The sequence below is a fragment of the Reichenbachiella agarivorans genome (assembly GCF_025502585.1).
GTDB lineage: Bacteria > Bacteroidota > Bacteroidia > Cytophagales > Cyclobacteriaceae > Reichenbachiella > Reichenbachiella agarivorans.
Map to the genome: position 1 here is coordinate 2,286,544 of NZ_CP106679.1, position 115,343 is coordinate 2,401,886.

General features: G+C 42.0%; 104 protein-coding genes (2 of these 104 only partly in view). 75 read left to right on the forward strand and 29 right to left on the reverse strand.

Going from position 1 to position 115,343, the window contains the following annotated elements; genetic code table 11:
- The 4 genes from N6H18_RS09495 to N6H18_RS09510 all read left to right on the forward strand — a co-directional run.
- On the forward strand, positions 1–134 hold the 3' portion of the coding sequence (locus N6H18_RS09495; RefSeq protein WP_262308034.1) for a DUF4301 family protein. It extends 1,339 nt beyond the left edge of the window; the window shows 134 of its 1,473 coding nt (coding positions 1,340–1,473); the start codon falls outside the window, past its left edge; its stop codon occupies positions 132–134.
- Between the two features lie 211 nt (positions 135–345).
- Positions 346–1,335: an AAA family ATPase gene (locus tag N6H18_RS09500; protein ID WP_262308035.1), complete on the forward strand. Its 990-nt coding sequence runs from the start codon at positions 346–348 to the stop codon at positions 1,333–1,335.
- Positions 1,336–1,554: 219 nt separating this feature from the next.
- The gene (locus N6H18_RS09505) at positions 1,555–2,796 is read left to right on the forward strand and encodes a hypothetical protein (protein WP_262308036.1); all 1,242 of its coding nucleotides are present in this window, start codon (positions 1,555–1,557) and stop codon (positions 2,794–2,796) included.
- 270 nt (positions 2,797–3,066) lie between these two features.
- The gene (locus tag N6H18_RS09510) at positions 3,067–5,964 is read left to right on the forward strand and encodes a TonB-dependent receptor (RefSeq protein ID WP_262308037.1); all 2,898 of its coding nucleotides are present in this window, start codon (positions 3,067–3,069) and stop codon (positions 5,962–5,964) included.
- Between the two features lie 75 nt (positions 5,965–6,039).
- Here the strand turns inward: N6H18_RS09510 and N6H18_RS09515 are convergent, their stop codons facing one another.
- Positions 6,040–6,627 carry a hypothetical protein gene (locus tag N6H18_RS09515; protein WP_262308038.1) on the reverse strand — a complete coding sequence of 196 codons (588 nt, stop codon included), beginning with the start codon at positions 6,625–6,627 and terminating at the stop codon, positions 6,040–6,042.
- Positions 6,628–6,907: 280 nt separating this feature from the next.
- Here N6H18_RS09515 and N6H18_RS09520 point away from each other — a divergent pair, with 280 nt between their 5' ends.
- Positions 6,908–8,827: a CASTOR/POLLUX-related putative ion channel gene (locus N6H18_RS09520; protein WP_262308039.1), complete on the forward strand. Its 1,920-nt coding sequence runs from the start codon at positions 6,908–6,910 to the stop codon at positions 8,825–8,827.
- An 85-nt stretch (positions 8,828–8,912) separates the two neighbouring features.
- Here the strand turns inward: N6H18_RS09520 and N6H18_RS09525 are convergent, their stop codons facing one another.
- A complete protein-coding gene (locus N6H18_RS09525) occupies positions 8,913–9,089 on the reverse strand; it encodes a DinI family protein (RefSeq protein WP_262308040.1) in 177 nt (58 codons plus the stop codon).
- 478 nt (positions 9,090–9,567) lie between these two features.
- On the opposite strand from N6H18_RS09525, the gene N6H18_RS09530 reads away from it, so the two are divergent.
- A complete protein-coding gene (locus N6H18_RS09530; RefSeq protein WP_262308041.1) occupies positions 9,568–11,193 on the forward strand; it encodes a S41 family peptidase in 1,626 nt (541 codons plus the stop codon).
- 180 nt (positions 11,194–11,373) lie between these two features.
- On the opposite strand, the gene N6H18_RS09535 is transcribed toward N6H18_RS09530, so the two are convergent.
- The 3 genes from N6H18_RS09535 to N6H18_RS09545 are packed head-to-tail and all read right to left on the reverse strand — an operon-like array spanning position 11,374 to position 12,922.
- Positions 11,374–12,357: a radical SAM protein gene (locus tag N6H18_RS09535; RefSeq protein ID WP_262308042.1), complete on the reverse strand. Its 984-nt coding sequence runs from the start codon at positions 12,355–12,357 to the stop codon at positions 11,374–11,376.
- 2 nt (positions 12,358–12,359) lie between these two features.
- Positions 12,360–12,635: a hypothetical protein gene (locus tag N6H18_RS09540; RefSeq protein ID WP_262308043.1), complete on the reverse strand. Its 276-nt coding sequence runs from the start codon at positions 12,633–12,635 to the stop codon at positions 12,360–12,362.
- Positions 12,620–12,922, reverse strand: coding sequence for a hypothetical protein (locus tag N6H18_RS09545; protein WP_262308044.1), 303 nt, complete (start codon positions 12,920–12,922; stop codon positions 12,620–12,622). The genes N6H18_RS09540 and N6H18_RS09545 overlap by 16 nt, the downstream gene beginning before the upstream one ends.
- 74 nt (positions 12,923–12,996) lie before the next feature.
- On the opposite strand from N6H18_RS09545, the gene pyrF reads away from it, so the two are divergent.
- The 3 genes from pyrF to N6H18_RS09560 all read left to right on the forward strand — a co-directional run bounded on the left by pyrF (position 12,997) and on the right by N6H18_RS09560 (position 16,879).
- Entirely contained in the window at positions 12,997–13,818 is an 822-nt protein-coding gene (gene pyrF / locus N6H18_RS09550) for an orotidine-5'-phosphate decarboxylase (protein ID WP_262308045.1), read from the forward strand.
- 220 nt (positions 13,819–14,038) lie between these two features.
- Positions 14,039–15,397, forward strand: coding sequence for a dipeptidase (locus tag N6H18_RS09555; RefSeq protein WP_262308046.1), 1,359 nt, complete (start codon positions 14,039–14,041; stop codon positions 15,395–15,397).
- Between the two features lie 141 nt (positions 15,398–15,538).
- Positions 15,539–16,879: a THUMP domain-containing class I SAM-dependent RNA methyltransferase gene (locus tag N6H18_RS09560; RefSeq protein ID WP_262308047.1), complete on the forward strand. Its 1,341-nt coding sequence runs from the start codon at positions 15,539–15,541 to the stop codon at positions 16,877–16,879.
- 118 nt (positions 16,880–16,997) lie between these two features.
- On the opposite strand, the gene ggt is transcribed toward N6H18_RS09560, so the two are convergent.
- A complete protein-coding gene (gene ggt / locus N6H18_RS09565) occupies positions 16,998–18,680 on the reverse strand; it encodes a gamma-glutamyltransferase (RefSeq protein ID WP_262308048.1) in 1,683 nt (560 codons plus the stop codon).
- Between the two features lie 393 nt (positions 18,681–19,073).
- On the opposite strand from ggt, the gene N6H18_RS09570 reads away from it, so the two are divergent.
- The 10 genes from N6H18_RS09570 to N6H18_RS09615 all read left to right on the forward strand — a co-directional run bounded on the left by N6H18_RS09570 (position 19,074) and on the right by N6H18_RS09615 (position 31,885).
- Positions 19,074–20,255 (forward strand): ImmA/IrrE family metallo-endopeptidase, encoded by a 1,182-nt coding sequence (locus tag N6H18_RS09570; RefSeq protein ID WP_262308049.1) that lies wholly within the window; start codon positions 19,074–19,076, stop codon positions 20,253–20,255.
- Positions 20,256–20,257: 2 nt separating this feature from the next.
- Positions 20,258–20,770: a hypothetical protein gene (locus tag N6H18_RS09575; protein WP_262308050.1), complete on the forward strand. Its 513-nt coding sequence runs from the start codon at positions 20,258–20,260 to the stop codon at positions 20,768–20,770.
- A 539-nt stretch (positions 20,771–21,309) separates the two neighbouring features.
- Positions 21,310–24,042 carry a hypothetical protein gene (locus N6H18_RS09580; RefSeq protein ID WP_262308051.1) on the forward strand — a complete coding sequence of 911 codons (2,733 nt, stop codon included), beginning with the start codon at positions 21,310–21,312 and terminating at the stop codon, positions 24,040–24,042.
- A gap of 4 nt (positions 24,043–24,046) precedes the next feature.
- Positions 24,047–26,269, forward strand: coding sequence for an APC family permease (locus N6H18_RS09585; protein WP_262308052.1), 2,223 nt, complete (start codon positions 24,047–24,049; stop codon positions 26,267–26,269).
- A gap of 24 nt (positions 26,270–26,293) precedes the next feature.
- Positions 26,294–26,800: a metallophosphoesterase family protein gene (locus N6H18_RS09590; protein WP_262308053.1), complete on the forward strand. Its 507-nt coding sequence runs from the start codon at positions 26,294–26,296 to the stop codon at positions 26,798–26,800.
- A 118-nt stretch (positions 26,801–26,918) separates the two neighbouring features.
- Complete coding sequence (locus tag N6H18_RS09595) at positions 26,919–27,305, forward strand: hypothetical protein (protein ID WP_262308054.1); 387 nt, start codon at positions 26,919–26,921, stop codon at positions 27,303–27,305.
- A gap of 180 nt (positions 27,306–27,485) precedes the next feature.
- The gene (locus N6H18_RS09600) at positions 27,486–28,457 is read left to right on the forward strand and encodes a type I phosphomannose isomerase catalytic subunit (RefSeq protein ID WP_262308055.1); all 972 of its coding nucleotides are present in this window, start codon (positions 27,486–27,488) and stop codon (positions 28,455–28,457) included.
- Positions 28,458–28,720: 263 nt separating this feature from the next.
- Positions 28,721–29,329 (forward strand): YkgJ family cysteine cluster protein, encoded by a 609-nt coding sequence (locus tag N6H18_RS09605; RefSeq protein ID WP_262308056.1) that lies wholly within the window; start codon positions 28,721–28,723, stop codon positions 29,327–29,329.
- A 91-nt stretch (positions 29,330–29,420) separates the two neighbouring features.
- Positions 29,421–30,755 (forward strand): DNA recombination protein RmuC, encoded by a 1,335-nt coding sequence (locus tag N6H18_RS09610; protein ID WP_262308057.1) that lies wholly within the window; start codon positions 29,421–29,423, stop codon positions 30,753–30,755.
- Between the two features lie 65 nt (positions 30,756–30,820).
- Complete coding sequence (locus tag N6H18_RS09615; RefSeq protein WP_262308058.1) at positions 30,821–31,885, forward strand: PA0069 family radical SAM protein; 1,065 nt, start codon at positions 30,821–30,823, stop codon at positions 31,883–31,885.
- Positions 31,886–32,038: 153 nt separating this feature from the next.
- Here the strand turns inward: N6H18_RS09615 and N6H18_RS09620 are convergent, their stop codons facing one another.
- From N6H18_RS09620 to N6H18_RS09655, 8 genes are all read right to left on the reverse strand, one after another.
- Positions 32,039–32,320, reverse strand: coding sequence for a VF530 family protein (locus N6H18_RS09620; RefSeq protein ID WP_262308059.1), 282 nt, complete (start codon positions 32,318–32,320; stop codon positions 32,039–32,041).
- A gap of 108 nt (positions 32,321–32,428) precedes the next feature.
- Positions 32,429–33,106, reverse strand: coding sequence for an outer membrane beta-barrel protein (locus tag N6H18_RS09625; protein ID WP_262308060.1), 678 nt, complete (start codon positions 33,104–33,106; stop codon positions 32,429–32,431).
- A gap of 68 nt (positions 33,107–33,174) precedes the next feature.
- Positions 33,175–34,524: an acetyl-CoA carboxylase biotin carboxylase subunit gene (accC, locus tag N6H18_RS09630; protein WP_262308061.1), complete on the reverse strand. Its 1,350-nt coding sequence runs from the start codon at positions 34,522–34,524 to the stop codon at positions 33,175–33,177.
- Positions 34,525–34,552: 28 nt separating this feature from the next.
- Positions 34,553–35,029, reverse strand: coding sequence for an acetyl-CoA carboxylase biotin carboxyl carrier protein (gene accB / locus N6H18_RS09635; protein WP_262308062.1), 477 nt, complete (start codon positions 35,027–35,029; stop codon positions 34,553–34,555).
- A 121-nt stretch (positions 35,030–35,150) separates the two neighbouring features.
- On the reverse strand, positions 35,151–35,717 hold the full coding sequence (gene efp, locus N6H18_RS09640) for an elongation factor P (RefSeq protein ID WP_262308063.1): 567 nt from the start codon (positions 35,715–35,717) through the stop codon (positions 35,151–35,153).
- 26 nt (positions 35,718–35,743) lie between these two features.
- Positions 35,744–36,742, reverse strand: a complete 999-nt coding sequence (locus N6H18_RS09645) for a beta-ketoacyl-ACP synthase III (RefSeq protein ID WP_262308064.1) — start codon at positions 36,740–36,742, stop codon at positions 35,744–35,746.
- A 202-nt stretch (positions 36,743–36,944) separates the two neighbouring features.
- A complete protein-coding gene (gene rpmF / locus N6H18_RS09650; RefSeq protein WP_262308065.1) occupies positions 36,945–37,136 on the reverse strand; it encodes a 50S ribosomal protein L32 in 192 nt (63 codons plus the stop codon).
- Positions 37,137–37,148: 12 nt separating this feature from the next.
- Positions 37,149–37,694, reverse strand: a complete 546-nt coding sequence (locus N6H18_RS09655) for a YceD family protein (protein ID WP_262308066.1) — start codon at positions 37,692–37,694, stop codon at positions 37,149–37,151.
- Positions 37,695–37,810: 116 nt separating this feature from the next.
- Between N6H18_RS09655 and N6H18_RS09660 the strand changes: the two genes are divergently transcribed.
- The 3 genes from N6H18_RS09660 to N6H18_RS09670 all read left to right on the forward strand — a co-directional run bounded on the left by N6H18_RS09660 (position 37,811) and on the right by N6H18_RS09670 (position 40,834).
- Positions 37,811–38,434: a Crp/Fnr family transcriptional regulator gene (locus N6H18_RS09660; RefSeq protein WP_262308067.1), complete on the forward strand. Its 624-nt coding sequence runs from the start codon at positions 37,811–37,813 to the stop codon at positions 38,432–38,434.
- Between the two features lie 68 nt (positions 38,435–38,502).
- Positions 38,503–40,206, forward strand: coding sequence for a SulP family inorganic anion transporter (locus tag N6H18_RS09665; RefSeq protein ID WP_262308068.1), 1,704 nt, complete (start codon positions 38,503–38,505; stop codon positions 40,204–40,206).
- A gap of 100 nt (positions 40,207–40,306) precedes the next feature.
- The gene (locus N6H18_RS09670) at positions 40,307–40,834 is read left to right on the forward strand and encodes a DUF4251 domain-containing protein (RefSeq protein WP_262308069.1); all 528 of its coding nucleotides are present in this window, start codon (positions 40,307–40,309) and stop codon (positions 40,832–40,834) included.
- Between the two features lie 73 nt (positions 40,835–40,907).
- On the opposite strand, the gene N6H18_RS09675 is transcribed toward N6H18_RS09670, so the two are convergent.
- A complete protein-coding gene (locus N6H18_RS09675; RefSeq protein ID WP_262308070.1) occupies positions 40,908–41,144 on the reverse strand; it encodes a hypothetical protein in 237 nt (78 codons plus the stop codon).
- 7 nt (positions 41,145–41,151) lie between these two features.
- Entirely contained in the window at positions 41,152–42,036 is an 885-nt protein-coding gene (locus N6H18_RS09680; RefSeq protein WP_262308071.1) for an aldose 1-epimerase family protein, read from the reverse strand.
- A gap of 387 nt (positions 42,037–42,423) precedes the next feature.
- Here N6H18_RS09680 and N6H18_RS09685 point away from each other — a divergent pair, with 387 nt between their 5' ends.
- The 3 genes from N6H18_RS09685 to N6H18_RS09695 are packed head-to-tail and all read left to right on the forward strand — an operon-like array spanning position 42,424 to position 49,013.
- Positions 42,424–46,719, forward strand: coding sequence for a beta strand repeat-containing protein (locus N6H18_RS09685; RefSeq protein ID WP_262308072.1), 4,296 nt, complete (start codon positions 42,424–42,426; stop codon positions 46,717–46,719).
- 4 nt (positions 46,720–46,723) lie between these two features.
- On the forward strand, positions 46,724–48,100 hold the full coding sequence (locus N6H18_RS09690; protein WP_262308073.1) for a gliding motility-associated C-terminal domain-containing protein: 1,377 nt from the start codon (positions 46,724–46,726) through the stop codon (positions 48,098–48,100).
- A gap of 4 nt (positions 48,101–48,104) precedes the next feature.
- Positions 48,105–49,013 carry a PorP/SprF family type IX secretion system membrane protein gene (locus N6H18_RS09695; RefSeq protein WP_262308074.1) on the forward strand — a complete coding sequence of 303 codons (909 nt, stop codon included), beginning with the start codon at positions 48,105–48,107 and terminating at the stop codon, positions 49,011–49,013.
- A 39-nt stretch (positions 49,014–49,052) separates the two neighbouring features.
- On the opposite strand, the gene N6H18_RS09700 is transcribed toward N6H18_RS09695, so the two are convergent.
- Positions 49,053–51,476 (reverse strand): hybrid sensor histidine kinase/response regulator, encoded by a 2,424-nt coding sequence (locus N6H18_RS09700; RefSeq protein ID WP_262308075.1) that lies wholly within the window; start codon positions 51,474–51,476, stop codon positions 49,053–49,055.
- 210 nt (positions 51,477–51,686) lie between these two features.
- On the opposite strand from N6H18_RS09700, the gene N6H18_RS09705 reads away from it, so the two are divergent.
- Positions 51,687–52,148, forward strand: a complete 462-nt coding sequence (locus tag N6H18_RS09705; RefSeq protein WP_262308076.1) for a hypothetical protein — start codon at positions 51,687–51,689, stop codon at positions 52,146–52,148.
- A 47-nt stretch (positions 52,149–52,195) separates the two neighbouring features.
- The gene (locus N6H18_RS09710) at positions 52,196–53,185 is read left to right on the forward strand and encodes a hypothetical protein (protein WP_262308077.1); all 990 of its coding nucleotides are present in this window, start codon (positions 52,196–52,198) and stop codon (positions 53,183–53,185) included.
- Positions 53,186–53,271: 86 nt separating this feature from the next.
- Here N6H18_RS09710 and N6H18_RS09715 read toward each other — a convergent pair whose 3' ends face one another.
- Complete coding sequence (locus tag N6H18_RS09715) at positions 53,272–54,573, reverse strand: DUF3500 domain-containing protein (protein ID WP_262308078.1); 1,302 nt, start codon at positions 54,571–54,573, stop codon at positions 53,272–53,274.
- Positions 54,574–55,168: 595 nt separating this feature from the next.
- On the opposite strand from N6H18_RS09715, the gene N6H18_RS09720 reads away from it, so the two are divergent.
- Positions 55,169–55,582, forward strand: a complete 414-nt coding sequence (locus tag N6H18_RS09720; protein ID WP_262308079.1) for a lipocalin-like domain-containing protein — start codon at positions 55,169–55,171, stop codon at positions 55,580–55,582.
- Positions 55,583–55,724: 142 nt separating this feature from the next.
- On the opposite strand, the gene mdh is transcribed toward N6H18_RS09720, so the two are convergent.
- From mdh to tilS, 3 genes are all read right to left on the reverse strand, one after another.
- A complete protein-coding gene (gene mdh, locus N6H18_RS09725) occupies positions 55,725–56,651 on the reverse strand; it encodes a malate dehydrogenase (RefSeq protein ID WP_262308080.1) in 927 nt (308 codons plus the stop codon).
- Positions 56,652–56,754: 103 nt separating this feature from the next.
- Positions 56,755–57,279 (reverse strand): Crp/Fnr family transcriptional regulator, encoded by a 525-nt coding sequence (locus N6H18_RS09730; RefSeq protein WP_262308081.1) that lies wholly within the window; start codon positions 57,277–57,279, stop codon positions 56,755–56,757.
- Positions 57,272–58,609 carry a tRNA lysidine(34) synthetase TilS gene (gene tilS, locus N6H18_RS09735; protein ID WP_262308082.1) on the reverse strand — a complete coding sequence of 446 codons (1,338 nt, stop codon included), beginning with the start codon at positions 58,607–58,609 and terminating at the stop codon, positions 57,272–57,274. Before tilS ends, N6H18_RS09730 begins: the two co-directional genes overlap by 8 nt.
- Positions 58,610–58,684: 75 nt before the next feature.
- Between tilS and N6H18_RS09740 the strand changes: the two genes are divergently transcribed.
- The 9 genes from N6H18_RS09740 (at position 58,685) to N6H18_RS09780 (ending at position 68,710) form a co-directional block, all read left to right on the forward strand.
- Positions 58,685–60,340 carry an OstA-like protein gene (locus N6H18_RS09740; protein ID WP_262308083.1) on the forward strand — a complete coding sequence of 552 codons (1,656 nt, stop codon included), beginning with the start codon at positions 58,685–58,687 and terminating at the stop codon, positions 60,338–60,340.
- A gap of 87 nt (positions 60,341–60,427) precedes the next feature.
- Positions 60,428–61,243: an outer membrane protein assembly factor BamD gene (locus tag N6H18_RS09745; RefSeq protein ID WP_262308084.1), complete on the forward strand. Its 816-nt coding sequence runs from the start codon at positions 60,428–60,430 to the stop codon at positions 61,241–61,243.
- 1 nt (position 61,244) lies between these two features.
- The gene (locus tag N6H18_RS09750) at positions 61,245–61,568 is read left to right on the forward strand and encodes a DNA-directed RNA polymerase subunit omega (protein ID WP_262308085.1); all 324 of its coding nucleotides are present in this window, start codon (positions 61,245–61,247) and stop codon (positions 61,566–61,568) included.
- 9 nt (positions 61,569–61,577) lie between these two features.
- Positions 61,578–62,771: a bifunctional phosphopantothenoylcysteine decarboxylase/phosphopantothenate--cysteine ligase CoaBC gene (coaBC, locus tag N6H18_RS09755; protein ID WP_262308086.1), complete on the forward strand. Its 1,194-nt coding sequence runs from the start codon at positions 61,578–61,580 to the stop codon at positions 62,769–62,771.
- The gene (gene porD / locus N6H18_RS09760; protein WP_262308087.1) at positions 62,758–63,663 is read left to right on the forward strand and encodes a type IX secretion system protein PorD; all 906 of its coding nucleotides are present in this window, start codon (positions 62,758–62,760) and stop codon (positions 63,661–63,663) included. The genes coaBC and porD overlap by 14 nt, the downstream gene beginning before the upstream one ends.
- A gap of 60 nt (positions 63,664–63,723) precedes the next feature.
- Positions 63,724–65,379 carry a DNA repair protein RecN gene (gene recN, locus N6H18_RS09765; protein WP_262308088.1) on the forward strand — a complete coding sequence of 552 codons (1,656 nt, stop codon included), beginning with the start codon at positions 63,724–63,726 and terminating at the stop codon, positions 65,377–65,379.
- Positions 65,380–65,459: 80 nt separating this feature from the next.
- Complete coding sequence (locus N6H18_RS09770) at positions 65,460–66,272, forward strand: enoyl-ACP reductase FabI (protein WP_262308089.1); 813 nt, start codon at positions 65,460–65,462, stop codon at positions 66,270–66,272.
- A 132-nt stretch (positions 66,273–66,404) separates the two neighbouring features.
- On the forward strand, positions 66,405–67,214 hold the full coding sequence (gene ispE / locus N6H18_RS09775) for a 4-(cytidine 5'-diphospho)-2-C-methyl-D-erythritol kinase (protein ID WP_262308090.1): 810 nt from the start codon (positions 66,405–66,407) through the stop codon (positions 67,212–67,214).
- Positions 67,215–67,297: 83 nt separating this feature from the next.
- Positions 67,298–68,710: a M48 family metalloprotease gene (locus N6H18_RS09780; protein ID WP_262308091.1), complete on the forward strand. Its 1,413-nt coding sequence runs from the start codon at positions 67,298–67,300 to the stop codon at positions 68,708–68,710.
- A 67-nt stretch (positions 68,711–68,777) separates the two neighbouring features.
- Here the strand turns inward: N6H18_RS09780 and hemF are convergent, their stop codons facing one another.
- Together hemF and tamL are read right to left on the reverse strand one after the other, a co-directional pair.
- Positions 68,778–69,668, reverse strand: a complete 891-nt coding sequence (gene hemF, locus N6H18_RS09785) for an oxygen-dependent coproporphyrinogen oxidase (protein ID WP_262311599.1) — start codon at positions 69,666–69,668, stop codon at positions 68,778–68,780.
- An 11-nt stretch (positions 69,669–69,679) separates the two neighbouring features.
- Entirely contained in the window at positions 69,680–72,067 is a 2,388-nt protein-coding gene (tamL, locus tag N6H18_RS09790; protein WP_456102160.1) for a translocation and assembly module lipoprotein TamL, read from the reverse strand.
- A gap of 215 nt (positions 72,068–72,282) precedes the next feature.
- On the opposite strand from tamL, the gene N6H18_RS09795 reads away from it, so the two are divergent.
- Genes N6H18_RS09795 through N6H18_RS09805 form a run of 3 tightly spaced genes read left to right on the forward strand, consistent with a single transcriptional unit; the run spans position 72,283 to position 74,346 of the window.
- Positions 72,283–73,026: an RNA methyltransferase gene (locus N6H18_RS09795; protein ID WP_262308093.1), complete on the forward strand. Its 744-nt coding sequence runs from the start codon at positions 72,283–72,285 to the stop codon at positions 73,024–73,026.
- 1 nt (position 73,027) lies between these two features.
- Positions 73,028–73,882 (forward strand): SDR family oxidoreductase, encoded by an 855-nt coding sequence (locus N6H18_RS09800; RefSeq protein ID WP_262308094.1) that lies wholly within the window; start codon positions 73,028–73,030, stop codon positions 73,880–73,882.
- Positions 73,879–74,346 carry a nuclear transport factor 2 family protein gene (locus N6H18_RS09805; protein ID WP_262308095.1) on the forward strand — a complete coding sequence of 156 codons (468 nt, stop codon included), beginning with the start codon at positions 73,879–73,881 and terminating at the stop codon, positions 74,344–74,346. The genes N6H18_RS09800 and N6H18_RS09805 overlap by 4 nt, the downstream gene beginning before the upstream one ends.
- Before the next feature lie 3 nt (positions 74,347–74,349).
- On the opposite strand, the gene N6H18_RS09810 is transcribed toward N6H18_RS09805, so the two are convergent.
- Positions 74,350–75,441 carry an AI-2E family transporter gene (locus tag N6H18_RS09810; RefSeq protein WP_262308096.1) on the reverse strand — a complete coding sequence of 364 codons (1,092 nt, stop codon included), beginning with the start codon at positions 75,439–75,441 and terminating at the stop codon, positions 74,350–74,352.
- 9 nt (positions 75,442–75,450) lie between these two features.
- Positions 75,451–76,362 (reverse strand): DUF58 domain-containing protein, encoded by a 912-nt coding sequence (locus N6H18_RS09815; RefSeq protein WP_262308097.1) that lies wholly within the window; start codon positions 76,360–76,362, stop codon positions 75,451–75,453.
- A gap of 236 nt (positions 76,363–76,598) precedes the next feature.
- Here N6H18_RS09815 and N6H18_RS09820 point away from each other — a divergent pair, with 236 nt between their 5' ends.
- The 3 genes from N6H18_RS09820 to ychF all read left to right on the forward strand — a co-directional run bounded on the left by N6H18_RS09820 (position 76,599) and on the right by ychF (position 79,220).
- On the forward strand, positions 76,599–76,958 hold the full coding sequence (locus N6H18_RS09820; RefSeq protein ID WP_262308098.1) for a PUR family DNA/RNA-binding protein: 360 nt from the start codon (positions 76,599–76,601) through the stop codon (positions 76,956–76,958).
- A 61-nt stretch (positions 76,959–77,019) separates the two neighbouring features.
- On the forward strand, positions 77,020–78,114 hold the full coding sequence (locus N6H18_RS09825; protein ID WP_262308099.1) for an AI-2E family transporter: 1,095 nt from the start codon (positions 77,020–77,022) through the stop codon (positions 78,112–78,114).
- An 8-nt stretch (positions 78,115–78,122) separates the two neighbouring features.
- Entirely contained in the window at positions 78,123–79,220 is a 1,098-nt protein-coding gene (gene ychF / locus N6H18_RS09830) for a redox-regulated ATPase YchF (protein WP_262308100.1), read from the forward strand.
- A 56-nt stretch (positions 79,221–79,276) separates the two neighbouring features.
- On the opposite strand, the gene N6H18_RS09835 is transcribed toward ychF, so the two are convergent.
- Both N6H18_RS09835 and N6H18_RS09840 read right to left on the reverse strand, forming a co-directional pair.
- Positions 79,277–79,810 (reverse strand): hypothetical protein, encoded by a 534-nt coding sequence (locus N6H18_RS09835; RefSeq protein WP_262308101.1) that lies wholly within the window; start codon positions 79,808–79,810, stop codon positions 79,277–79,279.
- Between the two features lie 189 nt (positions 79,811–79,999).
- A complete protein-coding gene (locus N6H18_RS09840; protein ID WP_262308102.1) occupies positions 80,000–80,656 on the reverse strand; it encodes a hypothetical protein in 657 nt (218 codons plus the stop codon).
- A 121-nt stretch (positions 80,657–80,777) separates the two neighbouring features.
- Between N6H18_RS09840 and N6H18_RS09845 the strand changes: the two genes are divergently transcribed.
- The 12 genes from N6H18_RS09845 (at position 80,778) to folB (ending at position 93,594) form a co-directional block, all read left to right on the forward strand.
- The gene (locus N6H18_RS09845) at positions 80,778–80,993 is read left to right on the forward strand and encodes a hypothetical protein (protein WP_262308103.1); all 216 of its coding nucleotides are present in this window, start codon (positions 80,778–80,780) and stop codon (positions 80,991–80,993) included.
- The gene (locus N6H18_RS09850; protein ID WP_262308104.1) at positions 80,966–81,313 is read left to right on the forward strand and encodes a hypothetical protein; all 348 of its coding nucleotides are present in this window, start codon (positions 80,966–80,968) and stop codon (positions 81,311–81,313) included. The genes N6H18_RS09845 and N6H18_RS09850 overlap by 28 nt, the downstream gene beginning before the upstream one ends.
- A 459-nt stretch (positions 81,314–81,772) precedes the next feature.
- Positions 81,773–84,550, forward strand: a complete 2,778-nt coding sequence (locus N6H18_RS09855) for a bifunctional aconitate hydratase 2/2-methylisocitrate dehydratase (RefSeq protein ID WP_262308105.1) — start codon at positions 81,773–81,775, stop codon at positions 84,548–84,550.
- 202 nt (positions 84,551–84,752) lie between these two features.
- On the forward strand, positions 84,753–84,875 hold the full coding sequence (locus N6H18_RS09860; RefSeq protein ID WP_262308106.1) for a hypothetical protein: 123 nt from the start codon (positions 84,753–84,755) through the stop codon (positions 84,873–84,875).
- 169 nt (positions 84,876–85,044) lie between these two features.
- Positions 85,045–85,341 (forward strand): hypothetical protein, encoded by a 297-nt coding sequence (locus tag N6H18_RS09865; RefSeq protein WP_262308107.1) that lies wholly within the window; start codon positions 85,045–85,047, stop codon positions 85,339–85,341.
- Between the two features lie 1,298 nt (positions 85,342–86,639).
- Positions 86,640–87,784 (forward strand): IS3 family transposase gene (locus N6H18_RS09870; protein WP_262308022.1). Its coding sequence is split into 2 segments (ribosomal slippage): positions 86,640–86,901 and positions 86,901–87,784, totalling 1,146 coding nucleotides; the frame shifts between segments, so codons are not numbered across the junction.
- A gap of 239 nt (positions 87,785–88,023) precedes the next feature.
- On the forward strand, positions 88,024–90,291 hold the full coding sequence (locus tag N6H18_RS09875) for an aconitate hydratase (RefSeq protein ID WP_262308108.1): 2,268 nt from the start codon (positions 88,024–88,026) through the stop codon (positions 90,289–90,291).
- Between the two features lie 141 nt (positions 90,292–90,432).
- On the forward strand, positions 90,433–90,903 hold the full coding sequence (gene greA / locus N6H18_RS09880; RefSeq protein WP_262308109.1) for a transcription elongation factor GreA: 471 nt from the start codon (positions 90,433–90,435) through the stop codon (positions 90,901–90,903).
- Position 90,904: 1 nt separating this feature from the next.
- On the forward strand, positions 90,905–91,303 hold the full coding sequence (locus N6H18_RS09885) for an HIT family protein (protein ID WP_262308110.1): 399 nt from the start codon (positions 90,905–90,907) through the stop codon (positions 91,301–91,303).
- A gap of 7 nt (positions 91,304–91,310) precedes the next feature.
- On the forward strand, positions 91,311–92,237 hold the full coding sequence (locus tag N6H18_RS09890) for a WD40 repeat domain-containing protein (RefSeq protein ID WP_262308111.1): 927 nt from the start codon (positions 91,311–91,313) through the stop codon (positions 92,235–92,237).
- Between the two features lie 162 nt (positions 92,238–92,399).
- On the forward strand, positions 92,400–93,236 hold the full coding sequence (locus N6H18_RS09895) for a DivIVA domain-containing protein (RefSeq protein ID WP_262308112.1): 837 nt from the start codon (positions 92,400–92,402) through the stop codon (positions 93,234–93,236).
- 4 nt (positions 93,237–93,240) lie between these two features.
- Positions 93,241–93,594 carry a dihydroneopterin aldolase gene (folB, locus tag N6H18_RS09900; protein ID WP_262308113.1) on the forward strand — a complete coding sequence of 118 codons (354 nt, stop codon included), beginning with the start codon at positions 93,241–93,243 and terminating at the stop codon, positions 93,592–93,594.
- A 12-nt stretch (positions 93,595–93,606) separates the two neighbouring features.
- Here the strand turns inward: folB and N6H18_RS09905 are convergent, their stop codons facing one another.
- On the reverse strand, positions 93,607–93,915 hold the full coding sequence (locus N6H18_RS09905) for a HesB/IscA family protein (RefSeq protein WP_262308114.1): 309 nt from the start codon (positions 93,913–93,915) through the stop codon (positions 93,607–93,609).
- A 206-nt stretch (positions 93,916–94,121) separates the two neighbouring features.
- On the opposite strand from N6H18_RS09905, the gene N6H18_RS09910 reads away from it, so the two are divergent.
- The 10 genes from N6H18_RS09910 to N6H18_RS09950 all read left to right on the forward strand — a co-directional run bounded on the left by N6H18_RS09910 (position 94,122) and on the right by N6H18_RS09950 (position 103,404).
- Positions 94,122–94,643, forward strand: coding sequence for a DUF7935 family protein (locus N6H18_RS09910; protein ID WP_262308115.1), 522 nt, complete (start codon positions 94,122–94,124; stop codon positions 94,641–94,643).
- Between the two features lie 10 nt (positions 94,644–94,653).
- Complete coding sequence (locus N6H18_RS09915; protein ID WP_262308116.1) at positions 94,654–95,067, forward strand: YkvA family protein; 414 nt, start codon at positions 94,654–94,656, stop codon at positions 95,065–95,067.
- A gap of 244 nt (positions 95,068–95,311) precedes the next feature.
- Complete coding sequence (locus tag N6H18_RS18645) at positions 95,312–95,698, forward strand: hypothetical protein (protein WP_316044793.1); 387 nt, start codon at positions 95,312–95,314, stop codon at positions 95,696–95,698.
- On the forward strand, positions 95,685–97,727 hold the full coding sequence (gene pheT / locus N6H18_RS09920) for a phenylalanine--tRNA ligase subunit beta (protein WP_316044794.1): 2,043 nt from the start codon (positions 95,685–95,687) through the stop codon (positions 97,725–97,727). The genes N6H18_RS18645 and pheT overlap by 14 nt, the downstream gene beginning before the upstream one ends.
- Position 97,728: 1 nt before the next feature.
- A complete protein-coding gene (locus tag N6H18_RS09925) occupies positions 97,729–98,025 on the forward strand; it encodes a hypothetical protein (RefSeq protein ID WP_262308117.1) in 297 nt (98 codons plus the stop codon).
- 9 nt (positions 98,026–98,034) lie between these two features.
- Positions 98,035–98,319 (forward strand): cell division protein ZapA, encoded by a 285-nt coding sequence (locus tag N6H18_RS09930; protein WP_262308118.1) that lies wholly within the window; start codon positions 98,035–98,037, stop codon positions 98,317–98,319.
- A gap of 58 nt (positions 98,320–98,377) precedes the next feature.
- A complete protein-coding gene (gene rny / locus N6H18_RS09935) occupies positions 98,378–99,940 on the forward strand; it encodes a ribonuclease Y (protein WP_262308119.1) in 1,563 nt (520 codons plus the stop codon).
- Between the two features lie 108 nt (positions 99,941–100,048).
- Positions 100,049–100,855, forward strand: a complete 807-nt coding sequence (locus N6H18_RS09940) for a PhzF family phenazine biosynthesis protein (RefSeq protein WP_262308120.1) — start codon at positions 100,049–100,051, stop codon at positions 100,853–100,855.
- 60 nt (positions 100,856–100,915) lie between these two features.
- Positions 100,916–102,817 carry a S9 family peptidase gene (locus tag N6H18_RS09945; RefSeq protein ID WP_262308121.1) on the forward strand — a complete coding sequence of 634 codons (1,902 nt, stop codon included), beginning with the start codon at positions 100,916–100,918 and terminating at the stop codon, positions 102,815–102,817.
- Positions 102,818–102,951: 134 nt separating this feature from the next.
- The gene (locus N6H18_RS09950) at positions 102,952–103,404 is read left to right on the forward strand and encodes a hypothetical protein (RefSeq protein ID WP_262308122.1); all 453 of its coding nucleotides are present in this window, start codon (positions 102,952–102,954) and stop codon (positions 103,402–103,404) included.
- Between the two features lie 17 nt (positions 103,405–103,421).
- Here the strand turns inward: N6H18_RS09950 and N6H18_RS09955 are convergent, their stop codons facing one another.
- Positions 103,422–103,949, reverse strand: a complete 528-nt coding sequence (locus N6H18_RS09955; protein WP_262308123.1) for a DUF4442 domain-containing protein — start codon at positions 103,947–103,949, stop codon at positions 103,422–103,424.
- 257 nt (positions 103,950–104,206) lie between these two features.
- Here N6H18_RS09955 and murI point away from each other — a divergent pair, with 257 nt between their 5' ends.
- The 10 genes from murI to N6H18_RS10005 form a co-directional block, all read left to right on the forward strand.
- Positions 104,207–105,013, forward strand: a complete 807-nt coding sequence (gene murI / locus N6H18_RS09960) for a glutamate racemase (RefSeq protein WP_262308124.1) — start codon at positions 104,207–104,209, stop codon at positions 105,011–105,013.
- A 102-nt stretch (positions 105,014–105,115) separates the two neighbouring features.
- On the forward strand, positions 105,116–106,135 hold the full coding sequence (gene nuoH, locus N6H18_RS09965) for an NADH-quinone oxidoreductase subunit NuoH (RefSeq protein WP_262308125.1): 1,020 nt from the start codon (positions 105,116–105,118) through the stop codon (positions 106,133–106,135).
- A 3-nt stretch (positions 106,136–106,138) separates the two neighbouring features.
- On the forward strand, positions 106,139–107,062 hold the full coding sequence (locus tag N6H18_RS09970; protein ID WP_262308126.1) for a 4Fe-4S binding protein: 924 nt from the start codon (positions 106,139–106,141) through the stop codon (positions 107,060–107,062).
- 8 nt (positions 107,063–107,070) lie between these two features.
- Positions 107,071–107,586: an NADH-quinone oxidoreductase subunit J family protein gene (locus N6H18_RS09975; RefSeq protein WP_262308127.1), complete on the forward strand. Its 516-nt coding sequence runs from the start codon at positions 107,071–107,073 to the stop codon at positions 107,584–107,586.
- The gene (nuoK, locus tag N6H18_RS09980; protein WP_262308128.1) at positions 107,583–107,885 is read left to right on the forward strand and encodes an NADH-quinone oxidoreductase subunit NuoK; all 303 of its coding nucleotides are present in this window, start codon (positions 107,583–107,585) and stop codon (positions 107,883–107,885) included. The genes N6H18_RS09975 and nuoK overlap by 4 nt, the downstream gene beginning before the upstream one ends.
- On the forward strand, positions 107,878–109,809 hold the full coding sequence (locus tag N6H18_RS09985; protein ID WP_262308129.1) for an NADH-quinone oxidoreductase subunit 5 family protein: 1,932 nt from the start codon (positions 107,878–107,880) through the stop codon (positions 109,807–109,809). Before nuoK ends, N6H18_RS09985 begins: the two co-directional genes overlap by 8 nt.
- 12 nt (positions 109,810–109,821) lie before the next feature.
- Complete coding sequence (locus N6H18_RS09990; RefSeq protein ID WP_262308130.1) at positions 109,822–111,450, forward strand: complex I subunit 4 family protein; 1,629 nt, start codon at positions 109,822–109,824, stop codon at positions 111,448–111,450.
- Positions 111,447–112,901, forward strand: a complete 1,455-nt coding sequence (locus N6H18_RS09995) for an NADH-quinone oxidoreductase subunit N (RefSeq protein WP_262308131.1) — start codon at positions 111,447–111,449, stop codon at positions 112,899–112,901. Before N6H18_RS09990 ends, N6H18_RS09995 begins: the two co-directional genes overlap by 4 nt.
- Before the next feature lie 120 nt (positions 112,902–113,021).
- The gene (locus N6H18_RS10000; RefSeq protein WP_262308132.1) at positions 113,022–114,914 is read left to right on the forward strand and encodes an amidophosphoribosyltransferase; all 1,893 of its coding nucleotides are present in this window, start codon (positions 113,022–113,024) and stop codon (positions 114,912–114,914) included.
- Positions 114,915–115,060: 146 nt separating this feature from the next.
- Positions 115,061–115,343: the 5' end (the start) of an AI-2E family transporter gene (locus tag N6H18_RS10005; RefSeq protein ID WP_262308133.1), read on the forward strand. The gene runs 833 nt beyond the window's last position; the window shows 283 of its 1,116 coding nt (coding positions 1–283); it begins with the start codon at positions 115,061–115,063; its stop codon lies beyond the right edge, outside the window.

Below are 115,343 nucleotides of genomic sequence, written 5' to 3' on the forward strand. Positions count from 1 at the left end.
TGAAAGCCATGGAGCTGCCTGGACTATGGAATGGAGCGATGGCGAAGTGGAATACCCTGTTTGTAGAGGTTCCTATTTCCACTTTTAATCCCGTCAAAACAGTGAATGACCTACTAAAAGATAGTCATCAATAAGATTTAACAATTTTTAACCAAAGAAATGATCAGGTGAGATTTCATCAATTATAGGGCTTGGATGGATAATCTGAGCCTTTTGAATAGACGCTGATTCATTTCATGGATGGTGAAGATCACTTTTGGCTCTAGCCAGAGGAGATGAGAATTTTAAAAATTATGCAAGTCTTTTACATTTGTTGAGTTACAAATCATTGCGAAAATCTGAAAAATGGAAACAAGCGCGAATATAGAAGAGAAGAAAGCTCTTCAGAGTAAAGTAAAGCAAGTTTACGAAGAGGTAGGTAAGGTAGTCGTAGGACAGCAGTACATGGTCAATCGTCTGATGATTGGGTTGTTTACCCAAGGTCACATCCTGCTAGAAGGAGTTCCTGGTTTGGCAAAGACACTGACGGTCAATACCCTTGCCAATGTCCTTCATTTGGATTTTAAAAGGATCCAGTTCACACCAGATTTGTTGCCAGCGGATTTGATTGGTACGATGATTTACAATCAGAAAGCTTCCAATTTTGAAGTCAAAAAAGGCCCTATTTTTGCCAATTTGATTTTGGCAGATGAGGTCAACAGAGCCCCTGCCAAGGTACAGTCTGCACTCTTAGAGGCTATGCAAGAGAAACAAGTAACGATTGGAGAGACCACTTTTCCATTGGACAGACCTTTCTTGGTGTTGGCGACTCAGAACCCAGTAGATCAGGAGGGTACCTACCCATTGCCAGAGGCGCAGGTGGATAGATTCATGATGAAAGTGCATGTAGACTATCCAACCAAGGAAGACGAACTGGAAATCATGCGTCGCATGTCCAATATGTCTTTTAAGGAAGAGGTTAACACAGTCTTGAAAAAAGAAGATGTGTTTGCGATCCGGAAAGCGATCAACGAGGTGAATTTGTCTGAATCTTTGGAGAAGTACATTATAGAGTTGATTTTCGCTACCAGAGATCCAAAAGCATATGGCATGACAGAAGAAGCCAATTATATTCAGTTTGGTGCATCACCACGTGCTTCTATCAACCTAAACTTGGCAGCCAAGGCGGTAGCATTTTTAGACGGTCGTGATTTTGTGTTGCCAGAGGACATCAAAGAGGTAGCTGCTGATGTGCTCAACCACAGGATTATCCTCAACTATGAGGCTGAGGCAGATGGGATTACGACTCAGCACATCATCGCCACTTTGCTCAACAAGATCAATGTGAATAGATAAGGTAGATTCACGAAGCAAAAATCAAGATTTTGAGGCATCTCAGTGAGGTGCTTTTTTTGTGCTTCACAGTTTCTTAACATTGATAAAGAAGAGGTAACGAAGTGTTGATCTTCTTTAACATAAACATAACCACGTGTTTCCTTCTTTGTAATATTCCTGAATCAGTTTTGCGAAACAAAATTGAAACTACACAAATAGAATATTTTAAAATTGAAAACAATGAAAAAGTTATTATCTCTTTTAATGATGGCAGGTATTATGATCTCGATGATCTCATGCTCTGAAGACGACGGTGGATCTACTGATGGCGATGGCGATGGTGAAGGTACTGCTGGTACAGTAATCGTAGAAGCAAATATTTCAGGTGAAGAGACTTGGACTAGTGACAATGTTTACGAACTAGCTGGAAGAATCACAGTATTGGATGGCGCAGTATTGACTATCGAGCCAGGTACTATCATCAAAGGACAAGCAGGAACAGGAGCAAACGCAACCGTTCTTTTGGTAGCTCGTGGTGGTAAATTAATGGCAACTGGTACTGCTACTGCTCCAATTATCTTTACTTCTGTGGCAGACGAAATTACTCCAGAAGATATAGCTGCAGGTAACTTCTACAGCAATCTTGATCCAGACATCAACGGTCTTTGGGGTGGTGTGATTGTATTGGGTAAGGCTCCAATATCTGCAGCCAACGCAAATAAGGAAGATATCAGCGAAACTGTAATTGAAGGTATTCCTTCTACAGATACTAACGGTATCTACGGTGGATCTGATGCAGCTGATGACTCAGGTGAGTTGCACTATATCTCTATCCGTCATGGTGGTAGCTTGATCGGTGCTGGAAACGAGATCAATGGCTTGACTTTGGGTGGTGTTGGTTCTGGAACTTCAATTTCTAACATAGAAGTAGTAGCTAACCAAGATGATGGTGTTGAAGTATTTGGTGGAGATGTAAGCCTTACCAATGTATTGGTATGGAATTCATCTGATGATGCACTTGACACAGATCAAGATTGGAGTGGTTCAATCACTAACTTTATCATCATTGATCCTAAAAATGGCGGTTCTGCATTCGAACTTGATGGTCCAGAAGGATCTGCAGCTTCTACAAGAGGTGTTTGCCATACATTCGAAAACGGTACTGTGTACGCTAGCGTAGAAGAAGGTTTTGAAAGTTTGGTAGATTGGGATTCTAACACCAACGCTGAGGTAAAAAGCATTTATTTCTTCGGAATGCCTGCTTCTTATACTGATAAAATTGCTTCTTACAATGGAAATGGATGTGGTACATCTGACAACTGGGAAGCAACACTTGCTGACGGTGTAGATGCAGCTGATGTATTCGGTGATGCTGAGGTTACTGTGGTAGCTAAAAATGCTAACACTGTTGGAGCTGATGCTTCTGCTTTCGGTTGGACTTGGGCTGCTAAGTCAGGTAAACTAGCTGAAATTGGCTTGTAAAAAAATATGATTTGTATAGTCTCCTATCTGATAGGAGACTATTTCTATATAAAGATCATTTTCTGAATTAAGCTTCAGCCGAAAGGTTGGGGCTTTTTTTGTGAAGGAGCTAGAATCACAGTAGCAAGTAGATAAGAATAGGTATGTTATCTTAATGTTACGTCATGAGTGATTTGAGTCTCGACTTTTAAATATTTGATAAAGTACTAAGTATGAGCGTCCTTTTTTCAAAAATTATCTTTGCGCAAGATTTTAAAGGAAATTCAGAAAATGAAAAAAATTATTGCAACGGTACTTTTATTAAGTGCCTTCTTACCCTCTTTTGCCCAAACGGGTACCGTGCGAGGTACTGTAACGGATAGGTCAAATGGAGAACCACTCTTTGGTGTTGCAGCAGTAGTTGCAGGTACTACCAAAGGTGCTGTCACGGACTTTGATGGTAAATTTGAGTTTCAACTAGAGCCAGGAGTCTATAATTTACAATTCTCATTTGTCTCTTTTGAAAGAATCAATATCACAGACGTAGTAGTAGATGCGGGTGAAGTGACAGTTCTTCATAACATCATGATGAATGAATCAGTAGAGACTTTGGAAGCCGTAGTAGTATCTGCTGAGGCAATTAGGAGTTCAGAAACTGCATTGCTGACTGTAAAGAGAAAATCTCCTGCCTTGATGGACGGGATATCTGCTGCGAGTTTTGATAAAATTGGAGATTCTGATGCGGGCGATGCTGTAAAGCGCGTGACGGGTGTTTCTGTAGAAGGTGGCAAGTATGTATTTGTGCGTGGACTTGGTGATAGGTACACGAAGACCATGTTGAACAACGTGGATATACCAGGTTTGGATCCAGATAGAAACAGTTTGCAAATCGATATTTTTCCAACCAGCTTGTTGAATAACATGATGGTGGCTAAATCATTTACGGCTGACATGCCTGCAGATTTTACTGGTGGTATGGTTAATATCGAAACCAAAGATTTTCCTGATGAACGCATTTTTGATATTTCTGTCAGTACTGGGTTTAATCCATCCATGCATTTCAATGATAACTACTTGAGCTACAAAGGAAGTAGTACAGATTGGTTGGGGTTTGATGATGGTCAACGTAGCTTGCCACAATATGCTAAAGAAACAACCATACCGACTCCATTGAGTGCGATAGGTGGTCAGTACACAGAGCAAGAGGTCAATACCTTTGTAAATAGTTTTGATCCTAATATGGCGGCACAGAGATCTACCAGTTTTATGGATTATGGTGTTAGTGCAACATACGGAGACCAGACATCTGTTGGGTCTGGCAAATTGGGCTATATTTTTTCTCTTTCTTATAAGAACTCGACTAAATATTATGATGATGTAGTGTATGGAGAGTATCAATTGTCAAGTGACTTATCCAGAAATGAATTACAATACTCATTGATACAAGACGGTGAAAGAGGAGAGTCAAATGTATTGTTGGCTGGACTGGCAGGTTTGGCATACAAAACGCACCTGTCTAAATATAAGTTAATGGTGATGCACTTACAAAATGGTGAGTCCACTGCTATGAAACTCAATATTGATAATGATGGTGATGCAGCTATTGGACAGTCTGGTTATCAAGCAAGTGCTGATAACTTGTCCTATAATCAGCGTGGTTTGACTAATGTCATGTTGAATGGCGAGCACAATAATTCTAATGGTAACTGGAACGTAGAATGGAAGTTAGCATCTACTTTTTCCAACATGGTAGACCCAGATATTAGAAGAACGGCCTTTACAATTACGCCATCAGGCAATTCAGTATTCTCACCAGGAGCAGGCGGCTACCCAAGTCGTACGTGGCGTTATCTTGATGAAGTCAACTTGGTGGGAAAAATTGATGTTGCTCGTAAATATATGTTTTTGGGAGAGGATGCCAAAGTGAAGTTTGGGGTTAGTCACGTGTACAAACAAAGAGACTATGAGATTTTGACTTACAACATGCAGTTTTTTGGATCACAACCAGATTTTGGTGGCGATCCTGACAAAGTTTTGGAAGATCAATACATCTATCCTAATGGTCCAGTTTATTTCCAGACTGGAAACAATACACCCAATCCGAATGCATACAATTCGAATTTGAACAATACGGCCTTCTATATTTCAAATGAATTCAATCCGTTGACCAATTTGAAAGCAATAGTAGGTTTGAGAGCAGAAAAGTTTACACAGAGACATACGGGTAGAGACATAGAGTACGCCAGTTTTGGAGAAAATGGTAACGGAAATAACTTGGATAATGAAAAGGTCTTAGATGCATTGGACTTGTTTCCAACCGTCAATTTGGTTTATAGTCTTACAGAAACGATGAATTTGAGAGGTTCTTATTCGCGTACGATTGCACGTCCTTCGTTTAAGGAGCTTTCTTTTGCACAGATTATTGACCCTATGACCAATAGGATTTTTGATGGAGGTTTGTATGCTTTTGATGGTTCATGGGATGGAAACCTTCATGAAAGTAACATCAATAATTTTGACTTGAGGTGGGAAACTTATATGCAGCAAGGACAAATATTATCTGTAAGTGCGTTTTACAAAACCTTTCAAGATCCTATAGAACTGGTAAGAATACCTCTCCAAGCTACCAGTACAGAATATCAGCCGCGAAATGTCGGTGATGGTACATTGTTTGGGTTGGAGCTTGAGTTCAGAAAGAATTTAGATTTTATCGCCCAGTTTTTGGAGAGTTTTAGCATAAACGGAAACATGACGTTGGTCAAGTCGGAAATCCAAATGACTGATACAGAGTATGTCTCTAGAGTCAATAATGCAAGAGATGGCCAAACGATTGAGAATACTAGACCTATGGCTGGTCAGGCTCCATATATTCTTAATGGAGGGATTGGATATGATAACTCTAAACTAGGAATGGATGTAGGACTGTTTTACAACGTGAGAGGAGCTACACTGACGATTGTAGGAGGAGGGATATTCCCAGATATCTACGAGCAACCATTCCATAGTTTGAACTTTAATTTGAATAAATCTTTTGGAATCAATAGGAAATCAAGTGTCAGTTTTGGAATAGATAATATTTTGAACTCTGAAAGAAGAGTAGATTATACCGGCTACAAGGCGAGTAATCAGCCATATACGAGATACAGCCCTGGGACGTCTTTCAACGTATCATACAAACTGTCCATATAATAAGGAAGGTTTGTTTAATTAAGAAAATTCCAATCTAACCTATGTAAGCCGACTCGTCTTTGACGGGTCGGCTTTTTATTTGATTTTGGCGAGGTCTCGTTTGAGCGATTCCAAATGAGCTTGGCCTTGCGCTAGTTGTTGCAGGAGTTTTTCTGATGCGACAGAATTGCGGTTCTTTTGTTTGTGAAGCTCTTTACTGAGTTTGTGATTGTCTTTTTCTTGTTGATCAATCTTCTGTTGAAGAATACGGGTGAAGTAGTTGATTTTGAAATCTACCAGGAGCACCTGGAGGTCTTTGCGCAGGGTAGCAAGCTGCTCTGCACTCAAAGCAGCATCGATCGGCGCAACGGTCAATATGCTTTGTTGCTTACTTCCATTTTCTATCACCGAAATAAACTGTATCGCTGTATTGGATTCTCCTTTTTTAGGAGGTACGGTCAGTGTGTAGTGCGTCTTGTTGTTGAATATATGAGCCTTGGTTCTGATATATTTCCACCAAGTTTTTTTGACCTCTTTGTATGGTTGGGTAAAACGGGTGCTGAATCCTTTGTAATGGGTCGTGCCAATGCTGAGCGTGCTTTCATAGACGTCTAGTGAATAATTTTGCGCTGCTACCACTGTGGTCCATAGAATAGCAAGTGTGAGAATGGATGTGATTTTCATTCGGTATTTTCGTGCCTTTTGATGGGTACGAAGGTAAGATTTTTATGTGATTTTCTGGATTCACTACATGATTCCCTTACAGAAAGCCACTTATAGGACATGCCCATTTTTACATATCATCTTTCCAAATATCTCCTACTAGATATAATTTGTATAAAGTCTCTATTATTCTAATATTGAACTATTTTTGCGACTGATTAATTTTACTGTGAAACCGCCCAGATGCTAAGAGAAACCGTAAAGTTGACGATTCGACTCAAGATTTTGATACGATTGATACATGAATAAAAATACTCCCCTAACCGTGAGGTTCAAATACGCCTTTGACAATTATATCTCCAAAGGAACAGGTAACTTGATTGGAGGTCTTGCATTGATGACCTTGTTTTTGGTGTTTACATTGGCTGTTATTCTGATCATTTCAGGTATTCACCCTGATCAATCCACCTCATTTACCATCTATGACTCTTTGTGGGAAAACATGATTCACATGTTGGATCCTGGTACTTTGGGTGGTACGGATAGTGATTGGGGGATGAGAGTGTATTTGCTGGCAGTGACGCTCATTGGGGTTGTCATCCTCTCTACACTGATCGGTTTGATCTCCAACGGTATCTTGACTAAAATCGAAGAACTAAGAAAGGGTAGGTCTTTTGTGATCGAAAATGGACACACCTTGATTTTGGGATGGTCTTCTAAAATCTTCACGATTATTTCCGAGTTGATAGAGGCCAATGAAAATATAAAGGATGGTGTTATCGTGATTTTGGCTGACAAGGACAAGGTCGAGATGGAGGACGAAATCAAAGTCAAGGTCGGCAACACCAAAACCACAAGAGTGATTTGCCGTACAGGTGATCCAATCGATATTGACGACATTCATATCGCCAATCCATTTGATTCCAAGTCTATTATTATTTTGGACAAGGATAATGAAAATTCCGATTCTCAAATCATCAAGACGATCGTAGCGATTGTCACCAATCCTAAAAGAGAAGAGCTGCGAAAAATACCTTACCACATCACTGCGGAAATCACCGATAGCAAAAACCTAGAAGTCGCCAAGATGGTGGGCAAGGATGAGGTAGAATTGATTCTTTCGGATGATTTTATCTCTCGAATCATGGTACAAACCAGTAGACAATCGGGGCTCAGTGTGGTGTACATCGAGCTGATGGATTATGATGGAGATGAGATTTATTTCACCGATGAGGGAACCGATATCCTCGTAGGCAAAACATTTAGAGATGTTATTTTTGCATACGAGACATCTGCCATTATGGGGATTCAATTTGCTGATGGTACAGTTGCCATCAATCCTCCGATGGACACGGTATTCAACCAAGGAGACAAAGTCATCGGTATCACGGCGGATGATGATACCTTGATACCGTCAGGCAGGACGGATTATGAGATTGAGACATCTCGAATAGCTAGGCCTAATGATTTGAGTCAAAAGGACGAGAGAATCTTGATCATTGGCTGGAACGACAGAGCAAAGAACATCATCAGAGAGTTGGATCATTACACACCATTTGGTTCTCATTTGACTGTGGTGTCCAAGTTTGACGATCCAGTATCTGTCATTCAAAAAATCAAGCCGAATCTAAAGAACCTCAATGTTGAGTTTGTGCGAGCAGAAACAACAGAGAGAGAGACTTTGGAATCGCTGAATATACCGAGCTATGATTACATCATGTTGCTCTGCTATGAACAAAATTTCCCAGTGCAAGAGGCGGATGCGCAAACACTGATCACCCTATTGCACATCAGAAGTATTGCAGAGCGTACAGAAAAGCACCTCAACCTAGTCTCAGAGATGATTGATATGAAAAACCGTCAATTGGCGGATATCACCAGTGCGGATGATTTTATTGTCAGTGACAAATTGATCAGTCTCATGATGACGCAGGTTTCGGAGAATAAATTCCTGATGAAGGTATTTGAGGATCTCTTTGATGCGGACGGATCTGAAATTTATATCAAACCAGCCATTGAGTATGTGACGATTGACAAGCCCGTCAACTTCTACACTGTGATGGAGTCAGCTGCCCGAATGAATCAAGTCGCTATTGGTTATCGAATCTTGGCTGATAGCAAAAATGTAGATGCACAATATGGAGTGACTGTAAACCCAGACAAATCGCAGATGATTAGTTTCACCGATCAGGATGAAATCATCGTCTTGTCAGAGGACTAATAAGATTCACGCTTTGCTTTCAGGGCAAAGCGTGTTGTTTTCTGACCAATTTTTGTGCTTTAAGAGGAATACCTACAAGGTAAACTCACAAAGACTTCAATGCCTTTCTGATTTCGGTAATGGCTCTCTTTCGATAGGTGGTTTCTTTGCTGGCCGTCGATGCAGATAGCTGATTGATGTACTGCATGATGTCCACTTGCTGATCCGAATTCATCGTATGAATTCTCTTGGCAATTTCGAGTTCTAATGCTGGTAAATTCATTTTTCTATTTGTTTTGGTGGTCTTCAAAATAAACTAGAAAAGCTCAATTTTGTTTCCTCACCATGGTTATCAATGTATTACAAAATCTTTAATCAATGTAGGATACTATCTGTTCAAAAACATCGGTGTTTTGCTTAAAATAATAATTACAGATTATCACCTATTTATCGTTTTGTTAGCTGTTTGCAGAATATAGCTCGTCACATTCTTTGCGTACTTCCCGATAGGATATATCTTTGGGATTCAAATTAAACACGATTGAATTATGGCAATGTTAGGCTTAATTTTTGTTTTGTTCGTAGGCGCTATTGTTTGTGCATTTGTGTTGCCAAATGAGAAAGTAAGCGATCACAAAAAGGACTGGGACGTTTAATCTGTCCAGTCCTTTTTTTGTCTTCCGTGACAACCACCACTCCTTGTCGGGCGTTTCTCATATCTTTTTTGAAAAAAATCTCGTTGGAGAGCTAAAGTATATAGCATGAGTATCAAGAACACCCCCTCACAAGTTCGTCTCCCTTTTTTGTTGGCCATCGCTGTAGCTGCAGGGATATTCATTGGTGCTAACGTGATCGGAGGAGGCAAAGATGAAAGCGCTGACTCTCGTAAAAGTGCCTTCAAGTTTAGAGAAATCCTCAATTACATCAATAGCAATTACGTAGATGAAGTAGATCAGAATAAACTGGTCGAAAATGCCATCACGTCCATGCTCAAAGAGCTTGATCCTCATACGGTTTATATCCCAGCGGAAGAACAAGAGTTGAGTCATGCTCAGCTACAAGGAAATTTTGAGGGGATTGGTATCGAATACAACATCTTCAGAGACACCATCTATGTGGTAGCACCGCTCAGCGGAGGGCCATCCGAAGAAGTAGGCTTGCTCACTGGTGACAAGATTATCAAAGTCAACGATGAGTTGGTGGCCGGAATAGGTATTCAAAATAGAGGAGTACTGGATCGGCTCAGAGGTCCAAAAGGATCTGTCGTGACTGTGACGGTTTTGAGGAAAAACACAAAAGACTTATTGAGTTTTGAGATTACTCGCGATCAAATCCCTCAGTTTTCGGTGGATGCAGATTACATGATCAACGAGGAAGTAGGGTATATCAAAATCAATCGTTTTACTTCCACTACATACAATGAATTTAAGGTTTCGCTGGACAAGTTGTTGGCTCAAGGGATGACCAAACTGGTACTGGATCTGACAGGAAATCCTGGGGGGTACATGGACCGAGCAATCAGAATGGCGGATGAATTTTTGCCAGGAGACCCGATGATCGTATTTACCAAAGGCAAGGAATACCGCTACAACCAAGAGCACAGAGCTGGAGAATTAGGGGCATTCGAAAAGCAGCCGTTGATTGTATTGATTGATGAGGGTAGTGCTTCGGCGTCTGAGATCGTATCAGGGGCTATCCAAGACAACGACCGTGGGTTGATCGTCGGTCGTCGGTCATTTGGCAAAGGGTTGGTTCAGATGCCGATAGAGCTGAGTGATGGCTCTGAGTTGAGACTGACGATATCGAGGTATTACACACCGAGCGGTAGATCCATTCAAAAATCTTATGAGCAAGGTACTGATGACTATTATGGCGATATATATGGCCGATTTGAGTCTGGTGAGATGTATCATGGAGACAGCATCCATGTGATTGATTCACTTAAATTCAGTACTGTCAAAGGACGAGTCGTATATGGCGGAGGGGGAATTGTCCCCGATGTGTATGTCGCCCTAGATACAGTGGGTAGTTCGTCTTACCTCAATAAACTGTTTACCTCCAATTCGATCAGAGAATATGCCCTCAAATATTCTGACGAGAACAAGGAAAAACTAACCAAGATGGGTTTTGATACTTATTTTAGCTCTTTTGATGTGACCAAACCTATGCTGAACGAGTTGATTAGCATCGCCAAGTCCAACAAGATTGCATTTGATCAAAAACAATTTGAACATTCGGAGTCTTTGATCAAGACCTATGTCAAAGCACAGATCGCGAGAGGCATATGGAACAACAATGGCTTTTACCCAATCTGGAATCAAACCAACGAAATCTACAGAGAAGCCTTAGGTATGTTCGACAAAGCCAAGGAAATCCAATCGATGTAGCTCGTCTGGTGTTTTCACCATGCTTGATCAGAGGATTGTATTATGCAATATGGATAGCAATGAATCAAGTGCTATCAATTTGAGGATAGACTTGATAGGTCAAAATTGAACATTCTGCTTGCTAGGTGTATTCAAAATTTGGGCTACCCAAAGTTAAACTCTGGAAATCCACACAATGTCTTAAGAGTTGAATAACTGCCGCCAAGTTCCCTTCACCCAATTGTATTTCAAAGTGCTAGGCAGCGCTGACCAGAAGTATTTGTTGACCTCCACGGCAAACGATGGCTGCATGTAACAGTTGATCGTGCAGCCTTGGCAGGCAGGCAACTTACCTTCTAGCTCAATCAATTGCTTGACTTCCGTTGATTGGTAGAGGTGCTTTAGTTGTCCATTGATTGGAAAGGATTTTATGCCGAGGTGATAGCAGGGTACGACTAGTTCATTGTAGGGATTGATGACGAGGGTCGTACTGGCAGCTTTGCAGACTGGATTGTCTGTTTGATTGCCTCCATCGCGACGCAGCTTAATGAAGGCTTGGTTGAGATAGATGTTTTTCTTTTTGCCCCATTGAGTGAGTTTTTTCAGCGATTGCTGGGATAAGCCACTGCCAGTCTCTACTTCGTTGTAGTCAAAGGATGGATTTAGAATCAGAACGAGATCATTGGGTAGGCAAATCTCTTGGTACAATCTTGCTATTTCTTCGATATTTTCTTCGAATACCGTCATTAGGATGTCCGGTCTTTCTCCGAGAGATTTGGCAATCTGGATAGATTCCATGACATGGTCATAGCAAGCAACTCCCCTCCAAGTATCGTGCTGAGCTCCATCTGCAGTGTCTAGGCTGAAATGCAGCATGTCCACTTTACCCTTTAATTTTTCGGCGTATTTAGGATACAAAAGAGCATTGGTGGTCAGTGTGGTGATGAAGCCCAGCTCTTTGGCATAGGCGAAGAACTGGTCAATCTCTCGATGGAGCAGTGGTTCACCTCCTGTGAAGTCGATGATTTTGACGCCTAGTTTTTTTAATTCCAGCAGGTTGGATTTGACTTGGTCTAAGGTGACGTAGGGAGAAGGTTTTTCCCAGATGTCACAGAACCCACACTTGGCATTGCATCTATAGGTGACATAGTAGTTGCACAATATAGGGTGGTGGATGATGCGCAAAATTAATTAGGATTGGCCTCAAATAGACCTGTGATATTGATAGATCCTGATCTGATTTTGTAAAAGATGATGTAGTCGCCACAGGTTGTTTCGCGCATGCTTGGAAACTCAGATTCCACCCCAGCAAAATTGTATTTGGCGATGTATTTTAGGTGAATGCGAAGCAATAGGGTAAATTTTCTACAATCCTCTTTGTCTCCCGTCTTGGCATAAATCTTCTCTAAAATGGCCTGACGAGCTTGTCGAGCGGTCACTGTCCAAATTATGCCTTTAACCATTCCTCTTCTTCAGTTTGTATTTTAAACTCCGTGACGATCAATTTTTCTTTGATGTCCATTTCACTGCGTGTCAAAGATTTTTTGTGCGCTGATGTGAGTCTGGTTGCTACTTTTTCGTCACGCAGGATGCCAGTTGTGCTGATTGAGGCTTTCATCATCATGGCCATTTCGAATTCGTCGGTAGCTTCCTCGCTGATGGTTTTGTAGGAGGTACCCACGTTTTTCATCAACTCTACGATGTAGTTGAGCTCTTCTTCGTCCCTTGGTCTGATCAGTATTGAATCCATTGCTCGCAAAATTACTTATTTTAATTAGAATCAGTAATCCCCTTTTTTGTTTCATGTATTCTTATTTTTGCCGCATGACTAGAAATTTTCTTTTCGATCAAATTCAGAAAAAACAATCGTTCTTATGTGTCGGGTTGGATACGGATATCAACAAGATTCCTTCGCATCTTTTGGATACAGAAGACCCAATTTTTGAGTTCAACAAGCAAATCATAGATGCCACACACGATTTGGCGGTGGCTTACAAACCCAATATCGCTTTTTATGAGGCTTTGGGATCAAAAGGTTGGGAATCCTTGGAGAAAACCATGGATTACATCCCGAAGGATATTTTTACCATATCGGATGCCAAACGTGGCGATATCGGAAATACCTCTTCGCTGTATGCCAGAGCTTTTTTTGAGAACATGAATTTTGATTCGGTGACGGTAGCACCTTATATGGGGTCGGACTCGGTCAAGCCTTTTTTGGCGTTTGAGGACAAATGGGTCATTCTATTAGGCGTGACTTCCAATGAGGGAGGAAAGGATTTTCAGTTTCTGGAATGCGAAGGAAAACCGCTGTATCAACATGTACTGTCCAAATCCAAAGAATGGGGCAGTGCAGACAACATGATGTACGTAGTAGGAGCCACCCGTCCAGAGTACCTGACCGATATTCGTAAAACGATTCCAGATCATTTCCTGTTGGTGCCGGGTGTAGGTGCGCAAGGTGGTGATTTGCAAGAAGTGTGTAAGTACGGGATGAACAGTCAATGTGGGCTACTCATCAATTCGACTAGAGGCATCATTTATGCTTCGAGTGGAAAAGATTTTGCCGAAAGAGCAAGAGAAGAAGCGATGAAGCTACAACTAGAAATGAAGGCTGAGTTGGAGAGGTGTAAAGTTAAAAGTTAATAAAGTCGAAAGTTCTTGAAAATGTAAAGCTTACTGAAATGAAAATCGAACGGTTTGAGGACATTATTTCTTGGCAAAAGACCAAAACTTTGACAGGCTTTATGCCTTGTCATCGGAGATATCCAAATTACTCAGCGGCCTAATCAAAACGTTATAATTTTAAGAACTTTTCACTTTCAACTTTACGAACTTTCTACTAAAAAAGTAACCCAAAATAGATATGAAATCAATACAATACCTCGAAGAGAATAAACAGAAGTTTTTGAATGAGTTGTTTGACTTGCTCAGAATCCCGTCGGTGAGTGCTGACTCTAAGTTCAAAGGAGATGTGCGCAAGGCAGCAGAGTTTCTCAAGGCCAACTTTGAGAAGATCGGAGCAGATGCCGTAGAGATTTGCGAGACAGCAGGACACCCGATCGTCTATGCAGAGAAAATCATCGATCCCTCCAAACCAACCATACTGGTCTATGGACACTACGATGTGCAGCCTGCTGATCCCTACGAACTGTGGGATTCGCCTCCATTCGAGCCAGTCTTGAAAAACGAACGCATCTATGCACGTGGTGCTTGTGATGACAAAGGGCAGATGTTTATGCATGTCAAGGCTTTTGAGGCAATGATGGCCAACAACGAACTGGCTTGTAATGTCAAGTTCATGATCGAAGGTGAGGAAGAAGTCGGATCGGACAACCTTGGATTGTTCGTCGAGCAGAATCGTGAAAAGTTGAAGTCAGATGTGATTTTGATCTCTGATACCAGCATCATCAGCAACGATCACCCATCGATCACGGTAGGTCTTCGTGGATTGAGTTATTTTCAAATTGAAGTGACTGGACCCAATCGAGATCTTCACTCAGGGGTGTATGGTGGTGCAGTGGGAAACCCGATCAACACGCTTTGCGACATGATTTCTTCACTGACAGATGACAAAGGAAGGATCACGATCCCTGGATTCTATGACAAAGTAGCTGAATTGACAGCTGCTGAGAGAACTGAACTCAACAAAGCGCCTTTTGATCTCAATGAATACAAAGAAGATTTGGGTATCAAAGAAATAAAAGGAGAGGACAGCTATACCACACTTGAGCGTGTAGGTATTCGTCCGACACTGGATGTCAATGGCATCTGGGGAGGTTACACAGGCGAAGGAGCCAAAACAGTATTGCCATCCAAAGCATACGCCAAAATATCGACGAGACTGGTGCCAGATCAAGAACACACAGAGATCACGCAGTTGGTCAAAAACCATTTGGAAAGCATCGCACCTGACTATGTTAAGGTCAAGGTGACACCACACCATGGTGGCAATCCAGCGGTTACCCCCACTGACTCCAAAGGTTATGCGGCTGCCAGTGCCGCCTACGAAAAGGCTTGGGGCAAACGCCCAATTCCGACCAGAGATGGCGGGAGTATTCCGATTGTCGCTTTGTTTTCCAATGTACTCAAGGTTGATTCTGTCTTGATGGGTATGGGATTGGACATAGATGCCATTCATTCTCCCAATGAGAGCTATGGCTTGTTCAATTATTACAAAGGCATTGAGACCATCGTTTGGTTTCATCAGTATTTTTCGAAGTGAGATTAAAGTGAATAGTTTATAAAGTTGAAAGTTCTTAAAATGAAAAGTTGCCTCTGCGGGAATGCTTCTACACTTTCAACTTTTGAACTTTCTACTTTCAACTATACACTTTCTACTTTTTAATTTTTAAACTCTTTCCCCTTGCTCAAATCCAAAATAGTCGTCAATTGTCAGCCTAGTATCGCTCCATTCTTGCACAAGGAAGTGGAGGGCAGAGGTTATAAAATATTGCAGTCAGACAAAAATGGTGTGACTGTCGAGGGTGGATGGAAAGAAGTCATCGACCTCAACTTGAATCTACGCACAGCCTCTCGGGTGCTGTGGTTGATCAAATCGTTTGAGGCGAATCATCCGGATAAGTTGTATGAGGAAGCGAAGAAAATCCCATGGCACACGATCATTCCCGCCAAGGGCTATATTTCGATCCAGTCTTTCGTGAAGAACGATTACATTTTGGACATCCGCTTTGCCAACGTCCGACTCAAAGATGCCATCGTGGATCGTATGCAGGAGGAGAATGGGGAGCGACCTGATTCAGGAAAGGAGCGAGACCGTACGGTGGTTTACCTCTATTGGTACCTCAACGAAGTGCATGTCTACATTGACACCTCTGGTGAGACGATAGCCAAGCATGGCTATAGGAAAATCCCGTTCAAAGCGCCGATGATTGAGGCTTTGGCGAGTGCCTGTTTGCTCTCTGCGGATTGGCGTGAAGACAAGGGCAGTTTCATCAACCCGATGTGTGGTAGTGGGACACTGGCGATCGAAGCTGCCATGATGGCGGCTGGTATTCCTCCCAACCTGAACCGTAGGAATTTTGGTTTCATGCACCTCAAAGACTATGACAACCAACCTTACAAAGAGGCACGCAACAACGTCACATTCAAAGACAAAATCACCGCGGACATCATCGCAACGGATTGGGATGGTGAGGCGATAGAGGCAGCCCGACAAAATGCCAAGCTAGCTGGTGTGGAGCACATGATCACCTTTGACAAAGTGCCCTTTGAGAAGACATTTGTACCGAGTGGTCCAGGTATCGTCATGCTCAATCCTGAATATGGTGAGCGTCTAGGGGAAGAGGAAGAACTCAAAACTGTTTACAGGGAGATTGGTGATTTCTTCAAGCAGGACTGCAAGGGCAAGATGGGCTATATCTTCACAGGTAACGCCAAGCTGGCCAAGTCAATTGGCCTGAGAACCAGCAGTCGCACCGAGTTTCAAAATGCCAAAATTGATTGTCGATTGCTTGCCTACGAACTTTACGATGGCAGCAAGCGCCCCGACGAAGAACGTCCTGCACCAAGAGATGTCGCAGCAAAAGAAGAGTCCAAAAGACAGGCGCCCATAGCGCAGAAGAGAAGCGAACACACCGACGAACACAGCAAGAGAGAAGACAAACCAAAAAGAGAAAGATCAAACGAAGATAGACCCAAAGACGACAAAGCAAGTGACGTGATGTCTCGATTGAGAAGGAAGTGATATGGTTTTCTGGTTTTCTGGTTTTCTGGTTTGACTTGTTTTCTGGTTTTCTGGTTTGATGATTATCCAAAGAGACAAATCCATGCGAGCCTCCAGTCTGTACAGTAAGAAAACGACTTTAATACCCAACCGCAGCAGCGTCTGGACCTGAAGAATCCGCAGCGCCGACATAGTAGCCTTCTTTGGGATCGACCGTGATGCCCATCAATCTGCCAAAGTTTTCTCTGGCTTCCACCGTGTGACCCATTTGGATCAGGATATCGCGAGTGTCTGGTGACATCAGGTCTTCTTCGTAGTAGATTTTGTCCGGCATCCATTGTTGGTGGATCTTCATCGCTTCGATGGCTTTGTCGATGCGCATGTCGTATTCCAGTACGTTGAGTACAGTTTGGAAGACGGTGTTGATGATCGTACGGCCTCCAGGGCTGCCGATCACTAAGTAGGGTTTTCCGTCTTTGGAGACAATGGTTGGGGTCATGCTAGACAGCATTCTTTTTTCGGGCTGTATCTGGTTGGGTTGAGTGCCGATCAGCCATCCAGTATCGGTATAGCCTGGTATGGGATTGAAATCCCCCATTTCGTTGTTGAACAAGAATCCTAATTTGGGTGATCCCATCTTCGAGCCATACAGATATTCTAGTGTGGTGGTGAGGGAAACTGCATTGCCGTCCTTGTCAATGACCGAAAAATGCGTGGTATTATGACCGTCATAGAGTTGACCGAACTGGGAGGAGTCACTGACCGAGGCTTTGGTCAAGTCGATGTTGTCGTAGCGCATCTGCGCAAATTCCTTAGAGGTCAGTCTGTCCAACGGCATGTCTGGATTGAAGTCTGGGTCTCCGAGATACTCGGCACGATCAGCAAAAGCCCGACGCATGGCCTCAGCGACGATGTGTACATAGGCAGCAGAGTTGAATTCGATGCTGTCGAGTCCTGCTAGTTCCATCACATTCATCATTTCGATCAGTGCCACACCGCCTGAGCTGGTAGGAGGCATGGAGTAGATGTCAAATCCTTTGTACGTGCCTTTGATGGGTGCTCGTTCTACTGCTTCGTATTTTTCTAGGTCTTTCATCGTGATGATGCCGCCGTTTTCTTTCATGTAGCGGGCGATTTCTTTGGCAACTGCTCCTTTGTAGAAGCCATCTTGGCCTTTGTCACGGATGGCCGTGAGGGTCTTTGCCAGCGCAGGTTGTTTCCAGAGCTCTCCCCATGCTACGATCTCACCAGATTCGTTTTTGTAGAGGGATGGCATGATGTGGTCTGTTTTTTCCTCGGCATACATCTCTACGGCATGGTTGTGCAAGTTCCATGACAGAGGATATCCCTTCTCGGCTAGGTCGATGGCAGGTTGGACCAAGGATGCCCAAGGTAGCTTGCCATATTTTTGATGCGCCATGTAAAGTCCTGCAACTGATCCTGGTACGCCAGCAGATAGTAGTCCGTTGTGATTGGAGCCTTTGATCAAGTCTCCATTTTCGTCTAAGAACATCTTGCTGTGAGCAGCTAGCGGTGCTTTTTCTCTGAAGTCAATGGTGGTCGTGGCATTCTTTTGAGCATCCATATAGACCAGGAATCCACCCCCTCCGATATTGCCAGCCAGTGGATAAACGACTGCTAGCGCAAAGGCCGTCGCAACACTGGCGTCTATGGCATTGCCGCCTTTTTGTAGAATGTCAACGCCCACTTGAGAGGCAGTCGCATGCGCGGAAACAACCATTCCATTTTTGGCATAGGTCTGTGAGTATGCGACATGAGCAGACAGGAAAAGGAGGAAGGCAGAGACGAGTATCTTTTGCATGAGATTAAGATATTCAATTGTTCTTTTATTCAATAAGCAATTCCTCTTCTTTTGATCAATCCTGTGATTAAGCTCCTTAGAATAGTACAGATGGCATAAATGTAGGTGGTAGACGATACTAGTGGTGTGGATTTACAGTCTCCATCAGTATCCACTACCTAAAAAAATAAAATCACTACTTAGTAAAATATTAGCGCACTAAAAAGGTGGATTAGAACCTGAAATCAAGCATTTTTAGACCAAGTTAGGTGTACTGTGTACTTTGCAGGGATGTTGTGAGTCATTGTGACCACTCACGAATACCAATCTTGTATATGTTTTTGTGCGGGAAAATTTTCCTATATTTGTTTTGTTGTTCCGTACTAGAATTAACTAACAAAGGAAAATTGCCTCATGCGTAGTGATATTGATAAATTATTAGCCGATATATTCAGTAGCGAAGACTCGCCTTCCTTAAGGGAGCTATTCGAACAAAGAATTATTCAACTTAATATAACCAAATCCCAAGCATACGATGCTTTGGAAATGGATAAAAAATCTGTTGAGCCTATATTGGACAATGAAGCTAAACAGGTTGACACAATTAAACTTCTGAAGATCGGTGAATTTTTAAATCTTGATGTTGAAAAAACAATTCAACTTTATTTAAATCAAAATACAGCTGAGAAAACTAAGGAGCTAAATAGGACTAGAAAAGCAAAATTTATTTTTGAGAATTTTGACTTAACTGGCCTTAAAAAGCTCGGGTTTATTAATGATATAAAGAATTTGGCTGAAATCGAAAATCGAATTGTTTCTTTCTTTGGACTCAAAAATATCTTCGAGTACAGAGATGAAATCTTAACTAGAGTTGCATTCAGTAAATCAAAAATATCTGCCAGCGACAAACTAAGAGCATTTTGGATTCGAACAGCGTATGCACAATTTGAAACTATCAACAACCCAAATGAGTTCGATCGGGATCGTTTAAAGCAATTGATCAGTCGAATAAAACCCTATTCTCGGAATGAGAAGGATGGCTTCTTTACAGTATGTAAAGCCTTATATCATGCAGGAGTAACGGTCATATTTCAAAGACACATTCCTCAAACTCAAGTACGAGGAGCAACATTCGTGGTGAACAACAAGCCATGTATTATTATAACGGACCTATTCAAACGATATGGAACAATCTGGTTTTCACTGATGCATGAATTGTTTCATTCTCTATACCATTTAAATGATATTAAAACTAGATCCTTTCATTTAACTGGTGAAGCAGACTTGTGGCTTGATAACGAAGAAGAGGCTGATGATTTTGCTAGAAGGTATTTTCTGCCAGATGAACGATATAAATTTATTGTCCCATCGATTTCGAATCATTTTGTCGTTCAGAAATATGCTAAGGAATGGGACATCCATCCGTGTTTGATTTACAATTTCTATTGCTATGACAATCCTGCCTATTGGCCTGGATACAATAAATACGATCCTGGACTGGTTGAATCAGTTCAGAAGATTAATGCGATCCCTTTTGATAAAGAGACTGTAGATGAAATTGTACTGGAGATCAAAAATAATTTAGAACTGGTTTGATTATGAACGAAGAAAATAACGACAAGGAACAGGAAAAAAAGACCGAAGAGCAAAAGAAGCTAGAAAAGGAAAAGAGGCGTAGAGAAATTGAAGAAATTCTCTCAGAAGCTAACACTAAAACTGGGGAACAACTGGTTCTGGATGAACTAGGTGTGGTTAAATCCCAAGATGAGCTAAAGAAATTTGCTCTAGGTAGTATATCTGACGATCCAGAAGAGAAGTACAATGTTTACTATAAAGGGATTGAAAAACTTTTAAAGAAATTCTTACCAGAAGGTGAGAAGTACAAATCGGCAAGAGAAGTCATTCGAGAAGAAAAGAAAATCTTCTTAACTCGTGGCAAGAAGCTTAATGAAAAAGGAATTCGTGGTGCAGATAGCCGAATGGCTTACATACAAGACATGGAAGAGATCATGAATCTTATAACAAAATGGGCATTTGAAAGTAGGAATTATTTTGAACTGTATAGCCTTCTTCGAGATAAGAACGAAGAACTTGGATATCATAATGATTAGTGAAATACAACAAACACTAAAATGAATATGCGAACAGAGCCCTCTGAAGTGACGGTGTGACGAGAGTGTTGAGAAACATCAGTGCTACTAGCAACTGGAGCGCATACTCATTTTAGTTAGACGTTGACAATTGCTTTTAGTCGCAATGCAATTGTACATGAGCGGAAGTCGGATTACAAATAGCGGGTTCGACTTTACAAAAGTCGAACAGGGGGTGGAGACTGTCCAAAAGACCAGTTCAACTCTTTGAGAAATGATGCAGAATAATATTTTGTACTGATTGATTTTTATAATTCCTGCAAAATATTATTTCGTCCTGGGAAACTTTTGTGCGTCCCGGGAGACTTTGACCCCTCCCCGGGAGACTTTGAGGGTGTCCCGGGAGACTTGTGACCCGTCCCGGGAGACATTGAGGGCGTCCCGGGAGACTTTGGGCCTTCCCCGGGCGTCGGGAGGAGTACAAATAAATATCTCAAGGGAATGTCCCAGCAATGTTGCATAAGTATCCTGCACTGGATAATTTGCAGAAAAAGTCTGCAGTGAAAAGAACACTTATTATTCTTCCAGTATTATTAGCCCTCATTGGTTCGGGGATCTACTTTTACTTCCATTGGCAGTATGCCAGTTTGAGCAAGTGGTCTTTTGTGCCTTCCAGTTCCATCATGGTTTTTCAGCCGACCAACTGGCCCAAACTCCTCTCTAGTGACGAGGAACGCAAGATTTTGGTCAACCTGAAGAGCCTGCCAGAGCTCAATGAGATCGCTGCATCCTTGGACTCTTTGGATTCACTGATCGAGGGAGGCTTCAACATCGAGAAGATCATCGAACCCAACGACCTGCTGATCTCTGTCCATCAGGGAGCCAATGCCTCACTCGCCAATCTCTACATCTTAGAAGTATCGGGGCTCAAACAGCACGACTTCCTCGCCAAAGGGGTAAAATATTTGACGGAAGTAGAAGGATTCAAAGCAAGCACAAGACTCTACGAAGGATACACCATATCAGAATACAAAAAGGGTGATGTGCAGCTGGCTTACATCTTCTACAGGAACTATTTGATTTTGAGTTTTTCTCCTTTCCTAGTGGACGATGCGATCCGAACACTAGTCAATGACAAGGAGAATCCCTACACGAAAAATATTGCCTTAGAATCGACTAGCCAGCAGGTCGTCACTGGCGAAGGTCGTCTCTATATCAACATGAAGGAACTCAACCGTCTGGTGCAGCATTTTGTGAATCCGACGGATATTGATGGCAGCAATCTTAAGTGGCTCACGGATCTCATGTATTTGGATTTGAATGTCAGCGATGAGGACATAGACTTTGCGGGGTTCTCCTACTTGGATACTGCCAATATCAACTACCTGTCTTCATTCATAGGAGTGAAAGGGACAGGATTTGAGATGAAAAATGTGGTACCTGATCATTCGTCATTGGTGATTCATATGTCATTTGAAGACGTGACGCAGTGGCACAATGGTTTGAAGAATTTTTGGCGCAAGCACAAACCGTCACAACTGACTAGGATAGGTGAGATAGAAAATAAGTATGGTTTTGATGTCAAAAAGTTCTATGATTTTGTCGGGGATGAAATCGGTCTCTTTGTCCTGGAGTCCAAAAGGAACCTGGATAGAGAAAAGATCTTTTGTATCCGTCACAAAGATCAGATCAGAGCAGAAAACTATCTAGAAGAACTGGCAAAGGGTTCCAATCCGGATACGGCTTTTTATCACCAGACCTATGCCAACCGTGTCATCGGAGAGATCTTGCTGGATGAGCTGCCGGGTAGGTTGTTTGGTGATCCCTTTTCGGGTTTCCCGACGAGCTACTATTATGTCAGTAGGGACTTTATATTCATAGGCAATACCCAGCATGCGCTGGAGGTATTGATAGATGACATAGACATGGAAAACACCTGGCGCAAATCTGTGAGGACCAATTCATTTCTAGAGTCAACCAACGATGACGCCAACCTCTCGGTCTATATCAAGTCGTCGGGGATGTGGGGACTGATGGCCAATACGCTCAATGACAAATGGGGTCAGTACATCGAAGACAACAAGTCTGTGCTGAAACAAATCGAATACGGTGTGATGCAATTCACAGGTGTGGACAACAAGTTCTACACCAATGTAGCCATTCAGCACCCAGGTCATTTGATCGAGAGTCAAAAACCTCAAGAGTATGAGCTGATGGCATTGATCGGATTTGATAAACCCTTGATATCAAAACCTTTCGCCGTGCGTAACCACAACGACAAGACCTTGGAATTCATGATTCAGGATTCGACTTTTCATCTGAGTCTGATCTCAGTGGCCAATCAGGTGGTGTTGGATATTCCTCTGACAGAGCAAATCACGAGTCCCATCTATCAAGTGGACTACTACAAGAATGGCAAATTGCAATACTTGTTCTCCACCTCGCATGAGGTACATATCATAGACCGTACGGGAACATACATCCCAGACTACCCTCAGAAAATCAAGACGAGTGAAAAGATAGAATTCCTGTCGCTGATAGACTATGACAACTCCAAGAACTACCGCATCATGGTGGCTACCCAAAAGGGTTATTATTACCTGACGGATAAGGCTGGTAAGATATTGGAGGGTTGGGATCCTGTCAAACTGAAAGGGGAACCTGTGATGGCGGGTCGTCACCTGCGTGTACAGACTTTGGACTACATGATTTTCTTGCAAAATGACGGATTGGCATACGGACTGAATAGAACAGGCACGCCCAAGGATGGTTTTCCATTGGATTTGAAGTCGCCGATATCTAGCCCACTACATATCCAAAAAGGTGCGAGTCCCAAAACGACTGAATTGGCAGCTATGACCAACAACGGCGAACTGATCGTGTTCAATCTACTAGGTGATGTGATCAGAAAAGGGCAGTTGCGCAAAGAAGATCCTACCGAGAATTACCAACTAGTCAGCTCCAACGACGGGGACAATTTCGTAGTGGTGAGGAACAAAAAGGGCAGTATCGAATTTTATGGTGAGGATTTGGAGTTGTTGTTTAGCATCAATTCGCCCGGAGAGCAACTCATGTATCAGTACTATGCATTTGGCGAGGACAACCGTATCGTCATCGTGATCGATCCGACCAAGAAGGAAGCGCTGATCTATCACCTGGATGGCAGGTTGCTCAATAGCAGACCTATCAAGACGGGAGAGAAAATGGCGGTGATGTACCACGAGAGCAACGGACAGTACGAGTTGTTTGTGAGTGCTATAGATACCTACAAGCGACTCAAACTAAAACGATAAGCGAATGAAAGAATTGGTCACACGCAAAGCTGGTTTTGGGACATTGCCAGTGTTTTTTACAGCTATATCCACGATTTTGGGTGCGGTGATGTTTTTACGCTTTGGCTATGCGGTGGGCAGTGTAGGTTTCTTTGGGACGGTAGCCATCATCTTGATCGGTCATCTGGTGACCGTGCCTACAGCAATGGCAATAGCCGAGATCGCTACCAATCAAAAAGTAGAAGGCGGAGGAGAATACTACATTATTTCCCGTTCGTTTGGGATCAATATAGGTGCTGCGATTGGGATAGCACTGTACCTGTCTCAGGGTATCAGTGTGGCTTTTTATATCATCGCTTTTGCAGAATCTTTTGATCCTATCATAGCTTGGTTGGCGGACAATCATGGCATAGTCATCTATGACAAACGACTGATCAGCATACCAGCCCTGGCACTGCTGAGTGTATTGATGCTCACCAAGGGAGCCAACCTGGGGATGAAAGCACTGTACGGCGTAGTGGTCACGCTGTTTGTGTCGTTGTTGATGTTTTTTATGGGAGGGACAGATTATGCTACAGAAGTGGAGAGTTTTGATGTCCTAGGGCATGTCACTTCCAACAGTGGTTTCTTTGTGGTGTTTGCGATTATCTTTCCAGCATTTACAGGGATGACGGCAGGAGTAGGCTTGTCTGGAGACCTCAAGGACCCTAAAAAATCCATCCCTATGGGTACATTGGCCGCTACCCTTATCGGGATGGTGATCTACGTCTTCATCGCCTACAAACTGACCTTCAATGCCAGCCCAGGAGATTTGGTAAACGATCCGTTGATCATGGCCAAAATAGCACTCTGGAGTCCAATTATCTACATTGGTTTGGCAGCAGCGACTATTTCTTCTGCGCTGGGTTCGATCATGGTGGCACCTCGTACATTGCAGGCATTGGCCGGGGACAAAATTTTTCCAGCCTCTGGCATCAACGACTTTCTATCCAAGGGAAAAAAGGGAAGTAATGAACCTGTCAACGCTACTTTGATTACCGTAGGAATTGCCTTGTTTTTTGTGGCGATGGGAGATATTGACTCGGTTGCCAAGGTGATCTCGATGTTTTTTATGGTGACGTACGGGGCGATTTGCATGATTTCATTTTTTCAGCATTTTGCCGCTGATCCCTCTTATCGTCCTGCCTTTAGATCCAAATGGTACATTTCTCTATTGGGAGCACTGATGTGTCTTTTCTTGGTGTTCAAGATGGATGCAGCCTATGCGTTTTTCTCTATGTTGATCATGGTGTTGATCTATTTGGGTCTTTCCCGATTCAACCTGGAGAAATCAGGGATGGCCAATATTTTTCAAGGAGTGATTTTTCAATTGATCCGCCAGATACAGGTTTTCATCCAAAAGGCAGACAAAGACGATCAAAACTGGAGACCTTCTGTGATTTGTATCTCGGGAGACTCGTTTGAGCGACCCACTGCCTTTGAGTTGATGCGCTGGATTTCGCATCGCTATGGTTTTGGTACCTACCTGCATTTCATCAGGGGTTATTTTTCTAAAGAGACCCATGCACTATCCAAAAGTGAGCTGGAGCGTCTGATCCGAGTAGCAGATATCTCAGGGAGCAATGTCTACGTGGATACGATGGTGTCGCCGTCCTATACTTCTGCGATTGCCCAATGCCTGCAACTACCTAGTGTATCTGGCAAGGACAACAACATGATTTTGTTTGAATTTTCCAAACGCAATCCAGTGAACCTGGCAGACATCATGGAGAACTACTCGATTGTGAGAACTTCTGGATTTGATACTTGCATTTTGGCTAGCAGTGATCGAGGATTGGAGATCAAGTCCGAGATACATATTTGGATCACACCCTCTGATTTCAACAATTCCAACCTGATGATCCTTTTGGGCTATGTGATTTTGGGACATCCCCAATGGAAAAAGGCGGAGATCAAAATCTCCACCATCGTACCACAGGAAAGTGTGGAGGCAGAGAAGGAAGAATTGCTCGAATTGATCAAATCAGGGAGACTCCCCATCTCCGCCCACAATGTCAACATCATCGAGCGAGAAGAGACACGCAGCAACAAAGAACTGATCAATCAGTATTCCAAGGATGCAGATTTGACCATCGTAGGTTTCAGATCAGAGGCCATGAAACAAATGGGGGAAGAGTTATTTCAGGGTTTTGACGAAGTGGGTGATGTGCTTTTCGTCAACTCCACTCATTCTAAAATTATTAAATAGACAGTTAACAGTCCCAGAAACAACATGCGCATAGGACTCATTTCGGATACACATGGTTTTTTGGATCCAAAGGTTTTTGACTACTTCAAAGACGTGGATCAAATCTGGCATGCGGGAGATGTGGGTACGGCTGCATTGATAGAGGAGCTGGGAGCTTTCAAACCCATATTGGGTGTGTATGGCAACATTGATGGGCAGGATGTACGTCAGCTCTTTCCTGAGGATCAGCGCTTTGTCTGCGAGGGGGTCAGGGTTTGGATCACGCACATAGGTGGCAAGGCGCCTAGTTACAACCCAAGGGTTCGTCCATTGATCCAAAAGTGGAAGCCTGACTTATTCATCTGTGGGCATTCACATATCCTCACGGTGATGCACGATCCCAAAAACAAAGGAGTACTGTTCATGAATCCTGGAGCAGCGGGTAGACATGGGTTTCACAAGGAGCGGACACTGTTGCGCTTTTCCATTAACCAAGGAAAAATATCCGACCTAGAGGTAGTCAAGCTAGGCAGTCGTGCCAGAGTGGATTGATTGTCATTTGCACTTGTGAGTCCTGAGGCCAAACCATCTTTTCATTGTACTTGCTATTACGTAATCTGAGTTCATACAAATTTTATGTAAACTTGAAGAGATCTTTTCAAATTAGGATATGACAAGTACAATTCTCGAATTACTCCAAAGACCCTTTGTGCAGTATTCACTGTTTGTAGTGCTGACGATTCTATCAATTCTTTTGACCATCCCTAAGAATGCAGATACTACTTGGATCTTAGCAGGTTACATTTTTATAGGATTTATAGTTGTGAATTCAATTTTTCTTGGTTTTGCAGCTCACAACTGGAGCTATATTCTTTATTCATTGGGGTTTTCTATCTTGTATTTGGCAAGTATCGCTGGGATTGTTCCAGGGCTCATCAAATTATTGAAAATTGAAGGGTCAGATGAAAGTGCGATGATTTTTATTTTTGTTATTTATCATCCCATTTCTTTGCTCTGTATGATGGGATTGAAGTGGATTTACTTCAAGTTGTTTTGATATTTTCAATTGATCCGTAATAATTGAACAAGGAAATGTTTGGATTGCCAGTATAAGCCATTGCTTATTTAATCAACCAAGGATTTTGAAAAGCCTGGGTGAGTGGGTGACAAAAAGGGCAGGAATAAACAATTCGTTTGGTAGGTAGTTTTTATACTTGCGTTTTAAATTAAGGGCAAAATGAAATTAAACTATCCGATCAAATTTGAACCGATTCTGAAATACAGAATGTGGGGAGGAGACAAACTAGTAGACGTACTCAACAAACAATCAAGTGAGAAGAATCTGGGCGAGAGCTGGGAAATCTCCGATGTGCCAGGTGATGCTTCTGTGGTAGCCAATGGGGATCTCAAAGGAACAGACCTCAAAGCACTCATCAATACCTATGGAGCGGACTTGGTCGGAAAGAAAAATAGCGAACGATTCGGTGCAGATTTTCCGATCTTGATCAAATACATTGATGCTAAAGTGCCGCTATCCATCCAACTGCATCCCAACGATGAGTTGGCCAAAAAGCGTCACAACTCCTTTGGCAAGACAGAAATGTGGTACGTCATGGATGCCGAGCCAGATGCAGATCTGATCGTGGGCTTCAACAAAGAAGTGACCAAAGACGAATACATCCAACATGTGGATAACAATACCCTGGAGGACATCCTCAATGTCGAAAAAGTCAAAAAAGGGGATAGTTTTTTCATCAACACAGGTAAGATTCACGCCATCGGAGCGGGTTGTTTGATAGCAGAGATACAGCAGACTTCTGACGTGACCTACAGAGTATTCGACTGGAACAGATTGGACAAAGACGGTCAACCCAGAGAGTTGCATACAGAGTTGGCATTGGATGCCATAGATTTTGAGAAGAAGGATGATTTCTGGTTGAAGTATGATAAAAAGGAAAATGCCTCCAATGAGATTGCAAGCTGTCCTTACTTCACGACCAACTATCTCCCTGTCAAAGGTGAAACAGCAGTTGATTACAGCACGACGGACTCATTTGTGATCTACATGTGTGTGGATGGAGAGGGAACCGTCACTGCCAACGATCACAGTGTCTCTATCAAAAAGGGAGAAACGATTTTGCTGCCAGCAGCGATTGACCAAGTACAATTGAAGTCTAATGGCATGGAGTTGCTAGAGGTGACTGTTTGAGATTAACAAAAGGAGTACGTTTACTTTGTTGTGAGCGTACTCAAATTTTGTAAAAAATAAAGAAACGAAGCATAACAGCGAATGACAGATAAATGGTCGGAATATTTGAGTGAATTGGATAATTAAAGTCATTTCCAACATCAAGTGAAATTGTTTTTGATAGCGTCATTGATGGCACTATGTTATAAGACCCCACCAAATATCTCCAAAAAAAATATTTTGGCAGAATTGATTTTTTCTAGTGTAATTTTGGCTTTAGAAATATGTCAATTGTACGAAAAGTGAAGTCGATCGAACGCTTGTTTGGGCGACTTGAGCAGGAAATCATCCAGTTTAATTCCTCCGCAAATTTGCACTGCAAGCCAGGATGTGGCAAGTGTTGCGCCAAAGCAGATATTGATGCCTCTCCCCTAGAGTTTCTACCTTGGTCTTTTCACCTCTTCCTCAATGGCCAGGCAGAGCAAGTATTGGATCAACTCACCAATGATGCGCCAGCCCTATGCTACATCTATCAACCCCTAACCCTCTTGGACAGTCATAGCGGTAGCTGTAGTGACTATGCCCACCGTGGGTTGATCTGCCGACTGTTTGGCTATGGTGCAAGTCGAGACAAATTCGGGCAATTGCGCTTAGCCACCTGCAAAATCATCAAAGAGAGCCAAGCAGAGAATTACCAAAAAGTAAGCGAAGCAATTGCTCAAGGTCAATACGTACCGATCTTTTCTGATTATTACCAGCAATTGGCGCAGATAGATATTCGTCTGGGCAACACCATGGTGCCCATCAATCAAGCATTGAAGATGGCACTTGAAGAGGTTTTGCAACACTACGCATATCGGCCTTTTCCAAGGGGCTTGAAAGGAGCTGCCTAAAACCTGAAGCTTTGTAATTTATCGAGAGGGTTACACAAAAAGAATTCTTTTTCAGATCACCCTTTTGCACCTCAGTGCATAGATTTGTTTTATGGAAGCATATCATTTTATTTACCTATTCACGGGGTTGTTTTTGGGAGGCTCGGTGAGTTGGTTTATCGCCAAGGCCAAGTTTGAATCTGGTGTCAATTCTGAAGATACTCTCAAAGCCAAAGAACTAGAAATGCAGCTCAAAATGGAGCAGGAACGCTCCGTCTCTCTGGGCAAAGATATTGCAACCATCAATACCGAACTGCGGACGGAAAGAGACAAGGGACTTCATCTCAGCAACCAGTACGCCCGCCTAGAAACCGAACACAAGAACCTACAGGAGACGCTCAAAACTCAGAAGGGAGAACTCAATGAGATCAAAGAGAAATTCTCGGCAGAGTTTAAAAATCTCGCCAATGAAATCTTCGAAGAGAAGAGCAAGCGATTTACAGATCAAAACAAATTACAAGTCGGTGAACTACTCAAACCGCTAGGGGAGAAGATTCTCGAATTTGAGAAAAAAGTGGATCAAACCAACAAGGACAGTAATGCTTGGAATCTGACCCTCAAGCATCAAATCGACGACCTCAAAGGTGCCAATGTAAAGATGACCAAAGAAGCAGAAAATCTTGTCAAAGCACTGAAGGGCGATTCTAAAACTCAAGGCAACTGGGGAGAAATGCAACTCGAAGGCATCTTAAACAAAGTCGGACTAGAAAGAGAGGTACACTACTCGCGAGAAAAGAACTTTAAGAATGAAGATGGCAACAACCAACGTTTGGACTTTATTGTCAATCTGCCTGATGGCAAGAGTATCGTGATCGATTCCAAAGTTTCTCTCACCGCTTACGCCCGCTACTTCGAGGAAACTGAAGAAATCAGAAAGGCTCATTACCTCAGAGAACACATCGATAGTGTCAATTCTCACATCAAGATATTGGGGAGCAAGGATTACCAAAATCTCTATGAGATCAATCAACCAGACTATGTGATGCTCTTTGTGGCAAACGAACCTGCATTGACCATAGCATTGCAGGAGGATCAGGGATTGTATGAAAAGGCTTTGGAAAAGAACATTGTACTGGTATCTACCTCTACGCTGATGGCGACCTTGCGCACGGTTTCATTCATTTGGAAACAAGACACCCAGAGCAAAAATGCCATTGAGATCGCACGACAAGGAGGGGCTTTGTATGATAAATTTGTCTCTTTCGTCGAGGATATCAAGAAGGTAGGAGCACAACTCGATCTGACTCAAAAAGTCTATCGTGAATCAGCCAAAAAACTGTACGATGGTACTGGCAACCTGATCAATCGTGCAGAAAAACTCAAAAACATGGGCGCCAAAGCCACCAAGGTCATGGATCAAAAACTGATAGAAAGAGCTGGAGATTAATAGCTATAATATTTAGTTTAAAACTAAAATAATTAGCATTTTTGAATTCTAGATTCGAAAATGCTATGTTAGATCAAAATCACGGGAGAGGGGCACAGAGCAACCCGCAAAATCAGTTTTTGGCACAAGGAGTGGAAGCTGATCTCGAATTTTACGAACACCTCCATCTCAGTGGCGATTCTCTGAAGCAGAAGACTTCCTACTTGAAGGTTACTCCCAAAACCATTGTTAACAAGGTCAATAGCCCTGACCTGCCCTTTCCATACTCTATGAACCCCTACCAGGGTTGTGAGCATGGCTGTATCTATTGCTATGCGCGAAATAGCCATGAATATTGGGGTTACAGTGCAGGACGAGATTTTGAGAGTAAAATATTGGTCAAAAACAACGCGGCAGCATTGCTGCGCAAGAAATTTGACAGTAAAAATTGGGTACCTGCTCCGATCATGCTATCTGGGAACACGGATTGCTACCAACCCATCGAGCGGAAACTGAAAATCACACGGAGCATCCTGCAGGTATGCCTCGAATACCGTCACCCCGTGGGATTGATTACCAAAAATGCCATGTTACTGAGAGACTTGGATATACTCAAAGAACTCGCTGCGCTGAATCTCGTCCGTGTTGTACTATCCATCACGACTCTCAACGAAAAGCTTAGAGAGAAACTGGAGCCTCGTACCTCTACTGCAGGGTTGCGTTTCAACGCAGTACGCAGACTGTCCGAAAACGGCGTGCCAGTATCGGTAATGATGGCGCCAGTCATCCCCAACATCAATAGCTCAGAAATCATGAAGATCGCCGAAAAGGCAGCTGACAATGGTGCCAAACACCTGTATCATACCGTCGTAAGACTCAATGGAGTGATTGGTCAGCTCTTTGAGGAGTGGCTTGACGAACATTATCCAGATCGCAAAGAAAAAGTACTGCATCAGATCGAAGAATTGCATGGCGGTCAATTGAATGACAGTCGTTTCAGTACGCGGATGAGGGGGGAGGGCGAGTATGCCGACCACATCGCGCAAATGTTTGTCATGGCGCGAAAGAAGTACAAGCTAGATGGTCCACGTATCCCTATGGACACTACTTTGTTTCGCAGAGCAGGAGAGAGTCAATTGAGTTTGTTTTGAGATGGTTGATTTACTGGCTTATGGGTTGCTAGGATATTCCTAAACATTCCCCAAGAGGTATTTCTCTGGATCAAAGATGTTTTTCAAAGTCTTCACTACCAGAGACTTCAAGAGATAGAACTTTGGAAAAGCTAACTCTGCCAAAATGAAAGTTTAGTTTTTCTTCAAGCGGTGGGTGATATGTTCTATTTTTCCTTTGAGCGAGCGGAGGTATAGCTGCTCCACTTTTTCTCTGGCCCACGGAGTTTTTCTTAGGAAAGCCAAACTGGATTTGTAGGTAGGGTTGTTGTTGAAGCAATTGATTCTTATGTGCTTACCTAGCTCTGTCCAGCCATACATTTCGATTAATTCTGTCAACATATCTGCCAATTTAACCCCATGCAGAGGGTTGTTGACTTGATCGGTGGGTACTTCTTTTTTATTGTTGTCTTCCATGGATGGCATCTTGTGATTATTGAACTGCAAGATAGTTAACGAATCGATTAGTTTTTTGATGGATAAGGTTTAGTGAAGGGTGTGTTTGTGTTGGGACTGAAAATGCAATTACAGTGGGATCGGAATACTCAACTGCACCCTGATGGTCAAGATGTTATCATTGCCTTTCTTGTTGCCCCAAGCAGAGATATTGTCGAGGTAGTCTGTGAGGGTATTGGTGAATCCCCCTTGCATACCTACGCCATAGCCGTTGTTGAGGTAGTATTTGAATCCGATTTGAGTAGGTAGAATGAATGTCAGATTGCGATACGTTTCATTCAATGCTCTGGTATCTGTTTGATCCATGAGTTCATTCAAATCTTCATCTTTGGGAACATAGCGCATGAGTCCTATGCCTTGAGATACATATACTCTCCAGTTTTCTTTGTGGATGAGATTGTAGTGAACTTCGAAATTGAAACTGAAGTAGTTGGTACTGAATGTTTCATTGGGAGTAGTGGGAGAGCCACTGCCATCATCATATTGATAATCCAGTTCGTTGCCTTGGATTGAGCCAAAGTTGAGCACAAAGTTGCCATTGAGTCGTTTGTTGCGATTCAGTTCCAGCCCGACTGCAACCAACATCCGCCCTCCCGCATATCCATCGCCCAAATCACCACGGTAGTGCGAAGACCCAAGGCCAAGCAACAGTGCTTTTTGTTTTTTGACATGTGTGGTACTATCCTGTGCCTGCAATGATGCCGCCAAGAGTAAAAGGAGGGTGATATGTAGAATTGAATTTTTCAAAGCAAAAAAATAACCGAGCATTAAGTTACTCGGTTACTAATTTAAATGTTGTGTTTTGACAAAGTCAATTATAGGTCTGACAAATCAAAAGTATCCATGAAGGAAGTATTGAATTGTCCTGACTTGAATATTTCGTCATCCATCAATTTGATATGGAACGGAATAGTCGTCTTGATACCTTCGATGACAAATTCTTCCAAGGCTCTTTTCATTCTCACCAAGGCTTCTTCTCTGGTTTGAGCAGAGATAATCACCTTAGCAATCATAGAGTCATAGTTCGGAGGAATCGTATAGCCAGCATAGACATGGCTATCGATACGCACACCATGTCCACCAGGTAGATGCAAATTGGTAATCTTGCCTGGCGAAGGTCTAAAATCTTTCGCTGGATCTTCTGCATTGATTCGACACTCGATGGCATGAAGCTGCGGGAAGTAATTTTTTCCAGAGATAGGAATACCTGCTGCCACTTTGATTTGTTCTTTGATGAGGTCAAAATCAGTGACTTCTTCTGTGATCGGGTGTTCTACTTGGATTCTGGTGTTCATCTCCATGAAGTAGAAATCACCGTGTTTGTCCAAAAGAAACTCTACGGTACCTGCGCCTTCGTATTTGATGGCTTCCGCACCTTTGATTGCTGCTGCACCCATTCGCTCTCTCAACTCTTGCGTCATCACGCTAGCAGGGCATGGCGTTTCTTCTGTCAATTTTTGGTGTCTACGCTGTACCGAACAATCTCGCTCTGATAGGTGACATGCACGACCAGTACTGTCTCCTACAATTTGGATTTCTACGTGACGAGGCTCCTCTACGAATTTTTCCAAATACATTCCGTCATTACCAAATGCGGCTTTAGATTCAGTACGGGCATCATCCCATGCTTTTTGGAATCCACTTTCATCACGAATGATACGCATACCACGCCCTCCACCACCTGCTGTGGCTTTGATGATGACAGGATATTTGATTTTTTTGGCGATTTCCTTGCCTTCTTCTACAGATTTCAACAATCCATCCGAACCAGGTATGGTAGGTACGCCTGCCTGTTTCATGGTTTCTTTGGCGGTGGCTTTGTCGCCCATGCGGTTGATCATCTCTGCACTCGCACCGATAAATTTGATGCCGTATTCTTCACATACTCTAGAGAATTCTGCATTTTCGGACAAGAATCCATATCCAGGATGAATGGCATCTGCATTGGTAATTTCTGCAGCAGATACTATTTTTTTGATGTCGAGGTACGATTGAGAACTCGGAGGAGGGCCAATACATACCGCTTCGTCAGCAAATCTTACGTGAAGACTGTCTGCGTCGGCCGTAGAGTAAATCGCTACGGTTTTGATCCCCATCTCTTTACAAGTTCTGATTACTCTTAGAGCAATTTCCCCCCTGTTTGCTATTAATATTTTCTTAAACACTTAGTCGGTATTTAATTTGAAGTAAAAATTATGATGGATCTACCAGGAATAGAGGTTGGTCATACTCAACTGGTTGAGCATTTTCTACCAATACTTTCACGATTGTTCCTGATACTTCAGATTCAATTTCATTGAATAGCTTCATCGCCTCGATGATGCATACTGGATCGCCAGCGCTTACTTTGTCTCCTATGCTGACAAACTCTGGGGATTCAGGGTTAGCAGATCTATAGAAAGTGCCGATCATTGGAGATTTTATCGTGAGGTAGTTTCCTTCACTTTTAGGAGCGGCGGCAGTTGCTGCTGGTGCAGCTGCAACTGGTGCTGCCACGGGCGCTGGTGCCACTGCTACTGGCGAAGGAGCGGAAGCAACCATTTTTTCAACTACTTGCGTTTCGCTGCTTCTCTTTACTTTTATCTTGAATTCTTCTGTCTCAATATTTACTTCTTCTAAGCCTGTGCTAGAAAGGAAGTCGATTAAATCTCTGATTTCTTTAACCTTCATTTGATTGATGTTTAATTTTAGATTTCCCTGAGCTGCCTCTTTTGGGATATTACCTTACAAATTTAAGAGAATCGAGCAATTAAAAAATTGAACGATTAGATACAAAAAAAAGAGTAACGAATTACTTCTTTACTCTTTCTACATAAGCTCCTGTTTGGCTTTCGATTTTCAATACGTCTCCTTGGTTGACAAACAAAGGAACCTGAATTTCAGCGCCAGTTTCTAGTTGTGCTGGCTTACTTGCGTTGGTTGCTGTGTCACCCTTGAGTCCTGGCTCTGTGTAAGTCACCTCCAATATTACATGGTTTGGCAATTCACATCCCAAGATTAATTCCTCTTCTGCATGAAAGACCACGGTCACGTCTTGTCCATCTTTGAGGAACTGAGGTGCGTCGATCAATTCTGCTTGGAGTGAAATCTGCTCATAGGTATTGCTATCCATGAAGTTGTAGCCCAATTCGTCTTTGTAGAGAAATTGATAATCTCTACGCTCAATTCTCGCCGTATTGACCTTGACGCCAGCGGTAAAAGTGTTGTCTATCACTTTACCAGTTTTGACGTTTTTCAATTTAGTCCTTACGAAAGCAGGACCTTTTCCAGGTTTTACGTGCTGAAAATCAATGATGAAATACAATCCGTGATTGTATTCTATGCACATTCCATTTTTAAAATCTGCCGTACTAGCCATTCTGAATTTGAATTTTAATGTTTACGTTACTTTGGGTCATAGGCCCATTTCAAATAAATAGAACCCCAAGTGAATCCACCACCAAAGGCAGCTAAGACAATGTTATCACCTTTTTTGAGTTGATTTTCATAGTCCCAGAGACAAAGTGGTAGCGTGCCCGCCGTGGTATTTCCATATTTTTGGATATTGATCATGACCTTTTCGTCATCGATCTCCATACGTCTCGCTGTAGCATCAATGATGCGCTTGTTGGCTTGATGAGGGACTAGCCAAGCTATGTCATCTCCAGTCAGCTTGTTTCTTTCCATGATTTCGGCAGAGACATCAGCCATATTGGTCACTGCAAATTTGAATACAGTTGACCCTTCTTGGAAGGCGTAATGTTTTTTAGCCAACACACTTTCTACGGTGGCGGGTAGTCTACTACCTCCACCTTGCATACCTAGGTATTCGGCTCCAGACCCATCGGTCTTCAGGATCGAATCTATGATACCATTGCCTTCTTTGTCTTCTTCTAGCAGCACAGCTCCACCGCCATCTCCAAAGATGATACAGGTAGTACGGTCTTCGTAGTTGATGATTGAGGACATCTTGTCTGCCCCTATGATTATCACTTTTTTGTAAGTGCCAGACTCGATAAACTGTGCGCCAGTAGTCAGCGCAAATAGAAAGCCTGAGCACGCAGCTGACATGTCGAAGCTAAACGAGTTGACAGCACCGATTTTGTCAGCGATGATATTGGCAGTAGCGGGGAAGGGCATGTCAGGAGTGACAGTGGCGCAGATAATCAAATCTATGTCCTTGGGGTCTGTCCCTGTTTTCTCCAAGAGACCCTTGCAAGATTCTATACCGATGACTGAGGTACCTTGTCCCTCGCCTTTCAAAATTCTTCTTTCTTTGATACCTGTTCGGGAGGTGATCCACTCATCACTGGTCTCCACCATGGTTTCTAATTCTGCATTGGTCAACACGTAGTCTGGTACATAACCATGTACGCCTGTAATAGCAGCTCTTATCTTACTCATTTGCAAAAGGTGTTAAATGGTAACTTCTGGTTGATGTTTGGCAACTGTTGGTATCATATAAGGCGGCAATTTAAGCAATTATTTCAGTTTTGAAAGCCGTAAATAGTTGCACCACAGATGGTATGCACGCATCATTCATATAAACACAGAAAGTCTGCTGATCTAGCAGACTTCTAATATTTTGCCAAATAGCCTCAATCAATTATGCCGCTACTTCTTTCTCTATTACTACTTTTCCTTTGTAGTATAGATTACCTTCATGCCAGTAAGCTCTATGAGGTAAATGTGCCTCTCCAGTAGTCGCACAAACTACATAGTTTTTAGCCTCAGACTTGTAGTGTGTTCTTCTTTTGTCTCTTCTCGTTTTCGAGATTTTGCGTTTTGGATGCGCCATTTTCTTATTTTTTTAATTTTCCTTATTCTTAATATTTTTTAATAAAGCCCATCTTGGGTCTATATCTTGATCGTCCGATTCTTCTGATTCGTTTTCATCTTCTTCCGAAGAATAAACCAATGAGAGCTCGTATTCATCATCTTCCTCCTCTTCAAACTTGGGATGAAGTTTTTTCATCGGGATACTCAAGGTCAGGTAGTCAAAAATGCATTTTTCTACATTGATGCTTTGCTGTCCATCAGGTATCGTCCAGATGTCATCTTGACTGTCGTCAAAATCTTCCCCGTATTTGAGAATCAGTTGCTCTTCTATGTCGATAGGATGATCGAATGCCTCTAAACTCCTGTCACACACCAATTCTACAGTCCCAGTGATTGAAAAATTGACCTCAATCAACCTTTCTTTTTTTACCAGTTCTATGGCGCAATGAGCCTTTCCAGATTCAATTACACTATCATCATATTTCTCAAAGAGCGAATTGTCAATGTCAAAACTGAATGAATGAGAACCCAATCTGAGCCCATAAATGTCAATTCTGAAGTGTTTATTCTCTTTCATATCGTTTGTCAGAAAATAAGTCCGCAAATTTAGAGATTAAAATTTATAATTTAAAAACTATTTCTGAATTTTGGTCTGAATATTAGACTTCTGTCCAAAAACATCTACTATTGATTATGAGAGACTTGCTACTGCCGATGTTTGGAAACGTATTCCAAAAGGAACTCATCGATGAAATAGAAGACAAAGCCGTTCTAAAAAATCTAAAAGCAGGTACTACCCTGATAGATTATGGCAAATATATCAAATCGATTCCGCTTGTGTTGAATGGGGCAATTAAAATTGTCCGTGAAGACGAAAAGGGTCATGAATTGTTTTTGTACTATCTCAATGGTGGTGATACCTGTGCGATGTCTTTGACCTGCTGTATGAACCATAAAAAGAGCGAAATCAAAGCTATTGCAGAGACCGAAGCGCAAATGGTCATGATCCCTCTAGAGTACATGGATGAATGGATGAAGTATGCTAGTTGGAGGCAGTTCGTTTTTCGCTCATACAATGCTCGTTTCGAAGAAATGCTGAGCGCATTGGATGCTGTAGCTTTTATGAATCTGGATGAGCGACTTCTGAATTATCTCCTGGATGTCAAGACCAACACAGGCACCTTTGAGATATTCAAGACTCATCAGGAGATAGCTACCGATCTCGGAACCTCGCGGGTAGTTATTTCTCGTCTTCTCAAGCGCTTGGCTGAAGAAGATCAAATCGAGCTGCATCGCAACAGAATAGAAATATTGTAGTGTAACAATGGTTACATATTTGGCTCGTACACTCTACTAATTTTGTAGGTATGATTAAATTGCCCTAAATGGAGAAGCTCTTCCCAATCATTGCTACACTAAGGAATTATCATAAGTCTCACCTCAAGGGAGATTTGACGGCTGGCTTGATTGTCGGGATTTTACTCGTTCCACAAGGGATGGCATACGCCATGATTGCGGGTTTGCCTCCCGTCTACGGCTTGTATGCAGCGATCTTTCCTCAGATTGTTTATGCTCTATTTGGTAGCTCTCGGCAGTTGGCAGTAGGGCCAGTGGCCATGGATTCGTTGCTCGTTGCGACTGGGGTGTCAGCATTGGCTGCTGCAGGCAGTGATCACTACATTGAGTTGGCAGTTTTGTTGGCGCTCATGATAGGGATGATCCAGTTGACCATGGGGCTATTTAGATTGGGATTCTTGACCAATTTCTTGTCAAGGCCTGTGATCACGGGATTCACTATAGCCGCAGTGTTGATCATCATGGTCAATCAGTTGAAATATTTGACAGGAGTTGATCTTTCACGCAGCAAATATTTGCACGAAATAATTGTAGAACTGATATCCAAAACCTCTGACATCAACTGGTACTCATTTGCTATTGGGGTTTCCGGCGTATTATTGACGTTAGTGTTGCGAAAAATCAGCCCCAAAGTCCCTGCGAGTTTGGTGTTGGTAGTCTTGGGCTCTCTTGTCGTTTATTTCTTTCACTTAGAAACAATAGGGGTGAGCATCATAGGTTTCGTCCCAAAGGGAATCCCATCCGTGCAAGTCCCTACTTGGACTTGGTATCAAATACAGAGTTTACTTCCTACCGCCATTACACTGGCAATCATTGGTTTCATAGAGGCCTATTCTTTGGCGCAAGCTGTTCAGGTTAATCACAAGAACGAATATGAAGTCAAATCCAACCGAGAACTTATTGCATTGGGGATGGGGAATATGATAGGGTCTATGTTTAGCAGTTTTACTACGACAGGTGGCTTTAGTCGTACAGCCGTCAATGATGCAGCTGGAGCGAAAACCACTCTTGCTTTGATTTTTAGTGCGATGGTTGTCTTGTCTGTGCTGATGTTTATGACGGGACTGTTCTATTATTTGCCTCACGCTGCCTTGGCTGCTATTATTATTATGGCAGTGGCTGGATTGATCAAAGTCGAAGAAGTCAAGCGATTGTGGAAAACGGATCGCTATGATTTTGTGATGATGCTGGTAGCATTGGGAGGTACGATTATGCTAGGGATTGAATGGGGAATCGGATTGGGAGTGGTGATTTCACTTATTGTATTGATCTACAAGACATCTACCCCGCACATAGCAGAATTGGGTCAAATAGAAGGGACACATACCTTTAGGAATCTGGAGCGCTTCAAAAATGCTCAGGATAGACCAGAAATTGGGATTTTGAGATTTGATGCCCGTTTGTATTTTGCCAATACGGTCGCACTACGAGAAAAAATCGACGAGATGCTTGCTAAAAAGACCGAAATGAAACTTTTTGTTTTGGATGCACAGAGCATAGGAGATGTAGATTCTAGTGGGATGGAGACGCTTCACCGCATCTACGAAAATTTGAACCAAAGAGGAATCCAATTCAAATTGGCAGCAGTAATTGGTCCTGTGAGGGACAAACTATATCGATCAGGATTAGTGAGTCAGATAGGCCTACACAACTTTCATGAATCTATTGAATCTGCTATTGGAATCATACCCAAAGAAGAAATTCCCTTTCAGACGAATGTCTCTGGAGTTTAGAGCCATTTTTTGAAGTGCAAAGCCATCAGCACAGTGCACTGCATTTTTTTTTGATTTCTGGCAAAGTATTTGTTTTCTCTCTCATAACTATAGAATGAAGATGATGAAAAGTTTAGTGATGATATTGATGTTCTTGTTTTTGACTATCGTAGCGGTATTTGGTCAGGACAAAATGTCGAAAAGAGAGTTGAAAATGCAGGCCAAACAGGAAGCGTATTCAGAGACGAAGGAGTTGGTCAAGTCTGGCGCTTTTTCTTTTACTGCAGATTGGGCGAGTACACAGAGAGGTCGCCGAATCAATTTGATTGGTAATCCCAATAGCTTCATATTGAAAGATTCTACAGTGACAGGAGACTTGCCCTATTTTGGAGAAGTACAGATGTATGACATGAGCGGTGACGGTGGAATTAATTTTGATGGTACTGCCATGGGATTGACAGCCATTGCCAATGATAAGAAAATGAAAGGACTTGTGATGTTTAGTGTCAAGTCAAAGGCTGGGAATGAGGTGTACAATTGTACTTTGACTATAGTAGGTAGTAGGAGTGCTTCACTGAGTATCACCAGCAGTGCTAGAAATCGCATCACTTATGATGGGACAATTAAGCCACTGGAAACAAAACTTTAGATTCTTAAAAACAGGCGTAAAAAAGGGGTAGTGCAATTAATTGCACTACCCCTTTTTTGGTATTCTCTAGTATCTATTTGCAATTAGCAATTGCCTCTTCTGCCAATTGCAGTGCCTTTCTGGCTTCTTCTGCTTTTTGAGTCGCGATTTCTTCTTGTTCGAGGGCTTTGATTTCCATCACGCGAGCTAGCTCCATATTGGCTTCAGCGATTTCTTTTTGTTTCTTGACTTCTTTGGAGCGGCTGTTGGATATAAATCCAAAATATACCGAGATGATCAATAAAGTAGCGAGTAAAACATTCTTGCCCATGGCGGTATTATTTAGGTTCTATGATTTGAATTTGATATGAGGCATAGTGTGTATTACCAGCCTTTAGTTTGAGGTTGCCTATCTTGGCAGTCCATTCTTGTGTGGTGTCTTCATAATCAGGCAATCCGTCCCAAGGCTCCAGACATACATATGGTGCTTTGGGTTTGGACCAGATTCCCAAAAACGGAAAGTCTGCAAAATTCATTTTAATCTGAATTTTGTTCTTTTTTGATTTAAGCGAAATTTCAGATGAATGCAATTCGGTAAAGATCAATGCGTCCTTGTCAAATAGTTTTTCTGATAGATATAGTTTTTTGCTTTCCTTCAAAAAGGGGATTTCTTCTTTCATCAATAATCCACCAGGGGTTAGTTGAGAAATAGAGGCCGTTTCATCTTCTTCAAATTCAATGTAATAATCAGACAATGACTCTCCTTCGTTCCACAAACAATTGAAAGCAGGATGTCCACCAATCGAAAAATACATTGGGTTTTTGCCAGTATTAACGACTTCATGAAAGACCTGAAGTCTATTGTCCATAAGCAGGAAGTTGATCTTGAATTCAAATTCAAAGGGAAAAACTTTCATGGTTTCTTCGCTATGAGAGAGAGAAAATGAAAGTCTGCTCGGGGAGCGATTGATCAATTTGACAGCTGCATTGTTTCGGATGATTCCGTGTTTGGGCAATTGGTAGGTTTTACCTTCAAACTTGTAGCTGCCGTCTTTGAGCAAACCGATATTGGGGAATAGTACAGGTGCAGAACTTGCCCAAATTTTAGGGTCTGCTTGCCAGATGTATTCTCGCTCACTTTTTAGGGATTTGATACTGCACAGTTCTGCGCCCAACTCCTCTACCTCTACTCTAAACTGACTATTCTCAATGCTATATTTCACTGGACTGTATTTCGGTGGTGCGCTAAAATTAACGAATAATGTCAATCTACAAGTGGCAATTCATAAAATCGCCTAAAATCCTCAAATTTTTTTGTGCAAATGTAGAGTGTAATATTAGAGCCTAGGGAATACTTTAATAAGGTATAACCCTCTTTATAGTGTCAGTGTATAACTGCCCTTGGCATGAGGTTGACAGAATTTTGAAGTTTTTTGACAGGAATTTGTTGTTGAGGTTTTTTCCTAGCCCCTTTATTAGGAAAACTAACCTAAATCTAGGTAAATCCTATACCATAGGTACAGGTAAATTGATGTTAGATCAGGAGAAATTGCTTTTGTGATTCCCAAGTCCCAAGGGAGAATATAAGTTACTTTAATCGATTTTGTAAAATGAAAAACCTCTATCTAACCACATCAATGGGTTTGTTTATTTTGCTTGTACTTACTTATCGTGTTTCTGCACAATCAGTGGGTATAGGTGTAAACCAACCTAACCCCAATGCTGTACTCGAACTAGTAAGCCCTACCAATAATCAGGGTTTGATGATACCTAAGGTATCAACCGCTCAACGTAATGCCAATTCCTTTGTCTCTAAACTAAGCAATAAGGAAAATGGTTTGATGGTATTTGACAGTGATGAAAATGCTTTTTACTATTGGCAAAATGGAAGTTGGCAATCTATTGCCTCCAACGTGATTCTAACTGCAGGTGATGGAATCCAAATCAATGGAAATCTAATTACCAACATAGGAGATTTGGACCAAACGAATGAACTACAGCAAATCAGTCTTACCGGTACTGTCTTGACTTTGAGTGATGGAGGTAGCGTTGACTTAAACTCAATCAATACAGATAATCAGTTGACGGAACAGCAAATTGCTGCTTTTGGATTTGTAAAATTAAATGACCTCAGTATTTCAGATAATCAAAATATTAGCTTGACTGGAATGAGTTTGACGATCGAAAGAGGGAATACAATTGATTTATCTTCTTTGGATACGAATACACAACTGACTGATTCGGACATTGCAGCGATGGGTTATCTTAAAACTGCCAGTGATGATCAAACAGCAGGAGAAGTAGGAGTGATGCCATCAGGAGACTTGACTTCCACAGATGTTCAATCCGCACTCGAAGAATTGCAAGGAGAAATAACGACTGCTGCCTCAGCATCTCTACCAGATGGAGCGGTCACAACTGTGAAAATCAGCAATGGAGCAGTAACCAATGCGAAGATCACAGGGATGGATTTTGCGAAACTAACGAATGTGCCTGCAGGTTTGGCAGACGGAGATGACAATACACAGTTGACCGAAAGCGAGGTGGATGGATATGTGTCCAACAATGGCTACCTCACTACAGAGACGGATCCTAGTGTACCAGCAAGTATCAAAGACGGTATAGATTGGTCAGAGTTGAGTGGTATTCCTGCAGACATAGCAGACGGAGATGCCAATACACAGCTCACTGATTCGGACATTGCAGCGATGGGTTACCTTAAAACTGCCAGTGATGATCAAACAGCAGGAGAAGTAGGAGTGTTGCCATCAGGAGACTTGACTTCTACAGATGTTCAATCCGCACTCGAAGAATTGCAAGGAGAAATAACGACTGCTGCCTCAGCATCTCTACCAGATGGAGCGGTCACAACTGTGAAAATCAGCAATGGAGCAGTAACCAATGCGAAGATCACAGGGATGGATTTTGCGAAACTAACGAATGTGCCTGCAGGTTTGGCAGACGGAGATGACAATACACAGTTGACCGAAAGCGAGGTGGATGGATATGTGTCCAACAATGGCTACCTCACTACAGAGACGGATCCTAGTGTACCAGCAAGTATCAAAGACGGTATAGATTGGTCAGAGTTGAGTGGTATTCCTGCAGACATAGCAGACGGAGATGCCAATACACAGCTCACTGATTCGGACATTGCAGCGATGGGTTACCTTAAAACTGCCAGTGATGATCAAACAGCAGGAGAAGTAGGAGTGTTGCCATCAGGAGACTTGACTTCTACAGATGTTCAATCCGCACTCGAAGAATTGCAAGGAGAAATAACGACTGCTGCCTCAGCATCTCTACCAGATGGAGCGGTCACAACTGTGAAAATCAGCAATGGAGCAGTAACCAATGCGAAGATCACAGGGATGGATTTTGCGAAACTAACGAATGTGCCTGCAGGTTTGGCAGACGGAGATGACAATACACAGTTGACCGAAAGCGAGGTGGATGGATATGTGTCCAACAATGGCTACCTCACTACAGAGACGGATCCTAGTGTACCAGCAAGTATCAAAGACGGTATAGATTGGTCAGAGTTGAGTGGTATTCCTGCAGACATAGCAGACGGAGATGCCAATACACAGCTCACTGATTCGGACATTGCAGCGATGGGTTACCTTAAAACTGCCAGTGATGATCAAACAGCAGGAGAAGTAGGAGTGTTGCCATCAGGAGACTTGACTTCTACAGATGTTCAATCCGCACTCGAAGAATTGCAAGGAGAAATAACGACTGCTGCCTCAGCATCTCTACCAGATGGAGCGGTCACAACTGTGAAAATCAGCAATGGAGCAGTAACCAATGCGAAGATCACAGGGATGGATTTTGCGAAATTAACGAATGTGCCTGCAGGTTTGGCAGACGGAGATGACAATACACAGTTGACCGAAAGCGAGGTGGATGGATATGTGTCCAACAATGGCTACCTCACTACAGAGACGGATCCTAGTGTACCAGCAAGTATCAAAGACGGTATAGATTGGTCAGAGTTGAGTGGTATTCCTGCAGACATAGCAGACGGAGATGACAATACACAACTGACTGATTCGGACATTGCAGCGATGGGTTACCTTAAAACTGCCAGTGATGACCAAACAGCAGGAGAAGTAGGAGTGATGCCATCAGGAGACTTGACTTCTACAGATGTTCAATCCGCACTCGAAGAATTGCAAGGAGAAATAACGACTGCTGCCTCAGCATCTCTACCAGATGGAGCGGTCACAACTGTGAAAATCAGCAATGGAGCAGTAACCAATGCGAAGATCACAGGGATGGATTTTGCGAAATTAACGAATGTGCCTGCAGGTTTGGCAGACGGAGATGACAATACACAGTTGACCGAAAGCGAGGTGGATGGATATGTGTCCAACAATGGCTACCTCACTACAGAGACGGATCCTAGTGTACCAGCAAGTATCAAAGACGGTATAGATTGGTCAGAGTTGAGTGGTATTCCTACAGACATAGCAGACGGAGATGACAACACACAACTGAGCATGGTTGAAATAGCTGCTCTTGGATTTATTACTTCTCCAAATGATGCTGATGCTAGTAGCAGCAACGAGTTAATTACATCCGCAGTGATGAGTGGCAATGTATTGAGAATAACTGAAGCTGCCACAACAACTAATGTAGATCTTAGTCAGTTTGCAGAGTTGCCAAGTCAATCTAGTCAAGGAGGTAAATACCTTACTACCAATGGTGTTTCTGCGTCTTGGGCAACTGTACCATCCAGTTTATGGAATCTCGCGGGTTCGTCAATTAACTATACAGCGGGGAATGTTTCTATTGGTACTGCGTTGGGATCATCGAGACTGAATGTTCAGACCAGTACAGCTAACTCAACTACACCACAGATTAGTATAAGCGATGGGAACGGTACAGGCGATGCTTCTATCAATTTTCTACAAACCTCTGGAGGCAGTTATGCTATTGGACTGGATGCAAGTGATGCAGATAAGTTTAAAATCAGTGCAAGTGGCATTGTTGGCACTAATGACGTCCTTACCGCACTCTCTACTGGCCAAGTGGGGATAGGAGTCACTGCTAGCACTGATACCCAATTGGAAGTGCTTACATCCAACGCTTATGGAATACAGCTCAACAATAATGCAAATGCAGGTACAGTCAATGGTTTGAGAACAAACATCACTGGAGGCACATCAGGTACTGTTTATGGTGTGTACAGTGATATTACTGCTTTGGGGTCTGGTCAAAGACATGCCTTTTATGGATATACACGGACTGAAGCTTCTAATAGCAATTTGTCTTATGGAATGCGTCTCAACGTAGATGCCGACGGCAATGGTGCAGCATATGGAGCGTATATATCCATGCTTGGCTCGGGTACGGGTAATAATTTCGGGTTGTTTATCAATAATGGTTCTGCTGGAATTAATGAATATGGAATATATACCACTGGTGAAGGAAGAAATTTTTTTAGTGGTGATCTTGGTATAGGGACAACTACTCCTAGTGAAAAATTGGATGTCATTGGCAATGTAGAAATCACAGGTACAATTGTTACTCCTGTCAGAGCAAGTGTGTACAATATAAATACAACCAACTATACATTGACCGTTCCAGTAGGGGCGAGGATCATAAAGGTTCAAAATACTGCCAACAATGGTACACCAGTGAGAATAGCAGGAATTACTCCTGGGATTGATGGACAGGAACTCATCATTGTCAATGTAGATCCTGATGCTCAAACCATCAATGGTAGGGTAGATTTTTTGACTTCATACGATTTTGATACCAATAAGCTCTATTTAGATACAAACAGTGGGAATGTACTGATTGGTCCAGATACTTCAATGCTCAAGTTGATATACATAGATGCCTTGAGCGCATGGGTACAAGAATCATTTAGTAGCAATAGTAAAGCTGTAATCTTCTAATGTTATGAAAGACAAATCATCTATCATGGATTTTTGCTCTTTCAAGGAAGGAGAGAAAATGGCATTGAAGTCGTTCAAGATTTTTAATTATAGTGATGAGAAGGAGGGATACTCCACAGGTTTCTTTGGCCTATCTGTACTATTGATAGCTGGTGACTATTCAATCCTTGGGACGAAGGGAAGATTCACCTCTCTATTTGCTATCGTAGAATCAAGGAGACCCTCCTTTATTTTTATCTCTACTCTATGTTTGAGCTTGTTCATCAGTAGTCTTTGGTTACCACTTGCTGCTCAGGGATTAGTCAATGATGATGCGATGCTGAGTATCACTTCAAAGACACTGGTGACTATCAACACACACTTCAATAACCAAGGAAACCTAATTAACAGAGGACAAATCGATTTGTCAGGAAGTTTTGTCAATACAGGTTTATTTGATAATCATGAGGGTCTATTGAAAATGGTAGGCGAACAACAGTATTTGAGTAGCAATTCTACTACATTGGACAATCTCATCATAGATAATCATGGTTGGACTTATATAACCACCGATTTGGTCCTCAAAGGCAATCTGGAGATGAGAAGAGGTTTAATCAAAATAGATCAAGGGGTTAAATTAGTTCTTGATTCAACTCTCAAACTTACAGGAGTGGGAGAAAAATCATACTTCGTGGGTAGATTGTTTAGATCAGGCAAAGGCAGTTTGCAGTACCCAATAGGGACTGAATCCGAATATTTACCAGTATGGTTGGATGAAGTGGAGGGGTTGAATCCTCTCATAGGTATGGAAGCATACACCATGTCTGCGCATCAGGAATTGGGCGAAGAGTTGGTCGCAATCTCAAATCTGAACTATTGGCGCATGACGAGAGATCAAGGATACCGATCTGGCACAATTACGCTGCCTTACAAAGACGAAATATCCAATCAAAATAGAGACTATTTGGTGATAGCACAGGCTAAATCATCCGATAGCAAATTTCATTCATTGGGTATGTCAAAGATCAATGGAGGTGATTATTCTGGGTTTATTACCAGTGAAGGGATTGCCAATGGGAGTTTGTTTGCAGTGGGATATGTTGGAGAGGAGAACAAACTGCCACCTCTGAAAGTAATCAATGTTTTGACACCTTATTTAGATGGTAAACATGATTTTCTTAGAATCGAAAACATAGAATTGTACGAAGAAAATGAAGTCGAAATATTCAATCGCAATGGAGACATGGTTTTCAAAATGAGCGAATATGACAACCGAGAGAGAGTTTTTCTTGGATTTTCAAACGTGGGGAGAAAAGGGGAGTTGGTAGACGGTACATATTTCTATACCATCACAAAAGGTAGCAAGGCTATCACATCAGGTTTTATATTCTTAAAGAGATAATATCATGAAGAGAATCTTTATTATCATCGTCGCTCTCATGATTGAATCAAACTTGATGGCGCAACTTGACCCGCTCTACAAACAGTATCATTTTAATCAGCTGATGATCAATCCTGCTTACGCAGGTATCTACAATCGCTTCTCTACGTCATTTATTACGGGTCTGCAGTGGGTAGGTTTAGAGGGCGCTCCAGTGACTAATACATTGACCCTGCAATCCGCATTGAAGGATGGTCAGATCGGATTGGGAACAGTGCTTGTCAATGATCGCTTGGGAATAAACAATAATTTAGAAGCACAGCTTTCTGCATCATACAATCTCAAATTGGGAGATGCAAAGCTTGGGATGGGGATTCAAGGAGGACTAATTAATTATAGCTATGATCTTTCCAAATTGACTCTGGACTATGTGGATGATGAAAGGCTATATAGTGGTTTAGACAATGTCACACAGCCCAACTTTGGTGTAGGCTTTATGCTCCTGTCCAAAAAATATTTTGTAGGATTGTCCGTCCCAAGGATATTGGATGTCAAGGTGGAGGATGGTGTCGCCACAAGCACACGTTATCAAAGGCATTATTACCTAGGAGGTGGATATGTCCATGAAGGATACTTCTCTAACAGTTTCAAATTCAGTGCTATGGGTAGGTATGTAGAAGGGGGTACCCCCTCATTGGATCTGAGCGTCAGTGCATTTATGGAGGGGTATATTTGGTTTGGTATCAATGCAAGAGACCTAAGATACTATGGATTGTTTTTTATTTTAGACATGGGAAAGAATTTGAGATTAGGTTACTCTTTTGAATTGCCAACCAATTCTCTTATTCAAAGCAATTATGGTACTCATGAAATCAGTATTGCCTTTGACGCGACTCTTGGTAAGGGACAGACTTTAAGAAACAGATATTTTTGATCTCAATCTAATAAATTCAATCCCTGTTTCAGCAAGGAGTCAATTGTTGGATTGACTCCTTTTTTCTTTTTTATTATGAATGAGGTACTGGCCTATCATGGTCAATAGGAGTGGCGGATTGAATGGTTTGGAGATAAAGTTATCAATTTGAGCCTTTTCTATTTTTTTGCACACATTTTCATAGGTGTCTGCCGAAATAGCGATGATGGGTATATTCTTCAGATTGTCACTGTCCAGAGACCGAATGGTTTCTGCGGTTTGATAACCATCCATTTCTGGCATTTGGAGATCCAACAAGATCAAGTCATAGTCATGGTCAAAAATGGCCTTCAGAGCTTCTTTGCCAGAGCGTACAATGTCACAATACATGCCCCATTTTTTGATGAATTGCTGGGTCATCAGTAGGTTGATGTCATTGTCATCGACAATCAGAATGCTCTTGTCTCGGAGTTGTGGAGTCAAATCCTCAGGATCTATGTCTACGATCTCAGGCATGATCTTTTCTTCTTTGAGTACTAGAGTGAAGAAGAATTTGCTGCCCTGACCTAATTCACTTTCGACATAAACTTGACTATCGAAAAGTGTCAAGAGGTGTTTCGTAATAGCCAGACCCAACCCTGTACCCCCAAACTTCCTCGAAGTGTCCGTATGCGCTTGGGTAAAACTCTCAAAGATCATTTCCTTCTTGTCCTTGGAGATACCAATACCTGTGTCCTCTACTATGAATTGGAGTTTTACCTTTCCTTTTGATTTGCCTTTGAAGTTGATGAGCAGTCGTACTTCTCCTTTTGGTGTGAACTTGAGTGCATTTCCGATCAGGTTGTTGAGGATCTGCGTGATGCGTGCGGGATCTCCTTTGAGTGAGGCCGGGATACGATGGTCAATCAGGATGTTGAACGAGATACCATTGTCTGCTGCTTTGATCTCATGAGCATTCCCAATGCCCTTGGTGAGCTCTCTCAGGTCAAAAGGGATATTTTCTAATTTGATTTTTCCAGCTTCCACCTTGCTGTAGTCCAATATGTCGTTGATCAGGATCAAAAGATTCTCTGCCGAAAATTTCAGCGTTTTGAGGTTGTCCATCTGTGATTTTTTTGGATTTTCGGCTAGGAGCAAGTGGATCATACCAATCACCGCATTCATAGGTGTTCTGATTTCGTGGCTCATCACTGATAGAAATTCAGACTTGACACTGGCAGCTTTTTCTGCTCGTTTGATGGCTTCTTTGAGGATTTTGTTTTTCTCTTCGATCTTTTCTGTTCTGTTGTCGATGATCTTTTCTAGCTCTTCTTTTTGCCATTCGGAGAGGCTCTCCTTGACTTTTAATTCCTTTATCTCTCGATCGAGTATGTCTTTCTTTTCCTGCTCATTCAATTTTCTTTTTTGTGTCAACCCGATAGAAAACACCACGACCTCAAACAAAACCCCATATTTGACGAGATAGGCAGTGGAGGTATTGGGATCCCAAGTGATGCCCTCGATCAGACAAAACACGACCAGTAGAAAAGTGCCTAGTGCGTAATATTTGACTAATGGTAATTTGGATTTTCGGATCAGGAATATAAAAGCCATCACTACAAGGGCATTGAAGAGAACCTGATAGCGGATCGTCACGGCAGGTAGTCCTGGTTCTCCTGTGAATACAATGTACACAATGATGATCACGGCTAGAAGCGCATTGAGGTACATGTAGGGTTTAAGGATGCGATAGGCTTTTGGGAAGTTTTTTTCAAAGTCTAGAAAATTAAACACAAACTGCCAGTAGAATACATGTGTGAGACAGATGGCTGGCATGAAATAGGGGGTGAGCCAAGGAACTGAGGTCAGTACCATTTCTCTCAATAGGTCGGATAAGAAAAGGTAAGAGAGGGATACAAAAAACAAATACACCGAATAGCTCAAATAAGCCATCTCCTTGGAATTGAAATACAAAAAAAGGTTGTACAGTAATATGACCCAAAAGATGCATTGGAAGATCAAGTCCGACAGTTGTTTGTTCACAATTTTGTGATTCCACTTATCAGGAGAGTAGAGTTGCAGTTCGAACTCTGGATCATGGTGAATCTGCTCTTCTATTCTGATATAAATGTCCATGGTTGATTCTGGACCAATATTGATAGGGATGTAATAGCTTCCCTTTACGATTTGTTTTTCTTGCCCCTGATAGAGATAGCCACTTTTGGCGTGATCGATGACATGACCATTTCTGACATAGTATGCATCGATAAAATCATTTTTCCCAACATAGAGGAAATAGAAGCGCACCTTTTCGTCCAGATTGGTTACTGATATTTTGCCCCAATGAGCAGATTGATCATCTAGGTGTTTGTGTTTTTTGGAAAACTGCTGCTGATAGATGGGTAACAGTATCTGATCAATGGTCAGTGTACGGCTACTGTCCGAAATGATACTAAGGTGTTGATTGAGAGATAGTTCTTTGGTGAGTGCTTCTTCTAAATCCATAGGTTTTTGTGCATAGGATGATAAAGATATCCCTAGCCAAAAAGCAAAAAATATGAAAAAATGCCGACTCATTAATTTTTCTCAATTGTAATACGCTGCGATAAGATAGCTATTTTAATACATATCAGGGATTGCGTCTGTATAATTATGTACATATATTAGCTGAAAAACACCTAATATCGTATGAAACGGTTTGCCTTCCTGTTCTTAATGCTTTTATTTCCTGTTTTAGTACAAAATGCTTTTGCTCAAGAAGGCTGGAAGGAGTACAGTTGGGATTACTACAATATTGAATTTGAACTGCCTGTCGATTTCGAAGTGACAACCAATACAGAGGTCGCATTGGAAGCAGTCGGGGACGGGATCAGATTTGCGCTTTATCCATTTGACAAAAAAGACATGGATACGTCAGAGTTGCCAGCCTTTATCGTCAACCTTGCAGAGACTGAGCTCAACCTGAGTGAGATAGATGATTTGCAACTCATGGAGATCGAAGGGATGTCTGCAGGATACATCTCAGGACAAAAGGATGGCCTCATGTACCTTGTATTGGGACTGATGGATCCTGAGTCCAATTATAATTTTTATGCTTTTGTGGCCTTTGAAGAGGACAAGGCAGGCGTGATCGAAGATGCCATGGGTGTGTTTGAAAGCTTTAGTAAAATCGATTAGGGATAGTTGTTTGTTTCTCATCCAAACTTTACTGGTTCTGATATACCATGTTTCAATACATTGGGTCATCTTCTTCTCCTTGGATGAATAAGTTGCTGCATTATTTCAAACGCTACATCGGCGAGTATTTTCATCCGAAACTCTACCTCACAACCCTTTTGTTTTTGGTGGCTTGTCTGGCATTCAATTTCTTAGTTGATTTTGAGAATACTTATGTTGATCACTATTATGGTTCGTCGTTTCGGTGGCTGCTGTATTTTGGGATGATGGCATTTCCTTTCTTGTTTGTCTGTGGTTTGCTCTACGTGTTTGATATCAACAGGACTTGGGTGTATTCTCGGGAGTTTTGGTTGTTGTTTTTCGTGGGGTTTGTGGTGATCTCGTTGGAGCGATCATTTACTTACCACGATGGATTGTTGGCAGAATTGGACTATGTGGACCGCAAATTTGTACGTCGCTTGATTGCCAAATTCAAGCCTATATTTATTACCCTATTTTCTTTATTGGTGTTTTATTATTGTTATGAGAGGCCAAGGGATCAGAACCGATCGTGGTACGGACTCCATATCAAAGCGTTTGATTTCAAACCTTATGCATTTTTGATATTGCTTGTGTTTTTGGGGATTGGGGTAGCCTCTTTTTTAGGTGATTTGACACAGTACTATCCTCGGTACCTCAAGGTAGGAGGGATCAATTTTGCTGGAAAACATGAGTTGTCTGCATGGGTACCTATGGTGACTTATGAGATGGTATATGGACTTTCGTTTTTGGGCGTTGAATTCTTTTTTAGAGGTTTTTTGGTGATTGGGTTTGCAAGAGTACTGGGAGGGTATACCGTGTTGGCTATGGTAGGACCGTACATGTTTTTGCATTTTGGTAAGCCCATCACAGAATGTGTTTCGTCGATATTTGGAGGCTATTTGATAGGAATATTAGCCTACTATTCTAGACACATCTGGGGAGGTGTGATTCTGCATGTGTCCTTGGCTTGGTTCATGGAGTTTTTCGCATGGCTACAGAAGCTTTATAATGACTGAGTATCTTGGCTAGCATGCAGTAAGGGGAGGTGAGAGGATCGCCGTGAACACTTACGACAGTCCTCTCTACTAGACACAGTGTTTTCTTACATGATATGATCGTGCCTATGGCTATGGTGACTAAATATTCCTTTAACTGTATAGTCAAACTTCATGATACTCTCGTTGTGGTGGTCAGCTAGTGCATAATGCTCGTAAAGGGTTTTTACTCCATTGTCATTTATGATTTGAGCAAAAATACCATAATCACCGCCGTTATCAGTTGCAGGATTATTAGGTATTCGTGTAATTGTATGAATGTGGTTGTAATCTGCAATTGTTCCAGAATTAGCGCCTGTAGAACCTTCTGTATTGAATTCGACCCATAGATACGGATTGTATATTCTATAGTAGAACTCGGATGTTGCAGTGGGTGTTGTCTCTGAGTCGTTGATCCAAACCAAATAAGTATCATCTATATGAATCATTATGTCTGCCCACCAAACATCAGCAAAATTGGTAGATAAATTGTAAACATATTCTTTCATCACTAGGAGTAAATTTGCTTGTACTGTAGCGGACATGTCAGAATATTTTAAACCTGTTTCAAATCCAGAATAATCATAAGTACCTCTGTAAGGGTCTACATCACCATTCATATCTGCAGGACCTACTTCTAAAGAATGTGAAGCAGAAGTAGAAGAAACCGTTGTGAGTTCTGTACTAGAAAAGCTATTATAAAGGGTTAGGGCTAGGTCTCTTTCATCAGAAAAAATGTCGAAAGCTTCGCCATTATAGGTTTCGGCTGCTGGTTCACCACCCAAAAATGCTGGGACAATTGAAACATTGTCTCCGTGGACTAAAAAGTTGACTACACAATGGTGTCCATCCAACTGAAAGCCCCAAGAACCACTTGTCTCTGGATCTCCAAACATATCAATTAAGTAATAATCTGGACTCCAAACATTGCTCATAATATCATTTAACCAGCCCTCTGATAACTCTGTGATCTCATAGACTTTTTGATAACCTTCAGCACTTAAAAATAGTTGTAATATGCCTTTGAATGCCTTCAATTGCGAATCACTCAGGTCGCCGTAGGTTATTCCATCTCGGTTGTTATTGTTTGCAGGTGTGTTATGCCACAAATAAAATCTTTCATCATCTAAACAGACAGAACCTATAGACAATAATGTCGAGGACAAGGAGTTTCTAAAATCCACCATGGCTTGACGCATAGTTTCAATTTCAGTATTTGTAGATTGACTGGCTGTGGCAGTAGTTGTACAGTCTGTTGTTACCGTGGTATCATCATTCCCATCAACTGTGGTGTCATCATTACTCTTACAAGCCGATAATATTATTAGGAGTGATGTTAGTGCTATTAAACTCAGTTTTTGGATTTTCATTTTGTTATTAGTTGTGTTTATTAATCTTAGACGCTATTTGTAAAATGATCCCTCGTTTTAAAGTATATCCTTTTTTTGAATAACCATCACTAGATTTAAAAAGTGACTAAAACCAAAGGAGCTTTTACGATATGTTCTTGCAAAAACTGGAGTGTCTCGCTACTAGGAATATTGAAAAATATGTATATCACCTCTGCAAACTAAGACTTGACCGTACAACAATTAGCTATTAAATTTAGAGGTAGTTCCCACTACTCCCGCCAAGTTTTTTCTGGTGTCAATACATTCAGCTCTACCTCGAACTTGCCAATAGCACATCCTCAATAGTTGTTGCTCCTCTACAGTTATAGCTTCTTGCTATTGTGCTATCCCTGCTCAAGTGTAATTGCTAAGTATGATTTGATTTTTTTGACGGGCAAACACTACAGTCTGTGGAAAATCTCCAACACTGCATCCACAGTGTTCAAAACCATATAGTGCTCAAATATGCGTTGGTGAGTAATTGAGAGCTTATTTTTCCCGAAAGCCCACTTTGGTATCAATTTCTCAATAGGGCAGATACATTCACTAATATGTTTAACGAAACAGAAGAAAAATGAAGAATTTAAAAGTAAACCATATTGTACTAAGCGTGTTGGCCTTGTTTTTGGTCTTTGGATTTACCTCTTGCAAAGATGAGTCAGAGCTAGAAGTCAAGCTATTTATCCAAGGGACTTGGCAGGCTACCTCAGTTACTGGCGAAATCAGTGATGATGAAGGAGACGGCGTGTCAGGTACGGAGGGAGATCCAGATTGGTCTATTACCTTCAATGATGACACCTATACAGTAGAAGGTGACGCTGTGATTGATAGTGATGGTACCTATACCGTAGAGGGCGATGATATTACCTTGAAGCCTGATAACGGAATAGAGACTACTTGGAAAGTCAAAGACATCAGTTTGGATTACATGAGAGCGACCTACGAATCAGGCTCTGCTTCCGTTGAGATAGAATTTGACAAGGACTAATTCGCACGTAGTAATTCAGGAGTAAAGAGGACAAAGACTAAAAGTATATCATTGGATTTGGACTATTGTTTGCTCCCTACAATGAAAAAAGCGTCAGGAGGATATCCTGACGCTTTTGCATTTTTTCAAATTGTCGAAACGATTAGAGTTCTAACGCGTCGTTCATTTTTCTTACGGCATCAGCACTTGCTTCGAACTTGGCCTTTTCTTCGTCGTTGAGTTTAAAGTCGATGACTTTTTCCCATCCGTCTTTGCCGACGATGACAGGTACGCCTACACAGATGTCGTTTTGTCCGTACTCACCTTCTAGGTAGACAGATGCGGTCATCAATTTCTTTTGGTCTCTGACGATGGCTTCTACCATCGCTGCACCTGCTGCTCCTGGAGCATACCATGCAGAAGTACCCAACAGGCCTGTCAATGTAGCACCACCTACCATCGTAGCTTTAGATACTTCCTCCAGCTTTTCAGCAGATAGGTAGTTCGTCACGGGTGTAGAGTTGTATGTCGCCAATCTGGTCAATGGAATCATGGTGGTATCACCATGTCCGCCGATCACGACACCTTGGATATCATTGGGATTACAATCTAGTGCTTCAGACAGTCTGTATCTGAATCTTGCACTGTCGAGCATACCGCCCATGCCGATTACTCTGTTTTTTGGAAGACCGCTTGACTTGGCAGACAAGTAAGTCATCGTATCCATAGGGTTAGAGATCACGATCAAAATCGCATCTGGAGAATGTTTGATCAAGTTTTCTGTTACGTTTTTGACGATACCAGCATTGGTTCCGATCAACTCTTCTCTGGTCATACCTGGTTTTCTAGGGATACCAGATGTGATTACTACCACTTTAGAGCCTGCAGTTTTGCTGTAGTCTCCTGTAGTGCCAGTTATTTTGGTGTTGAATCCGTTCAAGGTTGCGCACTGGTTTAGATCCATGGCCTTGCCTTCAGCAAATCCTTCTTTGATGTCGAGAAGTACTACTTCGTCCGCCAATTCTTTCATGGCACAGTATTCAGCTACGCTAGCACCTACGTTACCAGCTCCTACTACGGTTACTTTCATTTTGATATTGATTTAAAATTTCAGAATATATTTGATGCCCTCACGGCGAAAGTAGTTAAAAAAAGACCTAATACGCCAAGGAATCAGCCATTATTGACAAAAATCATGCGTTATTGTCATATACTCTGCCTAGTTGGAAAAATCCAAAATTGGATTTATATTCTTTGAAGACATTTTTGGTGTACTGATTGTAGAGCTCTGCAAAGGCGTACATCACCTTGGCTTTGATTTCTGGGTGGTTTTCCATGATGTCGAGTAGATTGATCTGTGGGATGACATACAGCTCGGCAGACTCGCTCACGACTAGGGCATTGTAGATGCGCTTGGCGCCATCCAAGAAGGCATTGTCTCCAAACAAATCGCCACCTTCTACCAGTGATAGCTCCTCCATGTTGTCTTTGATGTTGATAGACAGAGATACCCTTCCTTTTTTGACCAAGTACAAGGCGTGACTAGGATCACCATTGAAGAAGACCACTTCGTTTTGTTTGTATTTGCGCAAGTACATGCAGGGTATAAACAATGAAAGTTCGTCCTCGGTTAGTGTTTCGAAATGTTTGATATAAGAAAGAAATTTGAAGAGTTTTTGTTCTTCGGGACTATACCTTTTCTTAAAGGGATTATACATTTCTCTCTTGTTTTATAATGAATACTTTTTTTGTTTGATCAGTGATCTTGAAGCGATCATCTATGCGCTTTCCGGCGATCCAGATGATGTTTTGATTAGATTCGAAAATCAGTAATCTCTCTTTCAAGTTTACTGGAATTTTCTCATCAATCATAAAATCACTTAGCTTTTTTTGAGACTTCATACCCAATGGAACGAAACGATCTCCTTCTTGCCAATTCCTGACCTGAATAGGGAATTCTATCTTGTCAGCATCCAAAAAAGCATATTCTGGAGATTTGATGATTTCTACAGGCATGTCCTGTATATGGAATACATACCTGTGATCCAAAATTGTCAAGGCTTCTTGATCTGCATCTAGGGACAGATTGATACTTGGATGGTCTTCATCGTGGGTAATGATTAGTTTTTTTCTATCCACCACCAGAGTCCAATACTGAGAAAAAAACTGCTTACCAGATAGCCCATAGAGACTGGTGATGATGGCTTGACACTGTTGTAGGCTGAACCCATATGGACGCAAAATATCTTCCAAGATGACCAGCCCACCTTTTTCAAGTTCGAACCAGGTCATGTTGAGGGTCGTGATGTTCTTCTTGCGCACCATGTACTTGTTTCGGATGGTTTTGCTGGTGTTGGTGAGGAGCGATTCTAGTGACTCCAGTCTTTCTTGGGTGTGGAGGTAGGTACTTTCCAGCGATGGATTGATTTTCTTGAGCTGGTTGATGATTTTGTGACGAATCCTGTTGCGGTGGTATTTGTTGCAGGAGTTGGAGGCGTCCTCTCTCCATGTCAGTTGCTGAGCTTGGGCATAGGCGATGATATCGTCTTTAGTGGCAAAAGACAGGGGCCTGACGAGTTTGCCGTTTTTTTTCTGAATACCCCTGAGTCCTGCGACCCCTGTACCCTTGCTGAAATTGAAAATACTCGTTTCGATCAGGTCATTGGCATGATGTGCTGTGAGTATCAAGTCCAGTTCATGGTTAGCCAACAACTCATTGAACCAGGCATAGCGGAGGTCTCTGGCCGCCATTTGTGTAGATATTTTTTGACTTGCAGCATACTCGCTGGTTTCAAATTTTTTGACATAAACTGTCACGCCGAGTTGACTGCCGAGATCTTCCACCAGTTTTTGATCTAAATCAGATTCCTTACCTCTCAGTCCAAAATTGCAATGAGCAATCGAAAAGTTGTAGCCAAGTCCTTTGAGAAGGTGACACAATACAATGGAATCAATGCCACCACTGACTGTGGCAAGGAGTTTGTCTTCTCTGGAAAAAAGACCATGTTTGGTGATGTAAGCGTCGAATTTTTCTATAAGATTAGCCACTGACTTAATTTTAGATCAAACTTAGGTTTTTTTCGTTATTCATACGAATTAGCTTTGCCCCCGATACACAAGAATATGCGCAGAATCATTTTTATTTTTATTGCTTTGATCCTTATGATGGGGATTCATCATGCGGATGCCCAGCGCAAAAGCAAAATCAAATACAAAGCGCAGAAACTCACCAATGCTAAAGAGGACAATAAGAAATTTAAGAAGTTGATTGGGAAGGTGGTTTTTACTCAGAATGAAACCATTGTCTATTGTGACTCAGCTTATTTTTTTTCGGATGAAAACATCATGGAAGCATATGGTAGAGTGCGAATCAAAGACGGAGACTCTGTAACCATCACAGCCAAAAAATTGATCTACGAGGGAGACAGTGAGAAAGCTCTCTTGAGAGAAGATGTCGTTTACCGAAGAGGAAAAAAGCGGTTGTACACCGATTTTTTGGATTATCACATGAAGACAGAGGTGGCAGAGTTTTCTAATGATGGCAAATTGGTGGATGAGCATAATACTCTGACAAGTAGCTATGGTATTTATTATTCACTGACAGAGAAGGCCTATTTTTACAATGATGTATTGTTGGTTTCGCCAGATTTCAATTTGCGAAGTGATACTTTAGAATATTCATCCAAATCCAAGATCGCTATTTCTACAGGACCCACTTTTGTAGACGATAGGAAAGGTACCACAGTGGATTCCAAAGGCGGGACCTATCGCACGCTCAAAGAGCAAACGACCTTTGCCAAAGGAACCATCGAAACAAGGAACTACGTCTTGGTAGGTGACGATATATTCATCGACGAACAGAAAAAATTCTACAAAGCCAAAGGCAATGTGGTGATGACTTCCAAGAAGGACAACATCGTGATATATGGTCAGGAGGCATTGTACAACAAGGTCACAGGTGTCAGTAAAGTGTATGGTATGCCTGTCATGAAGAAGTTTATGGAGGATGAGGATACGCTGTTTCTATCAGCAGACACCTTGGTTGCCATCGAAAATGTAGACAAGGACAAAGAAAGGGTACTAGGCTACTACAAAGTTCTGATGTACCAAGATGCATTGCAGGGTAAATGTGACTCGATAGCGTACTTCTTGTCAGACTCTACAATTCACATGTACCATGATCCGATTCTATGGAACGAAAAGAGCCAAATGTCGGCAGATTCCATTGACCTCACATTTAAAAATGACCTACTATACAAGATGACCTTGACTAGACAGTCATTTTTGTCCTCACTTGACACCATGGGACAGTACAACCAGATCAAGGGTAGAAATATGGTCGGACATTTTGATGATTTGGGCAACATCAATGCAATGGACGTGGAAGGCAATGGAGAGAGTCATTACTTTGTATTGGAGGGGGATAGCCTTTTCTTGGGGATGAATAAGATTTTTTGTAGCAGGATGCATATTGTGTTTGACAACAACCAAATGCAGAATATTACTTTTTATAATCAACCCGAGGCAAAATTTATCCCGCCCATTGAACTGTTGGTGTCACAGCATCATTTGGAAGGTTTCACTTGGAGAGTGAGCGAAAAACCAACCAAAGAGGATGTGCTGACTCGCAATCACAAGGAGAAATCAAAGGATATTGTGACTGATTTGCCTGCGTCCAAAAAGATGCCACAGACACTCAAAAATGAAGTCGACAAACGTGTTCCTCCTGATCAGAGGAAGGGATTAGAGAATACGCCTTTGCAACGTCCTGCTAGATAATTGCATTACATGGCTAGGTAAGATTCGTTTTGCTGAGAATAAATTAATTAAGGATATTATTTTAAAGCATACTATATTTGCAGGCTTATGCGAAAAGTGAGGTTTTTCAGGGTTTTTGTCATTGTTTTGAGTGTTGTATTGGCTACTTCATGTAGCGAATTCAGGAAACTTCAAAAAAGTACTGATTGGCAAGCAAAGTATCAGGCTGCTCTGGCATACTACAATGTGGGGGAATATTACAAGGCCAGTGTGCTGTTGGATCAGGTATTGCCAGTTATCAAAGGTACTGTTGATGGTGAAAAGGCGAGTTATTACAGAGCTTACGCATATTATCACCAAAAGCAATACATCCTGAGTGCCAGTTATTTCAAAGATTTTTCGCGTGTCTATTCTAGAAGTGAATGGGCCATCGAGTCATCCTATATGGAGGCATATTCTTTGTACCTACAGTCGCCAGATTACAATTTGGATCAATCAAGTACCTACAAGGCAATTGATGCTTTTCAAATCTTTTTGAATAGAAATCCTTATACGGACTATACTCAAAAGGCCAACGACATGATCAATGAAATGCAGGTCAAGTTGGAGACGAAAGCATTTGAAAATGCCAAACATTACCACAAGTTGGAGAGATGGGAAGCGGCAAGGGTAGCTTTTGAGACCTTCGAAAATGAATTTCCAGATTCGAAGCTGAATGAGAAAGTGGCATTTTTGGCAATTGATGCCGAGTTTAGTTATGCTGAGCAGAGTATCAGAGCTAAGCAAAAGGAAAGGTATGAAAAGACCATAGAGCTCTACCAGGTGTTCTTGGACAAATATCCCAATAGCACCATGCTCAGGGATGCAGAAAAATATTACATAGATTCAGTGAATCAAATAGATAAATTATCAAACAGATCATAAAATGGCAATAAATCCTTCAATCGAAACAAGAGATGTAGCAGCACTGTCTAACGGTACCGAAAATGTGTACAAGACGATTGCAGTTATTTCTAAAAGAGCGAGACAAATCTCAGCAAACGTTAAGGAAGAGTTGAGTGGCAAGCTAGCAGAATTTGCATCTACAGTAGATAACTTGGAAGAGATCTTTGAAAACAGAGAGCAAATCGAGATTTCAAAATTCTATGAAAGAATGCCAAAGCCAAGTAAAGTTGCTATTGAGGAGTTTCTAGAGGACAAAATCATGTTCAGAGACCCAGAAAGCGAAGAAGGCGGTATCAACGTATAATAGACCCTCATGGAGGGAAAAAAAATTTTGATTGGTGTATGTGGCAGTATTGCCGCATACAAATCAGCTCACTTGGTCAGGTTGCTGGTCAAAGCAGGAGCTGAGGTGAAGGTCATCATGACTGAGACCGCTCAAACTTTCATTACTCCTCTTACACTTTCTACGCTTTCAAAGCACCCAGTTGCCACCCAATTCGTGAAGAATGAAGCAGGTGAATGGGAGAATCATGTCGAATTGGGTCTATGGGCTGATTTGATCATCGTGGCACCCGCTACAGCCAACACCCTGGCACAGTTTACTCACGGCAATTGCGACAATCTATTAGCAGCGACCTATCTCTCAGCGAGATGTCCTGTAGCCGTGGCTCCCGCGATGGACTTAGATATGTACACGCATCCTTCTACACAAGCCAATCTGTCTCAGTTGAGGTCATATGGTGTAGAGATCATCGATGCAGAACACGGCGAACTCGCCAGTGGATTGGTGGGGACAGGTAGGATGGCCGAACCAGAACACATATATGAATATGCACTGCGACATTTTGCAGTTCAAAGGAGATTTGATGGCACGAAAGTGCTGATTACAGCTGGCCCCACCTATGAAAAAATTGATCCAGTTAGATTCATTGGCAACCACTCATCAGGAAAAATGGGTTTGGCCATTGCAAATGAGTTGGCTGCACAAGGAGCCTCTGTAGAGTTGATCGCTGGGCCAGGCAACTACGATATTCGGTCGCAAAACATTCGTTTGACTCGCGTCACTACTGCCGACGAAATGTTTGAGGCTACAGCTGTTCGCTATAGAGATATGGATGTGGCGATATTTGCTGCAGCAGTGGCAGATTACAAGCCCGCACAGATGGCAAGTCAGAAAATCAAAAAATCATCCGAATCGATGAGTATCGAGTTGGTCAAAAATCGAGACATCGCGGGTGAAATGGGTAAACTGAAGGCTGCACATCAACTCAACATTGGTTTTGCATTGGAGACAGAAAACGAGCAAAGTCATGCCCAACAAAAACTCGAAAAGAAAAACTTTGATTTGGTCGTCTTGAATTCTTTGAACGACAAAGGAGCTGGATTTTCGCTTGATACCAACAAAATCACTATCTTCAACCGAGAAGGAAAAAGCACCAGCTTTGACCTCAAAACCAAAAAAGAAGTTGCCATTGATCTAGTCCAAGCCATTTATGAATTACGCTAGAATCCTCCTTTGTTTAACCCTATTGTTCGGTTTTTCTATCAAGTCCTTTGCTCAGGAGTTGGATTGCAGGGTGGTCATCAATGCACAGCTGATACAAAGTACCGAGCGCAGAGTCTTTCAGGAGATGGAGTCAGAGTTTTCTCGGTTCATCAACGAACGAAAATGGACGGATGGGGAGTTTCAAAACAATGAAAAGATCAAGTGCGCCATCATGATCAACCTAGAAGAGCAACCCAATGTGTCAAATTTTAACGCTACAGTACAGATCATCTCTATCAGACCTGTATATGGTACTACATACGAGACTTCATTGATCAATTTTGCAGATCGAAATTTTGATTTTGAGTATACGCAGTCTCAGCCCATGAACTACACGGAAAACTCTTATACTTCCAACATTACTTCTTTGCTGGCCTATTACGCCTACATGGTTTTGGCTTATGACTATGATTCATTCTCCAACTTAGGAGGTGATAGAATGTTTACCAAAGCATGGGAGGTGGTGAATACAGCACAACAAAGTGGCTACACAGGTTGGGATCAATTTAGTAGTGTCAGAAACCGATACTGGTGGTCCGAAAATGCCATAGATCAGTTCATGAAGAGTTTTCGCGAATCGATGTATCTCTATCATATCAAAGGGCTAGATATCATGGCAGACAAGCCTGAGGAGGCACGTGCCAATATCTTGGAGGTATTGAAAAAAATCGCAGTGGTCAACAAGTCAAAACCAAGGTCTATCATGGTGATTACTTTCCTCGATACCAAGGCAGAAGAGTTGATTAGCATTTTTTCTGAAGGGAATATGAATGTAAGGAGGGAAGCCTACGATTTACTTAAAACAATGGATCCAGCCAGAAATGAGGAATTCAAAAAGATTTTGACCAACTAGAGTCAATTATTTTTTAGATTCGCCTCTTAATTGTTGTCATCTTTCCAATAAGATTTACTCATGATTTCTAATCTATCCATCAGTAATTATGCGCTCATCCGTGAGCTCAATATTGAGCCACACAGTGGGCTAAATATGATCACTGGCGAAACAGGAGCTGGTAAATCTATCATGCTGGGGGCCGTTGGGTTGTTGCTAGGCAAGCGTGCAGATGTCAAAGCGCTCTTGGATCAGGAGACCAAATGTGTCGTGGAGGCAGAGTTTTCAATTGGAGAATTGGGTCTACAAGACCTGTTTGAGGAAAATGACCTGGACTATGATGATCATACGATTATTCGTAGAGAAATCAGCCCCAAGGGCAAGTCTCGTGCATTTGTCAATGATGTGCCTGTGACTTTGGATGTACTCAAGGTTTTGGGACTCAAACTCATCGACATTCATTCCCAAAACGAGAGTTTACAACTGAGCAAAAAGGAAGTGAAGTTAGAAGTGATTGATGACTTTGCACAATCCAAAAAACAACTAAAGACGTATCAAACTTGCTTTGTTCAATACAACAAGACGTTCAAAAAACTGGAAGAACTGCTCTCTCGATCCAAAAGTGCCCAAGAGGATGAGGAATACAAAAGTTATTTGCTGGATGAGCTAGTCAAAGCAGAACTACAAGCCACAGAACAGGAGGACTTAGAGGAAGAGTTGGGTTTGCTATCCAATGCTGAAGAGATCAAGTTGCAGTTGGTGCAGATCACCAACGAATTTGATGTGCAGGATTTTTCTTTGAATGATAGATTGAGGAATGCTGTCAATACACTGCGCAAACTCGCCAAATTCAGTCATGAGCTGGAGAAATTGGGAGAAAGGTTAGATTCGGCAACCACCGAAATCGCAGATGTTGTTTCAGAACTATCTACAGTTCAGGAAGGTGTAGAGCACAACCCAGAACGCATGATGCAGGTACAGCAGCGATTGGATTTGATCTTTCAACTCCAACAAAAACACCACGTCAATACGGTCCAAGGTTTACTTGATATTCAATCCAAAATGGAAGAAGAGGCAAGTAATAGACTGGACTTGGTAGAAGAAATAGCTTTGGCCAAAGCTGCTTTGGAGAGTGATAAGAAGAAATTGATACAAGAGGCAGAAGGGTTGTCCGAAATACGAAGACAACACATAGATCAGTTTTGCAATCAACTCACGGCTATGCTCAAAGAGCTCGGTATGCCAGATGGATTTGTGGAGGTAGCTTACAAGCGTGTCGATCCTTGGAAAATGGGAATCGATGAGGTGGAGTTCTTGTTTACTGCCAACAAAGGGATCAAACCTGAGCCGCTAGGAGATGTAGCGTCTGGTGGCGAGTTTTCGCGGGTGATGTTTTGTGTCAAATACATTTTGGCGACCAAGACCTCTATGCCTACTGTGATTTTTGATGAGATAGATACGGGCGTTTCTGGGGAAATTGCCATCAAACTGGCGATGATGATGAAAAAGATGGCTGTCAAGCATCAGTTGATTGCGATCAGTCATTTGCCACAAGTAGCAGCCAAAGGTGATCAGCATTATTTTGTGTACAAGGACAATCAATCAGACAAAACCCAGAGTGCGATCAGGAAGCTGGATGCAAAATCGAGACTGGAAGAGATCGCTAAAATGATCGGTGGAGACAATCCATCCGAAGTTGCCATCAGCAATGCAAAAGAGCTGATTGGGGAAAATTAGAAATACAAAGTCAAAGAATCTAATATCTTTGCGACTCGATAATCAAATACGAACAATCAATTATTTAAAATATTAATCAAATGGCTAACAATCTTTTAGAAGGAAAAAGAGGAATCATATCAGGAGCATTAGATCAAAACTCTATTGCATGGAAAGTCGCTCTGAAAGCCAAGGAGCAAGGTGCTTCTTTTGTATTGACCAATGCACCTATCGCCATGAGAATGGGCGCTATCAACGATCTCGCTGCTCAGTGTGGGGCTGAAATCGTGCCAGCAGATGCTACTTCTGTAGAGGACATCGAAAACCTATTTTCGAAATCTACCGAAATTCTAGGGGGTAAATTGGATTTCGTCCTTCACTCGATCGGCATGAGTCCAAACGTGCGCAAAGGCAAGGACTATGGTGATCTCAACTATGATTGGATGCTCAAGTCGATTGATATCTCTGCGATATCTTTCCACAAAATGATGGCAGTAGCCGAAAAACAAGACGCGATGAACGAATGGGGTTCTATCGTGGCATTGTCGTACATCGCTGCACAGCGTACATTCCCAGACTACTCTGATATGGCACAGGCCAAAGCAATGCTAGAATCTATCGCACGTAGCTATGGTGAGCGATTTGCTAGATTGAAAAAAGTAAGAGTCAACACCATCTCTCAATCACCTACCATGACCACTGCTGGTTCTGGCGTAGGAGGATTTGATGTGTTCATAGATTATGCAGACAAGATGTCTCCGCTGGGCAATGCTACGGCTGATGCTTGTGCAGACTACTGTGTATCGATGTTCTCAGATTTGACTAGAATGGTGACCATGCAAAACTTGATGCACGATGGTGGATTCTCTTCGTCAGGGATCACTGAGCGTCTTGTGGAGCAATTAAAAAAGTAACAAGTGAGCTATGGTCGATGGTCAATTGTCCATCGACCATGCTTAATAACAATCCCCTTGTTGAGCAGTTGAGAATGTAATCAAAAAGGAGTCCATCGACTATCTACTATTGACCATCGACTTTAGCAAACAATGATCGCCTTCCCAAACGCCAAAATCAATCTCGGTCTCAACATCCTGTCCCGAAGACCAGACGGATATCACAATATTTCTTCTTGCTTTTTGCCAGTCTCTTGGCGAGATATTCTCGAAATCATACCCTCAGACACCTTTTCATTCCACTCATCTGGCTTGTCCATTCCTGGAGATTTTCATTCCAATCTGGTGGTGAAAGCATACGAAATGCTTCGTGCAGATTTTGATTTGTCTCCTGTGGAGATTCACTTGCACAAGGTGATTCCTATGGGGGCCGGTATGGGTGGAGGCTCATCTGACGGTGCGTTTGCGCTGAAGTTGCTCAATGAGCTGTTTGCATTGAATCTGGATCACGGACAGTTAGAAGCATATGCCAAAAAACTTGGAGCAGATTGTCCATTCTTTATCCAAAATAAACCAAGAATGGTAGGAGGGATTGGAGATGTCTTTGAGGATATAGATTTGGATTTGAAAGGATACCAGTTATTGATTGTGTATCCAGAGATTCATATCAATACGAAACTAGCATTTCAGTCCATCACTCCTCAGATACCCAAGATGATGCCCCAGGAGGTGCTTCAATTGCCTATTTTAGATTGGAAGGACCATTTGGTCAATGATTTTGAAAGGCCTGTATTTGCTCAGCACCCCAGTCTGGCGACATTAAAAGAGGAACTGTATCAGCATGGAGCTCTCTATGCATCCATGTCTGGTAGTGGGTCTTCTGTTTTTGGGATTTTTGATTCAAAGCAAAGTGTAAATATGACCATATTTGACTGGAAAAGCTGTTTTATCACCTCTCTTTAAGTATAAATTGTAGGGACATTCTCCTGTTCATTCATTTTCACATATCTTAGTTCTTGTTTAATTAACCATCTAATTTAAAATTAATGAGAAGTTTAATCTTGATTTTATGCGTATTGGTCTCGTCAGAAATCTGGGGGCAAAATAATTCCCTCGGAGACAAAATAGGGGCAGCTACTTTGGAGGAAGTGAAACGAACCATGGGAATTTATGAAGATGATGAACTGCTTGCCTTTGTCCAAGGTGTGGGAGAAAAATTGGAATCCGCCATGCCAGAAAATAAGTATGAATTCAAATATTATTTGGTGGATACAGAAGAGCCCAATGCATTTGCTACGGCTGGAGGTTATGTTTTTGTGACACGAGGATTGTTGGCGATTATAGATACTGAAGATGAGTTGGCAGGTGTGCTTGGTCATGAGTTTAACCATGTGTTGCTCAAGCACAGCGAAAAGAAAATCGGGAGAAATATAGCTCCGATGGTTTTGGAGATTCCTGGGAATCTGGTCGGAACGCTATTCAGCAAAACACTTGGTGAATTGATGAACAACCCTATCAAACTAGGCGCTAAGACAGTGAATGCAGCATTTGACAGAGGACAGGAAAATCAGGCTGATGAGCATGGGGTGCAATTGGCAGCAGCTGCGGGTTATGATCCCGTAGCTCTTGTATCTGCACTGAACAAGCTAGAGTATTTTGTCAACAAAGTAAATGCTAAAGGAGGAGGGACTCACCTTTTCGATGATCACCCGATGACAGACAAAAGGGTGGAGAAACTAGATGAGATTATCAAGTCGATGACTATGGACTCAGTATATGATCAACGATCAATTTTGTCAAATTTGGAAGGGATGATTGTAGGTCAAAACCCGAAGAATGGGGTGGTGCTAAAGGGTAATAAATTCTTGCATCCAGATATGCAGGTATCCTATCAACTGCCAAGTGATTGGTCGGTGAGAAATACTCCTCAGACACTGACGGCATCCAATAGCAAGAAAGGTGCAGCTGTGGTGTTGGCCATTGATGCTGAGAGTGAGATGCCACTAGATGCGTATAAAGCCTATACCAAAAAACTTAACAAAAAGGGTTTGGGTCTGACTGTAGATAAGAAAGTTGAGATCAATGGCTATCAGGCAGTAGAGCTCTTGATAGATCAATATAATGGCAAAGGCGAAAGATCTATCGTTGTTTGGTTGAAAATGGAGGGGGTGCCTGGTGTTTTACAGTTTGTAGGATCAGGTCGGGATGAGGAGGTTTTGGAAGAGATCAAATCCTCCATATATTCTTTCCAAGCGATTACAGAAGAAGAAAGGAGCATGATACTTTCTATGACTTTCAATTCTGAAGTAGCACAAGAGGAAACAGTCACAGAACTAGCTGAGCGCATGGGATTAAGTGATCAAATTAAGTGGTTAGAAGTGATGAATGTGACCGATGCAGATCAAAAGGTGACATCTCCAAACGTAAAATATTTGGATATTGAAGTTTATACACCTTGATAGAATCCTGCGATAAGAAAACAAAGAGGGGTAGAATTAATTCTACCCCTCTTTGTTTCATCACGTCCTATATCCAGTCAATTCCTTTTTTTAACAGTGCAAGTGTTTTTTCTTCCTCTGATTGAGGTTGTACTTCGTAATTGTATTCCCAATTGGCCTGTGGAGGGAGACTCATCAATATGGACTCAGTCCTGCCATCCGTATCAAGACCAAACTTGGTTCCCTTATCCAAGACCAGATTGAACTCCACGTAGCGACCTCTTCTGAGGTACTGCCACGCTTTTTCGTTCTCTCCGTAGGGTAGGCCTTTGTTTTTGGACATGAAATGACTGTACAGAGGGGCAAATAGACTCCCGACACTTTTGACGAACTCCCATCTATCAGCAAGTGAAAACTCAGTGGTCTCAGTGAGTCGGTCAAAGAAAATACCACCTATTCCTCTCGTCTCTTTGCGGTGCTGGATGTAGAAGTAATCATCTGCCCATTTTTTGAATTCAGGATAATAACTCGTATGATGTTGATCACAGATAGTTTTGATTTGATTGTGAAAATATTTTGCATCAATTTTATCCACATAGTGAGGGGTGAGATCGATTCCTCCACCGAACCATTTCGTGCCGTTACTCATCTCAAAATAGCGAACATTCATGTGGATGATAGGTACTCTTGGAGATTGAGGATGCATCACAATAGAGACGCCAGTTGCGAAAAAGTCTGCCGTATCTAAATTCAGTGCTTTGAGGATTTTAGGAGGAGTAGGCCCACTGACTGCTGAGAAGTTGACCCCACCTTTTTCTATGATTTTTCCATTTCTGATTATGCGTGTTCTGCCACCGCCTCCTGCCTCTCTAGTCCACAGATCTTCTTCAAACTTGCCCTTCTGATCGGTATTTTCTATCGTTTGGCAAATATTGTCTTGAAGTTCCCTGAACCAATTTTCTACTATCTCTTTGTTCATCATTGCTCGCTTTAAAATGGGTACCCGATTCCCAGATTCCAGACCAGACGTTTGTAGTCAGGAAGATAATCGGGGATTTCAAATGTATTGTGTTCGTAGCTGTCAGTTTGGCTAGTTTGACCTGGCTCGCTTAGCTTCCATGCGGCATCAAGTCGTAGGATGAGAAAAGAAAAGTCAACCCTCAGACCATAGCCTGCACCAATTGCGATTTCCTTGTAGAAGTCATTGACCTCAAACTGGCTCCCTGGTCTAGATGGGTCGTCATATAGCGTCCATACATTGCCCGCATCTACAAACATGGCACCATGAATTGGCCCAAAAAGTCTGTGCCTGAACTCCATACTGGCTTCCAATAGTATCTCTCCTGGTTGCTCAAAGCTATTGTTGTATTTGCCAGTTTCTGCATTGACAGGTAGGAATGACCCAGGTCCTAATCGACGAGGCTCCCATGCACGTATGCTGTTGCTGCCTCCCGCAAAATAGAATTTTTCGTAGGGCAGGGTTTTGTTGTCGCCGTATGGGACAGCCAACCCCGTATTGATACGGTAGGCTATGGTGATGACAGAGTTGAGAGGAGTGGTGCGTCTAAAGTCTACATTGAATTTGGCGAATTTGAAGTATTGGATACTATCACTATCATTGAATGCCGTGCGACCGACTGATTTGATAAAGTTGCCACCTGTTTCGATTTTGTACCGGAGGTAAGAGGAAGTGCTTTTCTTGTTGCCATACTCATTGATGTTGTGGGTGGCCGTATATGATGTGCTGCTCACAAATGATGGGCTAAATGATCGAATCAGGTTGTTGCCCTGTGCTTCCAAATCTTCCAAAAAATCTCTGTAGTCATCGGTGATGTCCGAATTGATGTAATTGATTTCAGATAGGTTGAGAATATGGCTGATTCGTTTTTCGTAATTCTGCCAAGTGTAGGACCAAGTGGCGTTGATATTGTTTCTCAAATATTCTAGTCTTGAGTTATAATTGAGACCAAAGGCAACTCTGGTTTTCGGGTTGTATCGACCCAGTTTGGATTTGATTTTGTCTCCTGCAGGAATAATGAATTGAGGGAAAGTAAAGGATAGGTTGGCGCCATAGTCCAAACTTGAATAAGGTTTATCGGTCTCTGTCGCACCTGTAAGACCTTCAAATCCAATTCTTCCACTTAGTTCTGTGATTTCCAATCCTTTAAAAGTATTTCTGTTCTTGATCGAGGCATTAAAAAAGGGGCCTGGCAGACCTTGGCTTACGCTGAGTCCTGTCTCAGTGGATGTCTGGTATTTTTTGAGTCTACTAGTGAATACATTGGCGATAAACTTGCCTCCTGTTGTGTCATAGTTGACATTGATGAATTTGAAGATATCCATGTTGGATAGCTGTTTTTGTGTCTCCAGAGTGTTGGATCGACTGTACACACTATCGGGATATAAAAACAATCTCCAATCCAGTATTTTTTCGTGGTATCGTCTGTGGTGAAAGCGATAGGTGACATCCTTGTATTCGTTGAAGGAGCGAGGTTGGGTGATGTTGTTGACATCAGAATCTGTTGTAAAAATCACCGAATCTATTCTAAATATCTTGTGTGCATCCAGTCCGGTTGGGTTTTCAATTTGTACCCCGATCGCCACTTTTTTGTCTCCAAGTGAGGATGAATCGACTTTAAAATGGACATAACTGCGGAGGAAATTGTAGTAACCATTGTCCAGCATGAGTAGGTTGATGCGATCACGCTCTTTAGTGAGGTTCTCTTGCTCATAGTTATCTCCCTTTATAATCAATGACTCGTCTATTTGATTGAACAATATCTTGCTGATGACACTGTCTTGAATCACATAGAATATAGAGTCAATGACGTAGGGTTGTTTTCTGTCGATGGTGTATGTCGAGGTGACTAGTTTGAAAGTTTCCTCATCTTCATACGAGACTTCTGCATTGAAATACCCCTTAGAATGTAGGTATTGTTTGATTTTTCTGACGGTTTCGTTTTCTTTGGCAGTGTCGTATATGGCGAGGGGCTCCCCTAGGCGCATGCCGAGGTTTCCTTCTTTGATATTGATGTTTTGTTTGTCTATTTTTTTGCCGAGTTTTTCTCTTAGTTTCTTCTCTTTCTTAGTCTTATTTGCAGCAACGGCTTTCTGAATTTTTGGACTGTATTTTAAATTCAGCTTTCTCTTTTTTTGTTCGTATTTGCTTGTGTCGTATGATTTTTTGCCCAACTGGTAGAGATCTACATAAGGAGACCAAGTGAGGAAAAGAATTTTTTCATTGGGTTTATTGGCATACAAGTTTTGGATGGCTTCTTTGTCCAATTTTTGGGCTCCTTGCAGTTTTTGATCCACCAGCAGTTTCTGATCTCCTTTGAGGTACCGTCGACCCATACAGGCAGACAGCAAGAATGCCACCAGCAATACCAATGCGATACTCTGAAAGCCGCGTGTGGCGATATGATTCTTATGGGACGAAATACTAGTAGCTGCTATGTGTGAGTAGGTATTGGGTGTAATCGTATGTCCTGTATGCTATCATCAATAATATATGTAAGTTTGAACTTGATTACAATTACTTTTAAGACGGAATCTAATCAAAGGAAACGATCTGCCAACAAGCCATTATTTGAATGATATCAATCAGAGAATCAAAATTCATCAAATCATTACAATTAAAAAAATTTAGAAAACTCGAAAACAGATTCATTGTAGAAGGAGCAAAGAATGTGCTAGAGTTGATCCAGTCTGATTTGATCATTGACAAGGTGTTCGCAACGGATGTTTTTGTCAATACACACCGTCATGAATTGGCAAACCCTCGATTTGCATTAGAGCTGGTGACCGAAAGGGAACTGAATAAAGTTGGGGTTTTTACCAATAACAATGCAGTGATAGCCATTGCACAGATTCCCGCAAGCAAACCTTTGGATTACAGTCAATCGATATTGGGTTTTGACAGAGTCAAAGATCCAGGAAATCTTGGTACCATCATTCGTATAGCAGACTGGTACGGTTTTGAGACGATTGTTTGTTCTCCAGATTCGGTCGATTGTTACAATCCCAAAGTGATCTCAGCGACCATGGGTTCTTTTACCAGGGTACAAGTGATCTACATGGATTTGACGGCTATCATTGGAAAGGTGAGTCATTCTTATGGAGCGACCTTACAGGGTAGTGACATCCATGAGACGGAATTTCAAGAGCCAGCATTGCTATTGTTTGGTAACGAATCCACTGGCATAGCACCTGAATTGATCACCCAACTAGACCGTGAAGTAACAATCCCCGCCTATGGTGCCGCAGAATCTTTGAATGTGGCCGTATCTACTGCGGTATTTTGTGATAACTTTAGGAGGGTATTGAAACAAAAATGACATGAGCCAAGGCAATGTATTGATTACAGGTGTTTCTACTGGGATAGGCTATTTCGCTGCACAAAAGTTTGTTCGAGAGGGCTATCAAGTGTACGGTAGTGTCAGACGTCAGGCAGATGCTGATCGGTTGGTAGAGGATTTTGGAGTCAATTTTCATCCCTTGATTTTTGATGTGACAGATGAGGGAGCCATTCATGCCACAGCGGACCTTTTGATGAGTACAATTGGAGGAGAAGGCCTGCAATTGTTGGTCAACAATTCTGGACTGGCTATTACAGGGCCTGTGCAGTGCTTGTCCACGGACGAGTTTCGTCAGCAGTTCGAAGTGAATTTCTTTGGTCTGATCGCTGTGACGAATGCGTTTTTGCCATTGTTAGGTGCAAGAGATAAGTGCCCTCATGCCCCGGGGAAAATAATTAATATTAGCTCAGTAGCCAGCAGCAGCGGCATGCCTTTTATGACGCCTTATGGTAGTTCCAAAGCAGCAGTGGATGCATTGTCTGAGGGGTTGAGGAGAGAATTGATGATCTATGGAATAGACGTGATAGTTTTTAATCCTGGCCCAATCAAAACACCCATTTGGGACAAAATAGTAGAGCCTAATGCTTTGGTACGACAAACTGTCTATGGGAAATCATTGATGATTTTTCATAAATTGTCTCTCAAACAAGCGGAAGGCGCTATGCCTGTGGAGCGATTTGTGGAGAAACTTTTCAAAGCATTTAGAAAGAAAAAATACAAGACTTTTGAAGTCATTATGAGGAAGAAGTTTTTGAGATATACCATGGCTCGAATGTTAGTCTCAGACAGATCTTTAGATAAAATCCTTTACAAAGTATTAAAAATGAAGCCATGAGTCAACACGACGCTTTAATCGAAAAATTTTACCACGCGTTTTCTTCCAAAGATTACAAGAGGATGACAGAATGTTACCACAAGGAACTGGTTTTTCAGGATCCTGTTTTTGGCCCACTCAATTATGAAGAAACCTGCGCCATGTGGAAGATGCTCATCAAGGCAGGCTCAGACTTGAAAATTTATTTTGACAAGGTGGATTCTAATGCTCAGCAGGGCAGTGTCAACTGGATTGCAGTCTATTCGTTTTCCAAAACAGGGAGAAAAGTGCAAAACAAGATAAGTGCCCAGTTTCGTTTCAAAGATGGTCTCATTGTTTCTCATCACGACCATTTTGATCTCTACAAATGGACGAGAATGGCATTTGGACCTATTGGTTATTCACTAGGATGGACTCCTTACTTCCAAAACAAACTCAGGACACAAGCAAGAGGGAACTTGGATAAATTTATGACCAAGTCATAAATTTCATGATCCCCTAGTCACATCCTGTGTATTCTTCTCTTTGCCTACTATTCCGATTTCCCCATTTTTGGTTAGAAGTATGGCAATGGGCTTAGTGTTTTCAAATTGACCGAATACGATGATAAGCGCTGCTGTGATAGGTACTGAGAGTAGCATGCCTGCTACGCCCCAAATAAATCCCCATAATGTGAGTCCCAGAAGTACTACTAGTGGACTGATGTTGAGACGATCTCCCATGATCCGTGGTTCTACCAGATTGGCCACCAATATTTGGACTGCTCCTACCAGTGCCAATACCAAAAAGAAGGTATTCGTGGATCCATTTTGAACCAAAGCAAATAAGGCAGGAAAAGCAGTGGCAACTACAGACCCGATCATAGGAATAAAATTAAAGAGGAAGATCAGAAAGGCCCAAAGTGCGGCCAACTCTACACCCAGCAATAATAAAATCACATAACTCAAGAGGCCTGTCAAAAAACTAGTAAATATTTTAACTGAGAGATAATTGTCAAACAGCAGGGTGATAGCGGTTCCTATTTTTTCGATGTTTTTCCCTTGAGTTGTGGTGGCCAATATTTTATTGAATTTGTGGTTGAACAAACTTTCCTCCATCAGCATGAAAATCACGTAAATTACAACCATCAGGGATTTACCTATGACGCCTGCAAAGGAGCCTGCAAAAACGAGAACCTCTTGCTGGTGTTCATCGAAAAGCCCCGAGAATGAGGTCTCTATGTCATCTATTTCTAATAGTTGTTCTAAATTTTTGAGTGCTAAGCTGATGTTTCCTTTGTACGAATCCATGTCTTCAGCTAGTTTTTGGAAATTGGAGGAAATAATCTTAATAATTAGAAATATGACCAAGAAAACAATTACTGCACTAGTGATTGTAATCAACCATTTGGGGAATTTGAAGTTGCCCAACTTGACCAAAGCAATCAAGTCACGCAATTTTTTGATCAAATACCAAATCAATACTGCAATAGCCAGCGCCTTGAGAAAATTGTTGAAATAGATCAAAGTGGCTATAGTAGCCACAGATAAAATAATCCAATTTACTGCATTTGCCAACGAGTTGTTAAGTTCAGTTTTCATCTTTAAAGGTTAACGCATTTTTGATCTTTTGACTAAATAAGATGAAAGTACAGTATCGAATCCATTTTGTATGCCACAGGGAATGAAATCTATCTTCAATTGTGCACACTTTAAAGTAAGCTCGTCGAGGTGTGACTTCATCTGTCCATGATATTGAGACCGGACTTCCGAAGGAGTCAGTTTGACAATTTCACCACTTTCCAAATCTTGAAACTTATATGGACGATCATCAAACTCAAAGTCCAACTCAGTTTGACTATCATGAATATGGAATATCAGCACTTCATGTTTGTTATGTTTGAGATGTTGCAGAGCTGAGAATACTTCATCTGCATTTTCCTGATTATGGAACATATCGGACAGTACGATCACCAGTGATCGGCGTGGTATTTTGTCTGCTATTTCATGTAGTACCTGCGTCACTCCTGTAGTCTGCAGTTCGGGTTTCTCGTCAAAGAGTTTTTGAAAGTGAGTGAATAAATTATGAACATGTCCAGAGGTGGATTTGACTTCTGATTGGAAGGTGATGCGATCAGTAAATGTGAAAAGCCCCACAGCATCCCGTTGTTTGTGTAGTAGATACGACAGTGATGCACTCGCCAGCGTGGCAAACTTGATCTTGCCCAAGGTGGTTTCAGGATAATACATTGAGGAAGAAGTATCCAATACGATGTGGCATCTAAGGTTAGTTTCTTCCTCAAATTTTTTGGTGTAGAGTCTGTCTGTTTTAGCATAGACCTTCCAGTCGATGTTTTTGGTACTGTCACCGTAGTTGTAGAGGCTGTGCTCTGCAAATTCTACAGAGAAACCATGGTAGGGGGATTTATGCAAGCCTGTGATAAAACCCTCCACCATTTGCTTAGCGAGGAGTTCTATGTTGGCAGATTCCTTGATGGAGTTGATGTCTAAGTCTAACTTCAAAACTGTCGTTATTTTCGTTCGGTTAAAATTTACAAACTTGCTACTAAGGTGCGTAGAAATATTTGATTTGTTGCAAATAGGGCTGTTTTTGACACTATTTATTGAACACTTTGCATATCACTTTAGATTATGGTTCGCTATTTGGATTTCTAAAATAATTTCCTTTATATTGAATGTTTTACAAAAGCTAACTCAACGATAAAGCCGACTTGTCGGGAACCAAAACAAACTGGAAAGTGGAAGAGAATAAAGACAACGAAAGAACTGAGATATTCTCAGAGAGAGTACGAGCGGGGAAAAGAACCTACTTTTTTGATGTCAAGGCAACTAGGTCTAATGATTATTACTTGACGATTACAGAGAGCAAGAGACGGTACAAAGACGATGGATTCTTCTACGAAAAGCATAAAATTTTCTTGTACAAGGAGGATTTTAACAAGTTCGTAAAGGCATTGAATGAAACTGTGGGGTATGTCAAGGACGAATTGATGCCAGATGTGGATTTTGATTCATTTGACAGAGAGGATGAGGAAGATGATGAAAAAGAAGATACAATTATCGTTTCAAGCGCAGATTCAGACCTTAAATGGGATTAAATTCACCTAAAGAAATTGTAAAGCTCTTGGATACCACCAAGAGCTTTTTTTATTTTTGATTATGATCAATCGTACCTTGCTGACCATCCTGCTCATTACAGTTACATTTGTATTTGGAGCTTGGATTTTTTCGGATATATTCATGTATGTCTGCGTTTCAATAGTCCTAGCGACCATCCTGAGACCTTTGACCAATTTTATCAGCCGTACTTATATTTTTCGGGTGAAGATTCCCAGAGTAGTAGCAATTTTGGTTTCATTCTGCACGATTTTGGGTGTAGTAGCATTGTTTATGCTCTTATTTATTCCCTTGATTATCGAGCAGATCAATGTCATCTCCAGCATCAGTTTTACTGAGGTATATACACATCTGTCTACCCCCATTGTAGCTACCGAAAACTTCCTAATCGAATACAATCTCATCAGTATTGAGGATCATAGTTTGACAGAGACTATAGAATCTTCTACGCTTGAGGTACTGAAGAATATCAAATTCAAGAACATCTTGAATAACCTTGTCACACTTACAGGAGGAGTTTTTGTGACATTGATGGCTTTGGCATTTATTACCTTTTTTCTCTTGTTAGAAAATGGCATCATCAGTCGTCTCATGATCTCGGTAATTCCCAACCAATATTTTGAGTTGTTTATTTCTGCGATTTACAAAATAGAGCATTTGTTGTCCAACTACCTGATAGGTTTGTTGTTGCAAATGTTGGCGATATTCTCGATTGCAGGGATTGGTCTTTCCATTTTTGGGGTCAACTATGCATTGACTATTGCTGTATTTGCTGCATTGGCCAATCTGATTCCATATTTAGGGCCAATACTAGGAGCGTCTTTTGGGATTTTGGTAGGAATCTCTACGGGAGGACATTTTACCTTGGATCACGAAAATTTGATACTCATCATCAAGATCCTCTCGGTATTTGCAGTAGTGCAGGTCACTGACAATGTGATCCTGCAGCCCATGATATTTTCTAAAAGCGTCAAAGCACATCCTTTAGAGATATTTGTTGTTATCTTTGCGGCCGCTAGTTTAGCAGGGATTCCGGGTATGATTGCAGCCATTCCAGTTTACACGATTCTTCGTGTTTCGGTGATGGAGATCAGGGATGGATTCAACAGTTATCAAGTTTTTCAAGTATCAAAATAATAAAATAAATGGGGTTGAAATGTGGGATCGTAGGGCTACCAAATGTTGGCAAGTCTACTCTTTTCAATGCGCTATCGAATGCTAAAGCCGAGGCAGCTAACTTTCCTTTTTGTACTATCGAGCCAAACGTAGGGGTCATCACAGTGCCAGATGAGCGACTCAAAATCCTTTCTGATTTGGTCAATCCACAGAAGGTACTCCCTACCGTGATAGAATTCGTAGATATTGCTGGATTGGTCAAAGGCGCCAGCAAAGGAGAAGGACTTGGAAATAAATTCCTTGCCAATATCCGCGAAGTAGATGCCATTGTCCATGTAATCAGATGCTTCAATGATGACAACATCGTCCACGTAGATGGAGTGGTCAACCCTGTGTCTGACAAAGAAGTAATTGATACGGAATTGCAGATCAAAGACTTGGAATCTGTCGACAAGAAAATTGATAAAAACATAAAGTTGGCAAAATCAGGCGATGCGAAAGTGAAAAACCTGATAGCAGTTTTGCAGGAATACAAAGCACTGTTGGAGTCTGGCAAAAATGCCCGTGAGTTGGAATTGACTGAGGAACGAAAAGCTGCCATCAGTGATATGCAACTACTCACTGTCAAGCCAGTGATCTATGCCGCCAATGTGGAAGAAAGCGCGATTTTGACAGGCAACTCCCATGTGGAGGCACTCAAGGCTGCTGTTGCAGATGAGAATGCACAAGTAGTGATGGTCAGTGCGGCCATCGAATCTCAGATCGCCGAACTAGAAGACTTGGAAGAAAAGGAGATGTTCCTAGGAGAATATGGGTTGAAAGAATCAGGGCTGGATAAGCTGATTAGAGCGGCTTATGAACTGCTAGATTTGATCACATATTTCACTGCAGGGGTAACAGAGGTACGTGCCTGGACTATCAAAAAAGGATGGAAGGCACCACAAGCAGCAGGCGTGATTCATACTGATTTTGAGAAAGGTTTTATCAAGGCAGAAGTGATTAAAATCCCGGATTATCAAAAATATGGGTCTGAAAATGGCTGCAAGGACGCAGGTAAGCTGTCTATCGAAGGCAAAGAATATGTCGTACAAGATGGCGATGTAATGCACTTTAGATTCAACGTCTAAGGACAAACTGAAACGAAATTGAAAAGGCGCAGGAGAATCTCTTGCGCTTTTTTGTTTTACTGTCCTAGAATCTTAGCATCCACAAAAAATACCGAATAGATTTCTATTTGATGATCTGATGCTATGGTTTCGTCAGTACTGGATTTCATTCTTAATTGGAAGCTATCTTGAAGCAAATACTCTTTGAGATCAACACCAGTTACGTCTAAACTTATTGATGAACCAGCGTCTTCTGGCACTTCTTCTAGATAGGCAATTTCGATTTCGTCCAACCCATCTGCTGAAATATACAAGGTGGCAGATTCCAGAAAGCTGAATGTACCATCAGCGGGTGAAGTGACAGTCAAATCCATTTGATCCAACCTTATCTCCTCAATCAATTCTTTTTTGGTGTTATTGCCTGCAAAAGTTGATTCAGAATTAGATTCAATACTGGGTGTATTGAGACTGATGGGAATTCCTATGATAGTGGAAGACTGTATGGTTACTGATTCCGTGTACTTCATGTTAAACTGAGTCAGTTTGTCCAGTTTATCACAAGCAATGAGTAGGATTGAGAAAATGGTAAGAGATAAAATGCTGTTTTTCATTCTAATGTTTGCTAAGATAACGGGAGGTAATGACAGCTTATTGCTTTACTGGAGACCTTTTTTAAAGTGCAATTTTTCTGTCAAGGGATGAATAATCAATCAAATCACAAATTGATCGTGTACGAATACCCCACTTTGGAAAGTAGCACCAATTATTGTAGGGTTTTAATCTAACTCAACATCATTAGATCACAATGGGTATGCTTTCAGTTCAGTTTCTCGTTTTTTGATTGCTGCAACGGTTTTTTCAGCGAAGTAAAGTATTCCTAGCAGAGACAAAAAGAATATCATTGATCTTCCGAACTGTTCGATTAGCATAGATATTATCCATGTAAACAACCTCTCTTTGCCACCACCTGAAGAGGAGTCGTCAAACTCGAACCCTGTGTACACCAAGATAGCTATAACAGAGAACAAGATTACCCCAATCAACTTTTCTGCTACCTTGTTATGATTTATTTTTTCTTTAGTAACGAACTTGTAATTAGCCTTAGATGTGATTGACTGGATGAAATCTAACAAGGAGTCCTTAGCTATCTTAGTATGAATGGAATAATCTTTGTTGTCCTGTTTGGAGTAGCCTTTTACTTCCATGTCCAGACCAAACAGGCGTATGGACAGGATATCCTTATGATATAGCCTTATAATAGAAATGTACTTTTCGGGATCCTTGTATGCCTCAACGAAATCAATGTTTTTTTTCAATTTACGTTTACTGATATAGAAGTACTGATCATCCAAATACATGGTTTCCACGCGGATGTCTCCACCTTTTGTTTTTTCACATTTGATCACTTGATCCATACCTATATTGGAGTTGTAGATACTTTTATCCAAAAATAACATCTTCTCTACACTTCTATTAATTTAGTGAGCAGGGAATCCAGTCATATCACTTTTCTGGTTTTTAACCGAAAGCGAAATGAAATCATTACCTTTACACAAGGTCTTATTAGAACAAGATACTATGAATGTAGAAACACTGAAACTAGGTCTTATTGAGCGATTGATGCGGATGCATAATACGTCTACCTTGCAACGAATGGATCAATTGCTCACTCAGGTAGAAATGGAAACCAGAGCAGAAGAGTCTCGTCAAGCTATCAGCGAAGGAGATGTAATGTCCATAGAGGAGTTTAGACAAGAGAATCTAAAATGGGCGAAGGACAATTATACAAAATAGTAATTGCCAAACCAGCCATCATCCGCTACCAAGAGACTGTTCTACTTTATCTCTACGATAACTTTACTTTTGATCGAGCTGCCGAGATAGATAAAAATATTATAGATAGGGCAGGTACATTATCCCACAAACCAGCTCGTGGCAGACGTGAAAAATATCTTTCAGAGGCCAAGGAAGATTTCAGATTCATCCTATACAAGGAAGCCAAGCATTTTGAAGTCAAGATCATATATTACATCAATGAAGAAGAATCCATAGTTTATATCACTGACTTCTTCCCTACCAAAATGCACCCCCAAAGAATAAGCGATCATCATTAAAGGTAAATTGCAACTAGCTTGTTCAGAATGTTAAAATCCAAACCCAAGCGCATTAAAATCAATCAAATTATAAATTGATCGTGTACGAACACTCTCTTAAATTGAAGCATATTTGTTACAATTGCACTTTACAATATTGCCGAACTATTTGGAATCGTTCTAATTTCAATATTTGAATTTGTTCTACGTAGTTATTTGTAGGTATTTGGAATCAAATGCCTTGATATTTTTTTAGTTTTGCGTCCCTTAATTAGACAACTGACAACCCATTTTTGAAGGTAAATTAATAAACGTAAATCACATACGTTTTGGCATTTGATCTCGATATGCTGAATACACACTGTTCTCATCTGGAGAATGGAGCCATATCAAGAAGTAACAGCCAAGGGGTATTGTTTAATTTTTTGCAGGTAAATAGAAAAAGCATTCCTGCTTTTAACATTGATAAGACATCAATATATGAACACTTACAACGATTACATCAAGGAGATCGAAGAACGAAAAGTTCAAGGACTTCATCCGAAACCAATTGAAGGAGCAGAATTGCTCAGTGAAATTATTGCGCAAATCAAAGATTCAGGGAATCCATACAGAGAGGACTCTCTTCAATTCTTTATTTACAACACTATTCCTGGTACCACAAGTGCTGCTAGTGTAAAGGCAGAATTCCTGAAGGAGATTATTCTAGGTGAATCGGAGGTGGCTGAAATCACCCCAGCTTTTGCATTTGAGCAATTGTCTCACATGAAAGGTGGGCCGTCGATTGAGGTGTTGCTCGATCTGGCACTCGGCAGTGATGCAGCTATTGCCAAACAAGCTGCTGAGGTACTCAAGACGCAGGTGTTCCTATACGATGCGGACATGGGACGTTTGGAGGACGCTTTCAAAGCAGGAAATGCAATCGCCAAAGAACTGTTGGAGAGCTATGCGAAAGCTGAGTTCTTTACCCAACTACCAGAAGTAGAAGAGAAAATAGACATCGTCACTTTCATCGCAGGTGAGGGAGATATTTCTACGGATTTGCTATCTCCAGGTGCAGATGCACACTCTCGATCTGATCGTGAGTTGCACGGTCAGTGCATCTTCGAACACAACAAAGAAAAGCAAAAAGAGCTTGCTGCGCTAAAAGCACAGCACCCTGACAAACGTGTCATGCTCATCGCTGAAAAAGGCACCATGGGCGTGGGTTCTTCCAGAATGTCAGGCGTCAACAACGTCGCTTTATGGACAGGTGTTCAGGCGAGTCCTTATGTTCCCTTTATCAATATTGCTCCGGTCATTGCAGGTACTAACGGCGTTTCTCCGATTTTCTTGACGACTGTGGGCGTAACTGGCGGTATCGGGATTGATTTGAAAAACTGGGTCAAAAAGACAGATGCAGCAGGCAATGTCGTAGTAGATGCCAACGGGGAGCCAGTATTGGAGCAGGCGTATTCTGTACAAACAGGTACGGTCTTTACAATCAATACGAAAGACAAAAAATTATACAAAGACGGCAAAGAAGTGATTGATATTTCAGCTTCGTTGACCCCTCAAAAAGTGGAGTTTATCAAAGCGGGTGGCTCTTACGCCATCGTATTTGGTAAGAAACTACAAACTGTTGCTGCTAAAACTTTAGGCATTGAAGCGCCTACGGTTTTTGCTCCGTCCAAAGAAATCTCTGTGGAAGGACAAGGTTTGACAGCAGTAGAGAAGATATTCAACAAAAACGCGGTTGGAACTACACCAGGTAAGATTTTGCATGCGGGTTCTGATGTACGTGTAGAGGTCAACATCGTAGGTTCTCAGGATACCACAGGTTTGATGACTTCTCAGGAATTAGAAGCGATGGCAGCTACCACCATTTCACCGATTGTGGATGGCGCTTACCAATCAGGTTGTCATACGGCCTCAGTTTGGGACAATAAGTCTAAGGCCAACATCCCGAGATTGATGAAATTTATGAACGATTTCGGTTTGATCACAGCGCGTGACCCGAAAGACGTGTACCCAGCCATGACAGACGTGATTCACAAAGTGTTGAATGACATCACAGTCAGTGATTGGGACATTATCATTGGTGGTGACTCACACACACGTATGTCAAAGGGCGTTGCCTTTGGTGCAGATTCAGGGACAGTTGCTTTGGCCTTGGCTACGGGGGAGGCGACTATGCCCATCCCACAGTCAGTGAAAGTGACCTTCAAAGGGGAGATGAAGAGCTACATGGACTTCCGCGATGTGGTACATGCGACTCAACAGCAAATGTTGAAGCAATTCGGTGGAGAGAACGTATTCCAAGGCAGAGTGATCGAGGTGCATCTCGGGACCTTGACTGCTGATCAGGCATTTACCTTCACGGATTGGACGGCAGAGATGAAAGCCAAAGCTTCTATCTGTATTTCGGAGGATGAGACTTTGATCGAGTCATTGGAGATTGCCAAGTCTAGAATCCAAATCATGATCGACAAAGGAATGGACAACAAGGGGGCTGTTCTTCAAGGATTGATCGACAAAGCAAACAAGAGAATCAAGGAGATCAGATCGGGTGAGAAACCAGCATTGACGCCTGATGCCAATGCAAAATATTTTGCAGATGTAGTGGTTGATTTGAATGAAATCATCGAGCCAATGATCGCCGATCCAGATGTCAACAACGCGGATGTGTCTAAGCGCTATACCCACGATACCATCCGACCACTGTCATACTACGGTGGAGACAAAAAGGTAGATCTAGGATTCATCGGATCTTGTATGGTTCACAAAGGGGACATGAAGATTTTGGCGCAAATGTTGAAAAACATTGAGTCGCAGCAAGGAAAAGTTGAGTTCAAAGCGCCTTTGGTGGTAGCGCCTCCTACTTACAACATCGTAGACGAATTGAAAGCGGAAGGCGACTGGGAAGTATTGCAAAAATACTCAGGTTTCGAGTTTGACGACAATGCACCGAAAGGCGCAGCGCGTACCAAATACGAAAAAATGCTGTACCTAGAGCGTCCGGGCTGTAACCTCTGCATGGGCAACCAAGAAAAGGCAGAGCCAGGTGATACCGTGATGGCGACTTCTACGCGACTATTCCAAGGACGAGTGGTGAAGGATTCTACGGAGAAAAAAGGAGAATCATTGCTGTCTTCTACACCCGTGGTAGTGCTATCAACCGTGCTGGGCCGTACGCCTAATTTGGCAGAATACGAAGCAGCAGTACAAGGCATCAACTTGACCAAGTTCAAGCCTTCGCACAAGCTATTGGCCAACTAATTCGCGGATTCACGAAACAATAATAAAGAGACTGCTCGATTCGGGCGGTCTTTTTTGTTTTGGTGTGTTTTGATAGAATAACTAAGTTACAAACTTAGAACCAGTGCATCCTCGTCACAGACCAGGACGATTGGGGGAATTTGTGGAGGAATTAGTCTTACTTGATATTCCATATAAAAGTATTCCAGCAAGTTTTAAATGAATGGAATCAATTGATATTATTGACAATTTAATTGGGCTATACACAACTAAATCAGAAGCAGAAGACGCCATTCTAGAACTAGAATTGTTGAAATCAAAGATAGAAGATGAACTGGACAAATAAATATAATAAAAGCAATCACATAAGTAGATTTATAGACTTGATACTTTTATTTATAATTTATACTATAATTCTTGAAGTTATATTGTGGACACTGTCAGATAGTCTTATATCTAGTATATTCAAAATACTAATTCCAATAATTGTGTTGACACCAAGGATATTTGGAGCTATGAAGCGTGCTAAAAGTTATATACAATCTATAAGAATAGGAGAGGAATTTATTGAAATTAAGTACTATCAAAATAGTACAATGAAACAAATTAATTGCAGGAAGATTGATTTAGTGATTGTTTTTTATCCCGAATTTAAAAGTAAGGGCTATTGGGAAATATATGAACATGGTAAACTCAAATTATTACAACATGAAGCTTTTTTTGATTCTGATACTGATATAATTGAATTATTTGATGCTATTTCAAAGTATATGCCAAGTGATTCAATGGTGGACAAGTCAAGAATCCACTAGGAGTAGTGCCCCATTTGAGCGTAGAATAGAAAATCACTAGGCGTAGTATTCACTACGCCTTCTTATCATTGGGAGGCAGAAAGTAGCATTTCCCTCCTGCGGCGGACATGTGCAAATGCGTTTTTCATCAAAGAGACTATACTTGTTTTGCAGCAGAAGAAATGATATGAAAGGTGTAGTTACAAACTACACCTAGGTGGGGAAATCGGCGAGCTAGATATCAGCTATTTGTAATCGAGCGGATGCTCTTCTGATGGATGGGTCTTAGCGGACGCTACGACCAGGGGGGGTTGATTTTTATGGGTAAGTTTCAAGTAAGGAATAGCGCTACCATGCAAAGCATGGCGGGAACTGGGGTAAGAATATTAGATATTTAAGTATGAGAAGTACAAAGAATTTGTTTTTGATGTTGGTAATTATAGTATTTAGTTCATGTGATTGGTTAATGAATAATCATCGATGTGATTATACAAAGGAGGTTTTTGAGAAGTCTATTAATTTTAGAATTGCTGATAAATTTATTGACTCAACCAATCATTATTCAAAGACCGTAATTTATCTTCAGAAAGATGAGGTGAAAAAGTCTTATATTTTTGTTTTTGAGTACACAGATTTTTATTCAAGTTTAGAAGTTGGGGATAGTTTATTTAAAGAATCGGGGAGTTTAATTTTGAATCTTATAAGGGATAATAATGTTGTTCTTTCTAGAAAGCTATATTATGGCTGTGAATAGTAAGATTGAATTGTTCTCCGCTTTGTAGTTCATGCCTCTACTATACCCCGCTGTTCGACTTTTGTAAAGTCGAACCTGCTATCATAGGCTTTGTAAGCCGACTTTTCAAACTTGCTTTCATGGCACTGACCTACCCACAGGATCAGCCTATCAAATCCCTAACTGACCTATCGCCAACTTCATCTCCGATACCAAGTCACCACCTACCGACACATTCTGTACATTCTCAAATTAAGAAAATTCTGATTCAGACAATTATTCGTCAGAATCAGAATTTACAGGATTTTAGAATTTGCTCAATGGTTAGATTCCCTCGTTTATCAGATTATACACCCGCATGGAGAACACATGATTCGCACTGTACCCCACTACCGAAGTGGGGGTAGCCACTTCACAAGTACCCCTCCCCACTTCAAAGATGAACCAGTTCGCCAAAAAGGCGAACTGTCGGACCTTTTTGGCGAACTGGTTCATCTTTTTGGTGACTCGTCGGACCTTTTTGCTGAACTTGTAAGCTTCCCCAAAAACAGGACAGTTTAAAAATGAATAGATTTAAACTGTAGAAATGAAGAAGAGTACATTTAGTCCCCAGCAAATCGTTAAGATTCTCAAGGAATTTGAACAAGGTAAATCGGCACAAGAGGTATGCCGCCATCATGGTATAAGCCAAGGCACGCTATATAATTGGCGCAAGAAGTATGGCGGCATGGAAGCCTCAGACCTGAAGCGTTTGAAGGCTCTGGAGGAGGAGAATGCCAAACTAAAGCGTATGTATGCTGAGCTGGCATTGGATCACCAGATGGCCAAAGAGATCATAGAAAAAAAGCTCTAAAGCCCTGTGATAAGCGTAGGATTAGTAAAGAGCTGCCTAAATACGGTATCAACAGGGCGTGCCGTGTAATGGATGTGTCTAGGTCGGTGATGTATTATAAACCCCAAAAGGATGACACCCCGATTGAAGTGGCTTTGAATGATAAGGCTGCACAATTTCCCAGAGAAGGTTTTTGGAAGGCTTATGGCCGCCTTAGACTAGAGGGCAAGCATTGGAATCATAAAAGGGTATATAGGGTTTACAAAGCTCTGGGGCTATCCTTAAGGGTCAAGAAGAAGAAACGTCTCCCCGCTAGGTCCAAGCAGCATCTTGAGGCTCCGAATCACCTTAATCATACATGGTCAATAGACTTTATGCAGGATAGATTGGTAAATGGTCGAAAAATCAGAAGTTTCAACGTAATGGATGATGCAAACAGAGAGGCATTGCATATAGAAGTAGATTTTTCACTAAAAAGCAGTCGAGTGATCTGGGTACTGAACCACCTGATCAATAGGAGAGGAAAACCAAAGCGCATCAGGATGGATAATGGGCCAGAATTCATAGCCTTAATGACCCAAACATGGAGTTATGCGCAAGAAATTGAGTTTTGTTACATCCAACCAGGCAAGCCCACGCAGAATGCTTACATCGAAAGGTTCAATGGCTCTCTGCGCCGGGGCGTGTTTGATGCGTTTGTATTTGAGCACATCGACCAGGCCAGAGAAGAAGTAGATAAGTGGATGGAAGATTACAATAACCATCGCCCGCATGATAGCCTTGGTAGGATTACTCCAAAAATGTTCGGAGAAAACCTTCAGAGAGTCCAAGAGGGTACCCTCTTGGACTCTCTGAAGGTTGAAGTATTAGACAATAATTATAAATTACAGCTGTCCTAAAAATGGGAAGCTTACAAACTGACTCGCCTCTGAGGCGAACTCGTTCACCTTTTTGGTAGGTGTACTCATCTATGAAGTGGGGGGATGAAGTTAAAAGCGTAACTTGAAAGAAATTCCTCAGAAACAAGTCGTCAGCTGGGTTTGTTGACAATATCCTCGTGCTTATATTCATAACTACTTTAATAAGTACTCGTTTAATCTTAACTTAGAGTATTAACAGAAAGCAAAACACACATTCTATGGCATTTGATCTCGATATGATAAAAAAAGTCTATTCTCAAATCGGGGATAGAATCAACAAAGCGAAAAAATTGACAGGGAAACCATTGACCCTTTCGGAGAAAATCCTCTATTCTCACCTCTATGATGGAGGGCCGACTGAGATCTACAAGAGAGGAGAGTCTTATGTAGATTTTGCACCAGACCGGATCGCCTGTCAGGACGCCACCGCACAGATGGCACTCTTGCAGTTCATGCAAGCAGGCAAGCCTCAAGTAGCGGTCCCCACTACCGTACACTGTGACCACTTGATCCAAGCCAAAGTAGGTGCAGACGTCGATTTGCAAAATGCACTCAATACCTCCAATGAAGTGTTCAATTTCTTGGATTCCGTGTCTAGCAAGTATGGAATAGGCTTCTGGAAACCAGGAGCAGGGATTATTCACCAAGTGGTGTTAGAAAATTATGCATTCCCGGGAGGGATGATGATCGGGACAGATTCACACACCGTCAATGCTGGCGGTCTAGGGATGATCGCGGTAGGAGTCGGCGGAGCGGATGCAGTGGACGTCATGGCTGGTATGGCTTGGGAGTTGAAATTCCCTAAGTTGATCGGAGTGAAATTGACTGGCAAACTCAACGGATGGACATCTGCCAAAGATGTGATCTTGAAAGTAGCAGGCATCTTGACTGTCAAAGGCGGTACGGGAGCAGTCGTAGAATACTTCGGCGAGGGAGCTAAAAACCTGTCTTGTACGGGCAAAGGCACCATCTGCAACATGGGCGCAGAGATTGGCGCGACCACTTCTACATTTGGTTACGATGAGTCAATGGAGAGATACCTCAGAGCGACTGACCGAGCGGAGGTAGCCGATCTAGCCAACACGATCAAAGAACATTTGACAGGGGATGACGAGGTCTATGCTAATCCAGAAAAATATTTTGATCAAGTGATAGAAATCGACCTGTCTACTTTGTCTCCACACGTCAACGGTCCGTTCACGCCAGACTTGGCAACACCAGTTGCAGAAATGAGAGAAAAGGCCACCGCCAATGGATGGCCAACCAAAGTGGAATGGGGATTGATTGGATCATGTACCAACTCTTCGTACGAAGACATGTCTAGAGCGGCATCCATCGTAGAGCAGGCTGTAGCGCATGGCATCAAACCCAAAGCTGAGTTTGGGATCAACCCAGGCTCTGAGCAAGTGAGATACACCATCGAAAGAGACGGAATCATCAGGACCTTTGAGAAAATGGGAACCAAGGTATTTACCAATGCATGTGGACCCTGTATTGGTCAGTGGGCGAGAGCAGGTGCAGACAAACAAGAGAAAAACACCATCGTTCACTCTTTCAACCGAAATTTTGCCAAGAGAGCGGATGGCAATCCCAATACGCATGCGTTTGTGACCTCACCAGAGATGGTAGCAGCCATCGCCATTTCAGGAGATTTGGGTTTCAATCCTATCACAGATACCTTGACCAATGCCGCAGGTGAGCAGGTAAAATTGCACCCTCCTAAAGGGGACGAGTTGCCCAGCAAGGGATTTGCAGTGGAGGACGCTGGGTACAAAGAACCAGCTGCCGATGGATCCAAAATCCAAGTAGCCGTAGACCCAGATTCAAAGAGATTGCAGTTATTGGAGCCCTTCCAACCTTGGAATGGAGAGAATATCACGGGAGCCAAATTGCTGATCAAAGCGCAAGGCAAATGCACCACCGATCACATTTCTATGGCGGGTCCATGGTTGAGATTCCGAGGGCATTTGGACAACATTGCCAACAATACCCTGACAGGAGCGGTCAACGCCTTCAATGGTCAGACGGACAAGGTAAAAAGCCAATTGGATGGTTCTTATGGCGGTGTGCCTGATGTACAAAGAAAGTACAAAGCGGCAGGTATTCCGACCATAGTGGTGGGGGATCAAAATTACGGTGAAGGTTCTTCTAGAGAGCACGCAGCGATGCAGCCACGACATTTGGGTGTGATTGCTGTTTTGGTGAAGTCTTTTGCCAGAATACACGAGACCAATTTGAAGAAGCAAGGCATGTTGGGTTTGACCTTTGCCAACGAAGCAGACTATGACAAAATCCAAGAAGATGACACATTTGATTTTGTGGATTTGAAAGATTTTGCTCCAGGTAAGCCTTTGACAATCATTGCAAAACATGCTGATGGATCACAAGATACCATCATGGCAAATCATACATACAATGCGGGACAAATCGGTTGGTTCAAAGCTGGCTCAGCCTTGAATCTTATCAAATTGGAAAACAACGCTTAATAAGAGAAGAACTGGTCACGAATCAATCCAATAATTTGATTGGTGACCGATTTTCCCTAGCTTTGTAAAATCAATATCAAGAAATACAAGAAACGGTTTCAGGAATGAGACCGTTCTTTTTTATTTATAAACATACTAAAAATGGGAGTTTCATATTACACAGAGGAAGGTCTTCAAAAATTGAAGGCTGAGTTGAACGATCTCAGAACGAAGGGGAGAACTGACATTGCCAAGCAAATTGCGGAAGCAAGAGACAAGGGAGATTTGAGTGAAAACGCTGAGTACGATGCTGCTAAGGATGCTCAAGGTCTACTTGAGTTGAAGATTGCCAAGTTGGAAGCAGTGGTAGGAAATGCGCGTGTCATTGATGAATCTCAAATTGACACATCTAAAGTTTCGATCCTATCCAAAGTGAAAATTAAGAATGTCAAAAATGGCATGGAGGTGAAGTACATGCTCGTAGCAGAAGAGGAGGCAGATTTGAAATCAGGAAAAATCTCTATCAAATCACCCATAGGCAAGGGATTGCTAGGCTTGAAAATTGGTGACATAGCTACAGTACAAGCACCGGCAGGCAACATTGACTTTGAAATATTAGAAATAGGGCTTTAAGATGGCAAGTATATTCACGAAAATCATCAACCGAGAGATACCTGCCCATATAGTTGCCGAAACAGAAGATTACATTGCATTTTTAGATATCAATCCTTTGGTAGAAGGGCATTGTCTTGCCGTCCCGAAAAAGGAAGTTGATTATATCTTTGATTTAGAGGATGACGTTCTTTTAGGTCTGCATCGTTTTGCAAAAAAAGTCGCATTGGGTATTCAAGCTGTAGTGCCATGCCTGAGAGTAGGTGTGACAGTGATCGGATTGGAAGTACCCCATGCCCATGTGCATTTGATACCCATGCAGTCGATGGATGATATGAATTTTTCTAAACCCAAATTGTGTTTGGGAAAAGAAGAGCTGTCCTTGATGGCTAAGAATATCAAAGGAGCCATCTTGCTATAAAAACCCCATGCCAGCAGTACCAAAAGTAGAAATAAGAAAAGTTCATACCTATACAGGACATCAGGACGCCGTCTATACGGTGGTGTCCGGAGGCAAGGATGAACTGTTTTATTCGGCGGGTGGAGATGGCTATGTGATTGAGTGGGATCTCAACCAACATGAAAACGGCAGACTCATTGCCAAAGTCCCTGCATCCGTCTATGCGCTCTGCTATGTGCCCGAGATCGATGTGCTGATTGTAGGACAAAACTATGAAGGTCTCCACCTGATCCAGCTCTCTGATAGGACTGAAGTAGGATCCTTGAAACTGAATACCCTAGCTATTTATGACATCAAAGTCTACAATGGGTTGATTCTAGTAGCTACAGCAGGAGGAGAGTTTTTTATCATTGATTTGAAAACGCTGAAGATTCTTAAGAAGTCTATCATTTCAGATCAGAACTTGAGGACTATTTTGGTGGTCAACGATCATGAGTGTCTGGTAGGAACAAGTGATGGTCATATTGTATCCATTGATTTGTATTCTTATGAGATTCAAGATCAGACGCATGCACATGACAAGTCTGTTTTTTCCTTGGCTCACCAGGCACAAGACCATGTGTTGATCTCAGGAGGACGAGATGCCCGACTCAAATATTGGTCAGTCGTAGGTGCTGAGCTGACGCTACTAGAGAGTATCAACGCTCACATGTACGCGATCAATGAAGTGGTTTTTAGTCCCGATTCACAATTGTTGGCGACAGCCAGCATGGACAAAACGATCAAAATATGGCAGTACAAAGAACGCCGATTGATCAAGGTCATAGACAAAGCAAGACATGGTGGGCATCTAACCTCTGTGAATAAACTGTTGTGGACAAGGTTTAATAATTTTTTGATTTCGTGTAGCGACGACCGTTCAATATCCGTATGGGATATTAATATTGCAGAATAATGCGTATTATTGCGTAAGGAAGCCGCCCTTAGAATAAATAAACTACCAAATTTTACGTGCTAATTATGTAATTTTAATTAGATGAGACCTGTTTTATCGATGGTTTTGTTTGGTTGAGCAAACTCTCAGTGACTACTGTGAGTATGGTTAAAAGTTTAAGTTATGAAAATCACACCTCTAGAAATTAGGCAAAAATCTTTTGAAAAGGCCTTTCGCGGTATCAACAAAGAAGAAGTTCATGCGTTTTTATTGTCCCTGTCTCACGAATGGGAGCGCTTGCTCGATGAAAAAAAGGGACTTAGTACACAAGTAGAAAAGCTGGAAAAGGAGGTTCAAAAACTGCGAGAGGTAGAAAATACCTTATTCAAAACCCTCAAAACCGCAGAAGATACTGGCGCTAGTGTGGTGGATCAGGCCAACAAAATGGCTGAACTACACATGAGAGAGACGCAGATCAATGCAGAAGCCTTGATGAATGATGCCAAAAACAAAGCCAGAGCCATGATAGACAGAGCCGAGGATCAGGCCAAAGAAATCATCAATGAAATGACCAATGAGGTCAAAGAACTAGAGGAAGACTACCGAATCATCGAGAACCAAAGAGACAATGTGATTTCTCAACTCCGAGTTTTGTCTGGCGATATGATGAACAAGGTCGAAAAAATCAAGCATCAAGAATCAGGCATAGAAACACACTTGAAGAAGGTGAAGCGCATGCTTCGTGAAACCAGTGAGCGTGTAGAGCACAAAGCTGAGTCTATCAATTTTGATTCAGAAGAATTTGCCAAGCCGACACCAGTGGTGGTCCCCAAGGCAAAATTGGAAGTAGCCACGGATGAATTTGGGATTTCTGAGAATGACAAACGTCAAGTGAAGAAGAATTACATCATGGATAGCAATCCTATCTCACGAGAGCCAGCGACCAAACCCAAAGCACTTTCTGTAGAGAAGAAAGTCTCCAACAAAGACCTGTCTTTTTTTGATCAGTTAGAAGATTAATCACATGCTAGTAAAGCTGGAAGGCCTAGATTTCTTTTCACATCATGGGTTCTATGATCAGGAGAGAGAAATTGGAAACAAGTACACCATCGATGTAGAAGTAGAGTTGGCTGATCCCATCGAGATCAATGATGACAATCTTTATGCTACGGTAAACTATGAGGTGATCTATAGTATCGTTGACGAGGTAATGAAGATTTCTACCAAACTATTGGAGACCCTGGCCATTACTATCAATCAAAGAGTCATTCGCAGTTTTCCTGCGATTATTTCTGTACAAACGACAGTCAGCAAACACAATCCCCCCATCAAAGGCGTTTGTCACAAGGCTTCTGTGACATTGAAGACTGTGCTTTAAATCAACTTTGACTCAAGACACTTTCTCTCCGGGTTTGATAAAGCTAAAGCCACGGGCGTCTGACTCTTCTATAAAATCCACTTCTAGACCTATCAAATACATGACGTGCTTTTTGTCAATCACGATGGGAATGTCTTGTTGTGAGTAGGTGATGTCACCATCGTTGGCCTTGTCAAATCCTATGACATAGCCTAGAGCTCCACAACCACCTCCTTTGATTCCTATCCTCAACGAGTAATCTTTGGGAATTCCCTTGTTGTCCATAATATTGCGGACTTCTGCGATGGCTTTGGTGGTAATGTTGACGGGTTCGATATCCATGAATTGATTTGCTACGTTGCTAATGCAAAATTACTTATTTTTGATTTACACTTTAACCTGAATGATGCAATTCAGGCGTTAATGGTTATTTGATACATGGTTAATGGTATTGAAATCAATGATTTGAACATTCAATCCAACTATTTGTGATAACCATTCATTATTCACACTTGAATGAAACCATTCAGGTATAAACGAAACTTTAGTTGGAAGCACTCATTGAATTTGGAAAAATAATCCTCCCTGCAGGATTGGTATTGTACGCCATGTATTTGGTCGCGCGTATGTTTATCAGAAAAGAATTTGACAGCAAGCTGATAGAGATCAAACTCAAGAATACAGAGATTGTTTTGCCGCTCAGATTGCAAGCCTATGAACGCATTTGTTTGTATCTCGAAAGGATCACCCCTAAAAACCTGATCGTCAGATTGAATGTTGGAGGGATGACAGCTATTGAATTTCAGCATGTGCTATTGCATGAGGTGAGAGAAGAATTCTCTCACAACCTATCACAGCAGGTGTACATGAGTGTACCTGCATGGGAAGTGGTCAAAAATGCCATGGATGAGATCGTTATGATCATCAATGAGGCTGCTGGGACGCTGGGCCAGGATGCCCAAAGCATAGATTTGGCAAGGAAAGTGTTTGAAAGAGTCATGGCTCAGGAATCTTTGCAGGTAGATCGTGCGTTAGTCTTTGTGAAGGAAGAAATCCAAAAGAATTTTTAACTCCAATGTTATGAACAAGGAAAAGGTATTTAAAAAGTATAAGGAAAAAGCAGAAGGCTTGTTGAGCGATAATCACAGGGTGAGCAACTTGATAAGTTCGGCTACCGAGAAACTCAAAGGAATCATGAGTAGCAACGAACAGCTCAAGGATTTCTCTTACAAGGTGATGGTAGTCTTGAGAATGCTCAAAGCGCAGGTCACTGGAGAATACCGCGAAATTCCTTGGAGAACACTCTTGTTGTCCGCTGGAGCGATGTTGTATTTTATTACACCACTGGATGTGATCCCTGACTTCATTCCAGCATTGGGATTGACTGATGATATTGCCATTCTTTTTTGGGTGTACAACAGCGTCAAGGAGGACATTGAGCGATTTGAAATGTGGGAAAATACGCTTGAATTGGAGGTAGAGGATGAATCCTAAGAAGTTGCAGAAAATCGGGGTATTGGGAGGATTTCTCCTTTTATTCCTCGGGACAGCCGAATTTTTGAGGTCTTACAAGCTCGGTGAACCTAAGTGGAATTACCTGGTGATGGTATTTGGAATGGCCATTGTGCTTACCACCACTCTTTTCAGAAAAAGAAGAACCTAATTCTAGGTCGAAGACTCCCTTATTTTCTTAATTTTACCGCTTTGTTTTATCCAAAGCTAAATTGCTTATTTATAAATGAAGATTTCACTTAATTGGTTAAAGGAATACATAGATCTGGAAGAAGGGATTGAGAAAATCTCACAAACTCTGACCAGTACGGGATTGGAAGTAGAAGGCTATGAAGAAGTAGAAGAAATCGAAGGAAGCTTAGCTGGTCTGGTGATAGGAGAAGTAATGACCTGTCAACCACATCCAGACGCTGATAAATTGAGCTTGACGACTGTGGACATAGGAGCGGATGAATTATCACCCATTGTTTGCGGCGCACCCAATGTCGCAGCAGGACAAAAGGTAGTGGTAGCGACAGTAGGAGCCACCCTGTATCCAGTGGGAGGAGAATCTTTTCAAAATCAAAAAGGCCAAAATCAGGGGGGCAGAATCGCTTGGGATGATTTGTGCTGAAGACGAGATAGGTTTAGGTAGCTCGCACGATGGTATCATGATATTGGATACGGATTTGCCAAACGGTACGCCAGCGGCAGATTATTTTAAGCCAAGTATAGATACAGTCATTGAGATAGGTCTTACGCCCAACAGAGCAGATGCTGCTTCGCATTTTGGGGTGGCTCGTGACTTGAAAGCCGCCTTTGGTCGTGCTGTCAAGTTCCCAGATTTGTCGGGTTTCAAGGTAGATAATAGCTCTCGCCCTGTACAAGTCGTCGTGGAGAATTTGGATGCGTGTCCTAGATACGCTGGATTGACGATGACGAATATCAAAGTTGAGGATTCTCCAAAGTGGCTCAAGGCAAAGTTGAATAGCATAGGTCTAGCACCTATCAACAATGTGGTGGATGTGACCAATTTCGTGTTGCACTCGCTTGGGCAACCGATGCATGCTTTTGATTTGAGTGAGATCAAAGGAGACAAAGTGGTAGTTAAGACCTTGGCAGAAGGAACTACGTTTGTCACTTTGGATGAGAAAGAAAGAAAACTGTCAGCCAAAGATTTGATGATATGCAATGAATCAGAAGGGATGTGCATTGCTGGGGTTTTCGGTGGAGTAAAATCTGGTGTAAAGGATACTACTACAGAGATATTTCTGGAGTCAGCATATTTCTCGTCAGATTATGTGCGCAACACTGCGACGAGACATGGCTTGAAGACCGATGCATCATTTAGATTTGAGCGAGGAACTGATCCGAGGATGGTCATCGATGCTTTGAAATGGGCCGCTCTGTTGATCAAGGAATTGACAGGAGGCCAGATCAGCTCGGAGATAGTTGATATTTACCCAACTGAAATCAAAGATCAGCAAGTAAAGATGTCATACAAGAATATCGATCGACTCATAGGCGTGCAATTGCCCAAGGAGACTATCAAGACCATTTTGGAGGACTTGGATATTCAGGTGACAGAAGCTACCGAAGCAGGATTTGTGGCGGTAGTGCCTCCTTATCGATTTGATGTTACAAGAGAAGCTGATGTGATCGAGGAGATTTTGCGTATCTATGGCTACAACAATGTAGAGCTAGAGGAGTACTCCTCAGCTGGATATTTGGCTAATTTTCCCACACCAGACAAAGATAAAATACAAGAGAAGGCAGGTTTGTACCTGTCAGCATTGGGGATGAACGAGATCATGAGCAACTCTCTATCCAATCCTGACTACTATGTCAAGGCGGGATTGTGGTCGATGGATGAAAATGTAGCAGTCCTCAATAAATTGAGTGAAGAGTTGGGTGTGATGCGTCAGACCTTGGTCTTTTCTGGTTTAGAGTCGCTCAAACACAATATCAACAGAAAGCAACCCAATCTTAAGTTTTTCGAATTCGGAAAAATCTATCAAAAAAAAGGAGATAAGTACAAAGAGCAGGAACAATTGGCTTTGTTTTTCACAGGACAACAATCAGAGGAAAGCTGGAGTGTAAATAAAAAGTCGGTTGATTTTCATGACATGTCTGCTGTGGTTCATAAATTATTAGATAAATTTAGTGTGACAGCTGTGGATTCTGTACCGACTGAAAATCAAGTGTTTGAGTACGGTCTTGATTTGAGCGTCGATGGCAAACTGTTGATGTCTTTTGGGAAACTCAAAAGTAAACTCTGCAAGATTGTGGGTGTGAGTCAGGAAGTGTTTTATGCAGAGGTACAGTGGGCAGCGTTGCTCAAGCAGTACGGAAAAAGCACACTTTACAAGGAGGTATCCAAGTTTCCAGAGGTGAGGAGAGATTTGTCACTGGTGATTGATAAAAAAGTTCAATTCAGCGAAATCATGAGTATTGCTCAAAAGGAGAGCAAACGACTGGTGAAACGAATCAATGTATTCAGCGTGTACGAAGGGGAGAATTTAGGAGAAGGAAAGAAATCTTATGCATTGAGTTTTATCCTCCAAGATGAAAACAAAACCTTGAATGACAAGTTGATTGACAAAACCATGCAAGCATTGATGAGTGGTTTTGAAAACGAATTGAATGCGATAATTAGAAAGTAAAATGGCAGATAACCTCTTAAGATCAGAGCTCAATCAGCTCGAAAGAAAATTGATTTTGTTGTTGAATGACTTCAAGAAAAAGGATTCAGAATTAGAGGTTTTGAAGGCTGAAAATTATAAATTGAAAGAAGTTTTGGAGGAAAAGAACCGACAAATCGAAGGCTTTCAAAATAAAGATAAAATTAGTAAAATTGTGAATGGCATGGTAGTGGACGAAAGGGACACTGAAGCGTTAGGCAACTTGCTAAATGAGTATATAATTGAAGTTGATAAGTGTATTGCTCAATTGAGCGAATAAAAGATCTCAATGGGAGAATTATCAATAAAAATAAAGATTGGAAACAGAGAATACCCAATGAAGGTGCCGGCTCAAGAAGAGGCGACAATACGTGCTGCGGGTAAGAAAATAAATGAAAAGTTAAAGTTTTATCAAGAGCAGTTTCATATTGATGACAAGCAAGATTTGCTGGCAATGGTAGCGATCGATAGTTATGTACAGCTACTGCAGTCATCGGAGACACGACAGATTATTGATGAAACTGCTATGGAACAAATAAGCAAACTGAACCAACTGATCTCTGAATCTCTCTAATTATATTCATCAGAATAGAGTCTAATTGACCTTGCCATGATCATCATATATATACATCATGGAAAGTACAATTTATATTATCATCGCGATTGCTGGGATATCCATTGGATTTGCAATCAATAAAATTTTGGTCAAAAGGGCTGAAGGCAAAAAGATCAACGAAGCAGAAAGTAGAGCAGAAATCATCTTGAAGGAAGCCACTATTGATGCGGAAAATATCAAAAAGGAACGGATCATTGAGGCAAAGGAGAAGTTCCTGAAAATGAAGTCTGAGTTCGAGGAAGAATCGAATCGCAAAAAGAATCAAATCATTGCCAACGAAAACAAGGTCAAGCAACGGGAAAGTCAACTGTCCAAACAGTTTGAACAAAACAAACGAGCAGAGGCCGAACTAGAGAGTCAAAAGGAGAATCTAGAGGCACAATTGGAGATTCTGAAGCGTCGCAAAGAAGAACTGGACAAAAAGCAAGAAGAGCAAACCATGGCATTGGAGAAGATTTCTAATCTATCTGCTAGTGAAGCCATCGAGCAGCTCAAAGAGACACTCAAAGATGAGGCGCGAACCAAAGCATCATCTCATATCAAGGACATCATAGAGGAGGCAAAACTCACCGCTACCAAGGAAGCGAAGAAGATTGTCATTCAAACAATTCAACGTACAGCGACTGAGCATGCGATAGAGAATTGCGTATCTATCTTCAACATTGAGAGTGATGATGTCAAAGGAAAAATCATCGGTAGAGAAGGACGAAATATTCGTGCTTTGGAAGCCGCTACGGGTGTAGAAATCATAGTGGATGATACACCAGAGGCGATTATTATTTCAGGTTTTGATCCGGTCAGAAGAGAAGTGGCAAGACTGTCTCTACACAGGCTGGTGACGGACGGTAGAATTCACCCTGCACGTATCGAAGAGATTGTGGCCAAGACGACCAAAAACATCGAAGAAGAAATCGTAGAGATCGGAGAAAGAACGGTGATTGATCTTGGAATCCACGGACTGCATCCTGAGTTGATCAAGATGGTAGGAAGAATGAGATTCAGATCGTCATATGGTCAGAACCTGCTCCAACACTCTAGAGAGGTGGCCAAGCTTTGTGCGACACTCGCCGCAGAACTAGGCTTGAATGCAAAACTTGCTAAGAGAGCAGGATTGCTACATGATATTGGGAAAGTTTGGCCAGAGGAGCCAGAGCAACCACATGCTATCCTCGGGATGGAGTTGGCGATGAAATACAAGGAAAACAAAGAGGTATGCAATGCGATAGGTGCTCACCATGATGAGATTGAGATGACGTCTCTGATATCTCCGATTGTACAGACCTGTGATGCGATTTCTGGATCTAGACCTGGAGCCAGACGTGAGGTGATGGAGTCATACATCAAGCGATTGAAGGATCTAGAGGCCTTGGCACTTGGGTTCGAAGGGGTGCACAAATGCTATGCAATCCAGGCTGGACGTGAATTGCGTGTACTGGTAGACGCAGACAATGTATCCGATAAGCAAGCGAGCGATTTGTCTTTTGGGATTTCATCCAAAATAGAAAATGATATGCAGTACCCAGGTCAGATCAAGGTGACGGTCATCCGTGAGATGCGATCAATCAGTTACGCAAAGTAAAATCGCAAAAAGTATGAATATAAATCCCTTCTTGACTAGTGTGAGAAGGGATTTTTTGTTTGACCATTGCCGTAGTAGTTAATTGCTAACTTTGATTAAATTACAGAAATGGGAATTAAAACTTATACTGTGGATGCGTTTACGGATCAGCCATTTACGGGCAACCCCGCAGCGATTTGTCTCCTGGAAGAACCATTGACGGAGGAGCTCATGCAGCAGATTGCTGTTGAGTACAATCTCTCCGAGACAGGTTTTATAATTAGGAAATCAGAAAATCATTTTGGTGTCAGGTACTTTTCTCCACGACAAGAAATTCCGCTCTGTGGACACGCCACTCTGTCTGCTGCCAAAATACTCTTCATGCTCGATGTGCAAATGAACCAGGTGATCTTCGATACGATTGGAGGGCTTAGGCTATATTGTGAGAGGAGAGGAGATCAAATCATGATGAAGTTCCCGTTGTATGACTCTGTTGCGATCGATCTGCCTGAGCCCATGATGCAAGCTTTGGGAATCGACAAGGCAATCGCTAGTCGATTGGCAAAGGATACAAAAATGCTGCTTTTAGAGATTGAGAGTGAAGCTGTTCTGCGAACAATTAAGCCAGATTTTAAAGCCTTGGTCAATAGCTACACCGGCATTGATGGGGTAATAGTGACTGCCAAGAGCGAGAGTGATTATGATTTTGTGTCACGGTATTTCTGGCCATGGGCTGGTAGTGATGAGGATCCCGTGACGGGAGCTGCCCATACGGTATTGGCTAAATACTGGTCAGACAAGTTGGGTAAGTCGCAGCTTCATGCCTACCAAGTTTCGCAAAGAGGAGGATTTATGTTTCTTGAGCTGGATGAGAAGGGGCATCTTGAGATCACCAGCTCTGCTGTAATAATGATGACGGGTGATCTTAGGATTTAAACTGGACATAGCCCTGACATTTTTGTATATTGCCTGCAAGCATTACAGATACATTCAACCATGAAAAAGATCATTTTATACCTCTCACTTTCTCTACTAAGTTTTGTTGGTGCAGCACAAGGTACCATGACTGCCGAATTGCTTTGGCAATTGGGACGGGTCAGCCCTTTGGGTTTGTCTACTGACAAGACCAAGGTAGTTTATGGGGTGACTTATTACAACAGCGAAGAAAATACCAAATCAACCAGTTACTATACCGTGCCATTGAAAGGCGGTACAGCTGTCTCGGTAGCAGATCCCAGCACCTTGATTGCGGACAAGAATGTCTCGCCAGACGGCAAATACAAATTGAGTCATCAAGCTGTCAAGATTCAAAATGTGGCAGGCAAGGACTACTATCCTGATCTCGATCGATCCGAAGCGATGATCTATGATGACTTGATGTATAGACATTGGGATACATGGGCTGATGGTAGCTACAACCACGTTTTTCTCACGGATTTGGAGAGTGGAGAAGAGACCGATATCATGAACAATAAAGTGTTTCACTGCCCTACCCAGCCATTTGGAGGAGATGAGGATTATATTTGGAACCCGAGGAGTCACCAGGTACTATATGTCACCAAGAGCAAAACAGGCGCAGCATACGCGACCAGTACCAATACAGATATTTTTGTTTATGACCTCAACAACCTGACTACTACCAACCTGACCAAAGGGATGGAGGGCTATGATAACAGCCCTGCGTTTTCACCGACGGGGGTTCTAGCATGGTTGAGCATGAAGCGTGATGGCTATGAGTCGGACAAGAATGATATCGTGGTAGAATACCGCCAGACCAAGTACAACTTGACAGAGCATTGGGATGGTACGGTGGAGTCTTTCTTGTGGGGAGAGAAAGGTAAGAAAATTTATTTTGTGGCACCAGTGGGTGGCGCCAAGCATTTGTTTATGGTGGATTTCCCTGGCTCTGCAAGGAAGATGCCTGTCGTGCGTCAGATCACCAAGGGTCAGTTTGATGTGGTCAACATAGTAGGACAATCTGGTACTACATTGGTCGTAGGTCGCAGTGATATGAATCATGCTACAGAACTTTATGCTGTCAATCTCAAAGACGGCTCGATGAAACAATTGACGCATGTCAATGATGTAAAGTACAAAGGCATTAGCATGAGCAAGGTAGAGAAAAGGATGGTCAGCACTACAGATAATAAAAAAATGGTGACCTGGGTGATTTATCCTCCAGATTTTGATCCCAAAAAGAAATACCCAACGCTGTTGTACTGTCAGGGAGGTCCTCAGGGAGCATTGAGTCAGTTTTATTCATACAGATGGAATTTTCAACTCATGGCAGCCAAAGGCTATATCATCGTAGCACCCAACCGCAGAGGTATGCCTGGTCACGGTGTGGAATGGAATGAGCAAATCAGTACCGATTACGGAGGGCAAAATATGCAAGATTATTTAGCTGCTATCGACGATGTGGCTAAAGAAGAATATGTAGACAAAGATCGCTTGGGAGCGGTGGGAGCAAGCTATGGAGGGTATTCTGTATTCTATTTGGCAGGAATGCATGAGGGACGTTTCAAGTCTTTTATCGCTCATGATGGGATATTCAATTGGCGTAGTATGTATGGGACTACGGAAGAAATGTTTTTTGTGAATTGGGATCTGGGAGGTGCGTATTGGGAAGAAGAAAATGAAAAAGCCCAGCGATCATTCGGTGAATTTAACCCGATCAACCAAGTCTCAAAGTGGGATACACCGATCATGATCGTGCAAGGAGGGAAGGATTACCGTGTGCCAATTGGTCAGGGATTGGAGGCATTTCAAGCGGCACAATTGCAAGGAATCAAGAGTCGATTGCTTTACTTGCCAGAGGAGAATCATTGGGTGCTTTCGGCGCAAAATGCGTTGGTATGGCAGAGAGAATTTTTCAGGTGGTTGTCTGAGACTTTGTAGTGAAATGAGGCAGACAAAGAATTATAAAACGACCGTTTGATAAGTAGATTTACCTATTTTTCACTTTAGGTGGATACTTTTTTGAATGAAAGATTTTATTGATTCACTTTGTGGTCTCATAGTAAAATCCAGAAATGAAAAAAATCACTTTAATACTTATGTTGACCCTAGCTGCTGTATCAGCTATGGCACAAACAGAAGCTTTGTGGAAAAGCAATGATTTGGTAATCGAAGAAACTACTGATGAAAGTGGAAATAGGACCTATAGTTTGTTTGCCAAAGAAATGAAGTACACAGAGATGTACTATCTGTTGACTGTCAGCAGCGGTGGTATTCAGGAGGTGTACAATGACGTTTTGTATTTTGAGAAGTATTGTTCTTTGTCAAAAGGTACTAACAAAAATCTGCGCAACATGGATATTGCTTCTCGTGACGAGCAATCGATTTTTATCGTGGTGACGGGTGAGGTAGGTTTTACAATCTTGCACAAGCATGACTTGAAAAGAGTGCAAAAGGCTCTTGAAAAGAGAGCAGAGTTATTAGCTATTACTTTGGATCAGTCACCTGAGATATTGGGCTCACTCTAAGGCTCTCATTGCATCAATTAAGATTCTTTAGGTTTCTGCCTATTTCTTCGCTTTTCTTTGAAATAGGATTTGGAACTGATATAAATGGTCTTCTCTATCGTAGAGAAGACCATTTCTTTTTTGTCCGTTACCGAGACGATTTTGATTATATCTATTTCTCCTTTTGCTGCTACATCTTTCTTGATGTTTTCGATTTCTTCGGGACTGAATTCAAAGACTGCAGATGCATGTCGATCCACGGGTCTTTTGAAATAAATCGTAGAGGCTTTGTCCCAGACCACATAGTCTTTGCCCAAAATTTGTAACAATTGGATCATGTAGATAGGGTCGGTTGCCGCGAAAATACTGCCGCCAAACATGGTGCCTACATAGTTTCTGTTTTTGTAGTTCAGCCGTAGGATGATTTCGACGCGGTGCATGTCGTCAGACACGTATGTCAGTTTGCCATTGGATCGGCGATACATGGGTGCTAGGTTAAACATCCATTTGAATAGAGATGAGGGCTTGAAGAAGCGACTCAAAAACTGAAATATCTTATCGTACATCTGGGTTTGTTTGTTGTCAGTCTGAAAGATAAATGACTTTTTTGTTTTCGGAGTGAGTGAGGAGGGTATTCGTCAGGACAATCCTATTGAAACGATGACCCGTCCTGAAATATGACGATTCGACTTTTGTAAAGATGAATCTTTATTGTAGCATTTTCAATCCGATTTCCTAGTCAGGTTATAGCATTCATTTTGCTTTCAAATCTCCATCTTTCTATTCAAGGATTTTGCACAATTCAATCCATATTTGCAGCTGTATGGATAGAAACGCAGCAATAGGGATTTTTGATAGTGGTACAGGTGGATTGACTGTAGCACGCGCAGTGAAGGATTACTTGCCCAACGAAGACTTGATCTACTTTGGAGACTCTGCTCACTTGCCCTATGGGGACAAATCTGCTACTACGATTCAGTCTTATTCTATCAAAATCACCAATGTGCTACTGGAGCGTGGATGCAAGGTCATCTTGATCGCATGTAATTCTGCATCAGCTGCGGCTTTCGAACTGGTGAAGGAATATGTCGGTAGCAGAGCAAAAGTGTACAATGTAATCGATCCAGTGATCGACCTCTTGGCGGAGAAGTTCGTAGATAGAAAAGTTGGTCTGATAGGTACTTTGCAGACGGTCAATTCTGGCGTGTTTGAGACCAAAATTAAGCAAAAGAATATTGCAGTGGACTTAGTTTCATTGGCTACTCCGCTGCTGGTACCGATGATAGAGGAGGGATTCATCCATGACTCGATTAGCCATGAGATCATTGCCAAATACCTCGGTGACGAGCGATTTGAAAACATAGAAGCACTGATTTTGGGGTGTACGCACTATCCTATTATCAAACGAGACCTAAAAGAATTCTACAAAAACGAGGTAGAGTTGATTGATTCGGCTAATATTGTAGCCAAGAATTTAAAACAACAATTAGAAGCCCAGGATTTAACCAGAGAGAAAACCAAAGGTAATGACCAGTTTCTTGTATCCGATATCACTCCTGCTTTCGAAAAGGCCGCAAGTCTTTTCTTCAATCAAGATATTCATCTTGAGAAGTACCCGCTATGGGAGTAATTGTTGTTGTTGCTGATTGATAAATTATCATCCGAAAACTAGCTGATATCTAGCACTGTTTTCCCTGCTTAATTTTTTAAATTACGATTTCAAAATCAATCAATGATAGCGTTTCTTATCTATCTTCCTTTTCTACTGGTCTTTGTCATTTTCGCGGTGTATGCGGAGAGGAAAGTGTCTGCGTTCATGCAAGACAGACTTGGCCCTATGGTTGTAGGCAAATACGGTATCCTTCAGTCTTTTGCTGATGTACTCAAAATGATGCAAAAGGAGGATATCATTGCGCTGGCTGCTGACAGAAAGCTCTTCGTCATTGCGCCATTGGTTATTTTCGTTTCGGTATTTACAGGATTTGCAGTATTGCCACTTACTGTCAATATCCAGGGCTCAGCTGCGGAAACAGGCATCTACTTTTTACTGGCGGTGATTTCGCTGGATGTAATAGGCATACTGATGGCAGGCTGGGGATCGAATAGCAAGTTTTCACTTTTTGGTGCGATGCGTTCGGTGGCACAGATCGTGTCTTATGAGATTCCTTTGGGATTGTCCATTCTTTGCGTGATCATGCTGACTCAGACTTTGAGTCTTCAAGAAATTTCTTTCCAACAGGTGGGTACATTGGGATTTATCAACTGGAACATCATTCAATATCCATTTCTATTCATACCGTTTGTGATTTATTTCATAGCCTCTTTGGCCGAATCCAATAGGACACCTTTTGATTTGCCAGAGGCGGAATCAGAGCTGATTGGCGGTTTTCATACCGAGTACTCAGGATTCAGATGGGCGGTCATCATGCTCTCGGAGTATGGGATGATGCTTTTGGTTTCTTTGATTGCTGTGATACTTTTCTTTGGGAGTTGGAATACACCACTGCCTAATGTAGGGCCTGTATTATTGGGGGACTGGACTTCAGGAACTGCGGGAGAACTGTCATCAGATCTTTGGGGTACGTTTTGGTTGCTGTCCAAGGCGATGCTTATGATTTTCTTACAAATGTGGGTGAGATGGACCTACCCTAGAATCAGGGTGGATCAGATGATGTCATTGAGTTGGAAGTACCTGACTCCTATTGGGCTATTCATGGTGTTTGTTTCGGGATTTTGGAAAATATGGATGTAAGCTGTGAAGACCTATTTTAAAAATATCGCTCAGACGCTTGGATCCATGTTGTATGGACTGAAGATCACTTTCACTCACATGTTGAAAGCCAGAACCTCGCGCCAGCCAATTGGTGTAGCAGACAAGGACTACTTCGAGCATAAGGAGGGGATTTTTACGCTGCAATACCCATTTCAGGAGTTTCCAGTTCCAGACAATGGACGCTACAAATTGCACAATGAAATTGATGATTGTATCGTCTGTGACAAGTGTGCCAAAGTCTGTCCAGTCAACTGTATCGACATAGAGCCAGTGAGAGCGGTAGAGGAAATCGGGAAGACTTCTGATGGGACATCCAAAAAAATATATGCAGCCAAGTTTGACATTGATATGTCGAAGTGCTGCTTCTGTGGTCTCTGTACGACGGTTTGTCCTACGGAGTGCTTGACCATGACCAAGGAATATGACTTTAGCGTGTTTGACATCAAAGCACATAATTTTGAGTTCTCGGACATGACACCTGAACTGGTGGATGAAAAGAAGAAGGAATTCGAAGTGTACAGTGCGGAGAAGCTGAAAGCGGAAGCTGCTGCCACCAAGGCAGTTGTGGCAAAACCCGCTGCAGCTCAGTCAGTTGATGCGCCAAACGCTGAACGTCAAACGCCAAACGCTAAGCCCGTGTTCCGACCGAAGATGAAAAAGTCAACGGACGACAGTCTACCGTCAACGGAAAGCCAAGAGCATACGACGGAAAGTGAAAAGCCAAAAGCTGCTAAACCAGTTTTCCGTCCGAAGGTAAAACAGAAAACGGCAGAATCGCCCAAGGCAGACCGCCCAACGCCAAACGCTGATGAAAAAAGCGATCAGCAATCAGCGGATAGCGATAAGCCTAAAGCAGCCAAGCCAGTTTTCAGACCTAAAATAAAACCTAAAAAGACCGACGAATAGTGGAGCAAGTGGATTTCAATATATTGGCATTTTATGGTTTTGCTGGGATGGCAGTGATCTCTGCCGTGATGATTTTACTCTCCAAAAACATCATTCATTCGGTATTTATGCTGGTTTTGGTGTTTTTTTCTATAGCAGGGGTGTTTTTGATTTCCAATGCGGAGTTTGTAGGTGTGACACAAATCATGGTGTACATTGGTGGGGTATTGATTTTGATGATGTTTGGCGTGATGCTGACCAATCGTATTGATGGTAGCAAACTAGTCACTGAACATCGAAGAGTGATTCCGGCCTTGTTGGTAGGTGTGGGGTTGATCTTGGTTTTTGCGGCGAGCTTGAAACATAAATTCCCATTGGCAGATTTTGGTCCAGTATCAGAATTGAATTATTCAGTCACAGAGACAATTGGAATCAACCTGATGACACATCAGTTGGTGGCTTTGGAGTTGACAGCTGTGCTTTTGCTCATGGCTCTAATAGGAGCAGCCTATCTCGCGGGGTCTAAATTTGAAGAGAAGAAATGATACCAATCGAACACTATATCATCTTCAGTGCGGCACTACTCATCATAGGTTTGCTCATCATCATTGTGAAGCGAAACCTGATCATGGTACTGGTAGGAGTAGAGCTGATCTTGAATGCAGCCAATATCAATTTGGTGGCTTTTTCTCAGCATGATCCCTTGTTGACTGGACAGATGATGTCCTTGTTTGTGATAGTGATTGCCGTGGCAGAGTCTGCGGTGGCACTGGCGATTGTGTATCAGATTTATAGACATCAACAAGTTTCCAACTTGGACGAACTAGATGAATTGAATGGGTGAGTTGAATTATATCGTGTTGTTTGCCATACTGCTCCTTCCACTGGTAGGAGGGGCTATCGCGTATCTTTCTGGCAACAAACTTGGTGGGGTAGTGTTGACTCTTACTTTTGGTTTGGTGCTGTTGTTGGGTATATATGCCATTGTCCAAATCCCATCAGGTACTTCCATTTCTCTGGATTGGATTTCTTTGGGAGCAACCCAATTCAAGGTGGGGTTGTGGTACGATCATCTATCTGGAATCATGATTTTGGTGGTGGCGATTGTCGCCTTGCTGGTGGCAATATTCTCGATGGAGTACATGAAGCATGACGAAAGTCGAGCCAGGTATTTTGGACAGTTGGGCTTGTTTGCCTTCTCGATGTACGGCATTGTTTTGTCTTCCAATCTCTTATTGACTTTTGTGTTTTGGGAGTTGGTTGGATTCTCATCTTACTTATTGATTGGTTTTTGGTTTACACAAGCCAAGCCGCCCATTTCATCTTTCAAGGCCTTTGTGATGAACAAAGTTGGAGATGCGGGTTTTCTCTTGGGTATTTTCGTGCTCTATGCCTATTTCAAGACTTTGGATATTTCTGAATTGTTGTCTTTGACTCAGTCAGGTTTAGAAATCCCAGATATCATGTTGTTTGTTGCGGGTTTTGGTTTGTTCCTAGCGGCAGTTGGTAAGTCTGCGCAATTTCCGTTACAGACTTGGCTACCAGACGCCATGACTGGTCCTACACCTGTTTCGGCACTGATCCACGCCGCTACGATGGTAGCAGCAGGCGTTTATTTGTTGGTGCGTGTTTTCCCTTTGTTGTCTCCAGAGCTGCTACATCTCATCGGTGTGATTGGCGGAATCACCGCATTTACAGGAGCATTTGCCGCATTTGCGCAAAATGACATCAAGAAAATATTGGCCTACTCCACGATCTCTCAATTGGGATACATGGTTATGGCGATTGGTGCAGGTTACCCGATGGCGGCTTTCTTTCACTTGGTGACGCATGCATTCTTCAAAGCGGGTTTGTTTTTGTGTGCAGGTAGCATCATCCACTATTTTCATGAGACGAATCACGATCATGGATTTGATGGACAGGACATTCGCAATATGGGTGGGTTGAGGTCTGTATTACCGATCACTTTTGTGGTCTTCACGATTTGTACGCTTTCATTGGCTGGAGTTCCTTTCTTCTCAGGGTTTCTATCCAAAGAAGTAATCTTAGGAGGCGTATTGGGTAGTTCACTGCCTTATGTAGTCTCAATCTTAGCTTTGGTGTCGGTTTTTATGACCGCTGCTTATATGGCTCGATTGTATTTCAAGGTTTTCTTCGGAGAGAAAGTGACTAGTCAGTTTGTCGAGAATGTCAGAGTCAAAGTTCCTTTGATGGTATTGGCTGGGTTGTCATTTTGGATAGTGTATGCGCTCAATCCGATGGGTGAGCACAACCGAGTAGCCGATATTTTGGGCAATCTGATGATTGATCCTGAGGTGACGCATTTTACTTGGCTGCCTGTGCTTTCTTTGGTATTGGTAGCTTTGGGTATATTGACTTCTTATCTCTATGTGGAGAAGCGGATGTTGATCACTCCGATTGAGGGAGTGAAAAAAGTATTCTATCAGTTGTCTGCGCACAATTTTTATTTGGATCACTTTCATCGCAAAGTGGTGGCTGTTGGCACGATGAAGGGTGCTGAGGTATTGTTTTTTGTGGACAAGAAAATATTGGATCGTTTGGTCGATCTTTTGGCGAAGGGCGAGGTGGTATTTGCGCATTTTGTAGGACTGATTGACAAGCATATCGTGGATGGCTTGGTCAATTTGCTGGGTTGGTTTGCTCATTTTGTAGGCGACCGCACCCGAAAAATGCAAAGTGGCAATGTGCAGATGTATTTCGTTTGGGCTTTGTTTGGTCTGTTGATCGTTGTTTATTTTTTGACTTAATTATCTAGACTTATGGTCTTTGATCACATATTGTCATGGTTGGTATTTGTTCCGCTGATTGCTGGAGCCATCATGCTTTTTGTCCCACGTGACAAGGAGCAAGTTTTCAAATTCATCGCATTGGGCGCTACGGTTGTAGAGCTGGTGTTGACCTTGGTTTTGATGGCGGGTTTTGACAAAGGACTCAAAGGATATGGCACAGCGAGTCTTCAGTTTGCCGATAAACTCGAATGGATCAGTCTCAACATAGGCTCGTTTGGGAGCATCTTGATACAATATTATGTAGCGGTCGACGGAATCAGCGTTTTGATGGTTTTGCTCTCAGCGATTGTACTCTTGATTGGTGTGATTTCCTCTTGGAATATCAAAAAAAGCGTCAAAGGTTATTTTATTTTATACATGGTGCTGTGTACCAGTGTGATCGGCTGTTTTGTGGCGATTGACATGTTTTTGTTCTACCTCTTCTTCGAGTTTATGTTACTACCGATGTACTTCTTGATTGGTATTTGGGGAGGGAAAAGAAGAGAATATGCTTCTATGAAATTCTTTATTTACACGTTGGTAGGTTCACTATTCATCTTGATGGTGATGATCGGGTTGAATCTCTCTGTCGTGGAGGCGCCAGGCAGTATAGTGCATACCTTCGACATCATGAAAATGATGAATCCTGCTAATTATCTACCAGACTCTTTGCTGGGCTTCAACTCAGAGTGGATGGGGGTAAGTTTCAGAGTGTGGGCATTTTTGTTCGTGATGATTGGTTTTGCGATCAAGTTGCCAGCAGTGCCTGTGCATACTTGGTTGCCAGATGCTCACGTCGAAGCACCTACACCGATCTCTGTGGTTTTGGCAGGTGTACTGTTGAAAATCGGAGGCTATGGATTTTATAGAATTGCTTACTCGATCTTCCCAGAATCAGCATCCTACTTCGGATGGTACATTGCCCTAGCGGGCGTGATCGCGATTATCTATGCCGCTTTGGTGGCGATGGCTCAATCGGATTTGAAGAAATTGATTGCTTATTCATCGGTGTCTCACATGGGATTTGTGATGCTTGGTTTGGCATCTCTCACGATCGAAGGCAACTCGGGTGCGATGTTTCAGATGTTTAGTCATGGCGTAATCTCAGCATTGCTCTTTATTCTTGTAGGGGTGATTTATGATCGGACGGGTAACCGTGAGATCGCTAGTTTCAGTGGCTTGGCGGGTAAGATGCCCTACTACAGTGCTGCGGTTTTGATTGGGTTCTTTGCTGCTCTGGGCTTGCCAGGATTTTCTGGTTTTATCGCTGAGTTTCTAGTGCTAATTGGAGCATTTGACGGAGCGGTCAATGGTGAAAACATCAGTCTATGGATGCCAATCCTAGGTTTGGTGGGATTGATCTTGGGAGCAGCCTACTTCCTTTGGACATTGCAGCGCATGTTTTTTGGAGCTTTTTGGATCAAGGACGAATCTTGGCAATTGCCAGATTTGAATCGTAGAGAATGGCTCATGATCTTGCCATTGGTGGTGTTGGCGATCCTCTTTGGGATCTTTCCTAACCTTCTGCTGGATTACTCCAACGAAAGTATTATCGGGTTTGTAGATTATCTACACACCCAGAGTCAAGCCAATTTGTCACTAATCCTGGAGGGAAATTGAAGCAAACTGAATTCATAGCGTACGTCACCCAGCTGATCGGGGAGTTTGGGTATCTTCTTCCAGAAATGACCCTCATCGTGGGTAGTTTGGTTGTGATCTTGTTTGATCTCATCTACAAAGGGCAACAGGGTCAAATTGTCAAAACGGCTTTAACCCTGATGGTATTGGTGCTGGCTGCATGTGCGGTAGCGACGATTACTGTAGACGGCAGCTTCCTCAATGGTGTCTTGGCTCAATCCGCACTGATACGAAATTTGAAGTGGTTTTTTATCCTCATGACTGCTTTGGTTCTCCTGTTTCCGAATAGTAAAATCCAATCCTCAAAAGGGGAATATCATTACTTGATCTTGATGGTTTTATTGGGAGCCATGTTTTTGATTCAAGTACAGAACTTGCTTTTGTTCTATGTTTCTCTCGAATTGGTATCGATTACTTCTTATGTATTGATTGCTTTTTCTTTTCACCGCAAGGGCTTTGAAGCGGGAATCAAATATTTGCTCTTTGGCGCCATGTCGTCAGGACTGTTGCTTTATGGGTTGTCCCTCATGTATGGCTTGACAGGGAGCTTGGATATACAGCAACTCTCAGAGTTGGTGATGCTGGACTATGACACGACTTGGTTAAACATGGCCTTGCTTTTGTTTTTTGTAGGAGTCTTCTTCAAACTGGCTTTGATTCCTTTTCATATCTGGTCACCCGATGCCTACGAAGCAGGACCCACTGCAGCAGTGGCTTATATCTCTGTGTTGCCTAAGGTAGCCATACTGGTATTCTTCTATCATTTCACATCAGCCATTTCTAACCTAGAACCCAATATTATCGATTGGAGGTACATGATTAGTGCTTTGGCAGTGGGTAGCATGTTTGTCGGGAATCTCTCAGCACTCTGGCAAAACAATGCCAAACGGATGTTGGCTTATTCATCCATCGCACACTCAGGTACGCTGTTGATCGGTGTGATCGTAGGAACTTCTTTTGGCTTCCAAGCTTTGATTTTTTACTCTGTTGTCTATGGGTTTATGAATCTGGCTGCATTTTATTTCGTCGATTGGATGGAGGAAAATGGAATCGAAACTATCTCAGGATTGGCTGGACTGGGCGTCAAAATACCTACGATGGGTGTGATGATCACTGTGGTTCTTATTTCATTGGTGGGTCTGCCTCCTACAGGAGGTTTCACAGCCAAGTTGTTGTTGTTTTCTTCTCTATGGGACACCTATCTCGCGACAGATCAGAGTTATCTGCTTTGGCTTTTTGTGTTAGGTATTCTCAATTCAGCAATTTCTTTGTTTTATTATTTGCGGATACCCTATTATTTATTTTTGAAGTCAAGGAACGAAGATTCTCCTGTGAGTGTTACTGCGACAAGGGTGACATGGATGGCAGTTGTCGTTGCTTTGGTATTGGTGACATTCTTTGCATCAGATGTCTTGTTTGCCATGTTATTCTAAAAATTGAGTATAGTCTGACTAGGTGTATTGCTTAATATGTTAGGCATTGGAGCATTTAGCCACCCAATTTATTGAATTATACCATGCAAAGCATGTAACTTTGACTTTTGAAAATTAGCAATGAGTGATCCTATCAAGCATGAATGTGGCATAGCCCACATTCGACTAAGAAAACCTCTCCAATTTTATATTGACAAATACAACACGCCTCTATATGGAGCGAACAAGTTGTTGCTGCTCATGAAAAAAATGCAGAACCGTGGACAAGACGGAGCAGGTATTGCGAATATCAAAATAGGTCTGGAACCTGGGTATCGTTATATCAGCAGGTATCGTTCCATCGACCCAGAGCCTCTCAACAAGATCTTTGAAAAAGTCGGGAAGAAATTTGGTAAAGCCCAAAAGGAGAGTACCAAAGAACAGTTCCATTCCGAAGATTATCTCAAAAGAAATTATGGATTTACTGGAGAGATTTGGTTGGGTCATCTACGCTATGGTACGCATGGCAAGAATGGATTAGAAAGCTGTCATCCATTCTTGAGACAAAACAACTGGAGGAGTAGAAATCTCGTCGTGGCAGGAAACTTCAACATGACCAATGTAGACGAACTCTTCGATATTTTGGTCAATTTGGGTCAAAATCCCAAGGAGAAAACTGATACTGTGACGGTCATGGAAAAGATTGGTCACTTCTTGGACGAAGAGAACCAATTGCTTTTTGATGAATTCAAGGATCAATACAATAACCTGGAAATCACAGCTAAGATCGAAGAAGAACTCAGCGTGCTCAACATCTTGAAAAAATCATTCAAGGATTTTGATGGAGGATATGCCATGGTAGGATTGATGGGACATGGTGCCTCTTTCGTCGCACGTGATCCAGCTGGCATCCGTCCAGCATATTATTATGCAGATGAGGAGATCATCATGGTCGCCTCAGAAAAACCAGCAATCAAGACCGCAATCAATTGTAATTATAACGATATCAAGGAAGTGCTGCCAGGTCACGCTCTAATCATAGACAAAGATGGTGGATTGACAGAAGAGCAGTTTGTGGACAAACTATTGCCTAAAAAGTCCTGTACGTTTGAAAGAATTTATTTTTCGAGAAGTTCAGATCCTGATATTTATAGAGAGCGAAAAAAACTCGGAGAGCTATTGGTACCAAAGGTGCTACAGGCTGTTAATTTCGATTTGAAGAATACCATCTTTTCCTACATTCCTAATTCAGCAGAAACTGCTTTCTTAGGATTGATGAGTGGGATCGATGAGTATTTGATCAAAAAAAGAAAAGAAATCATCATCGATGGCAAACCAAGTCCTGATGATTTGGATCAAGTGCTATCGTTTAAACCAAGAGTAGAAAAACTGGTAATCAAGGATGCCAAATTGAGGACTTTCATCACAGGAGATGCAGAGCGAGATGAATTGGTGGCCAACGTATATGATACTACCTACGAAGTAGTCAACAAAGGCAAGGATAATTTGGTTGTAATTGACGATTCGATTGTAAGAGGTACAACTCTCGAAAAGAGTATTCTGACCTTGCTTGATAAACTGGATCCTAAGAAAGTGGTGATCGTGTCGTCAGCACCTCAGATCAGATATCCAGATTGCTACGGGATAGACATGAGTAGAATGAAGGATTTTGTCGCTTTTAGAGCTGTGTTGGGATTGCTAGAGGATACAGGCAGGTCACATCTCCTAGATGAGGTTTTGGAGAAGTGCCAGACAAAGGGATTTGAAAAGAATGCACCGAATTATGTGCAGGAGCTTTATGCACCATTTACACAAGAAGAGATTTCAGCCAAAATCACACAGATCGTGAAGCCTAAAGGGATGAAAGCAGATTTAGAAATTGTATTTCAATCTGTCAAGAACTTACATAAAGCTTGCCCTAATCATGAAGGAGATTGGTACTTTACTGGCAACTTCCCAACCCCTGGAGGAAATCGTGTGGTGAACAAAGCCTTTATCAATTATATGAAAGGTGTGACAATGAGAGCTTATTAGGCCATTGTAGCAGTAAGAAATGGGAAGGCTTCTGAGTAGTAACTCAGGAGCCTTTTTGTTTGCTGAAAACAAATGATTTAAGTTTTGACTATTTGTTTGTCAACCACTGAATAGCTGTAGTATCTTTCGGTCTAAATCATACCAACATGACTCTATCATTCAAAAAGCTTTTTTTTGTTCAAGCAGCGATTTTCATCAGTTTTTACATCCTTTTTGTAGCCAAGGAAATATTGATTCCTGTGATTTTTGCTTTGCTGTTTGGTTTTATCCTCTACCCAGTGATCAAATGGCTGAAGAACCGAAAAATTGGATTGGTGTGGGCGATTATCATGACCATGTTGACAGTCACTATTTTGGTTTTCGGCATGTTGTTTCTTTTTTCAGCACAGATTGTTTCGATTGTCAAAGAATACAGTGGATTTGTGGAGA

Bases quoted from the DNA above. Each gene is read 5' to 3' on its own strand.
- N6H18_RS09500 (WP_262308035.1), top strand. From the start codon at position 346: ATGGAAACAAGCGCGAATATAGAAGAGAAGAAAGCTCTTCAGAGTAAA.
- N6H18_RS09505 (WP_262308036.1), top strand. From the start codon at position 1,555: ATGAAAAAGTTATTATCTCTTTTAATGATGGCAGGTATTATGATCTCG.
- N6H18_RS09510 (WP_262308037.1), top strand. From the start codon at position 3,067: ATGAAAAAAATTATTGCAACGGTACTTTTATTAAGTGCCTTCTTACCC.
- N6H18_RS09515 (WP_262308038.1), bottom strand. From the start codon at position 6,627: ATGAAAATCACATCCATTCTCACACTTGCTATTCTATGGACCACAGTG.
- N6H18_RS09520 (WP_262308039.1), top strand. From the start codon at position 6,908: ATGAATAAAAATACTCCCCTAACCGTGAGGTTCAAATACGCCTTTGAC.
- N6H18_RS09525 (WP_262308040.1), bottom strand. From the start codon at position 9,089: ATGAATTTACCAGCATTAGAACTCGAAATTGCCAAGAGAATTCATACG.
- N6H18_RS09530 (WP_262308041.1), top strand. From the start codon at position 9,568: ATGAGTATCAAGAACACCCCCTCACAAGTTCGTCTCCCTTTTTTGTTG.
- N6H18_RS09540 (WP_262308043.1), bottom strand. From the start codon at position 12,635: ATGGTTAAAGGCATAATTTGGACAGTGACCGCTCGACAAGCTCGTCAG.
- N6H18_RS09545 (WP_262308044.1), bottom strand. From the start codon at position 12,922: ATGGATTCAATACTGATCAGACCAAGGGACGAAGAAGAGCTCAACTAC.
- pyrF (WP_262308045.1), top strand. From the start codon at position 12,997: ATGACTAGAAATTTTCTTTTCGATCAAATTCAGAAAAAACAATCGTTC.
- N6H18_RS09555 (WP_262308046.1), top strand. From the start codon at position 14,039: ATGAAATCAATACAATACCTCGAAGAGAATAAACAGAAGTTTTTGAAT.
- ggt (WP_262308048.1), bottom strand. From the start codon at position 18,680: ATGCAAAAGATACTCGTCTCTGCCTTCCTCCTTTTCCTGTCTGCTCAT.
- N6H18_RS09570 (WP_262308049.1), top strand. From the start codon at position 19,074: ATGCGTAGTGATATTGATAAATTATTAGCCGATATATTCAGTAGCGAA.
- N6H18_RS09575 (WP_262308050.1), top strand. From the start codon at position 20,258: ATGAACGAAGAAAATAACGACAAGGAACAGGAAAAAAAGACCGAAGAG.
- N6H18_RS09585 (WP_262308052.1), top strand. From the start codon at position 24,047: ATGAAAGAATTGGTCACACGCAAAGCTGGTTTTGGGACATTGCCAGTG.
- N6H18_RS09590 (WP_262308053.1), top strand. From the start codon at position 26,294: ATGCGCATAGGACTCATTTCGGATACACATGGTTTTTTGGATCCAAAG.
- N6H18_RS09595 (WP_262308054.1), top strand. From the start codon at position 26,919: ATGACAAGTACAATTCTCGAATTACTCCAAAGACCCTTTGTGCAGTAT.
- N6H18_RS09600 (WP_262308055.1), top strand. From the start codon at position 27,486: ATGAAATTAAACTATCCGATCAAATTTGAACCGATTCTGAAATACAGA.
- N6H18_RS09605 (WP_262308056.1), top strand. From the start codon at position 28,721: ATGTCAATTGTACGAAAAGTGAAGTCGATCGAACGCTTGTTTGGGCGA.
- N6H18_RS09610 (WP_262308057.1), top strand. From the start codon at position 29,421: ATGGAAGCATATCATTTTATTTACCTATTCACGGGGTTGTTTTTGGGA.
- N6H18_RS09615 (WP_262308058.1), top strand. From the start codon at position 30,821: ATGTTAGATCAAAATCACGGGAGAGGGGCACAGAGCAACCCGCAAAAT.
- N6H18_RS09620 (WP_262308059.1), bottom strand. From the start codon at position 32,320: ATGGAAGACAACAATAAAAAAGAAGTACCCACCGATCAAGTCAACAAC.
- accB (WP_262308062.1), bottom strand. From the start codon at position 35,029: ATGAAGGTTAAAGAAATCAGAGATTTAATCGACTTCCTTTCTAGCACA.
- efp (WP_262308063.1), bottom strand. From the start codon at position 35,717: ATGGCTAGTACGGCAGATTTTAAAAATGGAATGTGCATAGAATACAAT.
- N6H18_RS09645 (WP_262308064.1), bottom strand. From the start codon at position 36,742: ATGAGTAAGATAAGAGCTGCTATTACAGGCGTACATGGTTATGTACCA.
- rpmF (WP_262308065.1), bottom strand. From the start codon at position 37,136: ATGGCGCATCCAAAACGCAAAATCTCGAAAACGAGAAGAGACAAAAGA.
- N6H18_RS09655 (WP_262308066.1), bottom strand. From the start codon at position 37,694: ATGAAAGAGAATAAACACTTCAGAATTGACATTTATGGGCTCAGATTG.
- N6H18_RS09660 (WP_262308067.1), top strand. From the start codon at position 37,811: ATGAGAGACTTGCTACTGCCGATGTTTGGAAACGTATTCCAAAAGGAA.
- N6H18_RS09665 (WP_262308068.1), top strand. From the start codon at position 38,503: ATGGAGAAGCTCTTCCCAATCATTGCTACACTAAGGAATTATCATAAG.
- N6H18_RS09670 (WP_262308069.1), top strand. From the start codon at position 40,307: ATGATGAAAAGTTTAGTGATGATATTGATGTTCTTGTTTTTGACTATC.
- N6H18_RS09675 (WP_262308070.1), bottom strand. From the start codon at position 41,144: ATGGGCAAGAATGTTTTACTCGCTACTTTATTGATCATCTCGGTATAT.
- N6H18_RS09685 (WP_262308072.1), top strand. From the start codon at position 42,424: ATGAAAAACCTCTATCTAACCACATCAATGGGTTTGTTTATTTTGCTT.
- N6H18_RS09690 (WP_262308073.1), top strand. From the start codon at position 46,724: ATGAAAGACAAATCATCTATCATGGATTTTTGCTCTTTCAAGGAAGGA.
- N6H18_RS09695 (WP_262308074.1), top strand. From the start codon at position 48,105: ATGAAGAGAATCTTTATTATCATCGTCGCTCTCATGATTGAATCAAAC.
- N6H18_RS09700 (WP_262308075.1), bottom strand. From the start codon at position 51,476: ATGGATTTAGAAGAAGCACTCACCAAAGAACTATCTCTCAATCAACAC.
- N6H18_RS09705 (WP_262308076.1), top strand. From the start codon at position 51,687: ATGCTTTTATTTCCTGTTTTAGTACAAAATGCTTTTGCTCAAGAAGGC.
- N6H18_RS09710 (WP_262308077.1), top strand. From the start codon at position 52,196: ATGTTTCAATACATTGGGTCATCTTCTTCTCCTTGGATGAATAAGTTG.
- N6H18_RS09715 (WP_262308078.1), bottom strand. From the start codon at position 54,573: ATGAAAATCCAAAAACTGAGTTTAATAGCACTAACATCACTCCTAATA.
- N6H18_RS09720 (WP_262308079.1), top strand. From the start codon at position 55,169: ATGAAGAATTTAAAAGTAAACCATATTGTACTAAGCGTGTTGGCCTTG.
- mdh (WP_262308080.1), bottom strand. From the start codon at position 56,651: ATGAAAGTAACCGTAGTAGGAGCTGGTAACGTAGGTGCTAGCGTAGCT.
- N6H18_RS09730 (WP_262308081.1), bottom strand. From the start codon at position 57,279: ATGTATAATCCCTTTAAGAAAAGGTATAGTCCCGAAGAACAAAAACTC.
- N6H18_RS09740 (WP_262308083.1), top strand. From the start codon at position 58,685: ATGCGCAGAATCATTTTTATTTTTATTGCTTTGATCCTTATGATGGGG.
- N6H18_RS09745 (WP_262308084.1), top strand. From the start codon at position 60,428: ATGCGAAAAGTGAGGTTTTTCAGGGTTTTTGTCATTGTTTTGAGTGTT.
- N6H18_RS09750 (WP_262308085.1), top strand. From the start codon at position 61,245: ATGGCAATAAATCCTTCAATCGAAACAAGAGATGTAGCAGCACTGTCT.
- coaBC (WP_262308086.1), top strand. From the start codon at position 61,578: ATGGAGGGAAAAAAAATTTTGATTGGTGTATGTGGCAGTATTGCCGCA.
- porD (WP_262308087.1), top strand. From the start codon at position 62,758: ATGAATTACGCTAGAATCCTCCTTTGTTTAACCCTATTGTTCGGTTTT.
- recN (WP_262308088.1), top strand. From the start codon at position 63,724: ATGATTTCTAATCTATCCATCAGTAATTATGCGCTCATCCGTGAGCTC.
- N6H18_RS09770 (WP_262308089.1), top strand. From the start codon at position 65,460: ATGGCTAACAATCTTTTAGAAGGAAAAAGAGGAATCATATCAGGAGCA.
- ispE (WP_262308090.1), top strand. From the start codon at position 66,405: ATGATCGCCTTCCCAAACGCCAAAATCAATCTCGGTCTCAACATCCTG.
- N6H18_RS09780 (WP_262308091.1), top strand. From the start codon at position 67,298: ATGAGAAGTTTAATCTTGATTTTATGCGTATTGGTCTCGTCAGAAATC.
- hemF (WP_262311599.1), bottom strand. From the start codon at position 69,668: ATGAACAAAGAGATAGTAGAAAATTGGTTCAGGGAACTTCAAGACAAT.
- N6H18_RS09795 (WP_262308093.1), top strand. From the start codon at position 72,283: ATGATATCAATCAGAGAATCAAAATTCATCAAATCATTACAATTAAAA.
- N6H18_RS09800 (WP_262308094.1), top strand. From the start codon at position 73,028: ATGAGCCAAGGCAATGTATTGATTACAGGTGTTTCTACTGGGATAGGC.
- N6H18_RS09805 (WP_262308095.1), top strand. From the start codon at position 73,879: ATGAGTCAACACGACGCTTTAATCGAAAAATTTTACCACGCGTTTTCT.
- N6H18_RS09810 (WP_262308096.1), bottom strand. From the start codon at position 75,441: ATGAAAACTGAACTTAACAACTCGTTGGCAAATGCAGTAAATTGGATT.
- N6H18_RS09825 (WP_262308099.1), top strand. From the start codon at position 77,020: ATGATCAATCGTACCTTGCTGACCATCCTGCTCATTACAGTTACATTT.
- ychF (WP_262308100.1), top strand. From the start codon at position 78,123: ATGGGGTTGAAATGTGGGATCGTAGGGCTACCAAATGTTGGCAAGTCT.
- N6H18_RS09835 (WP_262308101.1), bottom strand. From the start codon at position 79,810: ATGAAAAACAGCATTTTATCTCTTACCATTTTCTCAATCCTACTCATT.
- N6H18_RS09840 (WP_262308102.1), bottom strand. From the start codon at position 80,656: ATGTTATTTTTGGATAAAAGTATCTACAACTCCAATATAGGTATGGAT.
- N6H18_RS09845 (WP_262308103.1), top strand. From the start codon at position 80,778: ATGAATGTAGAAACACTGAAACTAGGTCTTATTGAGCGATTGATGCGG.
- N6H18_RS09850 (WP_262308104.1), top strand. From the start codon at position 80,966: ATGGGCGAAGGACAATTATACAAAATAGTAATTGCCAAACCAGCCATC.
- N6H18_RS09855 (WP_262308105.1), top strand. From the start codon at position 81,773: ATGAACACTTACAACGATTACATCAAGGAGATCGAAGAACGAAAAGTT.
- N6H18_RS09860 (WP_262308106.1), top strand. From the start codon at position 84,753: ATGGAATCAATTGATATTATTGACAATTTAATTGGGCTATACACAACT.
- N6H18_RS09865 (WP_262308107.1), top strand. From the start codon at position 85,045: ATGAAGCGTGCTAAAAGTTATATACAATCTATAAGAATAGGAGAGGAA.
- N6H18_RS09875 (WP_262308108.1), top strand. From the start codon at position 88,024: ATGGCATTTGATCTCGATATGATAAAAAAAGTCTATTCTCAAATCGGG.
- greA (WP_262308109.1), top strand. From the start codon at position 90,433: ATGGGAGTTTCATATTACACAGAGGAAGGTCTTCAAAAATTGAAGGCT.
- N6H18_RS09885 (WP_262308110.1), top strand. From the start codon at position 90,905: ATGGCAAGTATATTCACGAAAATCATCAACCGAGAGATACCTGCCCAT.
- N6H18_RS09890 (WP_262308111.1), top strand. From the start codon at position 91,311: ATGCCAGCAGTACCAAAAGTAGAAATAAGAAAAGTTCATACCTATACA.
- N6H18_RS09895 (WP_262308112.1), top strand. From the start codon at position 92,400: ATGAAAATCACACCTCTAGAAATTAGGCAAAAATCTTTTGAAAAGGCC.
- folB (WP_262308113.1), top strand. From the start codon at position 93,241: ATGCTAGTAAAGCTGGAAGGCCTAGATTTCTTTTCACATCATGGGTTC.
- N6H18_RS09905 (WP_262308114.1), bottom strand. From the start codon at position 93,915: ATGGATATCGAACCCGTCAACATTACCACCAAAGCCATCGCAGAAGTC.
- N6H18_RS09915 (WP_262308116.1), top strand. From the start codon at position 94,654: ATGAACAAGGAAAAGGTATTTAAAAAGTATAAGGAAAAAGCAGAAGGC.
- N6H18_RS18645 (WP_316044793.1), top strand. From the start codon at position 95,312: ATGAAGATTTCACTTAATTGGTTAAAGGAATACATAGATCTGGAAGAA.
- pheT (WP_316044794.1), top strand. From the start codon at position 95,685: ATGATTTGTGCTGAAGACGAGATAGGTTTAGGTAGCTCGCACGATGGT.
- N6H18_RS09925 (WP_262308117.1), top strand. From the start codon at position 97,729: ATGGCAGATAACCTCTTAAGATCAGAGCTCAATCAGCTCGAAAGAAAA.
- N6H18_RS09930 (WP_262308118.1), top strand. From the start codon at position 98,035: ATGGGAGAATTATCAATAAAAATAAAGATTGGAAACAGAGAATACCCA.
- rny (WP_262308119.1), top strand. From the start codon at position 98,378: ATGGAAAGTACAATTTATATTATCATCGCGATTGCTGGGATATCCATT.
- N6H18_RS09940 (WP_262308120.1), top strand. From the start codon at position 100,049: ATGGGAATTAAAACTTATACTGTGGATGCGTTTACGGATCAGCCATTT.
- N6H18_RS09945 (WP_262308121.1), top strand. From the start codon at position 100,916: ATGAAAAAGATCATTTTATACCTCTCACTTTCTCTACTAAGTTTTGTT.
- N6H18_RS09950 (WP_262308122.1), top strand. From the start codon at position 102,952: ATGAAAAAAATCACTTTAATACTTATGTTGACCCTAGCTGCTGTATCA.
- N6H18_RS09955 (WP_262308123.1), bottom strand. From the start codon at position 103,949: ATGTACGATAAGATATTTCAGTTTTTGAGTCGCTTCTTCAAGCCCTCA.
- murI (WP_262308124.1), top strand. From the start codon at position 104,207: ATGGATAGAAACGCAGCAATAGGGATTTTTGATAGTGGTACAGGTGGA.
- nuoH (WP_262308125.1), top strand. From the start codon at position 105,116: ATGATAGCGTTTCTTATCTATCTTCCTTTTCTACTGGTCTTTGTCATT.
- nuoK (WP_262308128.1), top strand. From the start codon at position 107,583: ATGATACCAATCGAACACTATATCATCTTCAGTGCGGCACTACTCATC.
- N6H18_RS09985 (WP_262308129.1), top strand. From the start codon at position 107,878: ATGGGTGAGTTGAATTATATCGTGTTGTTTGCCATACTGCTCCTTCCA.
- N6H18_RS09990 (WP_262308130.1), top strand. From the start codon at position 109,822: ATGGTCTTTGATCACATATTGTCATGGTTGGTATTTGTTCCGCTGATT.
- N6H18_RS10000 (WP_262308132.1), top strand. From the start codon at position 113,022: ATGAGTGATCCTATCAAGCATGAATGTGGCATAGCCCACATTCGACTA.